Below are 108,911 nucleotides of genomic sequence, written 5' to 3'. Positions count from 1 at the left end.
ACGGCGTGGTGAAGCGGGCGATCTTCAAGGACATCGCCGAGGAGATCGTGGTCATGGACCCCGACGCGGTGCTCCCGCCGGCCGTCGAGCGCGTCAGGGCCGACATCCCGGAGGACATGAAGCTCCTGTCGATCTTCACGGACGTCTTCGACTGCTTCTTCCGCTTCCTGGGCTCGATCCTGGCCGCGGAGGGCATCTGCGAGGAGGGGACCTTCTGGAAGGCGGTCGCGGACTGCGGCCACGACTACCAGGAGTCGATGCCGCAGCTCGCGGAGCGCTTCGAGCGCTACGACCTGTTCGCCGAGGAGTTCCAGCTGTCCTGCCTGAACCGGCTCCAGCTGCGCAACAACAAGCAGATGGTGGACCTCGCCGACCCGGCGGCCGCCCTCCAGCTGATCGGCACCCTCAAGAACCCCGTCGCGCCTTACGCATCGCGACGGTGATCAAAGGGGCGGGTGCGCTGCCGAATACGGTCCCTCGGCAGCGCACCCGCTCCCCTCGCCCGAGGACGTGTCCGCGAAGCCCTGACTGGCCCTCTTCCCGGACACGCCTCGGGCATCCTTCTTCCCCGGCCACGGATGCCCCGGCGGCGACTGCTGCGGCCACGGCCGTTCCGGCTACGACCAGGGGACGTCCGGGGCCCGGTAGTACGTGATGCCCTGGGCGTCCAGCCTCGGCCCCTGCGCCGCCACCCGCCGGCTGTACTCCGTCCAGTCGACCGGTCCCGGGCTCCAGCCCATCTCCGCAAGGCCCAGCACCCGCGGGAAGGCCATGAACTCAAGGTCCGCGCGGGTCGCGATCGTCTCCGTCCACAGCGCGGCCTCGACGCCGAGGACCGCGGACTGCGGGACTCCGGCCGCGGCCAGGTACGTCCCCGGGTTCCAGTCGTAGGCCCTGCGCACCGGGACGAAGCCCGCCCACGCCAGGCCCGGCTTCGTCGTCAGGTCGTACTTCATGTCCAGGTACAGCCGGTCCGCCGGCGACAGGATCAGCGGGTGGCCCGCCTTCGCCGCCGCGGCCACCGCCGCCTTCTCGGCGGCCCCGGTCCGGTCGTGGCCCCAGTACTGGAGCACCGCACCCGGCGCCGGCCGGGCCGTCGCCAGCTGGTGCCAGGCCACCACCGTCTTGCCGTGGCGCCCGACGATCTGCTGGGCCCGGTCCATGAACGCCGCGTAGTCCGCCGCGGGCGTCGAGTGCGCCTCGTCGCCGCCGATGTGCAGGTAGCGGCCCGGGGTCAGCTCGGCCAGCTCGCCGAGCACCTCGTCGATGAACTCGTACGTCCGCTCCTTGCCGACGCACAGCGAGCTGAAGCCGACCTTGATGCCGGTGTAGCGCTCGCGCGCCTTCCCGTCGCAGTTCAGCTCCGCGTACGAGGCCTGGGCCGCGTTCACGTGCCCCGGCATGTCGATCTCCGGGACCACGTCCACGTACCGCTGTGCCGCGTACGCCACCAGGTCCCGGTACTGGTCCTTCGTCCAGTACCCGCCCGGGCCGCCGCCCACCTCGCTGCCGCCGCCGTACTCCGCCAGCCGCGGCCAGGAGTCGATCGCGATCCGCCAGCCCTGGTCGTCGGTCAGGTGCAGGTGGAGCGTGTTGACCTTGTACTGGGCCAGCTGGTCCACGTACCGCTTGACCTGCTCCGCCGAGAAGGAGTGGCGGGCGATGTCCAGCATGGCCCCCCGGTACGCGAACCGCGGCGCGTCGGTGATCTCGCCGCCGGGCACCGTGCCCGGACCGGCCACCGGCAGCAGCTGCCGCAGCGTCTGGCCCCCGTGGAAGAGCCCCGCCGGGGTCCGGGCGGTCAGTGTGACCCCGCCCGGGCCGGACTCCAGCCGGTACCCCTCGGCGCCGGTCCCCTGTGCCTGCGCGTCGAGCCGGAGCCGGATCCCGTCCCCCCCGGCGCCGTCGACCACCGGCAGCGGGAGCCCGCTGGGAGCTCTGAGCTGCTCCGCGAGGAGCTCGCCGACCCGCCGGACCTCCTCGTCGCCGCCCGGGCCGGTACGGATGACCGTGCCCGCGCCGACGGCGTACCCGGGGCCTTCGGCGCGGGCGGAGGCGGGCGCCGGCAGGAGCTGTGCGTAGGGGGCCAGGGCGGCCGGGCGGCCGTCCCCGGGTCTGGCGTCGGCGTCGGCGTCGGCGTCGGGGGACGCGGCGCAGGAGACGGCCGCGCCGAGGACGAGGAGTGTGCCGAGCGTGCGTCGCAGGACTCTCATAGGGCAGGTATAGGCCAACTGGCGTGCCGGGGCCGGTGCGAGAATCGACGGATGGCGGAAATCATCCAGAAGGACGGCACATGGACCTTCGACGGGGACGCGGTGCGGATCGTGCCCGGCCGCGACAAGGGGGTGGGGCTGCTGCGCCAGACGCTGGGCGAGGTGGTCGTCCCGCTGCGCGCGCTCGCCGGGATCAGCCACGAACCGGGCCGCAGGGCGGGCCGGTTGAGGCTGAAGCTGCGTGACGGCGCCGACCCGCTGCTCCAGGTGACGGGCGGGCGGCTGCCGGAGGCCTCCGATCCGTACCGGCTGACGGTGGACGCGGACCGGACCGGGGTGGCGGAGTACTTCGTGGACGAGGTCCGCAACGCGCTGCTGCTGGACCAGGTGGACCCCGGCCCGGTGGACGCGTACCTGCTGCCGGGGCCGACCGTGCCGATCACGGTGGCCGCGGGGGACGGGACGGTGGCCTTCGACGGCGACCGGGTGGCGCTGGACTGGAACTGGACGACGGAGGAGGCCAAGAGCTCCGGTGGGCCGCGCGAGTTCCGGGTCGAGGACCTGCGGGTGGTGGAGTGGTCCCCGTCCAAGGGCCTGGACAACGGTTGGATCCGGTTCACACTGGCGGGCGCGCCGTCGGCACCCGCACCCAAGTACGACCCGTACACGGTGGAACTGTTCGGCTTCAAGAAGGACCCGCTCATGGCGCTGGTCGCGGCGGCGGTGGCGGTACGGATGCCCCATCCCCGGGGCGCCGCGGACCCGGACGAGCCCGCCCCGGCCCTGGCCAAGGCTCCGGTGCCGGAGCTCGCGGCCTCGGCCCCCGAGCCGGCCGCCCGGGAGGACCACGACGCCCTGCTGCGCCGGCTGCGCGAGCTCGGCGATCTGCACCAGGGCGGCATCCTCACGGCCGAGGAGTTCGCCGCGGCCAAGCAGGCCGTTTTGCGCCGCTTCTGACCCTTACTTCCGCACTTCCATGACCGGATTTACGCCCTCCACTGGTCTGGACCAGAGGGATCCTGCCCGATTCCGGGCAGGATCTTTGCGTTCCAGGCCGCGGCCAGTCAATATCTACGAGTGCTCGACCGCCGCCCGTCTCATGACGATCTCGTCGACCACCTGGTGCGCAGCACCGCGCTGCAGCGCGGCGAGGCCGCCCGGGTGGTGCTCGACGTGCTCGCGTACTTCGACGAGACGACCGAGGAATTCGTCCGCCGCCGCCACCGTGAGCTCCAGTCGGGCGGCGCGGTCAACGCGGAGATCTTCGAACGGATCGCGGCCGAGCTGCCGCACCGCGCCGTGGCGCCGCCGGAGCTCTCGCTCCGGCAACTGCGCCGCATCGTCTACGGCTGAGCGACAGGGCCGGCCGACGGCCAGGCGCGGCGACAACAGCGGCAAGGGCAACCGAACTTCAGGAGGGGCAAGACTTTATGTGCGGAATCGTGGGTTACATCGGCAAGCGTGACGTGGCACCGCTGCTGCTGGAAGGCCTGCAGCGACTGGAGTACCGCGGGTACGACTCCGCGGGCATCGTCGTCAACAACCCGAAGTCCCCCGCGCTCAAGGTGGTCAAGGCCAAGGGCCGGGTCCGCGAGCTGGAATCCCGGGTCCCCAAGCGCTTCGCCGGCACCACCGGCATCGCCCACACCCGCTGGGCCACCCACGGCGCGCCGAGCGACATCAACTCGCACCCGCACCTCGACGCCGACAACAAGGTCGCGGTCGTCCACAACGGCATCGTCGACAACGCCGACGAGCTCCGCACCAAGCTGGAGTCCGAGGGCATCGTCTTCGTCTCGGAGACCGACACCGAGGTCATCGTCCACCTGATCGCCCGCTCCCAGGCCGACACCCTCGAGGAGAAGGTCCGCGAGGCCGTCAAGGCGATCGAGGGCACGTACGGCATCGCCGTCATGCACGCCGACTTCGCCGACCGCATCGTCGTGGCCCGCAACGGCTCGCCGGTCGTCCTCGGCATCGGCGAGAAGGAGATGTTCGTCGCCTCGGACGTCGCCGCGCTCGTCGCCCACACCCGCCAGGTCGTCACCCTCGACGACGGCGAGATGGCCACCCTCAAGGCCGACGACTTCCGCACCTACACCACCAGCGGCGCCACCACCACGGCGACGCCGGAGACCGTGGAGTGGGAGGCCGCCTCGTACGACATGGGCGGCCACGACACGTACATGCACAAGGAGATCTCCGAGCAGCCCGACGCGGTCGACCGCGTGCTGCGCGGCCGGATCGACGACCGCTTCAACACCGTGCACCTGGGCGGCCTGAACCTGGACCCGCGCGAGGCGCGCGGCATCCGCCGGGTCAAGATCCTGGGCTGCGGCACCTCGTACCACGCGGGCCTGATCGGCGCCGGCCTCATCGAGAGCATGGCCCGCATCCCCGCGGACGCCGAGCCGGCCTCGGAGTTCCGCTACCGCAACCCGGTCGTGGACCCCGACACCCTCTACATCGCCGTCTCCCAGTCCGGTGAGACGTACGACGTGCTGGCGGCCGTGCAGGAGCTCAAGCGCAAGGGTGCCCGCGTCCTGGGCGTCGTCAACGTCGTCGGCTCCGCGATCGCCCGCGAGGCCGACGGCGGCGTGTACGTGCACGCCGGCCCCGAGGTCTGCGTCGTCTCCACCAAGTGCTTCACCAACACGGTCGTGGCCTTCGCGCTGCTCGCCGTGCACCTGGGCCGGATCCGGGACCTGTCGGTCACCGACGGCAAGCGGATCATCGAGGGCCTGCGCAAGCTGCCCGCGCAGATCCAGGAGATCCTCGAGGGCGAAGAGGACATCAAGAAGCTGGCGGCGGAGTACGCCGAGGCCAAGTCGATGATGTTCATCGGCCGGGTCCGCGGTTACCCGGTGGCGCTGGAGGCCTCCCTCAAGCTCAAGGAGATCTCCTACATCCACGCCGAGGCCTACCCGGCCTCCGAGCTCAAGCACGGCCCGCTCGCGCTCATCGAGCCGGCGATGCCGACGGTCGCGATCGTCCCGGACGACGACCTGCTGGAGAAGAACCGCGCGGCGCTGGAGGAGATCAAGGCCCGCAGCGGCCGGATCCTCGCGGTCGCCCACCGCGAGCAGGAGAAGGCCGACCACACCATCCTCGTGCCCAAGAACGAGGACGAGCTGGACCCGATCCTGATGGGCATCCCGCTCCAGCTGCTGGCGTACCACACGGCCCTGGCCCTGGGCCGGGACATCGACAAGCCGCGCAACCTGGCGAAGTCCGTCACCGTCGAGTAGTCGCGGCGGGCGCGCGGGCGCACCGAGCACGCGGAACGGCCCCCGGGGATTCCCCCGGGGGCCGTTCCCGTGCTTCCGCTCCCGTACGTCCCTCCCCTACGTCCCTCAGCCCGTGGCGACCGCGCCGCGGCCCGAGGCCTTGCCCAGTGCGGTGGGCCAGTGGGACAGCGCGGCGGTCGCGCCGTACCAGAACAGCAGCCCGGAGAGTGCGGCCACCCAGCCGGCGGCCTTGGCGAGCCCGCCGCTGCCGGCGAAGGAGCCGACCGCGAGGAGCAGCAGGGAGAGGGTGAGCAGGGCGTACGCGCCCTGGCCGAACAGTCCGCTCGCGGCGCTCACGGTGAGGGTCAGCGCGAGCAGGGCGAAGAGGACCAGGAACAGTCCGGCCGCGTGTGCGGAAACCTTTCCGTCCGCCCCTGCCGCCCAGGTGAACCAGAAGGCGCCGAGGCCCGCGAACGCCGTGCCGTTGAAGCCGTTTCCGCCGCGGAACTCGAGGACTCCGAGGACGAACAGGGCGAGACCGCCGACGTAGGTCGCGAGTGACACGGAGTTGGCGACGGACACTCCGCTGACGATGGCGGTGTGGCCGATACCGAATGCGAGAAGGGTGAGACCCAGGGCTATGTTCCCGAGGGTCGAAGTCGAGGCCGTGCTTCCCGCAGAGACACCATTGTCCACGGCGGGCTCCCTTCGATCTGCAGTTGTTTGCTGCGTCCCAGCAGCATTTATCTACCCTTTACATGAGGGTTCACAACCGCACGAGCGACGTACAGCGGGTTACGGAATGACAACAACCGGTCGCTGTGCGCGCTTGGCCAGCCGGCCCGCCACCGAGCCGAAGATCCGGCCCACGATCCCGTGCGTGGAGCCCACCACGATGGCGTCCGCCGAGTACTCCCGGCCGACCTCCTCCAGCTCGTGGCAGATGTCCCCGCCGCGCTCCACCAGGATCCACGGCACCTCGGAGAGGTAGTCCGCGCAGGCGAGCTCCAGTCCCAGCACCTCGGTGCGGTGGTCCGGCACGTCCACGAAGACGGGCGGCTCGCACCCGGCCCACACGGTGGTGGGCAGGCGGTTGGCCACGTGCACGATGATGAGGCCGGATCCGGAGCGGCGGGCCATCCCGATCGCGTACGCCAAGGCGCGCTCGCTGGAGGTGGAGCCGTCGAACCCCACCACGACCCCGTGCCGGAAGGCCGGGTCGCAGGGATGACGTGTCTGTTCCGCCGCACGCAGGTCGCTCGACGTGTGGTCGGCGAGCGGTTTGCGCTTGCGGTCCGCGGGTTCGGGAGATTCGTGACCGGCCATGGATGTCTCGGCGAAGAGGTCCTCGGGGGAAGGGACAAGGCGACGGGGCGGCGATGGGCGGAAGCGACGATTGAAAAAACGACGACTCTGGGTGACGGAGCTCTGTCCGGGAAGCATCTTCCCAAGCCCTTACCCACCAGGGTACGGCGACACTCCTGTCCTGCACAGGGCATGCCGCCCTTGGAGAGCGTCCAAGGGAGCATGCCGGAGCGAGGGCTCCTTGGCAATGGCCGCTGTCCCCTACAGCCAGTGACGAGTTGCCGCACGTGCCACCCGTGTGCCACCCGTGCGCGCAGTGACCGAGCCGCGACGCGCACCGTTGGACAGGTGTCCGACCGTCCAGGAAGAGCAAGCAGGGAGCACGCCGTGCCCGGCCATCCGGTTCACCCCGTCCAGCCCGCTCAGCACACCGACACGACACCGCATTTCACGCCCGCTCCCGTTCACTCGTCCGTGCACTCGGCCAGACGCCCTCATGACGACCCCGCGGGTGACGTGGTGCGCTGGGCCTCCTTCAGCTGCCTGCTCGTGCCCGTGGTGCTGGTCGTGTACGGAACCTCGTTCGGCGGGGCCGCCGTCGCGACCCTCGGGCTGGTCGCGGTCACGGCGGCGTGCCGGGCGATGCTGCGCTACTCGGAGAAGGCGGAGCGGGCCGCCCCGGCTCTCGCGGAGGACCGGATTCCGCGGGGCGGGCGCCGCCGGCATTCACGTGCCGGGAGCAGGTCCGGGGGCCGCGGCTGTCACACGTCCGGTGGAATCTCCCCCGAGGACTGACTGATTCGCACACCCACACCCGCATGTTTTCAGCCAACTTCCCGGAACAATGCCGGTCTTGCCGGAATGCCCCCTCAACCCCCCTACCACCAGCGACGACAGAGCCGAGGGGGCTCCGAGACCCTACGGGTACTGGCCATGGCCGGAGGGTGAGCTTCCCACTCCGGTAGCGGAGTGGAAGGCTTCCTGATCGAATGCTTTTCGCCAAGTTGCCAAGTCGACATAGCGCTGCGTGCTGAACTTGTCACGCCGACACCACGGGACGCAGTAGATTCGATCATGTATTTACGGCGGGGGATCCACGTGCAAGGCCGAGGGGAAACGTGCAGGTGCGACCAGACCAAGGAGTCGCGACACCCAAGGGGGGCTTAGCCATGAGCCAGGATTCCACCGCCGTCGTCGCAGACGCCGGCAGGAAGCTCGCGGGGCGTCGCCGCAGGGAGATCGTCGCGGTGCTGCTGTTCAGCGGCGGACCGATCTTCGAGAGCTCCATTCCACTTTCCGTGTTCGGCATCGACCGGCAGGACGCGGGAGTTCCACGCTATCGACTGCTCGTCTGCGCCGGGGAGGACGGTCCGCTGCGGACCACCGGCGGACTCGAGCTCACCGCGCCATACGGGCTGGAGGCGATCGCCCGGGCAGGCACGGTCGTCGTTCCGGCCTGGCGCTCGATCACTTCACCGCCGCCTCCTGAGGCGCTCGACGCACTGCGTCTGGCGCACGAGGAGGGCGCCCGGATCGTCGGACTGTGCACGGGGGCCTTCGTGCTCGCCGCCGCCGGTCTGCTGGACGGCCGGCCCGCGACGACGCACTGGATGTACGCGCCGACGCTGGCCAAGCGGTACCCGTCCGTCCACGTCGATCCGCGCGAGCTGTTCGTCGACGACGGCGACGTGCTGACGTCCGCGGGCACCGCGGCCGGAATCGACCTGTGCCTGCACATCGTGCGCACGGATCACGGCAGCGAGGCGGCCGGGGCACTGGCCCGCCGGCTCGTCGTCCCGCCGCGCCGCACGGGCGGCCAGGAGCGCTATCTCGACCGGTCGCTGCCGGAGGAGATCGGAGCGGACCCGCTGGCCGAGGTCGTCGCATGGGCCTTGGAGCACCTCCACGAGCAGTTCGACGTGGAGACGCTCGCGGCCCGCGCGTACATGAGCCGGCGCACGTTCGACCGCCGGTTCCGTTCGCTGACCGGCAGCGCACCGCTGCAGTGGCTGATCACCCAGCGGGTGCTCCAGGCCCAGAGGCTGCTGGAGACCTCCGACTACTCGGTCGACGAGGTCGCCGGGCGTTGCGGCTTCCGCTCGCCGGTCGCCCTGCGCGGGCACTTCCGGCGCCAGCTAGGGTCCTCCCCGGCGGCGTACCGCTCGGCCTACCGGGCGCGCCGGCCGCAGGCCGACGTGTCGCAGGTCACCGAGATGTCGGGTAGCCCGGTGCCGCACCAGCGCACCCCGCAGCCCCAGCGGGCGGCGGCGGCCCTGGCCGCGGCCGGCCCGACGGTGACGGAGCTGTACGCCCCGAACCGGGTCCTGCGCGAGCACGCGTAGCTCCCGCCACGGGCACTGCCTGACGAAGGTCCCCCGCATCGGTCGCCACCGAAGCGGGGGACCTTCCGCGTTATCCGCATAAGCTGGGCCGCATGAACGATCGCATGGTGTGGATCGACTGCGAGATGACCGGGCTCTCGTTGACGGACGACGCACTTATCGAGGTGGCCGCACTGGTCACCGACTCGGAGCTCAACGTGCTCGGCGAAGGCGTGGACCTCGTGATCCGCCCGCCGGACGCGGCCCTGGAGACCATGCCCGACGTGGTGCGCGAGATGCACACCGCCTCCGGACTGCTCGAGGAGCTGGCCGGCGGGATCACCCTCGCGGACGCCGAGGCGCAGGTCCTGGCGTACGTACGGGAACACGTGAAGGAGCCCCGCAAGGCGCCCCTCTGCGGAAACTCGGTCGGTACCGACCGCGGATTCCTGCTGCGCGACATGCCCGCGCTGGAGAGCCACCTCCACTACCGGATCGTGGACGTGTCCTCGGTCAAGGAGCTGGCGCGCCGCTGGTACCCGCGGGCGTACTTCAACAGCCCGCCGAAGAACGGCAACCACCGGGCGCTCGCGGACATCAGGGAGTCCATCGCCGAGCTCCGGTACTACCGGGAGGCGGTCTTCGTCCCGCAGCCCGGGCCCGACTCGGACACCGCCCGGGCGATCGCCGCCAAGCACACCCCGTCCGCCGAATAGGACCCGGCGGGAGCCTCCGGAGACGGGTCGGGGGAAAGGGAGGAGCGAGCACCCTCCCGGACCCTGTACCCTTTTCTTCGGCCGGTCGGTTTTCCGACCGGACATGGTGGGTGTAGCTCAGTTGGTAGAGCACCTGGTTGTGGTCCAGGTGGCCGCGGGTTCAAGTCCCGTCACTCACCCTACGAGAGGGCCCCGGTACGCGAAAGCGGCCGGGGCCCTCTGCGTTGTACGGACTCCCCGCCATCCGGGCCGGCAGCATGCGCGCCCTGGTCCGGCCCATCTCCTCGACCGGCTGGTGGACGCTGGTCGGCGGCGGATCCATGTGCCGGGCCAGCACCGAATCGTCGAAGCCGACCAGCGCCACGTCCTCGGGTATCCGGCGGCCGGCGGCGCGCCGCTCGCGGCGGGCGCCCACCGCCATCACGTCGGAGGCGGCGAAGACGGCGTCGAGGGCGGGACGGCGCTCCAGCAGCTCGCGCACGGCCCGGCGGCCGCCTTCCTCGGTGACATCCCCGTCCGCGATCAGCAGCTCGTCGACGGGGACGCCGGCGGCTGTCAGGGCCTCCCGGTAGCCGTCGAGCCGGCACGCGCCCCGTACACGTCGAGCGGTCCGGTGACGGTGGCCATCGCGCGCCGACCCCGGCCGAGGAGGTGGCGTACCGCCCCGGCGGCGCCCGCCGCGTTGTCGCAGTCGACGGACGGCAGCGGCTCGGCGGCCGAGCGGCGGCCGCTGATCACGGCCGGGATGCCGAGCTCGGCCAGCAGCTCGGGCAGCGGGTCGCCTGCGTGGACGGCGACGAGCAGGACACCGTCGACTCGGTGCGCGGACAGGTACTGGGCGAGCCGGCGGCGCTCGCGGTCGCTGCCGGCGAGGGTGAGCACCAGCTGGACGTCGGTCTCGGCGAGGGCGGCGCCGACCCCGCGGACCACGTCGGAGAAGTACGGCTCGGCGAAGAAACGGGACTGCGGCTCGGGGACGACGAGGGCGATGGCGTCGGCACGGCTGCCGGCCAGGGCCCGGGCGGCCCGGTTGGGCACGTACCCGAGCTCCGCGACGACGGCCTCGACGGCGGCCCTGGTGCGCTCGCTGACCTTGGAGGACCCGTTGACCACCCGGGAGACCGTGCCGCGCCCGACTCCGGCGCGCGAGGCGACCTCTTCCAGCGTCGGCCGTCCCCCGCTCCCACCGCGGCTGCGGAGCTCGTCGCCGCTGCCGTCCCGGCCGATCAAGGTCGGGCCCAGCCTGGTCCGGAACAGACGGCTCAGCGGCGGCGCCGGCCCGCGTAGAGGAGGGTTGCGGCGGTCAGGGCGTAGAGGCCGGCGGTGACGCCCAGGCCGACGGGGTCGACGGCGCGGTTGCCACTGGCCTCGATCCATGGATCGAGGCCGCCCAGCCGGTCCTTGAAGAGGACGACGCGCCGCCCCGTCGCGAACTGGCCGTGGCAGTTCTGGATGTCGCCCAGCTCCGCGCGGCTCCCCGAGTCGTCGAGCACTTGGCAGAAGTGCCGTACGTCGCCTTTGGCGTTGACCCGCTTCCCCGTCTCCGCGACCACCGCGCCCGTGCGTTCACCGAGCTGCTTGAGGTACGTCTCGTTGAGGTTGGACCCGGCGAACAGCCCCAGCGCGAAGACGGAGAAGCCCACCAGGGTGGCGGCGCCCGCCCGCTTCCAGACCGAGCCCGCCGCGATCGACCCCGCTGCCGCGGCGGCGAGGACGATCAGGACGCCGACCCACAACATGCCGTAGGGGTACTGGCTGACGAAGCCGCCCACCGTGGCCGCCGTGGGTATCAGAGCGGCCCAGAACAGTGTGTTCGCCGTCCGCCGCGGCCGCACGGCCACGCCCCCCTCCGCACCGATCTTCTGCATCCCGACACCCTAGGTCGTGTCGTCAAAGTCCCGTCTGGCCGGCGGGGCCTGCCCCGCCCTCTCGGGCGGCCGACGCCACTTCGACGACACTCCCTAGGCGCGGAAGGCCTCCGCGTGGTCGTGGACCCAGGTTTCGAAGGAGCGGGCCGGGTGGCCCGTGAGGTGCTCGACGGCGTCGGTGATCTCGGCCGGGATCCCGTCGCCGGCGGCCCAGTAGTCGAGGAGCGCGTCGGCGTAGGGGCCGGGGATGTACCCGTCGACCTCGGCCTTCCACTGCTCGGCGGTGACGGCCTCGAACGGTGCGGGGGCGCCCAGGACCCTTCCGAGTATCGCGAGTTGGGTCGCGAACGTCAGCGACTGCGGTCCCGTCAGGTGGTAGGCGCGGCCGGCGAGGGCCGGGTCGGTGAGGACGGTGAACGCGGCCTCGGCGAGGTCGGCCTCATGGACCGGGTCGCAGTGCGAGCCCGGGTGGGGCAGGTGGACCGGGCGGCCGGACTTCAGCGACCGGGCCCAGCCGAGGGCATTGCTCGCGAAGGAGCCGGGGCGCAGCAGTGTGGTGCGCAGCGGGGAGGCCATCAGGGCCTCCTCGACGGCGAGATGGGCGGCGGCCAGCGGGCTGTCGGCGGCGCCGGGGGCGAGCACCGAGGAGGAGGACAGGAGCACGACGTGCTCCACTCCGGCGGTGACGGCCTCCTTGACGAAGGCGTCGATGGCGGAGGCCTCGGCGTAGAGGAAGACGGACCGGGCTCCGGCCAAGGCGCCCGGGAAGGTCGCGGGATCGCCGAGGTCACAGCGGACGGTGTCCGGTGTGTCCGGCGCGCGGGAGGCGAGGCGGTGAGGGACGCCGCGGGCGGCGAGGAGGGAGACGAGACCGCGGGCGACGGAGCCGCGGGCACCGGTGACGAGGATCGACATGGCGGGTTCCTGCTTCCTGTTCGTGTGGACGATGCCCACGGTAGGATGAGTACGTGGCACAGATTCTGCATCACAAATACTCTGCGCCACACAGATAAATTTCAGGCATGGAGAAGCCGATGTCAACCGATTCCCCTCGTTCGAGTGACGCCGCCCGCGATGAGTGGAGCCGCGCCGAACTGCTGACGCGCATCGTCACCGAGAGCCAGCGGCACTACGCCGACTACTCGCTCTTCACCCAGGCGATGGCCGACCACGTCGGCCTGCACCCCACGGACATGCAGTGCGTCGCGCTCCTCGACATGGAGCCCGGTCCCGTCAGCACCGGGGACATCGCCCGCCTCACCGGCCTGACCTCCGGCTCCGCGACCCGCCTCGTCGACCGGCTGGTCAAGGCCGGCATCGTCGAGCGCCTCGCCGACCCCCACGACCGGCGCCGCTCCCTCGTCGCCCTCGCCCCCGAGGCCCGCCGCCGGATCGGCGAGGCCTGGGAGACCCCCGGCCGGGCCTTCGGCGCCGTCCTGGAGAGCTACTCCGACTCCGAACTCGCCGTCATCGCCGACTACCTGCACCGCGCCGCCGAGGTCGGCCGCTCGCAGGCTCGGCGCCTGAACTCCGGCGACTGATCCCCCGTACAGGCGACCGGTCCCCCGCACACGCGTCGGCGGCCGCCCCGCATCGTTCGCGGTGGCGGCCGCCGGCCGGGCACGCTCGTGTACGGGCGCTACGCGCCCTGCAACTGCGAGAGCCCCCTCGCCAAGTCCTCCGCGTTCATCACCGGGCTGATCTCGACCTCGGCGTTCAGCTCCGTGAAGAGTCCTTCGAGCAGCGGCGGAATCTCCGCGCTGTCCTGCATGTCGAAGACGATCCAGCAGCTCCGGACACCCTCGGAGGGGCCGAAGTACGCGGCTTCCGGCTTGATCTTCTCCATGAGCTTCTTCATGGCCTGGGGCAGGGTGCCGGCCCTGGTGGCCTCATTGCCGGCCTGCGTGTCGATGTGGGCCCGGAGCATGACTCTCATGCCTGACTCCTTCCGTCGGGCCCACACTCGGCCCGGCCACCGGCACCGGCAACCTCTCCTCGCCCATCCAGCCCCCGACCCGCCCCGGACGTCCTCAGTCGCCCGCCACCGCGCCCTGGACGTGGAAGTTGAAGTCCGCGTGCCCGAGCGTCCCCATCAGACGGAGCCAGATGGGCAGGAGCATCTCCGTACCGCGGGCCGACTCGATCCCTCCGAGGTCGAGGACGCTCGCCTCCGGCCAGCCGAAGGAGTGGAGCAGTTCGCGTACGGACTTCTTGGCATCGGCGTCCTCGCCCGACAGGAACACGTTGTGCTCGCCCGGCACCCGCGCCGGGTCGACCATGACCTGGCAGTTCATCGTGTTCAGCGTCTTGACCACCCGCAGCCCCGGGAAGGTCCGCTGGAGCAGTTCGCCCAGGCTGTCGTCGTCCACCGGGTCGAGGGTGGGCGGGAACCCCCGCGAGAAGTCCAGCGGGTTGGCGATGTCGATCAGCACCTTCCCGTCCAGGTGCGCGGCGTCCGCCTCCGTCAGGGCGGCCACGCTGACCTGCCCGCCGGTGGCGTTGACCAGGACGTCTCCCTGCCGGGCGGCATCGGGAAAGGAGGCGAGGCCGACCTGCGGGTTGGCCGACTGCCATTCGGCGTACTCGGTTCGGGCGAGGGTGGCCCCGGGATCCCGGGTGCCGATGACCACCTCGTGGCCGAGGGAGACGAGGCGGGCGGCCACCGTACGGCCGACGATGCCGGTGCCGAGGACTGCATAGCGCATGACCGGTTCCATTCCGTTCGAGGGAAAGGACGAGCAACAACCCCCGTACGGTACGCGTCAGCCGCGCCGCTTGCGCCGGCTCACCCGGCGCGTCCGTACGCCGCCCGAGCCGCCCCGCGCCCGGTCGTCCAGGGCGATCCACACCCTGACCTCGGTCCCTCCGAGCATCGAGCGCCCGATCCGCACGTCCCCGCCCGTCGACTCCGCGACCCGGCGCACGATGTCCAGCCCGAGCCCCGTCGAGCCGTCCCGCCCGCCGTCGTTGCCGCGCCGCAGCGCCGCGTCCGGGTCGGCGATCCCGGCGCCCGCGTCCGAGACGAGCACGATGACCGCGTCCCCCGCGTCGTGCACGTCCACCGCGAACGGCGTGCCCTCCGGGGTGTGCCGGAACACGTTGCCGAGCAGGGCGTCGAGGGCTGCCGCGAGCTCCGGCCGGGCGACCGGGAGCCGCACCGTGCGGTCCACGCCCGCGAGCCGCACCTCGCGGCCCTCGTCCTCCGCCAGCGCCGACCAGAAGGCCATCCGGTCGCGGATCACCTCCGAGGCGTCGCAGCCCGCCCCGCCCCCGCCGCCGGCCGCGCCGGACGCCGGAGCGCGCTGCTCACGGGCGGTACGGATGATCGTGTCGACCTCCCGCTCCAGCTGCTCCACCGCCGCCCGCGTCTGCTCGGCGGCCGGCCCGTCGCCGAGCGAGGCCGCGTTGAGCCGCAGCACCGTCAGCGGCGTCCGCAGCCGGTGCGAGAGGTCGGCGGCCAGCTCCCGCTCGTTGGCGAGGAGTTCCACCACCTGGTCCGCCATCGAGTTGAACGCGACGGCCGCCGAACGCAGTTCCTTCGGCCCGTCCTCCGGCACCCGCGCCCCCAGCCGGCCCTCGCCCAGCTGGTGCGCGGCGTCCGCGAGCCGCTCGGCGGGCCGTACCAGCCTGGCGCCGAGCCGGTCGGCGACCGCCACGGAGCCCACGATCAGCGCCAGGCCGACCCCCGCGAGGACCACCCAGGCCGTCGCGACGCCGTTGCTGACCTCGCTCTCCGGTACGAAGATCTCCACGACGGCGATGTCCCCCGAGCCGAGCGCGGTCGGCTGGAGCAGCGTCGAACCGCCCCCGGCCAGCCGGGCCGTCATGGCCCGCCCCATCCGCCGGGTCTCCTCCACGGCGTGCGCCCCGGCCCGCGTGGTGCCGATCTCGACGGGTGCGCCGCCCCCGATCGACGGCACGTGGACCGCCATCCGCTGGGCCGCGCCCATCTGCGTGGACTCGACGGCCTTGCGCAGCTGACCCGGGTCGGTGGTGATGGAAAGGGTCGGGCCGATCGTGGCGGCCTGCCGCTCGGCGTTGGAGAAGGCGCGGTCGCGGGCCATTTCCTGGACGACGAGCCCGAGCGGTACGGCGAAGGCCACGACCACCATGGCCGTGACCGCGAGGCACACCTTGACCAGCGCCCATCTCACCGCGGCGGCTCCAGCTTGACGCCGACCCCCCGCAGAGTGTGCAAGTACCGCGGCCGGGCGGCCGTTTCGCCCAGTTTGCGGCGCAGCCAGGACAGGTGCACGTCGATCGTCTGATCGTCCCCGTACGACTGCTGCCAGACCTCGGCGAGCAGCTCGCGCCGGGCCACGACCACCCCGGGCCGCCCGGCGAGGAAGGCCAGCAGGTCGAACTCCCGCCGCGTGAGGTCCAGTACGGCCCCGTCCAGCTCGGCCTGGCGCCGCAGCGGGTCGATGGCCAGCCCGCCCACCCGCAGTACGCGCGAGGGCGGCTCGGCCCCGGCGGCCGCGCGGGCACGGCGCAGGACGGCGGACATCCGGGCGGAGAGGTGCTCCACGGAGAAGGGCTTGGTCAGGTAGTCGTCGGCGCCGTCGTTGAGGAGCCGGACGATCTCGGCCTCGTCGTCGCGCGCGGTGGCGATGATCACCGGTACGTCGGTGATGCCGCGCAGCATCTTCAGCGCCTCCGACCCGTCGAGGTCGGGCAGCCCGAGGTCGAGGATGACCACGTCGAACCGGTGGTGGGCGACCTCGCGCAGCGCCTCCAGGGCCGTACCGACGCTCCGCACGGTGTGCGAGGCCTCGGTCAGGTGCCGGATCAGGGCGGAACGTACGAACTGGTCGTCCTCGACCACGAGCACACTTGCCATGGGCCGCACGGTAGTCCATTCGGGGGACCGGGCGGGGTGTCGGACCGCTTCCCGGACGCGTGGTGCAGTATGTGCCCTGATGCACCGAGCACTTGTTCACGCACTCGCCTGGACGCTGGCGACCGGGGCGGCGGTGACGCTGTCCTGGTGGGGCGTGCACACGGTCATGTCCGGAACGGCCTACGATCCGCCGCTGGCGGTGCCGCTCACCACGCAGCCGCTGTCCTCCTCGACGCACGACGCGGCGACGCCCTCGGCCGGACCGGCCCCGGACGCGCCCTCCCCGTCCGCCGCCTCCCCCTCGGCTTCGCCCTCCGCCGGAGCCTCGCCCGCGAAGCCCCTGCAGAAGGCGGCCCCGCCGAGCCCGAGCCCCGAGGGGCAGCAGGGCGACGGCGGGGATCCGGGCAAGGTGAAGGCCTACCCGGTCACGGGTGGCCGGGTGGTCTTCGACCTCGGGACGTCCTCGGCCGAGCTGGTCTCGGCGACGCCGGACGCCGGCTGGCAGATGCAGGTGTGGAAGCAGCCGTACTGGATCCGGGTCACCTTCACGAAGGCGGGCCGGGAGATGTCGGTCTTCTGCACCTGGAACGGCCACCCGCCGCTGGTGGAGACGTACGAGGGCTAGAGCCTGTCCGGCGGATCACGGCCGGGTAGGCCCCGGATCGTCAGCGGATGACGCTGATGTTCGTCGCCTGCGGTCCCTTCGCGCCCTGGCCGAGGTCGTACTCGACCTTGTCGTTCTCCCGGAGCTCCTTGAATCCGGTCCCCTGGATCTCGCTGAAGTGGGCGAAGACGTCCGGGGTGCCGTCCTCGGGCGCGATGAACCCGAAACCCTTCTCCGCGTTGAACCACTTGACGGTGCCCTGAGCCATGTCCCTGTCTCCCTGCTGCCTGACGATGTCCGAGCGCCCCGGCGGGACACCCGACTCGCAGACATACCCGCTCCCGGGGTGGTCGGACCGCAACGTCATCCGTACGAGGGCGTGTCGCGACGGGTCGCGCCCCTCAGCGGAAGACCGACGGCGGGGGCTCCGGCGAGGCCACCGCCGAGGCGTCCGCGACCGGGGCCGCGCCGCCCGCGAAATCCGCGAGGGCCCGCCCCTGCTCGACCCGGCCGGGATGCGGATCGCTCGCGACCCGGCGGGTGAACTCGGCGACCGGCAGCTCCCGGTCCGCGGCCACCAGCACCGCGTTGCCGAACCGTTTCCCCCGCCACACCACGGGGTCGGCGGCCAGCGCCAGGTGCGCGAAGCGCGACGCGGCCGTCGCGATCTGGCCCTTCAGGTGCGCGAGCGGCGGACCGTCCGCGAGGTTGGCCACGTACCACCCGCCCGGCGCCAGGGCCCGGCGTACGTCGTCCAGGAACTCGGCGCTCGTCAGGTGCGCCGGGGTCCGCGCGCCGCTGAACACGTCCGCGATCACCAGGTCGGCCCAGCCGTCCGGGACCTTGGCCAGGCCCGCCCGCGCGTCCACCGCCCGGACCCGGACCCGCGCCTGCGGGTCCAGCGGCAGGTGTTCCCGTACGAAGGCCACCAGCGCGGCGTCGATCTCCACGACCTGCTGGGTGGAGCGGGGCCGGGCGGCCGCCGTGTAGCGCGCGAGGGTGAAGGCGCCGCCGCCCAGGTGCACCACGTTCAGGGGCTGCCGGGCGGGTGCGACGAGGTCGATGAGGTGGCCGATCCGGCGCTGGTACGCGAAATCCAGGTACCCCGGATCGCCCAGGTCCACATGTGACTGCGGGGCCCCGTCGATGAGCAGCGTCCAGGCCCCGGCGCGCTCCCGGTCGGGAGCCAGCTCCGCCGTGCCGCCGTCCACCGGCCCGACGACCGCCTCGGAGCCCGCGCTCCCGCCTCCGCGCCCGCGCTGCCTGCCGCCGCTGCTGCTGCCGCTTCCTTTGCCCTTGCCTGCCACCACCCCATTGTCGCCGGTCAGCGGCAGTTGTCCGCCGCCTCGATCAGGCGGGCGGCCTCTCCGAGCGCGGCGCGCAGCACGTCCGGGTCGGTGACCGGACCGACGGCTTCCGGGGGGAGCAGCCAGCCGGTGTCGTCGGCGGTGGGCGAGACGTCGCCGAAGCGCATGCCGCGTCCGTTGGTCTGGGTGCAGGCGCTGCCCGGCATGTCCCAGGCGTCGGCGGTGCCGGGCGGGACGAGGAAGCCGAGGGTGTCGCCGGAGCCGTCGTGCAGCACCGGGCCGACCCCGCCGGCCAGGCTGGCGGCGCGGCGGATGATGTCCACGGCCTCCAGGCCCTGCCGGGTGGGCACGGTCACCAGGTCCGGCGCCTCGGCCGAGGCCGCCGGGGCCATCGGGGCGACCGCCACGGCAGTCGCGGCCGGTACGGGGGTCGCGCCCGAAGACGCGGGCGCGGTGTTCATTCCAGTGCTCTCCATGCCGCCCTCCACCAAGGGAACCCCTCCTCGATCCGCGTACGAGCGGGGCGGGAGTCAGCTCACACCCCGCATGGGCTCAACGCGCGAAAACGTCAACGGGTGCGGTGGCAAGACGCTGCAAAGGATGGCAGTTCATGGCGGATCGCGGGTGAGATATCCCTTTTGTAGCCAAACACCACATCAGTCGTCCGCCTCTGGCGGTACGTTCATGCGCGCCGGGACCTGCCTCATCCCGCGGAACCGGCGGTGCGTCCCTTGCCAGAGAGGCCACGTCCATGGCGGCGTTCCCCCACTCACCCAATCAGACGTTCCGGCGACTGCGCGGCCGGAACTCCCCGGCCGAGTTCGCGGGCATGGTGCGCCGGGCCGCGAAGGAAATCGGAGAAACGGTTTCCTGCGACGCCCGCTACATCGGCCGGGTCGAGTCCGGCGAGATCCGCTGTCCCAATTACGCGTACGAGCGGGTCTTCCTGCACATGTTCCCCGGCCGGACCCTGGCCGATCTGGGCTTCTCCCCGCGCGAGGCGGTCCGCGGCCGGTCCGCGCAGCGCAGCGCCCCTTTCACCCACAAGGAGAGCGACGTGCTGCGTCGCGCGTTCATGGCGGGCGGCTCCGCGACCGTGGCGGCCGCGACGATCGGCTTCACCCTGCTCGGCGACACCCGCCGACCGCCCTCCCGGGCCGGCGAGTCCGAGGCGGCCGCGGTCGAGGAGGCCGTGCGCCGGATCCGGCTGCTGGACGACCGGCACGGGGCCGACGCCCTGTACCGCAAGGCCGCCGAACCCCTGCGCACCGCCTACGCACTGCTGGACGCGGGGGCCACCCGGCAGTCCACCGAGGACCGGCTGCACGCGGGCGCCGGTGAACTGGCCATCTCCGTGGGCTGGCTGGCGCACGACTCCGGCCGTTTCGACGACGCCCGCTCGCACTACGCGGAGGCGCTGGCGACGGCCCGGGTCGCGGGGGACGCGGGCCTGGAGGCGCACGCCTTCAGCAACATGGCCTTCCTGGCCCGGGACTGCGGACGGCCCCGGGAGTCCGTACGGGCGGCCCAGGCGGGCCGCCGCGCCGCCCGCTCCCTCGGTTCCCCGCGACTGCTGTCGCTGCTCGCGCTGCGCGAGGCGGGCGGCTGGGCGGGGCTGGCCGACCGCAAGGCCTGCGAGGAGGCGCTGACCCGGGCGCACACGGAGTTCTCGCGCGGCGCGGCGGCAGCCGACCCGGAGTGGATGTCCTTCTTCGGCGAGGCCGAACTGGAGTCCCTGGAGTCGCGGTGCTGGGCGGCTCTCGGGGAGCACGCCCGCGCGGCCCGGCACGCCCGCCGCGCGGCGGACCTCCAGGATCCGCACTTCGCCCGGAACGTGGCCCTCTACACGGCGGAGCTGGCCGACGACCTGGCGCGCGCGGGCGCCCCGGACGAGGCGGCCTGGGCGGGCGGGCGGGTCCTGGACCTGCTCACCGAGGTGCAGTCCACCCGGATCCGGTCGATGCTCTCGGGCACGGCCCGTGCCCTGGTCCCGCATCAGCGCAGCCCGCGCGTGGCCGCCTTCCTGACCCGCCATGCCACGGCCTGAGACCGCGCCGATCACCCGACCACCCGCCCGGGTAAGGCATTTGGGACCTACAGGTCCAGGTGGCCCGTGTCGTTCCAGCGCTCCAGGGCGGGGGCCCCGTACGCCCAGCCCAGGACCGAGAGGGAGGTGGGCTCCAGGCGGATGCGGGCGCCGAAGGAGGCCTCCAGGCCGAGCCAGCGGGCGGCCAGGGTGCGCAGGATGTGTCCGTGCGCGAAGACCAGCACGTCGCGTTCCGCCGAGCGGGCCCAGGCGACGACCTCGTCGGCGCGCGCCGCGACGTCGGCCACGGACTCGCCGCCCGGCACCCCGTCGCGCCAGATCAGCCAGCCTGGGCGGACCGCCTGGATCTCGGCCGGGGTCATGCCCTCGTAGTCGCCGTAGTCCCACTCCATCAGCGCGTCCCACGGGTCCGCCTGGGCGCCGAAGCCCGCCAGGTCGCAGCTCTCGCTCGCGCGGACCAGCGGGCTGGTGCGGACCTCCACACCGGGCAGGCCGTTCCAGGGGGCGCGGGCCAGCCGCTCGCCGAGCAGCCTCGCGCCGCGCCTGCCCTCCTCCAGCATGGGCACGTCCGTGCGTCCGGTGTGCTTGCCGAGCTGGGACCACGCCGTCTGACCGTGCCGGGCCAGGAGGATGCGGGGGGCCATAGGGAACTCTCCCGGTAAGTAGTGTTTCGTAAGACTTTGGGCGATTGCGTCGTCCATCCATCATCCATCACATGAACACCAGGCAACCCACCCCGTCGCACAAGCGTCCTACCGCGTATGACTGATCGGCAGAAGCCCACCCGGTGGTGGGCCGAACTGCTGCTCCTGGGGCTCGTCTACGGCGCGTACACCGGTGGCAGACTCCTCGCGCGCGGCGACGTGCACCTCGCCGTCGGCCACGGGCTCGCGATCCTGCGGACCGAGGAGTTGTCGGGGCTCGACTTCGAACGGCCGCTCAACCGGCTCTTCTCCCGGCAGGGGCTGCTCGGGATACCCGCCGACTTCGTCTACGCCTCCCTGCACTACCTCGTCACCCCGGCCGTGCTGGTCTGGCTGTACCTGCGCAGGCCGCGGCACTACCGCAGCGCCCGCACCTGGCTCGTCGTCTCCACGCTCCTCGGGCTCGTCGGCTTCACCCTGATGCCCACCTGTCCGCCCCGGCTGCTGGACTCCGCACAGGGGTTCACCGACACGATGGCCCAGTACAGCGCGTACGGGTGGTGGGGCGCCGAGGCCAGTGCGCCGCGCGGGCTCGGGAGCCTGACCAACCAGTACGCGGCCATGCCGAGCCTGCACGTCGGCTGGGCCCTGTGGTGCGGGGTCCTGCTCTGGCGGCACGGGCGCCACCCGCTGCTGCGGGCGCTCGGCACCGCCTATCCCGCCGTCACCGCGCTCGTGGTCATGGGCACCGCCAACCACTACTTCCTGGACGCGGCCGCCGGAGCCGCCGTGATGGCCGCGGGGCACGCGATCGCCCGCCGGCTGCCCGCGCGAGCGGCCCGGCCACCGGCCCGAACAGCCGGTTTCCGCGGTACCGCCCCGATTGTCAGTGGCGGATGGGACACTTCCGCCCGTGAGCTCCTACCCGCCCAGCGGCCCGCCTCCGAAGACGACACTGCGGCAGCGGCTCGCTGACCTGCGCGGCCCCGCCGTGCCGCCCCGCCCGCTCGACGCCCGAGCGCTGGCGGCGCTCGCCGCCAACCCCGGGTGCGGCAGACGGGCCCTGCTCGACGGCGCGGGCGTGGACAAGACCGCCCTGGCCGCGGCCCTCGGCTCGCCCGCCGCCTTCGGCCAGTCGCAGTTCGCGATCGTCCGCGGGAACTCCTTCGAGGCCCGGGTCAAGGGCGACGGCGGGGCCGAGCTCCTGCGGCTCGTGCACGCGCACCTCGGCGCGGGCGCCGAGCCCCCCGGCCCGGACGCGCGCGTCCCCGATCTGACGGCCGCCGGGCCCGAGGGCCGCGCCGCCCGCACCGCGCTCGCGCTCCGCGAGGCGACCGCCGCCGGAGCCGCCTCCGGGGCGTGGACCCTGCTGGACCACCCGATGCTGGCCCTGGAGGTGGCGGGCTCCCCCGCCTATCTGGAGCCGGACGCCGTCGTCGTGCATCCCGACGGCCGCTGGACCGTCGTGGAGATCAAGTCGTTCCCGATGATCGACGGGGCCGCCGACGCCGCGAAGGTGGGCGCCGCCGCCCGGCAGGCCGCCGTGTACGTCCTGGCCCTGGAGAAGACCGCCGGGAAGCTGGCCTCCGCCGTGGTCGGGCACACCGTGCTGCTCGTCTGCCCGAAGGACTTCTCCAACCTGCCCGCCGCCGCGCCCGTCGACATCCGCCGCGAGCGGGCCGTGACCCGGCGCCAGCTGGAGCGGCTGACCCGGGTCGAGGAGCTGGCCGCGGCCCTGCCCGAGGGGCTCAGCTTCGACCCGGCGCGACCCGCCGCGGAGCTGACCGAGGCGGTCTCGGCCGTCTCCGCCGCCTACGCCCCCGAATGCCTGGCCGCCTGCGAGCTGGCCTTCCACTGCCGGGAGCGGGCCCGCGCCGCCGACGCGGTGACCGCGCTGGGCCGTTCCGTACGGGGGGAGCTCGGCGCGCTCACCACCGTCGAGGAGGCCCTCGCGGCGGCCGCCGGATCCGGCAGCCCGGACGACCCGACGGCGGCCTCGCTCCGCCACGCGGCCCGGCTGCGCGCCGAGGCCCTGGAGGCGGCCGCATGTCCCTGCTGAACACCCTCGCGCGACTGGAGGCCGTCCGGGCGGGCCGGGCCCGGCCGCTGGCGACCGTACGGCACCGGCATCTGAGCGAGCGCCCGCTGGTCCTCGTCCCCCTGACCACGGCGGGCGAGGCCGGGGCCCCGCTCGGCGCGCTCGTCGGCACGGATCCCGCGGAGCCGCGGCTGCTCGTGGTGCCGCAGCCGCGCGACCGGGACCTGCGCTGGGCCTTCCTCGCGGACCTGGCCGACGTGGTCCTGCCGTACCTGGACGGGTACGCGGACGACGTCGAGTACGTGGAGCGCACCGAGACCGACCCGGACACCGGCGCGAAGAGCAAGGTCGCCGCCGAGCTGTGCCTGGACGCGCCGCAGCTGATCGTGCCGAGCCGGGCCGGCATCGAGCACGTACGGCTGCTGGGGCGGTCGATGCGGTTCCGGCGGACGGCCGAGGAGGATCCGGAGAATCCGTATCCGGCGCCCACCCGGGTGCCGCTACTGGGGCGCTGGTTCACGCACCTCGGCGAGCGCTCACGGGTCCCGGGGGCCTCGATGCTGCTGTCGGCGACGGAGCTGCTCGGGCGGCACTGGGCCACCGGCCAGAGCAATCTGGAGGACCAGCACCTGGGCGCCCTGCTGGCGTGGATAGCCCCGCCGGAGGGGGAATCGGGTGCGGAGGCGGCCCTGCGGGCCGAACTGGGCCGCGACCGGGACGGGCGGCTGCTGGTGCCGCCCGCCGGACCGGCCACCGACCCGGCCTTCGACAACAAGCTGCTGGCCCCGGCGATGGCCCGCTACGACGCGGCGCGCGCCGCGGAGGACCCGAAGGCGGCGGCCCGCGCCGAGGCGGCCGTCCGGGAGCTCGTCGCGGAGCAGATGCGGCCCACCTGGCGGGCGGTCTGGCAGTCGCTGGAGCTGCTGCGCACGCTGCCGGCCGGGGAGCGGGCCGAGGAGCGCTGGACCCGCGACCGCTGGTCGTACACCGGCCACCGGGACCGGGTCCGGGCGGGCGAGCCCCCGCAGCCGCGCCGGGACGACGTGGTGACGGCGGCGCAGAAGCTGGCGACGCGGGAGACCGAGCAGGTGCGGCTCGACGCCCAGGAGGCGCTGGACGATCCGCTGGTGATGGCGGGCCGGCGGCTGTCGGGCGAGGCCTTCGCGGGCGAGGTCACCGAGGTCGTGATGGAGTGGACGGAGTCGAAGCGGCCGAGTCCGCGCCCGCTGGTGACGGTGGCCACGGAGGACCGTCCGCAGCTCGCGGAGGGCGGCGGCGGCAAGGTGTTCCGCTCGCTGGAGGGCCGCCCGCAGGCGGCCCTGTTCGTCCGTTTCGAGGCGGACGGGCGGCTCGTGCTGCGGCTGCTGGACAAGATGGGCCGCGGCAGGGAGCCGGAGCCGGGCTCGGTGCCGGAGAAGGGCGACCGGATCTGCTGGACGCTGTTCGAGCACGACGCGCGCGGCGGACCGAAGCTGCCGGACCCGGAGAAGACCCCGTGGACGCACGGCGGCCCGCCCGGATCCGCGACCGCCACCCCGCTTCCCGACGCCGTGACGGACGAGGACATCCTGTGAGCACCGCATTCGACCCGGGGGCCGCGGCCGCCGAGGCGACCGCCGCCATCCTGCGCGACACCCTGTACGGCAGCGAGCGCGGCGTGGTCGTCGACTCCCCGCCCGGTGCCGGCAAGTCCACGCTGGTGGTGCGGGCTGCCCGCGAACTGGCCGCGGCCGGGCGCCGGCTGATGGTGGTCGCGCAGACCAACGCGCAGGTCGACGACCTGGTGCTGCGGCTCGCCGACAAGGATCCGGAGCTGAAGGTCGGCCGGCTGCACAGCAGCGAGGGCGACGCCTACGATCCGGCGCTGCGCGAGCTGCCCTCGGTCACCCTCTCGGCGAAGCCGAAGGACCTCGCGGAGCTGCCGATCACGATCTCGACGGCGGCGAAGTGGGCGTACGTGAAGGACGCGGAGCCCTGGGAGCACGCCATCGTCGACGAGGCGTACCAGATGCGCTCGGACGCGCTGCTGGCCGTGGCCGGGCTGTTCGACCGGGCGCTGTTCGTGGGCGACCCGGGGCAGCTGGACCCGTTCAGCGTGGTCGGCGCCGAGCAGTGGGCCGGACTGTCGTACGACCCTTCGGCGAGCGCCGTCAGCACCCTCCTGGCGCACAATCCGCAGCTGCCGCAGCACCGGCTGCCGGTGTCCTGGCGACTCCCGGCGTCGGCCGCGCCGCTGGTCTCGCGGGCGTTCTACCCGTACACGCAGTTCCGCAGCGGTACGGGCCCGGGCGAGCGGCGGCTGTCGTACGGGGTCGCCGGCGACGGCTCGGGGCCGGACCGGGTGCTGGACGAGGCCGCGGAGTCGGGCTGGGGCCTGCTGGAGCTGCCCGCGCGGCACACCCCGCGCACCGACCCGGAGGCCGTACGGGCGGTGGCCCTGGTGGTCCGGCGGGCGCTGGACCGGGGTGCGGTGACGGCGGACGAGCAGTCGAAGGCGCCGTCCCCGCTGACCGCCGACCGGATCGCGGTCGGCACGGCGCACCGCGACCAGGCCTCGGCGGTCCGGGCGGCTCTGGCGGAGCTGGGCGTCACCGGGGTCACGGTGGACACCGCGAACCGGCTCCAGGGGCGGGAGTACGACCTCACGGTGGTGCTGCACCCGCTGTCGGGCCGCCCGGACGCGACGGCGTTCCACCTGGAGACGGGCCGCCTGTGCGTACTGGCCTCGCGGCACCGGCACGCCTGCGTGGTGGTGGCCCGGGCGGGGATAGCGGAGCTGCTGGACGACCACCCGTCCACGGAACCGGTCCAGTTGGGCGTGACGGTGAAGTTCCCCGACGGCTGGGAGGCCAACCACTCGGTCCTGGCCCACCTCGCGGAACACCGGGTGCCCTGGAAGCCGTGACGGCCCGAAGGCGGCGCTCTTGCGCGGCGTTGGACAATGGAGGGTGGCCCGGAAGGATCCCGAACGCGCAGCAGGAGGACACGCATGGCAGAGCCCGAGCGGACGACCGAGCGGAAGCCGCGGCCCGCGCCGCTGCTCTTCGAGCCCTCGGAGGCCGCCACGGACCCGGAACACTTCTTCGACCTGGAGTCGATCGAGGACCCGCGGGAGCTGCTGGCCCGCGCCACCGAGCTGACGCTCGCCTTCCGGGCGGCGCAGGAGCGGGCGGTGGAGTTCCAGGCGCTGGCCGCCGCGCAGCTCGCCGATCCGCGCCGGTTCGACCGGCTGCCGCCGGCGGAGATCGCCGCGCAGGCGGACTGGACCGAGGACTACGCGCTCAAGATGATCGAGTTCGGCGAGTCCCTCCAGCGCGGAGCCGGCCCGGACACCCCGTGACCCACCGCCGGGTGCGGCGGATGCACGGCGGATATCACCCTCGGCGTCGCACCTGGCATATGCGGGGCGCAACATAGCCCACTGTCCCCCGCCCTGTCCCGATTTTCCGTAACTCCTGGAAACGGGCCCGCTACGCCCGGTAGACCGGTCCGCATGACGACGCTGACGACGGCACCCGCCTGCCCCGCCCCGCACGCAAGCACCGCCACCCACGTCACCCCGCAGGGCGCCGCCTGGCTCGCCTCCGCGTCCGCGCACCCGCACAGCACCCTCGCGCGCTGGGAGGCCCGGGCCACGGCCCCCGCCGTGCTGCCCTGCGGGACCGCTTTCGACGTCGTCAACGTCCCCCTCGTCCTCGGCCGCCGCATGCTCGACCTGCTCTGGGCCGAGGGTCCCGGCTCCGGGCCCGTCGCCGTGCACCGCGGGCGGATGCTGCTCTTCACCTCCACCGGGACCGCGCACCGCCTCCCCGCGCTGCTCGCCTGGGAAGAGTGGGGCGCCTCCGTGCCCGCGCCGCTGTGCCACGGCCGCGGCGACGCCGTCACCGTGCCGCCGCTGGACGCCGTTCCCGGCCCGTCCCGCTGGGTCGTCGCCCCCGACACCCGCACCCCCTGGCTCCCCGGGCCCGAGGCACTCCTGTGGGCGTACGTCCGCGCCGCCCGAGCTGCGGATATCGATTTTTCCTTCCGGCCGTCTCCCTGCTAATGTCTTCCACGTCAGACAGGCGCCGCTAGCTCAGTTGGTTAGAGCAGCTGACTCTTAATCAGCGGGTCCGGGGTTCGAGTCCCTGGCGGCGCACAGACGGAAGAAGGCCTCCACGCGAGTGGGGGCCTTCTTCGTCGTGCCGACGAGCCGGGGCACTAGGTCGTGATCTTGACCGTGTACGCGCCGGACGGGGTCCGGTCCGCCACCTCGATCCTGATCCGCTCCCCCGGCACCGTGAACGCCTCGCCCACCTCCAGCGGCGCGTCCGCCAGCGGCGGGTACACCGAGCGGTCCCAGCAGGCCTCCGAGTCCGGGTGCCCGTCCAGCACCTCGATCGGCCCGCCGCCCGACGCCGCCTCGTTGCGCACCCGGTAGACCAGGACCCCCTCCGTACAGGTGTCCCCGTCGTTGCCGGCGGAGCCCCGCGCCTCGACCGCGATCGCGCTGCCGGGGCCCGTACGGATCACCGCGAGCCGGGTCCCGCCCGTGGCGCCCGGGGCCGGGGCCTGGCCCAGCGGCAGCAGGGTGTGCAGCGAGGACCCCGACTGCACGCAGTCCACCTGCGAGGAGTCCAGCCAGCCCAGCTTCCACTTGTGCCAGGCGAACAGGTCCGGCGCCATCCCGAACTGGCTGCCCATGACGTCCCAGTCGCCGACGTAGGTGTCCCAGTCGCCCTTGCCGTCGCTCGGCCGGTGGTAGAGGTCGGGCAGGTCGAAGACGTGCCCGGTCTCGTGCGCCAGTACGTTGCGGTCCGGCGGGTGCCGCTCGAAGACGGTCACGATCCGCCGCAGGTCCGTCCCGTCCGCCCGGATCGGCCGGTCGAAGTTGACGACCTTGGTGGCGTCCGAGTCCACTCCGGGCGCGTCCGGGTCGGCGACGAAGTACACGACGTCGTACTGCGAGAAGTCCACCTCCCGGTCGGCGGCCGCGACCGCGTCCCGCAGGTACGCCGCCCGGTCGTGCGCCGCCCAGTCACGCTGTATCCCGTACGCGGTCGACGGCTTGGGCATCTGGATCCACCGCTCCTGCGGGTGCGGTTCCAGACGGAACCTCCCGTACGAGGCCCGCTCGAAGAAGTCGCTGGTGGCGGGGAAGTAGTCGCCGGTCAGCTGCTCCGTCGTGAGGCTGGTCCGGTGGTCGGGGAAGGAGAGGAAGACCATGACCGCGTGGAGGGTGCGCTGCGGCCTGGGGTAGGCGCGGTTCCAGGTGTCGAGGCCCAGGGAGTGGTGCGCCGACGTGCGGGTCAGCGCGCACGGCCCGGCCCCGGTAGCGGCGACCGCGGGACCCGCGACGAGCGACATGGCGGCGAGCGCCGTCAGGGAGGTGAGCGCGGCCGCCGTGCTTCTCATGCGGGAGCGTTCCACTCCCCCGGGTGTCTGCTGTCGCGGCACATCGACCTCCGGTGGTGGATTCGTACCATCTCGCTCCACCCTGAGGGGATTGTCTTACTAATGCCCTGTTCCGCTGCCCCACAAGAGTGAGCACTACGGCAAGCCGGTGACCCCGGGGGTTCACCCACATGCCTACAGAACGTCACGACCGATCACGGGAGATCAACAGGGAACTTTCGCTGCTCAGAGCCGTGCAGAAACGATCGCCCGGGATGCGGTCGGAGAGGCGTCAGCACGCCGAAGTCCCGTGCCCCGCACGGCGACGCCGCTGGATAGGCCCGTACGGTGCCTCTATGATCGGCACACTTTCCTGCACGGACACTCACGAGCACTGCGGGAGCCAACGGTGAGCGGAACCTCAGAGGGAACCGGTTCGGCGGCCGACAGCATCCGATCGGCCATTACGGAGCGTCACCAAGCAGTGCCGGTCATGCCGCCGGCGCCGACCCGCACCGCGTCCGAACTGCGCGATTACCGGGCAGCCTTCAACGCGGCCCACCTCGCGATGGCCGTCGTCGACCGCTCCGGCCACGTCGTCGCCGCCAACGCGGCGCTGGCCGGGCTCCTCGGGACCGAGCCGCACGCGCTCGTCGAGCAGCGCGCGGCCGATCTGGTCGACCTGGGCGCCGAGGCCCGTACCTGGCAGGCGTACCAGGAGGTGCTCCGCGGCCGGCAGGCCCGGCTGCGCTGCACCCGCCGGCTCAAACACCCCGACGGGCACTCGCTGTGGACCGAGGTCACCCTCGGGCCCGTGCCCGGCACCCGGGACGTGCTGCTGTCCGTCGCCGACATCAGCGACCGCCGCGACCTCCAGGCCCGGCTGCGCCACCTGCAGATGCACGACCCGGTGACCCGGCTGCCCAACCGGGCGCTGTTCTTCGAGCGGCTCTCCGCCGCCCTGGAGGCCTCCTCGTACGAGCAGGGCGGGACCGGCCGGATCGGCCTGTGCTACCTCGACCTCGACGGGTTCAAGGCCGTCAACGACACCCTGGGCCACCGGGTCGGCGACCGGCTGCTGACCGCCGTCGCGGCCCGGCTGACGCAGTGCGCCGACCAGTCCGGCTACGGGCGCACCGGCGGGCACCTCGTGGCGCGGCTCGGCGGCGACGAGTTCGCCCTGCTGGTCGAGGACTCCACCGGCACCGAGCAGCTCGCCGACCTGGCGCGGAGCGTACTGAACGCCGTCCAGGAGCCGTTCGACCTGGCCGGGCAGCGGCTGTCGGTCTCGGCGTCGATCGGCGTGGTGGAGCGGGCCGCGGACGGGACCTCGGCGACCGGGCTGATGCAGGCCGCGGACACGACCCTGTACTGGGCGAAGGCGGACGGCAAGGCCCGCTGGACGCTGTTCGACCCGGAGCGCAACGCACACCGCATGACCCGCCAGGCGCTGACCTCGACGCTGCGGCCGGCCGTGGAGCGGGGCGAGTTCGCGCTCGAGTACCAGCCGCTCGTGGACCTGGAGAGCGGGGCGGTGCGCGGGGTGGAGGCACTGGTCCGCTGGAACCACCCGCAGTTCGGCATCCTGACGCCGAATCGGTTCATCGGCATTGCGGAAGAGGACGGCTCCATCGTCCAGTTGGGGCGATGGGTGCTGCGGACCGCCTGCCGGCAGGCCCGGCGCTGGCAGATCGAGCAGCCCAGCGACACCCCGGTCTTCGTCTCCGTCAACGTGGCGGTCCGCCAGGTGTGGGATTCCGACCTGGTCGGCGACGTGGCGGAGATCCTGGCCGAGACGGGGCTCGCCCCGCAGCTGCTCCAGCTGGAGCTGACCGAGTCGGCGGTGATGGGCTCCGCGGGCCGGCCGCTCCAGGCCCTCCAGGCGCTGAGCGACATGGGGGTGCGGATCGCCATCGACGACTTCGGCACCGGGTACTCGAACCTGGCGTACCTGAGCCGGCTGCCGGTGTCCGTGCTGAAGCTGGACGGCTCCTTCGTACGGGGCTTCCGCTACGAGGAGGGCACCCACCCGAACCCGGCCGACGAGACCATCGTCGAGGCCCTGGTGCAGCTCGCGCACCGGCTGGGGCTGACGGTCACGGCGGAGTGCGTGGAGACGGCCGGGCAGGCGGCCCGGCTGCGGCGCGTCGGCTGCGACACGGGTCAGGGCTGGCTGTACTCGCGCGCGGTGGCCCCGGAGCTGATCGCCGAGATGATCGGCACCCGCCCCGGGGCCGCCTGAACCCTGCGGGGCGGTGCAGGGGCCGCTGCGCGGAGCTCTTCTCCCCGCCCCGCCCTTTCTCCGTTTCCCCGGGCTCCGCCCGGACCCCTCAGAGGCTGCGCACGAAGGCGGCGAATGCCGCGGGGGCGACGGTGAAGGCGGGCCCTTCGGGGTGCTTGGAGTCCCGGACCGCGACACCGCAGGGCTGGGCGGCCACCTCGACGCACTCGCCGCCGTTGCTGCCGCTGTACGAAGCCTTACGCCAGGCGGCGGAGCCGAGGGGGGCGCACTCGACGCACTCACCGCCGGTCCCTCCGCTGTAGCTGGACTTACGCCACAACGCGTCCGTCAGGTGCTGAATGGTCCCCATAACGTTCCTCTCGTACGCGGGCGATCAGCGCCGCCGACTCCTCCACGGAGAGCGCCGTGGCCTGCAGATGATCGTAGCGATGCGCACAGTCTCTGGCCGTCTCCGGATTCGCCTTCACGTGGGCCGAACCGTAGCTCTCGGCGTAGACGACATCCGGGTCGCGTTCGAACCTCAGGACAGTGAACGCGCCAACGGTTGCCGGGTGTTGTCCGGCGCTGAACGGGAGGATCTGGATCCGCACCTCACGCCGGTCTTGAAATTTCAGCAGCTGGTCCAGTTGCTCTCGCATTATCTCGCGGCTGCCGAACGGGCGGTGCAGCACCGCTTCATCCAGAACTACCCACACGAGCGGCGGGGCCTCTCGGCTGAGGATGCGCTGACGCTCCAGCCTCGCGGCCACCGCCTCATCGAGCTTCTCCCCCCACCCCGCGTGGAGGACCGCTCGGGCGTACTCCTGCGTCTGCAAGAGCCCGTACACCAACTGTGGTTGGAAAGAGGAGATGTGCGTCGCCCTGGCCTCCATCTCCGCGAACGCCTGGAACCATGTCGGCAACTGGCTCCGCAGCACCAGGCCCACCAGACGGGAGAACACCCCACCGGTGCCCAGCGCCGCGTCCGCCCGTTCCGAGAAGTCGCGGGTAGGGACCCTGCGGCCGTTCTCAATCATGCCGATCAGGGAACCTGTGCAGAAGACGATGGCGCCCAGCTGCGCCTGGTTGAGGTCGGCTTCCTCTCTCAGTCGACGCAGCTCGAAGCTGTAGTAGTCCAGCGGCGAGGCGCTGGGATCGATGTCACGTGCCTGGGCCAAGGGACGGTCACCCCATCGAAACGCGGGTCGGATTCACCTGTGGCCGAGCGTAGCGAGACCGCCACGGAGCGGTGTCCGGAATCCGGCAACCATGTGACACACCTCCGCCCCGCACCGGGGGAACCGGGTGCGGGGCGGGGTGCCGCTCGGCGCGGGGTGGGGGGAGATCAGCAGGCGCCGAGGTCCTTCCAGACACCCCACTCACCCGTGGTGCCCGGGGTCTCGTTCTGCGTCCACCACTGGGCCTTGTACTTGCGGCCGCTGTAGGAGACTTCCTGGCCACCGGTGTAGACCGTGCCCGCGACGTACGCCGGGGTCGAGCCGCAGCCCGTGGTCGGCGGGGTGGTCGGCGGCGTCGTGGGCGGGGTGGTCGGCGGGGTCGTCGGAGGCGTGGTGGGCGGCGTCGTCGGGGGCTGCGTGGTGCCGCCGAGGGCGTCCGAGATCTGGTTCAGCAGCGTGGTGTTGTTGTCCAGGCCGAGCAGGGAGTACATCATCGCTCCGGCCAGGCCGCGCTGCTTGCCGTAGTCGACCCGGGCCTGGACGGACTTCTGGTTCAGGCCGGTGAAGAACTCGCCGTCCTTGTAGAAGTACGAGGCCTTGGCCTGGTCGTCCCAGAAGGTGCTCGCCGGGTTGTCGACGATGCCGCCGAGCTCCTTGTAGTTGGCGATGCCGGCCTGCTGGCTGGTGGGCCGGGCGCCGGAGGCGCCGGTCGCGGGCTGCGCGAGGCCGCCCGCCGTCCCCGCGGGGACGCCCTTCCAGCCGCGGTAGTAGAACTCGTAGCCCAGCGTCAGCTTGTTGGCCGGGAAGCCGCCGGCGATGCCGTAGGCCGGCTTGCCGTCGATCCAGGAGTCGATGGCGTTGTCGATGCTGTACTTCTCGGTGCCCGGGGCGATCGGGTCCGTCGGGTCGTTGGCACCGGAGTACAGCGGGGACTGGTGGTACGTCGGCCCGTCGCCGTCCCAGGCGCCGTGCATGTCGTACGTCATGATGTTCGCGTAGTCGAGGTACGCGCCGATCTTGTCCGTCTCGATGTACTTGATCTTGTCCTGGCCGGCCGGGAGGGCCGAGGTCAGCAGGTACTTCTTGCCGCCGTTGGCCGCGCCGTACGCGTCGAGCTGCTCGCGGAACTCCTTGAGCAGGAGCGTGAAGTTCTGCTTGTCCTCGGGGGCGTAGTGGTTGCCCAGGTGGCCGCCGGAGGAGCCGGGGTACTCCCAGTCGATGTCGATGCCGTCGAAGATGCCCGCCGCGCTGCCCGCGCCGCCGTAGCCGCCCTCGACCGGCAGGTTGCCCTTGATGTACTGGTCGATGCAGGAGGAGACGAGCTTCTTGCGGGAGGCGTCGGTCTTCGCCGCGTCGCTGAAGTACTTCGAGTACGTCCAGCCGCCGATCGAAATGTTGATCTTCAGGTTCGGGTACTTGGCCTTCAACTGCTTGAACTGGTTGAAGACGCCGACGATCGGCTGGTCCCACTTGTCGGCGACGCCGCTGACGCTGTCGGCCGCGCCGAAGGACTTCTGGTAGTCAGCGTACGAGTCGCCCGCGCCGTCACCGGCGTTCGGGTTGTTGTCGTCGCCGGCCGCCTTGTTCGCCTCGAAACAGGTGAGGTTGGTGGGGTGGATATTGCCGAACGAGTAGTTGATGACGTCCAGCTTGCCCGCTATGCCGCGGGTGTCGAGGTGCTTGGGATAGAAGGCGTTCCCGTACACGCTCCACTGGTCGTAGTACGCGATCTTGACGTTGCCGCCTGCGCCCGCGGTGGTGGCCGCGTCGGCGGCCTGCGCGGTGCCGAGCCCCGCGAAGCCGGCCAGCGCTCCGGCTGCCAGCGCGGCCGTGGCGGCGGCCGCGATGAGGGGTTTACGGATGTGCATGAACTGCCTCCGGGGGGTGGGAGGGGGAAGCGAGAGGTTCGGGTGGGAGAAGTGATAGCGATCATCCGAGGCCCGAGTCAATGGTTTGGACCAAAGAAGGACTAGACCAATCGCGGGGTAAATCCCCTAGTCAGAGGCTTGCACGCGCACGAAAAACCGCCCGCCACACCGGGTGACGAGCGGTTTAAGGCTGCCTTATGGCCATCTCCGCGCAAGGTTCCGGCAACAAACCAGCCGGACCGCCCTCCGTGCGGTCAATCAGCTCGGGGCGCCTCCACCGGCATCTTGTACGCGTCCGCGACCAGTTCGTACGAGCGCAACCGGGCCGCCCCGGCGTGGGCGTTGGCGGTCAGCATCAGCTCGTCGGCGCCCGTCCGCTTCACCAGGCCGTCGAGACCGGAGCGGACCTCGTCGGGGGTGCCGTGGACGACGTTCGCGAGCCAGCCGTCCACGAACTCCCGCTCCAGCGGGGAGAAGCCGTACGCCGCCGCCTCCTCGGGCGTCGGGATCAGGCCCGGCCGGCCGCTGCGCAGCCGCAGCATCGACAGCGCGCCCGTGAGCACCTGGGCCCGGGCCTGCCCGTCGGTGTCGGCGGCGAGCGCCGACACCCCGATCACGGCGTACGGGGCGTCCAGCGCGGCCGAGGGGCGGAAGTTCTGGCGGTAGAGGTCCAGCGCGGGCAGAGTGCCGGCCGCCGAGAAGTGGTGGGCGTACGCGAAGGGCAGGCCGAGCTCGGCTGCGAGGCGGGCGCTGAACCCGGAGGAGCCGAGCAGCCACAGCGGCGGCCGCCCGGTGGGGCCCTGCACGGGACCCGGCACCGCGTGGACGCGGGCGTAGGGGTGCCCGTCGGGGAAGTCGTCGTCGAGGAAGCGGGTGAGCTCCACGAGCTGCCGGGGGAACTCCTCGGCGGCCTCGTCGAGGCGGCCGGACCCGCGCAGGGCGGCGGCCGTGCGGCCGTCGGTGCCGGGCGCGCGGCCGAGCCCGAGGTCGATCCGGCCCGGGGCGAGCGCCTCCAGGGTGCCGAACTGCTCGGCCACGGCGAGCGGCGCGTGGTTGGGCAGCATGACCCCGCCCGAGCCGAGCCGGATGCGGGAGGTGTGGGCGGCGAGGTGGGCCAGGATCACCGCCGGAGAGGAGCTGGCCACGCCGGGCATGGAGTGGTGCTCGGCGACCCAGTGGCGGTGGTAGCCGCGGGACTCGGCGAGGCGGGCGATGTCGACGCTCGTACGCAGGGAGGCGTAGGCGCTGCTACCGCTGCCGACCGTGACGAGGTCGAGCACCGAGAGCGGCACCGGCGCATCGCCGCGTATCGCGCCCCGGATCGGATCCGCACGGCCTCCGCGATCTTCGCGGCCGTCCCCGTCCGCAGCCCGACCCGCGTCCCCGGTGTCACTCATCGTCGCTCCCGCCTCGCTTCGCCGTCCGTACGAAGAACTCGAACCATCGGCGGCGCGCGGGCATTCCCGGCACCCTCGGACAGTGGGTGTGACCTTGGCATATGCCAGCGGCGCAGATGGAGCCGGAGGGACGTGAATGAGCCATCAAACTCCTCAACAGGCGCTCCACGTGGGCCTCTTGATGGCTATCGTGGTAAGGCAAGCGGTAACAACCTGCTAGGGGGAAACCGTGGCGCTGAAGCCCGAGCCGACCGCGCCGTTCCACTCGGTGCAGTACGCCCTGCGCGTACTCGAAACGATCGCCCGCCACACCGGCGGTGTGACCGATATACAGATCGCGCGCGAGACCGGCCTGCCCGCGGTCCATCTCGCGCCCATGCTCCTCATGCTGCGCCGCGAGGGGTACGTACTCCAGGTGTCGGACGGCGCCTACGCCATAGGCGACTCCCTGGTGCTCCTCGGCTCCGGCATGGACAGGCAGCAGGCCCTCCAGAACAAGCTGCAGGAGACCCTGGACCGGCTCCGGGACTCGGTGGGCGCGGCGGTCTACATCAGCCGGTACGTGGACGGCGAAGTGAAGATCACGCAGTTCGCGGACAGCCCGCGCACCCCGAAGGTGCACGAGTGGGTCGACTTCCGCTCCGCGGCGCACGCCAGCGCGGTCGGCAAGTGCCTGCTGACGCAGCTCGACCAGAACGGGCGGCGCGACCACCTCTCGCGGCACAAGATCGCCCGGCTCACGTCGAAGACGATCGTGAACGAGCGCATCCTCTTCTCCAAGCTGGACGCCCAGCCGGCCACGGTTCCGGTGCTGGACCTGCAGGAGTACGCGGTGGGCACCGTCTGCGCCGCGGTACCGATCACCGCCGGGGCCGCGGTGGGCTGCCTGGCCCTGTCGATGCCGGTCGAGCACGCGCACCGGCTGCGGGCCGCGGCCGAGGCGCTGAACCGGAAGGCCGCGCCCCTGCTGCTGTCGCTCACGCTCTGAGCCGCCGGGGGGTCCGAGCCACCGGGGGGGGAAGAGTACGGGAAACACTTCGGGCGGTTCCCGGTGAACCGGAAACCGCCCGAAGTACAGGTGCGCCGCCAGGGACTCGAACCCCGGACCCGCTGATTAAGAGTCAGCTGCTCTAACCAACTGAGCTAGCGGCGCCTGACAGAGAAAATACTACCTGGTCCTCAGGAGTGCTCAAAACCAATACCCGCGTACGCCGGGATCACGGATCAGCGCTCCAGGAGCTCCCCGCGCCCGTGCGCCGCGTACGCCGCCAGCAGACCGTCGAGGTCCGCCGGGCCCAGGTCCCGGTAGCCGGAGCCGCCCGGCGGGGACCACCACACCGGGTCCGGGCAGCGGAAGCCGGAACGGCGCAGGGCGGCCCGGTGGATCTTGTTGGTCGCCGTCGTCGGCATCGACTCCACGATCCGGACGTAGCGCGGGGACATCTTGGTGCCCAGGTCCGGCTGGGCGGTCAGGAACGCGGAGAAGGCCTCCGGCGAGAACCGCTCCCCCTCCTCCAGGGCGAGCGCCGCCATCACCTGGTCGCCGGCGGCCTCGTCCGGCACCGCGTACACGGCGACCGCGGCCGCCGGGGACCAGCGCGCCAGGATGTTCTCGATCACCGCGGCGGCGAGGTTCTCGCTGTCGACCCGCAGCCGGTCGTCCGTACGGCCCGCGAAGTAGAGGAAGCCGTCCGCGTCACGGAAGAAGAGGTCGCCCGTCCAGTACCAGCCGTCGCGGGTGCGCGCGGCCTGCGCCTCGGGGTTGCGCCAGTAGCCCTCGAACAGGCTCCGGCCGCGGTTGACCAGCTCGCCGATGGCGGCCGAGCCGTTGAGCAGCCGCCCCCGCCCGTCCAGGACGGCCGGCGGGCATTCCGCCCCCGTCTCCGGATCGATCACCGCCAGGTCGTCCCCGGCCCCGGCCCGGCCCAGGGCGCCCGGCGGGGTGTCCGGGGTGCGCTGTACGGAGGCGCCGCCCTCGGTGGCCCCGTACCCCTCCACCAGCCGGACCCCGAACCGCTCGGCGAAGCGTGCCGCGTCCACCGCGCCGGCCTCGGTGCCGAAGCCGAGGCGCAGGGTGTGCTCGCGGTCGTCGGGGCGGGGCTCGGTGGCCAGCAGGTACTGGACGGCCCGGCCGACGTAGGTGAAGTACGTCGCCCCGTACGCGCGGACGTCGGAGAGGAAGGCGGAGGCGGAGAAGCGGGGGCGCAGGGCCACGGACGCGCCCCCGGCGAGGGCGGGCAGCCAGTCGGCGATGACGGCGTTGCCGTGGAAGAGCGGCATGCAGACGTAGTGGACGTCTTCGGAGGTGACCGAGAACTGCCGGGCCAGGGAATCGGCCGCGGCGGCCAGCCGGCCCTGGCTGCAGACGGCGGCCTTGGGGGCGCCGGTGGAGCCCGAGGTGAAGTAGAGGAGGAAGCGGGAGCCCGGGGCGGGGGCGGCGAGCGCCGCCTCGCCCGGCTTCGCGCCCGCGTACGGGGCGAGCAGGGCGGCGTACTCCTCGGAGTCGGTCACGAGGATCCGTACGCCGGGCAGGTCGAGCCCGCGCAGCAGCGGCAGGTGGGCGTGCTCGGTGACCAGGATCCGGCAGTCGGTGTGCAGGATGTCGCGCGCCAGTTCGGGACCGCGCCGGGTGGGGTTGATCCCGGCGACGGCGGCCCCGGCGAGGGCCGCCGCGCCGAGCCAGAACGGGAACTCGGGGGTGTTGTCGAGCAGCACCCCGATGTGCGGTTCGGTGCCCTGGTCCGCCGGCAGGAGGTCGACGAGCAGCGCGGCGCGCGCGGCGGCCTCCTGGGCGGTCCGGTGGCGGCTGAGGACGGCGGTGTGCGTGCTGCCGCCGTACATCAGCCCCGGCCGGTGGTCGCCCCATTGGCGCGCCATGAGCTCCGCGACGGTTTCGGGTGTCGTCCGCATGCCGCCGGAGGGTAGCTGACGTCTCGTCAGAAATGAACGGCCCGAGGGTCAGAACTGGACGTCGGAGCAGGAGTAGAAGGCCATGGGGGTGTCGTTGACCGTCCAGACCGCCAGGATCATGTGCCGGCCGGTCTTGCCGCTCGGCATCGTGCCCTGGTGGACGGTGGTCATGGCGGGCCGGGCGCCGTTGTAGGCGACCGTGAGGAAGGGCTGGGACTCCAGGGACGCGCGGGTGAGGGGCTTGGTGGGGTCCCAGCCGTTCTTGGTGACGTAGTACTTGAAGTCGGTGGTGGAGTGGTTGGCGGTGAACTGCCAGCGGAAGCCGTAGCCCTGCCCGCCGGTCACCTTTGTGGTGGGCCAGGCGCCGCCGCGCGGGTCGTCGAGCTGCGCGAACTCGCCGTGCCCGCCGGAACATATCTGGCCGTCGGCCGGACCGGCGGCCGGGAAGCCCTTGTAGCCCTCGACACTCTGCGGCTCCCACTGGATCGGGCCGCAGTCGAGGACGGTCTTGTTGGCGCAGAGCTTCTGGCGGCTGATGGGGGTGTCCGTGTAGCCGTGACTGCTCGCGGTGGGGGCACTGAGCAGCGCCAGGCCGGCGATGACGCCGAGGCCGAGCGTGGCGGCGCCGGCTCGTCTGGGCAGGTGAACGGGCATGCGGATGGGACGCATGATGCTCCTTGAACGTGGGGGGAGTCCGATGAGAGCGTGCGCACGCGTGGGGATGTAGGTCTAGACCAAGTATCAGGCTATTGACGGGAGTTGGCCATGTCCAGACCAATGGAAGAACGGGTGGCCCGGCAGATGCCGGACCACCCGTTCTCCGTCAGCTGCGCCTGCTACTCGGGACGCCCGGTGTAGAAGGCGACGGTGAGGTCCTTCACGAGCGCCTTGCGCTCGTAGTCGTCGAGCTCGACGAGCCCGCGCGAGGTCAGCCGGTGGACGGTGTCGTCGACCGCGTCGACGACCGAGGTCAGCACCGTGTCCCGGTGCTTGGCGTCGATCGCCGCGACCCGGCGCCGCCGCATGGCCTCGGCGACCTCGGGGGCGTACTCGATCCGGGTCGGCTGGGCCGAGTACACCTCGATCCCGACCGCCTCGGTCTCGGTCGCCAGCATCCGCGTCAGCGCGTCGCCGACCGCCTCGGAGTCGCGAAGCGTCGGGGCGTCCTCGTGGAAGGCGTCGGCGGGCAGCTGGGACAGGACCCGGGCCATGGCCGATTCGACCTGCTCGGCGAGGTACTCGGTGTGGTCCTCGACGGCGAGGGTGGCCCGGGCCGTGTCCTTGACCTGCCAGACGACCTGGACGACGACCATCAGGGCGAGGCCGCCTGAGTCCACGGCGGGCATGGGCTCGCTGCGCCAGTGGCGCAGCCGGACGTCGACGCGGCGGCGGAGCAGGAGCGGACTCACCCAGGTGAGGCCGGTACGGCGGACCGTGCCCCGGTAGCGGCCGAAGAGGGTGAGCACCCAGGCGTGGCCGGCCTTGGCGCGGCCGAGTCCGCCGAGCGCGAGGAGCGCGACGATGCCGAGGAAGGCGAGCGGAGGCCAGTGGGTGGCGCGGAGCCCCTGGTAGGCCCGGGGAGTCGCACCGAAGGCCGCCACGAAGGCGGCCGGGACGGCCCCGGCCCGCCAGAGCACCGCCAGGCAGCCGCTGAGCGCGAGGGCGCCGACGCCGACACCGACCCAGCCGGGCAGCACGGGCCCCCGGTGCTCGCGCAACCGGTCGTCCCCGCGCGGCACCCGCCGCCCGGGCTCGGACCGCGCCGCGCGAGGCTGCGCGGCGGGGGCGGGAGCCCGGGTGGGCGCCGGGGACGGGGCCCCGGCCGGGCGGGACTCCGCGGGGAACGGCAGGTGCAGCGGCACCGCGGTGACGGCGCCCCCGCGCCCCTCCGTGATCCGCGGCAGATCCTCTGTGTCCCCCGCCGCCAACCCGCGCGCCACGGCCCGCGCGACGATGTCCCCCACCGCCGGCCCGGGGACCGCGCCGGACAGGGGCTCGGGCTCGGGACCGGGCTCGGGCTCGGGACCGGGCTCGGGCTCGGGACCGGGCTCGGGCTCGGGACCGGGCTCGGGCTCGGCGTCGATCCCGTCGTGCGGCTGGGGTACGCACGGGACCTGCGCCCCGGGCTCGCAGGCGTGCGCGGCACGCGATCCGGCGTCGCCCTCCCGCGCGGCGGGCGGCCACGGCTCGCCGTACCGCTGCGCGGGGCCGTCCGCCTCGGGACCGGCAACGGGCCAGACCTGGCCGGGCCGGGCCCGGTAGCCGCCCTGCAGCACGGGCTCGCCCCCGGCCTCGTCGTGGGGCCCCGGGGCCCGGGGCCCGGCTTCGGCGTGCGGGGCGGCGGGGGCGCCGTACCCGTGCGCGGGGCCGTCGGACGGCGGCTCCGTACCGGGACCGGCCGGGGTCGCCGGTTCGGCCCGCAGGCGGAGGGTGGGCACCGCCGGGTGCGAGTGCGCCGCAGGGGCCGGTACGGAGAGCGGCGGCTCGGGCTCCAGGCCGTACTCGGCACGGTCGCCGGCCCCGGCCAGCGCGTGCACCGGCTCGGGCTCGACCCGGATCCGGGCCGCCGGGACCTCGCTCCAGGAGCTCTCCGCCGCCGGCCGCCCGTGCGGCAGGGCGACCATCCTGGCCGGAACCCCGGCAGCCGCCCGCAGGACCGGCTGCTCGGCGCCCGCGGCCGGAATCACAGCCTCCGGAGCGCCCTCGGCCTCGGCCCCGGAGGGAGCCGGAACCGCCGCGCCGGGCACCTGGCCCGCCGAAATCCCGGACTCGGGACCGCCCTGGGCCGCGTACGGCGCCGGAACGGCCGCCACGGCCGAAGGCTCCACCTCCGACCATGACCGGTCCGCGTGCGCGTGCGCCGTCGCTGCCGCTGCCGCCGTCAGTGTCGGCGTCGGCGTCGGCGTCGGCGTCGGCGTCGGCGTCGGCGTCGCGGGCAGGGTCGCGGGCAGGGTCTCGGCCGGAGCCTCGGAGGGGGCCGGAATCACCGCCGCGACCGGGAGCGGGGCGGTGGGACCGGCCTCGGCCGGGAAGCCGGCCCGCTCGGGCCGAGCCTCCGGCCAGACCTCGATCGGGGCCGCGGGCGGGACCTCGGGCGGGGCCGGCCGGGAGGGGAGGGGCGGGGCGTACAGGTCGCCCGTGGCGCGCAGCGCCGGGGCTTGCGGGGGCGCTGGCGGGACCCGGAAGGTGCCCGTCGTCGAGGTGGTGCGCGTGGGGTACATCGTTGCCTCCGTCATGCGAACAGCCGGCGCCAGGTTTCCGGGCCCGGGTGGCCGTCGGCCGCGGCTCCGCGCCACCCCTGGGCGCGCTGGAAGGCCTCGACACTGCGACGGTCGGCCTCGCTCCAGCGGGGCCCCGGGCCGGACGTGTAGTTCTTGCCGAAGCCCTTCTTCACCAGCTGGCGTCCAAGGGCGGTGATGAACGGGTTCGAGGACCCGGGGCGGAACACCGACGGCCCCGGATATCTCGGCACCGCGGCAGGGCCGACGGGAACCCCGACCGGGCCGTGGACCCCGCCCGGGCCCGGCGTCCCGGCGTGCCCCGGAGCCGGGGCCGTACCCGGAGCCGTACCCGGCGCGGGGACGGTGCCCGGTCTCGGGGGCGAGCCCGGGGCGCCCTCGACCGTGGGGCGGATGTCCTTGCCCTTGTGTTCGACCAGGAGCTGCCAGGTGTGCGTGCCCGGGACGCCGTCGGCGTCCGTGCCCGTCCAGCCCTGGGCGCTCTGGAAGGCCTGCGTGGCCAGCCGGTCGGCGTCGCTCCACGCCGTGTTCGCGCCCTTCGGGTAGAAGCGCCCCCCGCCCCGCTCGATCAGCATCCGGCCCAGCTGGGCGACGTGCTCGTTGTTCGCGCCCGGCCCGAACTGCGTGGCTCCGGGGAAGACCGTCGGGACGGCCGGCTTCGGGTCGGTGGCCGCCGGGTCCTCGGCGAGGCCGGTGGTCACCCCGTTGAACCGGTACGGGACGTACTTCGTCGCGTTGTTCCAGTAGCCGTACGGGGTCGCCCCCTTCCGCGTGTTCGGGCGGGTCTGCTCGTACGCGACGTAGTGCGTGCGCGTCTCGTCCACCCACCCCCCGAAGAGCACCACGTGCGAGCCGTTGGTCGGGTCCGACGGGTTGTGGAAGAGCAGCATGTCCCCCGGCAGCAGCTCGTCTTTGGTGATCTTGGTGGCGAACTTGTCGAGGCTGCCGGTCCACTCGTTCGTACCAAGGTTCCAGGCCATCGAGACGTAGCCGGAGCAGTCCTGCCGGTACCCGTCCGACCAGTACGTGGACATGCTGTACGGAACCTTCGCGTCCAGCCACGTCTTCGCCCGCGTGATGATCGACGTCCGGTCGATCCGCTTGACGGCCGACGGCGCCCCGGGCGCGCCCGCCGGCTTCGCCGGAGCCGGGCGTCCGTGCAGCAGGGACCGGCCGCCCTGCGGGGAGCCGGGGATGTCGAGGGAGACCGGCACCGGCCCCGGCCCCGGTCCGGGGACCGGGCCGGCCGCCGCCAGGGCCGCCGAGCCGCCACCGCCGAAAACCACGCCCGCCGCGGTGGCCAGCACCAGCGCCCGGCGGACCCCGCGGGCGGCCGGGTGGCCGCCGTCCCGGAGCGGTATGGCCCGCGCGCGGGCGAGGGCACGGCGGCGCTGCGCGCAGCCCGGGCAGACGCAGTCGCCTGCGGGCTCGTACTCCTCGAAAGCGGGCACCGGCATCGGCATCGCCGCCGGCTTGGTCGGCGCAGGCATCTGCACATGCGTCGGAGGCTGGATCGTCATGCGGTTCCGTCCACTCCCCTGCTCGTCGCTGGTCAGGCGGGCCCGATATCTGTCGGGGCATCAGATTCGGCTCGACCCAGACATATCGTGCACGATAAACCCCTCAAACATGGGTTAATCGGACAAGGCGGGCGCGGCTGGTCACGAGCACCGCTGGAGGTGGGGTAGAGTTTTCTCTGTCAGCAGGCGCCGCTAGCTCAGTTGGTTAGAGCAGCTGACTCTTAATCAGCGGGTCCGGGGTTCGAGTCCCTGGCGGCGCACAGACAAGAGGAAGCCCCTCGCAGCGAAAGCTGCGGGGGGCTTCTTCGTCGTGCGTCTCAGGCCGCCGCGCCGGGCCGGACCTCTCCCGTCAGGTAGGCCGACACGACCACGTTCGCCGTGTACTCCTTGGCCGCCTTGTCGTAGGCACCCCCACCAGCCGCAGCTCCGCCCGGCCCCTGATCCGCGGGCCGTACGCCCGGTCCGCGTCGAAGCGGGCCCGTTCGTAGACCCGTACGTCCTCGATCGTGAACTCGGCGACCGAACCGTCCGTCCGGACCACCCGGACCCGGTCACCCGGCTTCGCCGAGCTCAGGCCGTAGAACACCGCCGGCTTCGACGCCGTGTCCACGTGCCCGACCAGCAGCGCGGCACCTGCCTCGCCCGGCTTGGCCCCGCCGCCCCACCAGCCCACCGTGCCGGGGCTCTCGTACGGCGGCGGCTCGATCGCGCCCTGCGCGTCGAGGCCCCGGGAGACCACCGGCGCCCGGATGCCCATCGACGGCACGTCGACCCGCGCGGGCACCGACGCCGCCAGCGGGGTGTGCGCCGCGGGCAGCCCCGGGACCGGGAGCGCCGACCCTCCGGCCAGTGCGGACGACGGACTCGGCGGGACGCCGGTGATCTCGCGGCCCCACAGCCACAGGCCGAGCACCAGCACGGACCACGCGGCGAAGGTCAGCAGCCGCCCGCCGCCGGAGGACCTCGGCTCCCCCGAGCCCGTCACCGGCGTGTCCTCACTCGCCGCTGCGGCGCCGGCGCAGCGTCAGCGCCCGGAACGCGACGGCCAGGGTGGCCGCGGCGGCCAGCACGGCGCCGATCACGGTGTGCGGGAGGCCGGGGCCCCCGCCGCCGTGGCTCTTCTTGGCCGCCGCGGCCTGGTCCTGCGCCTCCTGGGCCGCCCGCACCGCCCGGTCCGTCGCCGCCAGTTCGGCGGACATCCCGCCGCCGCCCGCGTGGACGGGCCAGACCGGTGTCTGGTGCGGGTTCGGCCGGTCGCGGTCCCGGTCCTTCTCGCGGTCGTCGCGGCGGCGGACCACCTCGACGGTGCCGCGGATCCGGTCCTCACCCCCGTCGCACTTCACTTGGACGGGGTGCCAGCCGGGCTGGGCGTGCGAGCTGATCATCGCGTCGCCCGAGAGCGACTTGTCCCCGTCACGGCCGGAGGACAGGTGGACCTCCGACACGAACACCGCGGACTTGGCGGTCGCCCATTTGTCCTCACAGCCGTGGACACGCAGCTTGACCTGCGCCCCCGGTTCGGCCTGACGCGGATCGACCGAGACGCTGCCGCTTTTCTCCTCGTCGGCCGCCAGGGCGGTGGGCGAGGACACGGCGGTGAGCGCCGTCAGGGCGACGGCCACCCCGGTGACACGGAGAGCGATCAGAGCAGTGCGCATGGTGAACCTCCTCAACAAGGAGATTCACGCGCGGCGCACCGCTCCGCATCCGGAGCGGTGCGCGCTTGACCCGTTCGGATCAGACGAGATCGACCAGGTCGGCGATCGAGTCGACGGTCTTGGTCGGCCGGTACGGGAACTTCTCGGTGTCCGCGGCGGAGGTCAGTCCGGTCAGCACGAGGAAGGTCTGCATCCCGGCCTCCAGTCCGGCCAGGACGTCGGTGTCCATCCGGTCGCCGATCATCGCGCTGCTCTCGGAGTGCGCGCCGATGGCGTTCAGGCCCGTCCGCATCATGAGCGGGTTGGGCTTGCCGGCGAAGTACGGCTGCTTCCCGGTCGCCTTGGTGATCAGTGCGGCGACGGCGCCGGTGGCGGGCAGCGGGCCCTCGGTGGAGGGGCCGGTCTCGTCCGGGTTGGTGCAGATGAAGCGGGCGCCCGCGTTGATCAGGCGGACCGCCTTCGTCATCGCCTCGAAGCTGTACGTACGGGTCTCGCCGAGGACCACGTAGTCGGGCTCGTGGTCGGTCAGGATGTAGCCGATGTCGTGCAGGGCGGTGGTCAGTCCGGCCTCGCCGATGACGTACGCGGTGCCGCCCGGGCGCTGGTCGTCGAGGAACTTGGCGGTGGCGAGCGCCGAGGTCCAGATGTTCTCCACGGGGACGTGGAGGCCCATGCGGGAGAGCCGGGCCTGGAGGTCGCGCGGGGTGTAGATGGAGTTGTTGGTCAGGACCAGGAAGGGCTTGCCGGATTCGCGCAGCCGCTTGATGAAGGCATCGGCGCCGGGGATCGGGGTGCCTTCGTGGATCAGGACCCCGTCCATGTCGGTGAGCCAGGATTCGATCGGCTTGCGCTCTGCCACTGGATTGTTCTCCGCTCTCGGTGGCCCTACCTCTGACCTGTGACCGCTGACCTTTGGCCTGTGGTCTCCATCACCCTATCGGGGCCGGGCCATGGACGCCGCAAGCGTCCACAGCCCGGACCCCGGCACGGTTTGCGCAGGTCAGCCGAGCTTGACGTTGTCGACGGTCCAGTACCAGTTGTTGGTGCCGGCGTAGCGGAAGCGGACCTGGACGTCGGTGGCGCCGGCCGGGACCTGGAGGGTCAGGGACTCCGCCTTGGCGACCGCGTCGGCGGTGTAGCTCTTGACGACCGTGGGAGCGGCGCCGTTGTAGGAGACCAGGACCTGGGCGGTCTGGCCGGCCTCGTGGTGGTAGTGGGTCTGGAAGGTGAGGTTCCTCGTGGTGCCGCCGGTCACCGCCCACTTGGGGGTGATCAGGGTGGAGTCGTAGGAGCCGGTGTGGGACTTGTCGTCCCACTCGTCGGAGTCGGCGACGGCGAACACGTCACGGGAGCGGACGTTCAGCTCGCGCCACTGGTCTCGCTGGGACTGGCTCCAGAACTCGTCGGTCGCGAAGGCCCAGCCGGCCCACTCGGTGACACCGCCGGTGCCCATCTTGGAGTTGTCGATCGACCAGCCTGCCGGCGGGGTGTGCGTGAAGCCCTTCACGCCCGCCGGGATGCCCGTCTCGTCCACGCGGGCCTGGAGGTTCGGCCGCAGGGTGTCGAACGGGTCGTTGTCGTCGGGGGCGTTCAGCGGGATGCCGTCGATCGCCTGGCCGGGGTCGACGCCGACCTGTGCCAGGGCGGTGGCCGCCACGTCCACGAGCTTGACGTCGCTGCGGACCGAACCGGCCGCGATGCCCGCACCCTTGGCGATGACGAAGGTGCCGCGCTCCTGGATGGTGGAGCCGCCGTGGCCGCCCGCGTCGGTGTGCCCGTGGTCGGTGGTGACCAGGATCTTCCAGTTCTCCTGGGCGTACGCGGGACGGTTCTGCACGGCGGTGAGCAGCTGGCCGACCATCACGTCGACGCGGCCGATGGCGTCGAGGTACTGCTGGCTGGCGGCGCCGTACGCGTGTCCGGCGCCGTCGACCTGGCCGAAGTACACGAACGCGGCGTCCGGGTTCTGGCCCTGCAGTTCGGCGGAGGCCGCGGCGGCGATCTTCGGGTCCTCGGTGCCGTAGCCGTCGCGGTCGCCCTTGAGGGAGAGCCGCTTGTCGACCTTGGCGGAGAAGACCGGGCCGCCCGCGTCGGTGGAGGTGAGGGGCTCCCAGTCGGCGGCCGCGTACGTGTTGAGCGCCGGCTTGGCGTTCTCGATGCGGGTCAGGAAGTCGGGGTAGGCCGTGTAGTTCTTGCCGGTGAAGGTGTTGTCCTTCACTCCGTGCTTGTCGGGCCAGACGCCGGTGGCGATGGTGGACCAGCCGGGGCCCGAGGAGGTGGCGGCCATCGGATTCGCGTAGAGGGTGCTCCTGGCGGTGAGGCCCTGGGCCATCAGGCCCTGCAGGTTGGGGGCGTTGGCGGCCTTGACGCGGTCCAGGACCGTGCCGTCGATGCCGATGACGAGGACCTTGTCGGTGGTGGTCGCGGTGGCGGCCGTCTCGGCGGTGGCGGTGTGGGCGCCGAGAGCGGTGGCGAGCAGGGCCGTGGCGGTGGCGGTCACTGCGAGGGCGCGTCCTGACAGGACAGTGGGCACGTACTCCTCCGGGAGTAATCGTGGGGAAAGCGCAGGTGGACGTGCGCGGGGTCCGGACCGAAGGTGCGATCTTCGGTCCAGACCCGTTATGCAAGCGTCACTTTCCTGGTCGTGGGTGACCAGGAGGCGACCAATCAGCTTCCGGTTGCCGACTTCCACGCGTCGACGTAGCTCGCCAGGTTCTTGTCGATGTCCGCCCAGTCCGGCTCGAAGATCTCGACACCGGCCATCAGCTTGGTGAGTTCGACGGCGTTGGCGTCGGTCGGCTTGACGTCGGTGCGCGCCGGGAAGCCGCCGCCGACCTCGCTGACCAGCTTCTGGGCCTCCTCGCCGAGCATGAAGTCGAGGAGCTTCTTGCCGTTCTCGGTGTGCGGGGCCTTGTCCACCAGGCCGGCCGCGTACGGCAGGGCGAAGCTGGTCGGCTTGCCGCCGTCCTTGGCCGGGAACCAGATGCCCAGGTTAGGAATGGACTTGGACTGCGCGAAGTTCATCTGGACGTCGCCGTTGGCGACGAGCAGCTCGCCCTTGTCGGTCTTCGGCGCGAGCTTGCTGGTGGAGGAGGACGGGCCGACGTTGTTGGCCTGGAGCTTCTTCAGGTACTCCAGGGCCGGCTCCTTGCCGCCGAAGTCGTGCATCGCCTTGACGAGGACGGCGGTGCCGTCGCCCGCGACACCCGGGGTGGAGTACTGGAGCTTGCCCTTGTACTTGGAGTCCAGGAGCTCTTCCCAGGTCCTGGGCGCCTCGGCGAGCTCCTTCTTGTTGTGGATGAAGCCGAAGTAGTTGTTGACGATCGAGGTCCACTTGCCGTCGGCGGCCTTGTCGACGCCGTTGACCTTGTCGGAGCCCTGCGGCTTGTAGGCCTGGAGCAGGCCCTTGCCGTCCGCCTGCTGGATGAACGGCGGCAGGGTGACGATCACGTCGGCCTGGGTGTTGGTCTTCTCGCGGACGGCGCGCTGCACCATCTCGCCCGAGCCGCCCTCGACGTACTTGACCTGGATACCGGTCTTCTTCGTGAACTCGGCGAAGACCTTGTCGTACCAGCCGTCGCCCTTCTCGCTCTTGAGGCCGTCGGCGCTGTAGACGGTGACGATCTTCTCGCCGCCGCCCTCGGACTCGGCGGCGGTCGTCGAGCCGCCGCATGCGGTGAGGCCGGCGGCGAGGGCCAGGCTGCCGGTGACGGCGGCGGTGACACGGAGCGACGCGCGATTTCTGGACATGGAGAAGAACTTCCTTACGGGGGAAAGGGAGTCAGCGGTAGGTGGCTCTGGTGCGAATGCGGGAGACGGCCAGGAGCACCAGCAGGGTGGCGGCCATCAGGACCACGGCGACGGCGGACCCGCCGAAGAGCGAACCGCGGTCGGTGGCGGTGAAGATCCGGACGGGGAGGGGCATCCAGTCCGGCGGGTAGAGCATCATCGTGGCGCTCAGCTCGCCCATGGACAGGGCGAAGCAGAGTCCGGCGGCCGCCGTCAGCGACGGCAGCAGGAGGGGGAGCTTGACCCGCCACAGCACGTACGCGGGACGGGCGCCCAGGGAGGCCGCCGCCTGTTCGTACGCGGGGTCGAGACGAACGATGGCGGCCGAAACCGACTGGTGGGCAAACGCAGTGACAAGAATCGTGTGCGCCAGGATCACGATTGAGCTGGTGCCGTTGAGCAGCAGCGGGGGCTTGCTGAAGGCGACCAGGACGGCGAGGCCGACGACCACGGACGGCACGGCGACCGGCAGCATGAACAGGGCGTCCAGGGACCGCTTCCCGCGCCGCTTCAGACGGGCGCCGGCCAGCGCGGCCCAGGTCCCGGCGGTGAGCGCGAGCAGGCTCGCGACGAGGGCGGTCACCAGCGAGGTGGTCAGCGCCTGGAGGGATTCGCCCTGCACGGCGGAAGCGTAGTTCCCGGTGGTCGGACCGGAGGGGAAGGCCCCGGACCAGTGGGTGGAGAACGACGCGGCCACCACGACGAGCAGCGGCAGGGCGAACAGCGGCAGGAAGAGGAGCCCGAACAGGCCCCAGGCGGCCCAGCGGCCGGTCTTGCTATGCACCAGCACGCTTGCTCACCACCCGGTAGAGGCCGAACAGGCCGACGGAGATCGCGATGTTGACGACGGCGACCACGCAGGCGGCCGAGTAGTCGGACTCCAGGATCGCCTTGCCGTAGACGAGCATCGGGAGCGTGGTGACGTCCTTGGCTCCGGTGAACAGCACGATCCCGAACTCGTTGAGGCACATGACCAGGACCAGGCTGCCGCCGGCGGCGAGCGCCGGGAGGGCCTCGGGGAGGATCACGCGCCGGATGATCCGGGCCGGCTTCGCTCCGAGCGAGGAGGCCACCTCCAACTGGGCGGTGTCCAGCTGGGAGAAGGCGGCGAGCAGCGGGCGCATCACGAAGGGCGTGAAGTACGTGATTTCGGCGAGCAGTACGCCCCACGGGGTGGTGAGGAAGTGGAAGGGCCCCTCGGCGCTGCCGCTCACGTCGGTCCAGAGCCCGTTGGCCATGCCGACCGTGCCGTAGATGAAGAGGAGGGCGAGGGTGATGAGGAAGGAGGGGAAGGAGAGGAAGACGTCGATGAACTTCGAGACGGCCTTGGCCCCGGGGAAGGGGACGAAGGCGATGATCAGCGCGAGCACGAAGCCGAGGACGAGGCAGCCGACGGTGGCTCCGGCGGCCAGCCAGACCGTGGTCCCGAGCGCCTCGCGGAAGGAGTGCGAGCGGAAGACGGAGGCGTACGCGTCGAAGGCCCCGCCGCCGTTCTCGGGGCTGAAGGACTGCCGGACGACCAGGGCGAGCGGGTAGAGGAAGACCAGCGCGAGCGCGGCCACGGGCGGCAGGGACCACAGCCAGCCGGGCACTTCGCGCGGTGCGCGCGCGGCGTGGGCCGCGGCGCCGCCGGGGGCTCCGGCCGGGCCGGCGGGCCCGCCCGGCGCGGAGCTCCGTACGGTCCGCTGCCCGGTCCGCTTCTGGTGCGGGACGGTCGTGGCGGCGGCGGGTGCGGGGGCCTCAGCCATCCGACACCCCTGCGGCCAGCAGCACGCCGTCCCGCGGCTCGAAGTGCAGGGTGACGTGGTCGCCCAGCGCCGGGGTCTCGCGCAGCTCCGGCAGGTCCGCCTTGATCCGGTGGCCCTCGACGTCCACGTACAGCCGGTGCGTGGAGCCGCGCCACTGGACCTCGGTGATCGTGCCGCTCAGCGCGTTGGGACCGGCGCCGAGGCCGAGCAGGTGCGGCCGTACGCACAGGGTCGCGGTCGCGCCGGGGACGGCGCGCCCGCGGTCCAGCTCCAGGGCCCGCCCCGCGAAGAGCGCCCCGGACTCGGCGACGGTCACCGGCAGCAGGTTCGCGTTGCCGACGAACGACGCGGTGAACTCGGTGCGCGGCGCCCGGTAGAGCTCCTGCGGAGTGCCGCAGTCCTGGAGCCGGGCCTTGTCCATGACCGCGATCCGGTCGGCGAGGGTCAGCGCCTCCACCTGATCGTGGGTGACGTACAGGATCGACACGTCGGGCAGTTCGCGGTGGAGCCGGGCCAGTTCGGCGAGCATCCCCGAGCGCAGCTGGGCGTCGAGCGCGGACAGCGGCTCGTCGAGCAGGAGCACCCCGGGCCGGATCGCCAGCGCGCGGGCGATCGCCACGCGCTGCTGCTGCCCGCCGGAGAGCTCGCGCGGGTAGCGCTTGGCGTACGCCGCCATGCCGGTCATCTCCAGCGCCTCGGCGACGCGTCCGGGTATCTCCGCCTTGGGAGCCTTCTGCGCCTTGAGACCGAAGGCCACGTTGTCCTCGACCCGCATGTGCGGGAAGAGCGCGTACTGCTGGACGACCATGCCGATGCCGCGCTTGTGCGGCGGGAGCGCGGTGACGTCACGGCCGCCGATCAGCACCCGGCCCGCGGCCGGCCGTACGAAGCCGGCGACCGCGCGCAGCGCCGTGGTCTTGCCCGAGCCGGAGGGGCCGAGCAGCGCCATGACCTCGCCGGGCTCGACGGTCAGGTCGAGGCGGTCCAGCACGGTGTTGCCGCCGTACTCGACGCTGACCCCCTCGAAGCGGATGCCGCTCACGCCGACTCCGTCAGGGCCGCGGGCAGGTCGGCGATCGACTCGAGGACGTGGGTCGCGCCGTGCCCGGTGAGCGCCGCGCGGTCGTGGGCGCCGGTGAGGACGCCCGCCACGATCCCCGCACCGGAGCGCCGCCCGCAGAGCATGTCGTACGCGGTGTCGCCCGCGACCACGACGTCCCGTACGTCGTCGGCGGCGCCGGTGCGCAGGAACGCGGCCAGCACCATGTCCGGGTGGGGGCGGCCGCGGCCGCCTGCGTCGGCGGGACAGAGGGTGAGGTCGGCCAGGCCCTGCCAGCCGAGGGCGTCGAGGATGGCGTCCTGGGTGACGCGGGCGAAGCCGGTGGTCAGGACGACGGTGCGGCCGTCGGCGCGGAGCTTCTCGATGGCCCGGCGGGCGCCGGGGATCGGGGCGATGAGCCCGCCGTCGACGAGCTCGCCGTACGCCTCCTCAAAGGCGGAGTTGGCCCGGTGGGCCAGCTCCTCCGTGCCGAAGAGGTGGCGGAAGACGGAGATCTTCGACTCGCCCATGGTGTCGCGGACGTACTGGAGCCTGGCCTCGTGGTCGGCGGTGCCCGGCTCGACTCCGATGCGCTCGGCGGCGAGCTCGAAGGCGCGCTCGACGAGGCCGCCGTCGGCGACGGTGGTGCCGGCCATGTCGAGGACGATCAGGCCGTGGGACCGCTTGTCGGCGGTGCTCGGGTTGCTCACGGTGCTCATGTTCCCTACCAGCCCAGTTCGTTCGCGGTGGTTTCGGCTATGGCGGGCGAGCAGGTCATCCCGCGGCCGCCGGGTCCGGTCACCAGCCAGACGCCGTCCGCCACTTGCTGGCGGTGGACGACGCGGGTGGTGTCGGTGCATTGCGCGTACACGCCCGCCCAGCGGTGCCGGATCTTCGGCAGCGGGCGGCCCAGGAAGGACTCGACGACCCCGGCGAGGTACTCGTACGGGTCTTCGAGGGTGTCGAACGCGAAGGGGTGCTCGTACTCGTGGGTGTCGCCGATGGTCAGTCCGCCGTCCTGGCGCTGGACCATCAGCAGCTGCATCTTGTGCGCGGCGGCGACGGGCGCCTGGGCCTGTTCGGCGTTGAGGACGTCGAGGGCCCCGCTCCGGTACGCGGGGTAGTAGCGGAAGCTGTCGGCGTCCGCGATGGAGGTGGTGAGCTTCTCGCCGAGCGGGGCGGTCTGCATCATCTGGAGCCGGACGCGGCGCACGGGCAGGTCGGGGACCAGCTCGCGGACCATGCCGGAGAGCCAGGCACCGGTGGCCAGGACGACGGCGTCGCCCCGGTGGACGTCACCGTGGTCGTCGCGGACGGCGCCGTCGCCGACGACCTCGCGCACCTCCCGTCCGGGCAGGAAGGTGTACCGGCCGCTCGCCCGGAGGGCCTCGCGCAGATGGAGCTGGGCGGTCCGCGGCTCGACGGCCGCGTCCCGCTCGCACCACAGGGCGGCCTCGAAGGCCCCCCGCAGGGCGGGGTTGATCTCCCGGGCCCGCGCGGCGGTGACCAGTTCGTAGCCCCGGGCGGCGGCGTCGGGGCGGGCGGCGGCCGCCTCGGCGACCGCGTACTCACGGGCATTGCGGACCGGGGTGAGGGAGCCGATCGCGCGGAAGCCCAGGCCGGGCACCTCCGCGCCGATCCGCTCCCAGAGCTCGCGGGCCCGCAGGGCGGTCTCCAGCTCCTCGCCCCCGGCCCGCCCACTGACCCAGATCTGACCGAAGTTGCGCAGCGATGCGCCGCGGGCCTCGGCCTCGCGCTCGATCTGGACGGCCTCGTGGCCGCGTTCGACTGCTTGCCAGGCGTGCATGGTGCCGACCACGCCGCCTCCGACGACTATGACTCTCACGTGCCCCACGGTGTCCGCGGCCCGTGGACCGGGAGGGTCAGGGCGGCAACGGGACGGTGAACAGACCTCGACGCTTGGACTAGACCCGTTACCTTCTCGTGATCTCCATACGCCCCTTTTCGCCGTCTTGGGGCGATCCGCGCCGGGCTATTCGGGCCGCAGGTGGGTCGTGAAGCTGAACCGGTCACCACGGTAGAGCGAACGGACCCGCTCCAGCGGACGCCCGTCCCGGTCCCGCGAGAACCGGTGGATGAGCAGCATCGGAAGGGCCGGCGGGGTGCCGATCAGGAGGGCCTCGCGGGGGGTGGCGAGGACGGTCTCCAGCTTCTCGTCGGCATCCCCGAAGGAGATCCCGAGCTTGTCGAGGAGGTATCCGTAGAAGGAGGAGTCCGGCTGGAACTCGCTGTCGAGGCGGGGCGCCCGCGCCACCCGGATGTACGTGCTCTCCAGGCCGACCCGCTCGTCGTCGGCGAGCAGCACGCGCTCCAGGTGCCAGACGGGCTCGCCGGGCTCCGCGCCGATGCCGCGGGCCAGCTCGGACGGGCAGGGGAAGCGCTCCAGTCCGATGAGGTTGCGGCCCGGGCGGCGGCCCTGGCGGCGTACGCCCTCGGTGTAGCTCGCGAGGGAGAGGGGCTGTTCGAGCTTGGGACCGGCGACGACGGTGCCGCGGCCGGAGCGGCGGAGCCGGCCCTCCAGGAGCAGCTCGCGCAGGGCCTGCCGTACGGTCTCGCGGGACACCTCGTACCGCTCGGCGAGATCCCGCTCGGTGGGCAGCGGACCGCCCTCGCCGAGGTCGTCGAGAAGGTCCGCGATGAGGGCCTTGACGGCGTAGTACTTGGGGATGCGGCCGTGCTCCGGAATGCCGGATCGGACGGGCGAGCCGGGGCGGTGGTGCAGGTTCTGTTCTTCCACCCTGGGACTGTACGCGGGCCGGGTGTACGGAGATCAGCGCGCCGGGGTACCGGGGGTGCGGGGGGTGTCGGCGGCGGGCGGGCCCGTACGGGCGCGCAGGCGGCGGGCGGCCAGCAGGAGCCCGGCGCCGGCGACGAGGGAGGCGGCCCCGCCGATGCCGTACAGCCGGTTGCGGGGGCCGGTGTGCGCGAGGGACCCGGCGTCGCCCGTCTCGTTCTCGGGGCCCTCGACGGAGAACCGGTAGCCGCCCGCCTCGCCGACCCAGTCGCCGTCGTCGGCCTTGCGCTGCACGAGGGCGGCGTCGGCGAGGACCTCGCCGGCGGGGGTGCCGGGGGCGAACGCCAGGCTGACCTTGACGGTCAGCGAGCCGCCGGCCCGGACGGCGAAGCCGGAGAAGGCCTCGCCCCCGTCGAAGACGGCGATGATCTCGTCCCGGTCGCTGCGCTCCAGGCTGACGGGGAGGATCGCGCCCGGAGCCTCGAACTCCATCCGGAAGTGGGCGGGGAGCAGGGCGCGGGCCTTGTCCGTGAACACCACGACGGGGTGGATGGCGGTGCATTCGGAGTTGGTGGTGTTGGTCAGGTCCAGGTACCAGGTCTGCGGCCCGCCGCCGGTCCGGTACACGGCCGGCCCGCCGCGGATCCGCGCGCCGATGGGGAAGGCGCTGCTCTTGCCGTCGCCGCAGGTGGCCTCGATCCGGGACGGCAGCGCGGGCGCGGGGCGGGCGCCGCCGCCGTTGCCGACGTCCGCGGCCGCGTACGGGGTGGAGAGGGCGACGGCGGCCAGGACGGGGACGGCGGAGAGGGCAAGGGCTTTGCGCAGTCGCATGGAAGACCTTCGCTTCGCTGCTCGCCGGACGGGGGGGTGGGGTGGGCCGTTCCGATGGTCGGACGAGGCGACAATCACCCCGGCCTCCCGGCACCCTCCCACGCCCTCACACCCCCCTCCCCCCGCCACGCCTGCCGGCCCGCGCCTTACGCCTGATCGGATCAGCCGAAGGCGAAGGGCAGCCGCCCGGCGAGCGCGCCCGGCTCCTCCTGCTCCGAGGGGGTCGGCGCCCGCCGGCCGGTACCGGTAAGGAGCGCGTCGAGCGGATCCTCGCCGTCGGGCGGCCGGTCGGCGACGTTCCGGTACGTCGCGGCGTCGGCGGTCGCCTCACCGGCGGCGGGGGTCACCAGGGTGATGAGCACGTCCTGCGCGTCGATGGCGAGATGGCACACCAGATCCCGGACGAGCCACCCCCGACACCCGGATTCCCGCCCGAAGTCCGCGTCCGCAACCGCGTCGACGGCCCCCGGCAAGGCCTCCCAAGAACACGAAAAGAGCTCCACCCGGCCACGCTGTTACGCCCCGCAGCCCAGGCTCCCGGCGGAGCGCTCAGCCCACGCGGCCGAAGAGCGGGGCCAGGGCCAGTTCCGCCGCCCCCTCGGCGACACCGTCCTCGGACGCGGCGACCGCCGGAACCGGGCCGCCCAGGGTGCGGGCCTCCAGGACGCGGCGGACGCCCGTCGTGAAGACCTCCGGTGCGGAGTCCACCACCCGTCCACCCAGCCACACCCGGTCCACGTCCAGGAGCGCGACCACGTTCGCGGCGCCCTCGCCCAGGATCCGCGCCGCCTCCGGGAGGTCCCCGCGGGCCACCGCGTCCAGGCACAGCACCTCCGCGCACCCGCGCCCTCCGCACCGGCAGGGCGGACCGTCCAGCACCAGGACCTGGTGCCCGAACTCCCCCGCCGCGGAACGTTCCCCGCGGAAGACCTCGCCGCGCAGCCGCAGCCCGGCCCCCAGGCCGGTGCCGAGGTGCAGGTAGAGGGAGGTTCCGACGGCCCGGCGACCGGGGACCGCGACTCCCGCGTTGGTGTCCTTGTCCAGCAGCACCGGCGGGGCATCGGGCCCGAGCCGGTCCGCCACCGCCTGCCGCAGCGGGAACCCCTCCCACTCGGGGTATCCCGTCACCCGGCCCAGCACGCCGGCCCGCCAGTCGAGCGGTCCCGGCACGGCGACACCCACACCCAGCAGGGACCCTGCGCCCGCTTTCCCGCAGAGCCGGTCGACGGCCCGTGCGACCTCGTCCGCGACGGCATCCGGTCCGGCCGCGAAGTCCAGGGGGCCGCGGAAGCGCTCGAGGACCGTGCCCAGCATGTCCACCCGTACCGCCCGCAGTTCGTCGCGGTCGGCGTGCACCCCGACGGCGTGCCGGGCGCCGGCGGCCAGCTGGAGCAGCGTCCGCGGCTTGCCCCCGGTGGACGGCCCGCGGCCGGCATCGGCGACGAGTCCCTCCGCACGCAGCCGCGCCGTGATCTTGCTGACGGCCTGCGGGGTGAGGCGCGTGAGGGCGGCGAGTTCGGTGCGGCCGAGACCCTCCAGACCCGCTTCGCGGAGCAGGGCGAGCACGAGCGCGTCGTTGTGGCCCCGCAGCGCCGGTAGGTTCGCGCCGCTTCCGTTGCTTCCATTGCTTCCGCTACGCCAGTCCACCTTCCCATTGTCCACCCTCCTTGCACTTAAGCAACAGTGTTGCCAAAGTGGATGCATGAACGCCTCCCCCTCCGCCGCCCCCACGCGGTCGAACCACGCCCTCCGCGTCGGCCTCATCGGATACGGACTCGCCGGTTCCGTCTTCCACGCGCCGCTCGTCTCGGCCACCGACGGGCTCGTCCTCGACACGATCGTCACCTCCGACCCCGGCCGCCAGGCCCAGGCGCGCGAGGCGTACCCGGACGTCCGGATCGTCGGCACGGCGCAGGAGCTCTGGGAGCTCACCCCGGCACCCGACCTGGTCGTCATCGCCTCCCCCAACAAGACCTACGTCCCGCTCGCGACCGCCGCGCTGCACGCCGGAATCCCGGTCGTCGTGGACAAGCCGCTCGCCGCCACCGCCGCCGAGGCCCGCGAACTCGCCGCGCTCGCCGACAAGACCGGCACCTTCCTGTCCGTGTTCCAGAACCGCCGCTGGGACAACGACTTCCTCACCCTGCGCCGCCTCATCGCCGACGGTGAGCTCGGCGAGATCCAGCGCTTCGAGTCCCGCTTCGAGCGCTGGCGCCCGCAGCTCAAGGGCGGCTGGCGCGAGTCCGGCGCCCCGGAGGAGATCGGCGGCCTGCTGTACGACCTCGGCAGTCATGTCGTCGACCAGGCGCTGGTGCTGTTCGGCCCGGCCGTACGCGTGTACGCGGAGACCGACGTACGCCGCCCGGGCGCCGAGGCGGACGACGACACCTTCATCGCCGTCACGCACGCGAACGGCGTCCGCTCCCACTTCTACGTCAGCGCGACCACCGCGCAGCTCGGTCCGCGCTTCCGCGTCCTGGGCTCGCGCGCCGGCTACGTGAAGTACGGGCTCGACCCGCAGGAGGCGGCCCTGCGCGAGGGGCAGCGGCCGGGCGTCGGCGACACCCCGTGGGGCGAGGAGCCCGAGCACCTGTGGGGCCGGGTGGGCTCCGGCGAGTCCCCGCTGACCGGCGGAGGAGCGCCGGTGGCGACCGTACCGGGGGACTACCCGGCGTACTACGCGGCGGTGCGGGCGGCGCTGCGCGAGGGCGGCCCGGCGCCGGTCACCGCGCACGAGGCGGCCCGGTGCCTTGAGGTGCTGGAGGCGGCGCGGATCTCTTCGCGGGACGGGGTGACCGTGGAACTGGGTACGGCCATGTCCTGAAAATGGACAGTTTGAGGTTCAGGGGCCATCTATCCTGCACAGGTTGTAGATCATCACATGTGTGAAGAACGGAATCTGTCTGTGAAGCTGCCCCGGATCGCATCGGCCGTCGCCACCGCCGCGATGGCCCCGGCCGTCCTGCTCGCATCTCCGGCCTTCGCCGCCGACACCTCGTCGCAGGCAGCCGCACCGGCCGCTCCGACCGTGCCGGACCGGGCCGCGGACGAGTCGGCGGGCAAGCTTGCGGACAAGCCGGAGGACAAGAAGGCAGAGGACAAGAAGGCGGAGGACGAGAAGCCGGCGAAGCCGGCCGAGGACCCCCGGGCCGCGAAGGACCGGGCCGCCGTCGAGGCGATCCTGGCGGATCCGGCGAGCGGGCCGGGCGTACGCGAGGCGGCCGAGAAGGCCCTCAAGGGATCGACCGCGGACCTGCGGAAGTTCCTCGATGAGGAATGGGCCCGGGAGCAGTTCACCGACGACCGGGTACGGGTCTCGCAGATCATCAGCGCCGGCGGCCGGGCCGTGCAGAAGGCCGGCAAGGCCGCCCTGAAGGCGGACACGCAGGCCGCGCTGACCGAGTTCCTCGAGCACGGGCAGCACACCGCCCGCTACGAGGACGACTTGGTCGAGGTGGCCCGGATGCTCGACGGCGCGGGCCGGGGCATCACCGAGGCGGTCAACCGGCTGCTGAACAGCGGGACGCCCGAGGAGGTCCGCGAGTTCGTGGCGAACGGGCAGCACAGGATCCGGGCGGTGGACGACCGGGTGGCGCTGTTCGCGATGCTCGACGGCGCCGGCCCGGGCCTGAAGGAGGGCATCATCAACCTCCTGAAGGGGAACCCGACCCCGGCAGAGCTGCGCACCTTCGTGACGACCACGCAGCACGAGCTGCGCGACGACGACAACATGGTCCTGATCTGGGCGATGCTGAACAAGGCCGGCCCGGAGCTGAAGAAGGCCGCGATCATCGCGATCAACGGCACGCCGGCGGACCGCGCCGAGTTCCTGAAGACCGGGCAGTTCACGGCCCGCGACAAGGACAAGGCCGCGGCCGACGCGCAGACGGGCAAGCCGGACGCGGGCAAGGACGGCTCCACCGGGACGGCCGGGCAGACCGGGACGGCCGGGACCGGGGCCGGCACCACCGCCACCACCGGCACCAAGGCGGCCGGCAACACCGGGGTGACCGCGGCGGGCGGTTCCGCCGGGGCCCTCGCGAGCACGGGCACCGAGACTGCTCTGATCGCGGGCGGCGGCGCCGCCGCGCTCGGTGCGGGCGCCGGTCTGGTCTTCGCCAACCGCCGCCGCCGGGCGTCCACGAAGGACTGACCCGCGGTCCGCGCGTCGCAGGCACACACGGGTGAGGGGCGGGACGGCTATCGGCCCTCCCGCCCCTCACCCGTGAGCGAAGGGCGCCTACGCGCCCTTGAACTCCTGGCGCTGGCGGCCGAGGCCCGCGATCTCCACCTCCACGACATCGCCGGCCCGCAGGTACGGCTTCGGCTCGGGCCGGCCCATGGCCACGCCCGCCGGGGTGCCGGTGACGATGACATCGCCCGGGTACAGCGTCATGAACCGGCTCAGGTACCGCACGACCTCGCCGACCGGGAAGATCTGGTCGGCGGTGTTGCCGTCCTGCTTGAGCTCGCCGTTGACCCAGAGCTTCACGTCCAGGTCCTGCGGGTCCGCCACCTCGTCGGCGGTGAGCAGCCAGGGGCCCAGCGGGGTGAACGTCTCGCAGTTCTTGCCCTTGTCCCAGGTTCCGCCGCGCTCGATCTGGAACTCGCGCTCCGACACGTCGTTGACCAGCGTGTATCCGCCCACGTGGGCCAGGCCCTCGGCGGCCGAGGACAGGTAGCGGGCGGTGCTGCCGATGACGACGCCGAGCTCGGCCTCCCAGTCGGTCTTCACACTGCCGCGCGGGATCAGCACGGTGTCGTCCGGGCCGACCACGGTGTCCGCGGCCTTGAGGAAGAGGATGGGCTCGGCCGGCGGCTCCGCGCCGATCTCGGCGGCGTGCCCGAAGTAGTTCAGCCCGATGCCCACGATCTTGCCGATCCGGCCGACCGGCGCGCCGATCCGCAGGCCCTCCGCGTCCAGGGCCGGAAGTTCGCCGGACTCCGCCGCGTCCCGTACCCGGGACAGCACGGAGTCGTCGGCGAGCAGGGCGCCGTCCACATCCGTGATCAGGCCGGACAGGTCGCGCAGGGTCCCGTCCTGGTCGAGCAGCGCGGGGCGCTCGGCCCCGACCGGTCCGACACGCAGCAGCTTCATGGGCATTCTCCCGTGGTCGTGGGTGGTCGGCCCATGGGCGAGCCCGGGCCTGCCGATGGGTTGCGGCCATCGGAGAATTGGTTGATCCTCCAAGATGGCCGCACAATCCGCAAGACCCTGTTCACAGACTGGAACGCTTGCGGTGCTGGAGCCAGGCCCGCTCGGCCACGGACCACGCGGTGGTCGTCACCAGGTACAGCCCGGCGGCCAGCGGCACCACGGCCGCCGTGATCAGCGTCCCGAACGACAGCAGCGGCAGCACGCCGCCCAGCTTGCGCAGCGCCTCCTGCTGCTCGGCGCTCACGTTGGCGGCGGGTACCGGCACGGGCGCCTCGGCGGCGGCGCGCCGCCCCCGTACGGCACTCCAGGCGGCGACCACCGCGATGGCCGCGAACAGCCCCAGGAACACCAGCCCCTGCGCGCCGAGGAAGCCGCCCGCACCGAGGGCATCGCTCCACCGGGCCCCGAGCGGCGCGGCGAGGAGCCGGTGGTCCAGCAGCTCGCCGGACGAGGAGAAGGCCCGGTACATGAGGAAGAACACCGGCAGCTGGAGCAGCACGGGCAGCAGACCGGCCACCGGGGTCGCACCGCGGAACGCGGCCCGGTTCAGCGGATGCAGGGCGAGCCGTACGAGCACGGTGAACAGCACGATCGCGGCAGCGGTCGCGGACTCGGCCAGAACGGGCTCGAGGAGCCTGCCCAGCTCTTCAACAAGGCGGGTGAAAACGGACACGCGGGCCCTCCGAGGGGTCTCGTCAACGTCGAAAGAAGTGCATTTCGGCGCGACGACCACGAGGGGCACGACGACGAACAGAAGGGATGAAGGGAAAGAAGTGCCCCTACGCGGCCGTCAGGACGGGACGACCGGGCGCCCTGGGCCGCGACCGGCCCGAGGCATCGGGATCACGCTGCGGCAGGAACGCCGTGCGCTGCTCGCGATCACGGATCGCGGTACGTATGCGGTGGGGCGGCACGGGCCGTACGAGCCGGGCGGCCAGGGCCGCGGCGCCCACGGCGACGGTGGCGGCGAGGGCGACCACGACGGCGCCCAGCCCGCCCTCCCCGGCGAACAGCCCGAGGAGCCCGACGACCCCGGCGAACAGGAGCAGGGACATCAGCAGCCGCCGACGATCGAGCCGTGTCATGCCGAGCCCCCTCCCAAGATCGGATCCATACCCACCACAACCAAGAACGCGATCTAGCTCCGCAAGGTTCCCCAGACCACGAGCCGATATTTGGAGGTGTACTCGGGCGTGCAGGTGGTGAGCGTGATGTACGCGCCGGGTCCGTCGTACCCGTACTCGGGGTGGACCGTACTGCGCGGCACGGGCGCGATCACCCCGGTGTCCCGCTCGCCGGTCTCCCCCAGGGTCTTGCCCACCACGTACGTGTACCGCTGCCCCCGGACGTCGACGATCAGCTCGTCCCCGGCCCGCAGCCGGTTGATGTACCGGAACGGCTCACCGTGGGTGTTGCGGTGCCCGGCGAGCGCGAAGTTCCCCTGCGCCCCGGGCTGCGCGGTCCCCGGGTAGTGCCCGGCGTACCCCTTGTCCTGCACGGCCCGCTTGTCGACGCCCTGCGCGATGGGTACGACGACCCCGAGCCGCGGAATCCGCAGCACGCCGTACGCGGACTCCCTCGCCGGCGCGGGCGCCGACATCCGCGCCGGCGCCCCGGGCGCGGAAGGGGAAGGCGACCCGGAAGCGGATGCGGATGCGGAGGAGGACGCGGAGGGCGCCGGAGCCGCGGAGGGACCGGAATCAGGAGGGGCAGGGAGGGAAGGGAGAGTCCACTGCTCCTCCAACTCCCGGACTTCCTCCCGGGCGGCGGCCAGGGCCTGCCGGTTGGTCCACCACACCTGGTGCACCACCAGCAACAACACCACCACACCCACGGTGACGGTCAGTTCGGCCGCCGCCCACAGCACCCTGGCGAGACCGGCGCGCCGCCCCCGCCGGCCACCCCCTTGCACCACCACACGCATGTGATCCCGCACGGGCCGCACCTTAAGACCTCCCCCGCCAACAGACCAGGGCAGTACGGTGTGAACCATGCGCCCTGACACGCCTGCCGAGCACATCGCCGAAGCCGAGCGCCTCATCCGCACGGCGACCCGTTACCCCGAGGACCAGGAGCCCCTGCTCCTCCAGGCCGCGGCCCACCTCGAACTGGGTGACGCCCGGGACCGCGCCAGCGCGCTGTACGACCAACTCCTCGCCTCCTCGCCCGCCGATCCGCACCTGATCAAGGCGCTCCAGGCGGCGAACCTGTGGGAGTACGGCCACGAGCCCGAAGCCCGCGCCCTCATCCAGGGCATCCGCTCGGCGGCGCCCGCGGATGCGGCCCCCTGGGAGGTCATCGCGGAAACCCTCGAAGCGCACGACGAGTTGACCGCGTCGGAGGAGTGCTTCACCGAGGCCGCCGGCCTCCTCATCACGGAGAACGCACCCCTCACCCAGGCCACCACGGCCCTCCTGACGGGCCGGCACCGGGTCCGCCGCCTCCTCGGCCTCCCGCACGACGACTGGGACATGGTCGCCGACACCCGCCACATCGGCCCGATCCCGCTGGACGAGCTCCACGACCCCAAGCGCATCTGGGCCCTCGGCTCCGACGACCCGGCCGAGCTGCGCGCCGAGATCGCCCGCCTCCGCGCCGAACTGGGCGACCGCCGCGCCGCCCTCTCCCGCCCGTTCCCGGTGGCGATCCTGCACTGGCCCGCCCGCGAACTGGCCGAGCTCATCACGTCGTACCCGACCCTGGCGGCGGAATACCCCTCGCACGAGGCACACCTGACGCACATCGAATCGTCCCTGCGCGCCCTGGCGGCCTCGGGCACGACGAACCTCGGCATCGTGACGGCGAGCGTCCCGTCCTACGAGGCCTTCGCGGCATCGGAGAAAACCTCCCCGGCCTCCCCCTCCCTCCTCCCGGAATACGCCACGACCCTGGCCGCCCGAGGCAAAGCCACCCCCTGGCCCCCCACCCCCAACACCCCCTGCTGGTGCACCTCGACGAAGCCCTACTCGGAGTGCCACGGCGATCTGTAGACGCGGAGCATCAGAGCTCAAGACGGCCGGGCCGTCCGGCACCGTCAGCCGGACGGCTCTCCCAGGTGACCGATCAGGGCATGAAGGTCTGCGGCGTCCATACCCCAGGGGGTCACGTCTTCCTCGGGGTCTGCCAGCTCTTGCACCAGCGGGTCATCCAGGATCTTGCCCATGAACTCCAGCTTGTGGCCAAGCCGGTCATGGACGATTCCGTCGATGGTGCCGCGTGCGAGGAGGACCGTGACACGCGTTTGCGTATCGGATGCCAGTCCCAGCCTGTGGATTCGGTCGAGGCTCTGCAAGAACCGGCCCGCGGCGAAGTCCCTGTCCACATAGACCGCGTCGTGACACACGTGGTGGAGGCTGATTCCTTCGCCCAGTGTCGCCGGGTTGGACAGCAGGACCATGCACTCGGGATCCTCTCGGAACCGTCGGATCTCCTCGTCCCGATCCGGCGTTCCGCCGTGCACCACAGCCGGTCTGTACCTGCCTAGTGCCCCCGCGAGCGTGGTCAGGTTCCTCACGAACGTGGACCATACGAGGGTCTTCCGTCCGGTGCGCGCATTGTCGGAGACCGTCTGCAGAACGGCCTCGTACTTGGGTGAGCTCTCATACCTGGGGAGGTCCCTCATGAGCGCCTTCAGAGGAAGGTCGTCCGAAGGGCGCAGGGGCGGCACGTAGAAGGGCAGGGGTTCATATCGGTCCGACCCTGCTTTCAGCAGCGCCGGGTTAGTGCTGGCCATCATCAGATACACGAGGACCTTGCCCAGCCTGGTGAACTCCTCCTGCTCTCTGGAAGCCAGCCCGGTCAGCTGATTGCGCAGCGCCGAGTACAGCTTGCGGTGCGCTTCCGGCAGGTCAACGTACTTGACGCGGACGTCGACCGGCGGCAGCCCCAACTCGTTCTTCGTCGTGCGTGTGAACAACGGCCGCAGGACCCTGCTCGCGTGCGCGAGGTCTCCGCCTGCCACCGCTCTGTCTACTGCGCTCCGTCCATGCCCCGGCCATACGAAGGACAGCAGGCTCTCCAGGTCCTTGGCACCATTCGGCGCGGGCGTACCGGTCAGGATCAGCCGGTGGCTGGCCAGCGGCCCCAGCGCCATGCAGGTGGCTCCGTACGTTCCCCTGACTCCGAGCTTCATCCGGTGGGCCTCGTCCAGCACCATCATGGCGTTGCCCATGCTGAGCCAGTCCGCGAGCTGCGTCTGGTAGCGGCTCAGGCGCTCGTAGTTGACGAGCAGTATCTCTGCGTCGTTGTCAGGCCAGCGCTTGAAGACACGCACCACTGGGGGTTCGGCAAAGCACAGGTCAGTCTCGTCATGCCATGCCTCGTATGCGGATTTAGGGCTGACGACGAGCATGCGCCGTACAGAGCCGGACTGACGCAGAGCTGCGTATACGGCCAGGGCCGTGCGGGTCTTGCCCGCGCCAGGCACGCTGAAGTTGGCTCCGTGCGTGAGGGACAGCAGCTTCGCGATGTCACGTGTCTGGAAGTCCGTGAGGGGCGCTATCCAGGAATCTCCCAGCATCCCGGGGACTGCGGACTCGGCCACCAGCCCTGCGGCATCCTGCCCCCGGCTGCCGGCCTTGAGGCGCTCTTCGACCGCCTGGGCATCACGTACGGACGCTGCGGCGAGGTCTTTGAGGTCCGGCGCGAAGGACACACCAGCCGGATCGTGCCAGTGACCGAGCAAGGTAAGACGGGACAGGAAGTCTTCAAGGTCTACCTCTGCAGCAAGATTTCCCCGCTGGCTGCCGCTGTCGAACCGCGCGATCAGCCTGACCAGATGGCTTTGCCCTCCAGGAAGAGCCCGGAGAACAACCTTCGTTCTGGTTTCGTCAAAGCTCAGCCGAAGCGACGGTTCCACCGTGTCGAGCACCGTCAGCCCTCGCTCGCCTTGATCAGCCAGCTGACACCGCTGCCGGGACTGGCCACACCGCGGCTGGCCTGGCGCGCCAGCTTCGTCATGCTCCCCTTCAGCCGCAGCAGCGCACTGTCGAAGCTCTCCTCATCGAGGCTGTCCTTCCCCAGGGCCTGCACCAAGTCCACGACGCTCTGCTCGATCGCAGCCCTGGCGTCATCCAGCCGCTCCGCGGTGGTCTGCCGTACCCGCTTGAGCCTGTCATCACGCTCCGCTTCGTCGAGCGCACGCCGCATTCCCCGGCGGGCCTCTGTCACTTCCCGCTGCGCGGCTTCCCGGATCTCGGGGGTGAGGTGACGTGCCGATTCCAAAGCCCTGGCCCGCAGTACCCGGTCAGTTGCCGCACGGGCCTGACGGACGGGGTCAGAAGCGGCGGGAACCGAGACGCCGAGCCCGGGGATCACAACCGCTGACGGCACTTCGTCAGCGTCGGCGCTCAGGAGGTCCGGCAGGTTGTCCTCCAGGTAGTCCGCCTGGAAGTCCGCACCGATGAGCCGGGTCTTCGTCTTTGCGAAGTCCAGGAGGATGGCAACGATCCTGTTTTCCTTGACCTGCTCGGCTCGCTCCTGGCTGGCAGCCGACACCTTCATGTAGGTGCGGTGCAGCTCCTTGAGGTTCTCCTGGTGCCCTTCGAAATCGGAAAGCGCCAGCTGGCCCCCCTCTGGGGTGCTGCTCCGGTCGATCATGTCCTTGATGACGCTCAGGATCCAGCGCTCCTGCCTGAACGTCTTGACCTGTACGTGGAAGGCGCGGGCGATGTCAGCTGCATCACGGCCCATCAGCTCCTGCTCTTCCATGGCGATCAGCCGATTGATGTACGAGTAATCGCGGCGCTCATCGGGCCGGAGCTGAAGGGCAAGCTCGACCGCGTTGATGTCTTCCCACGTGAAGGACGGAGGCAGCACACCGACCCGGATCGACGGGCGCTTCAGCTGCCGGAGTGCGGCTGCCCGGGTATTACCGTTGACCAGGATGCCTTCGTGCGTGATCAGCCCCGGCTCCAGCTGGTCTACGGACTTGAGGCTGGCTGCGAGGGTTTCGAAGTCGGGATCGACCTCGTCCGGGTTCGCCGGCTTTCCGACGAGAAGGCGGTGGAGGTACTCCTGGCTTTCCGGGCTCCAGGGATCTTCGTCAAGGCCGCGCGCGAACTTCGGGTCATGACCTCGCTGCGCCCTGATCCGGTGCGTCGCCGGGTTGTGGTAGAGGGAGCGGAGCGGCACGTCGATCACGTCGACGTGCAGCGGCCGGCCGTTCCAGTCAACGGTGACGGTCTCCCTGGCACCATCAGCCTCCGCAGACTCCTTGAGCCGACGTGCGACGAACTCCGCGTTCGCCGCGGCGTCCGGCGGAAGATTGAAGTTCAGCATCTCCACAGATCTCCTTGACTCGGGCGTCAGCCCGTCCTGCTGCCGGCCAACCCGCACACGGTCGTTACGGCCGCTCGAGCACCTGGCGAACCGTCCCGCGCGACTCCGCCGGCAGGCTCCGGTACTCACCCCACAGCCGCTCCAGCAGGCTGAAGTCCCTCCGGTCCACGGCCACCCACTGCGCGAAGTGCTCCCGCTCCACCTGGCTCATCTGATCCAGGCGATCGAGCACGCCGCTCAGGTCGGTCTGCCGGCCACGGCCTCCGATCCGGCACCGGCGACACTCGGTGACCAGCTCGACGCTCACGCCGCCGGGGCTAGCGACCTCCCGGCGCGCAAGGTCCAGCTGAGCGGATTCGATTCCGCCGTCATACGCCTCGCCGGCCGCGATCCCGCACACACGGCACAGGTGATCGTCACGGTCGAGGATCTCACGCCGCTGCGGAGCCGACACCACCGCAGCCGGCTTGACCCTCGACTGCCCGGGCTTCCAGACTTCCGCCCCCATCTCCACGAAACGGTGCTCGCTCGGAGTCAGCCTCACGTCCTCCCGGTTGGTGGAGATGCGCCAGCCGCGGTCCCGGAGATCACGCATGCGGCGGTCAATCTGTGAGGTCTCCGGGAATGCCTCCCGCAGCTGGGTCTTCGTGAAGACCTCTCCCACACCGACCTCGGTAACCAGCCACAGTGCGCAGCGGACCATCGTCGAGAGTTTTTCATCACGCCACGACGGAATGTCTGCAATGGTCACGATCTATCCCCTAAGTAGCGTTCACCGGCCGACCATTCCTGGACCGGCACTCAGCAACAGGGCCTCATTCTCGCGGGCAGACCACCATGCGGATCAAGCCCATTCGGATGTTTGCGCCGTAACGCAAACACCTTCCCCGCCGCGTCGCACGAAGCGCAAACACCGGCCCGCCGCCGACACATGGAGCGCAAACAGCTATTCCCGAAAATCGGGCTTTCCCGCTTGCGCGCTCCAGCCTTGATCAAGAAAGACTGATCCTCCATCAAACTGCGTAACCAGGAGGATCCATGGCCGTCGCGGGTCAGGTCGGCAGCGCCTATTGGCCTGGCTGCAGCCCGGCACGGGAGAAGTACGTGGCGAGCTTCCGCAGCCTCATATCCACCATGTCCATGAGAAAGCAAGGGGCGCGCGCCAAGCACCTCGGCATCCCGCTGAGTACCTTGTCCAACTACTGGACGGGCCGCCGCGTGCCTTCTGCCGTCAAGCTCGGGGCGATCTACGACGCCGTGCACCGCAGCGCCACAGCCGTTCCGGGCCGGTTGGAGCACCTCGAACGGCTGCGGAAGTCCGCGGCCCGGCGGAACGCGGGCCCCGTTTCGCCCAGGGAGAGCAGTGACCTGCGGGCGTCAGAGCTGATGTCTGCTGCGCGGTCTTGCACGGTTCCGGCACAGGGACCGGCGCACGACCGGCACAGCAGCGAGAACCGAAGGGCCGGGGAAACCGTCCGCGCCTTGTACGCGGCCCAGTCCGCCGGTGACCGCCGGGGGGTCATCGGCATCGCCTGGTCCGCGAGCAAGGCACTCACGCACGGGGAACTCAGCATCGCCGCCGCCGAGCTGTACGCCAGCGGGCACTCTTCGCTCGGGGAAGCGCTCCTGCTCGGCGGCCGCGAGCGCGGACACGAGGACACCATGCGGCTGGCGATCACCCTGATCCGCACCGGCCTCACCATCCAGGCCGAACTCGTTCTGCGGGCCGCCCTGCCCCGGGAAGGCCGCGGACAGCCGTAGCGAACAGGAACACGCCGCACGTCACCACCCCTGCCGGAATCCGCCACCGCGGAGCAAACATGACGCTGCTCCGCTTCTCCTCCCTGCCCGGGTACCGGACAGGGGTCCTGTACCCATGCTTCCCTTTCAATGGAGTTGACCGTTCCATGCTGACCATCTCGTTGTCCGTGCTATTCCTCACCATCGCCATCACCGTGGTGCTCGCTCTGCTCGTCGCTGGGGCTGCGGTCGCGGTCGCGCGGTGGGACAACCGGTCGGCAGCAGCGTCGATCATCATGGGGTCCGTCGCGTTCGCCGGAACCCTGACCCTGGCGTTCCTGTTGCTCAGCCTGGTGCTCGGAGCCGGCACCTGATACCCACGGACGGCAGCCCCCGCCCGGGCTGACCGCCGGTAAGCTCGTTGCCATCCTGCGGTCGGCTCTTCTGGGACCGCCTCGTTTCGCCAGACAGGTGGTCCGCTTGCTGTCTCCGGACATTTCCGCTGCCGTGGTCATCCAGAACCAGGTGCTACCCCAGGACGACCCCGAACTGGCCCTGGTCTACTCGCAGCTGCGCCAGCTCGACCCCGCCGGCCAGCGGTTCGCCACAGTTCTGAGAGACACGATCGATCAGCTGCTGCATGGCGAAGTGACGGGCCGGTACGACTGGAAGTCCTTGTTCAAAACGGAGAAAACCCACGCCGGGACAGTCGTCGAGATCAACCTCCAGCGCGAGTTCGCGTTCGAGGACGGCGTGGACATGGACTACCGGATCGGCGGCGTGGACGTCGACTGCAAGTACTCACAGAAGTTCGGCGGCTGGATGATTCCACCGGAAGCGGTGGGCCACCTGTGCCTGCTCGTCTGGGCTGACGACAAAGAAAGCCTCTGGAGTGCCGGCCTGCTCCGGATCGCTCCCGAGTTGCTGAACGGCGGAAGCAACCGGGACATGAAACTGACCGTGAAGGCGGAGCACCGCGCGAAGATCCTCTGGCTCTGGCGCGATGCCGCGCTCCCTGAGAACACCCTGCTCCACATGGATCCCGCTGACCGCGAGGCCGTATTCGCCCAGAAGTCCGGCCAGGCCAGGCTCAACGAGCTGTTCCGGCGTGCTCAGCGCCGCCGGATAGGGCGGAACGTCGTACGCACCGTCGCCCAGCAGAAGGACTACATGAAACGAGTCCGGGGAAACGGTGGGTCGAGGTCCTCGCTGCGCCGTGAGGGAATCATCATCATGGGCGACTACCGCGCACACCAGGAGATGGCGCGACAGCTTGGCCTTCCCGTGCCACAGGAGGGCGATTTCGTCAGCGCCCGTGTCGTCCGGAGTGTCCCGGAAGACAGCAAGCCATTCGCCGTCATCAACGGGGACGCCTGGTCGCTGGCCGAGAGCGGGGATCCTGTGACCCCGGCACCGCTCCTCCCCGCCCACACCGCATCCGCCGCGGCCGAGCTTTGAAGACATGAGCGAGCCGTGGACGCCTCCAGAAGGATCATGGGCGTCGTCAGCAGCGCGGCGCCGGAATATGCAGGCGATCCGGAGCCGTGACACCAAGCCGGAACGACTGATCCGCAGCATGCTGCACGCGCAAGGGCTGCGCTACCGCGTGGCAGCACGGCCCATTAAAGACCTTCGCCGGACCGCCGACATTGTCTTCGGGCCGGCGAAGGTGGCGGTGTTCATCGACGGCTGCTACTGGCACGGCTGCCCAGAGCACTACGTGTCTCCGAAGACCAACCCTGGCTACTGGTCAGCCAAGGTGGCCGGAAACATGGAACGCGACCGGGACACCAACCAGCGTCTCCGGGAAGCGGGCTGGACGGTGCTCCGGTTCTGGGAACATGAAGCCGCTGCCGACTGTGCCATCCGGATCGCGGCCGAGGTGGAAAAGCGCCGTGCCCGCAGGACCGGTGCGGGCACGACCTAACTACGCCTGCTTCTGATCCCGCTCGCGGGCCGCCTTGAGCAACTCAATGATCGACTTGCCCACTGCCGCGGCGACCGGCGGCGGGAAGGCGTTGCCCACCTGCCGGTACTGCGCGGTCTTACCGCCAGTGAACTGCCAGCCCCGGGGAAAGCCCTGAATGATCGCCGCTTGCTCGACCGTGAGCATCGGCCCGTCGGGCCCGAAGAGATCCCTGTCCTCGGATCCCTTCTTCTGGCAGGTGGCAATGTCATTGGCCACGCCGAGTCCGGACACACCGAGTTGCTTCCAGGACGCCTTGGCACGGCTTGGGCCGAGGTCGGCCCCACCGTGCTTCTTGGAACCGCCGACGAGCGTGGGCGCGATACCGCCTCCCTTGCTCTTCAGCTCGGCGTCACGGCCCCTGGCTGTCTCGAGCCAAGTGTCGTACTTCTTGCGAGCGAGCTCCGCCTGGGCGCCGTCGAAGTAGCGCCCGTACCGCTCAAGCATGGTCTCCTCAAGCGCAGCTGCCACGCTCACCCGGTCCTCGTGCGTGGGCGACGGCCACTCGTACTTCAGATCCTTGAGCACGTCATTGCGGATGGCGACCAGAATGGCGCGCGGACGCAGCTGCGGTACCCCGAAGTCGCTGGCCTCCAGCACGTCCCACTTGCACACCGTGTAACCGAGGCCCCTGGTATGGGCCTGCCGCCCGTCCTCTTCGCGGTAGTCGCCTCCCTGCAGCCGGGCCATGATCCAGTCGCGGTAGTCGGAGAACTTCGGGTCCATGATCCCGCGCACGTTCTCGATCATCACCGCACGCGGCTGGAGTTGCTCGACCAGTTCCAGCATCCGCGGGAAGAGATCACGGTCGTCGTCTTTGCCCAGCTGCTTGCCAGCATGCGAGAACGGCGGGCAGGGAACACCGCCAGCCAGAAGATCGAGGCCGCGCTGCAGCAGCTCGCCGCTCTTGGGCAGGTCTGTGTCCGGTTCGAAAAGCTTGACATCCGTCGGGGGAAGGAGATCGCAGTGCGCCTTCTCCCAGCTCCACTCCGGCTGCGCGTCGATGTTCGCCCGCAGTGTCCCGACTGCATGCGCGTCGATCTCCACGAGCGCCAGGTGCCTGAAACCGGCCTGATGCAGTCCGATGGCCTGCCCGCCGGCTCCAGCACAGATCTCAATCGAGGTGTAAACAGCCTCAGTGCTGGTCATGCACCCTCCTTCGAACACGTACCCCGCTGGTGCCCTGTGCCACCAGCTATCACAGAGGGTGACAGACCCCACTGACAACGACCTCATCTAGTGTGCGGCATCCCCTGGGCCACTCCGAACATTCCTTACCAAGGCATCAGCCGGTGCCCGCGAAGAGGGGCAGCTGTTGGTGGCCGCGGGCTTGGGCTGTGGGTGGGGTGGGGCGGGTGCGGGTGAGGGTCAGGAGGGTGCGGAGGGCCTGGATGACTTCCGCGGGGGTGTCTCGGATCATCGACGGGGTCGCGCTGACCACCAGGATGCCGTGGGACTCCAGGCGCAGGCGGCGGTGGAGCGTGGCGTGCCAGGCGTCGCGGGTGTAGTGGTACTCCGCCGAGTCGATCTCCAGGGCCACGCCCTCGTCCGGCCAGTACGCGTCGGGGCTGGCCAGGAAGGTGCCGTCCGGGGTGTACAGGCGGGCGTTCCACAGCGGGGTCGGGAGGTCCGTCGCCGTCAGGGCGTCCCGGGCCAGGGCCTCGGCGATCGAGCGGACCCCCGCGAGGAGTTCCGACGCGGCGGCGCGGATGGCCGGGCGGGTGAGGAGGCGGGCCGCGCGGAGCTCGGCGTGCAGGTCCTGCGGGTGGCACCAGCCGGCCTGGACGACGTGGGCCAGGGTCGAGCGAATGCGGTCGGGTTCCTCGGCGCGGGCGGCGAAGTCGCCCGCCGCGCGCACCGGGCGCGTGCTCGGGATGCCGGAGACCGCGATGGTGCGCGGCCAGCGGGCGGTGGCCAGCGGGCGGACCTCCGGGGTGCCGGTGAGCCGGCGCGGGGCGCGGATCAGGACGTCGGCCGGGGTGTGCGGGGCGTCGCGGATGCCGAGGAGGGCCAGGGCGGCGCCGCCGGTGAGGACGGCCGTGTCGCCGGAGAGCGGGTCGGCGGCGGGCTCGGCGGCGTACAGGACGGCGGCCAGGGCGCGTTGGCGGTGGTCCGGGGGGCCGGTCTGGAGGAGGTAGACCCGGGGGAGCAAGCGCTGCCAGGGCCCGCCCGGGCGGGTGCGGGAGGTGATGGTGCCCTCCGGGATCCCGGACGCGGCGAGCTGGTGGCGGGTGGCCAGGTTGAGTTGCCTGCGCAGCAGCGGCTTCGGTGTGATCATGCGGCGGGTATGCCCGGCGGGATCGGCCGGCACCCCGGCCCGCCCGCGCGTCACGCCGGAGCGTGATGCGGCGGGGACCCCTCGGCGCCCGGGTGGTCCGGGGAGAGGAAGACGATCACGCCCGTCTGCGTGCCCGGGCGGGCCGTGACCTCGTGCCAGCCCAGGCGGCGGTACGTGGCCACCGTGTCGGTGGCCAGGCGGGAGGTCAGCAGCCAGGCCCGGCGGTCCGGGGCATCGGCGGTGATCTCCGTGAGCAGGGTGCGGCCGGTGCCGTGGCCGCGCGCGTACGGGCGTACGGCGAGCTCGTCTATCTCCAGCGCGCCCGTCAGGAGTTCCCGCACCCGCGCCGGACCGAGCTGAGCGGCGACCTGGGCGTATCCGCGGTCCTTGGGGAAGGTCGCCGGCGTGAGCCAGCCGGTGGCGAAGCCGTCGATGCCGGTCGCGGACTGGGCGAAGGCCGTACGGAAACCGCGGCGCCGGCTGTCGCTCTGGAGCCGGACCGCGAATTGGCGAATGGTTTCTGCGTCCTCGTTCCAGGGCGGGGCGGAGAAGGTGTCGGCATAGGCGTCGACCAGTTCGTCCGCGAGGTCGAGAACGGCCTGTCCGTAGCAGATCACGATGTCCGAGCTCCTCTTTTTCCCGTTCGGGATGGGAGAGTCAATTTATGCCGGATCGGTTCCCTGGGGCATGTATCGCACGGATCCGGCGAGTGTGCGACAAATCCCCTCCCCGTCTTCCGTGTCGGGGACCGCGCGGGCGCGTTGAGCAGCCCGTGGACAGATTGATTCGGGCGGCCGGCCGGTGCGTGCTCGCCTTCCTCCTCGTCCTGGGCGTGGTGGCGCTGCTGCCGCGCGCCGTCAAGGACGCCGTACCGGACGGCGTGATCGGCGGAGCGGTGCTCGTCCTCGGGGCGCTGGCCGCCCGCCGGGTGGTCAGGCCCCCGCGTTAGCCTCGTAGCCTCGCGGTAATACAAGTGAGATCAGACGATTTGAGGAGTTGGGCATGGCGCGCGTACCGAGTTCCGCAGTGGCGGCCGCCGGACTGGTCGGCGGGTACGCCGTCGCCCGGTGGACCAAGAAGCGCCCGCTGGGCGGTGTCGTCCTCGGCGCCGCCGGGCTGGCCGCCGGACGGGAATGGCACCGCCGCGGCGGCACCCCCGCGGCGGCCGGGCTCGGCGCGCTGTACGTCGCCGGCTTCGCGGGCGCGCACCCGCTGGCCAAGAAGGTCGGGGCCTGGCCGGCCGTCCTCGGGGCCGCGGCCGTCGTGGCGACCGCCTCCTGGGTCGTCGCCGACCGCGGCTGAGCCGGAGCGGGGCCGAGCCGGGCCGCGGCTGAGCCCGAGCGGGGCCGAGCCGGGCCGCGGCTGAGCCCGAGCAGGGCTGAGCCGACCCCGGCTGTCCCGGGAGCGGGACCGACCCGGCACGCGGCCGACCCGGCGCGGGACCGCCCGGGTACGCGGCCGACCCCGCCCGCCCGCCGCCTACGCCCCCAGCGCCTGCGACACCGTGTAGATCAGCAGTCCGGCCAGGGCGCCGACCACCGTGCCGTTGATGCGGATGAACTGCAGGTCCCGGCCGATGTGGGCCTCGATCTTCCGCGACGTGTGCTCGGCGTCCCACCCGGCCACGGTGTCCGTGATCAGCGAGGTGATCTCGGTCCGGTACGTGGTCACCACGTACACCACCGCACCCTCGATCCAGCCTTCCACCTTGTCCTGGAGCCGGCCGTCCGTGGCCAGCCGCGCCCCCAGTGACAGCAGCGAGGACCGGACCCGCAGCCGCAGCTCGCTGTGCTCGTCCTCCGCCGCCGAGATGATCATCGCCCGGATCGCGGTCCAGGCGGAGGCGATCACGTCCTGCACCTCCCCGCGCTGGAGGATCTCGGACTTCAGGCGCTCCACGCGGGCCCGGGTGTCCGTGTCCGACTGGAGGTCGGCCGCGAAGTCCGTCAGGAACCGGTCCACCGCCCCTCGCGCCGGGTGCTCCGGCATGTCCCGCATCTCCGTCAGGAAGCGGAGCAGCTCCTTGTACACGCGCTCGCCGACCTTGCGGTCCACGAACCGCGGGGTCCAGCCGGGCGCCCCGCCCTGGACCGCGCCCATCACCGACTCCCCGTGCGTCACCAGCCAGTCGTGGGCCTTGACGCAGACGAGGTCGACGACGCGGCGGTGACCGCCGTCCGCGACGACCTTCTCCAGGGTCTTGCCGATCCCGGGCGCGATCTCGGCGGTCTCGGCCCGCCGCGTGATGGCCTCGCCCACCACCGCCTGCACATCGGAGTCGCGCAGTACGGTCAGGGCCCCGCGCAGGGCGGTGGCCAGCTCGGCCGTGACCCGGTCGGCGTGCGCGGGCTCGGCCAGCCAGGATCCGAGGCGGGCGCCGATGCCGAGGGCGTGCAGACGGGCGCGGACCACGTCCGGGGAGAGGAAGTTCTCGCCGACGAACTCCCCGAGGGAGACGCCGAGCTGATCCTTCTTGGTCGGGATGATCGCGGTGTGCGGGATCGGCAGGCCGAGCGGGCGCCGGAAGAGCGCGGTGACGGCGAACCAGTCCGCGAGCGCGCCGACCATGCCCGCTTCGGCGGCGGCCCGGACGTAGCCCGCCCAGGCGCCGGCGCCGGCGTGCTCCGCCCACGTGGTCAGTACGTAGACCAGTGCGACCAGGATCAGCAGGCCGGTCGCGGTGGTCTTCATGCGGCGGACGCCGCGGCGGCGCTCCTCGTCGGCCTCGTTGAACACGAACCCGCCGGTGCCGATGCCGGTGCCTGCGCCGCTGCCGGTGCTCGCGCCGGTGCCTGCGGCCTTGGTGCGGTGGTCCACGTGTTCCTCCCTTCCCCCGGGCGCCGGTTTTGTCTGCATAGCATCCGACTCCCGGGACCCCTCAGGAGTTCCCGGCACGCCGATCCGCCGCTCTCCCTACAGCTCCTTGCGGAGGTTCGGGCCCCCGTCGAGACGCTTCGGGCGCTTCGGGGACTTCGGGGACTTCGGGGACTTCGGCGGCTTGACCTTGACCTCCACGCCGCCCCAGAAGGCCAGCCCCGTCACGACCACCCGCGGGGCGCCCGGCTCGGTCACCCCCGGGGTGTCGCGCTGGTCGAAGGCGCCCATGAAGCCGAAGCCCCGTACGTCGACCTCCACGCCCGGCGGGACCGTGATCTGGATGCCGCCCATGATCGCGATGCAGTTGATCACCACCTCGCGCTCCGCGAAGTTCGCCTCGCGCAGGTCGAGGTCGCCGCTGCCCCAGAACGCCACCGCGTCCAGCCGGGGCGGCACCGTCCAGGCGCCCTTGCGCTGGAACGAGGACATCACCGCGACCGCCGCCGAGGCCGACACCGGTATGCCGCCGCCCCCGATCCGCGAGGCCGGCGAGCCGTCCGCCGCGGGAGCCGGGGCCGGCGCCGCGGCCGCGAGCGGCATCGGGTGCCCGCCCGGCGCCGGCAGATCGCTGGTGATCGGTTCCAGTTCCGCGTACGTCTTCGACTTGTACGCGGCCTCCAGCCGCTCCTCGAACTCCTCCATGTCGATCCGGCCCTCGGCGACGGCGTCCCGCAGACGCTCCACCACCCGCTCGCGGTCGGCGTCCGACGCCCTCAGCTCCGGCAACGGCTTCTCCGGCCGCTCGTCAGTCATGGGGAACAGCCTATGTAGTCATACGGAAGAGTTGTATGGCCCAACCCTGGTACCAGCCCCCGCACATCCCTGATTTAACCCTGGCCCCGCTCGTACATCCGCGCGATCACGTCCTCGATGTCCGGCTCCCGCACCGACAGGTCCAGCAGCGGATACCGCGCCGCCACCTCCGCCACCAGCGGCGCTGCCGAGGCCCCCGCCGGGAACGCCAGCCACTGCCGCGGCCCGTCCACCTTCACCACCCGCGCCCCCTCCACGCTGATCTCCGGAAGCTCCCGCTCCAGGTCCACCACCAGCGTGCGCTCGCCGCCGCCCTCCCCCATCGAGTGCAGGCCGGCCAGTGCCCCGTCGTACATCAGGCGCCCTTGGTCGATCACCATCACCCGCTCGCACAGCTGCTCGATGTCCTGGAGGTCGTGCGTCGTGAGCAGCACGGTCGTGCCGAGCTCCGCGTTGAGCTGCCGCAGGAAGGCCCGTACCTTCGCCTTGCTCACCACGTCGAGCCCGATCGTCGGCTCGTCCAGGTACAGCACGTCGGGGTCGTGCAGCAGCGCCGCCGCGATGTCCCCGCGCATCCGCTGCCCCAGCGACAGCTGCCGTACCGGTACGTCCAGCAGCTCGGCCAGGTCGAGCCGGTCCACGCACCGCTCCAGGTTCTCCTCGAACCGCGCCCGCGGGATCCGGTACATCCGCCGCATCAGCCCGTACGAGTCCTTCAGCGGCAGGTCCCACCACAGCGTGGTCCGCTGCCCGAACACCACCCCGATCCGGTGCGCCAGCCGCATCCGCTCCCGCGCCGGGTCGATGCCGGCGACCCGCAGCCGGCCGCCGCTCGGGGTGAGGATGCCGGTCAGCATCTTGATCGTCGTCGACTTCCCGGCGCCGTTGGGCCCGATGTAGCCGACCACCTCCCCCCGCGCCACCTCGAAGCTGATCCCGTCCACGGCCCTGACCTGCCGTTTCTCCCGGCGCATCAGACCCACCCGGCGCCGTACGTCGAAGACCTTCTCGACCCCGTCCAGCTCGATCAGCACATCCCCGCCCACGCCCTCCACGCCTTCCACGCCTTCCACGCCGCTCACCCTCAGCTCCCCGTACTCCGGTACGAACGAAGTCCCGCGCGCCAAGCCAGCGACGCGGGTACGAACACCACCACCGCCACCAGCGGGCTCACGAACGCCACCCACCCCGGCAGCCCCAGCGGATACGGCCGCCCCAGCACGTACAGCGCCGGCAGCCAGTTCACGAAGGCCAGCGGCACGATGAACGTGACCCCGCGCAGCAGGTCCTTCGCGAACACCGTCGGCGGGTACTGGAGCATCGTGTTCCCCCCGTACGTGAAGGAGTTCTGCACCTCCGCCGCGTCCCCGGCGACGAACTGGAACGCCGCCCCGGCCACCATCACCGCCCCGAAGATCGCCGCCCCGGCCAGCACCATGACGGGCACCAGCAGCACCTTCCCGGCCGTCCACTCCACGTCCAGCTCCGAGACCGCCCAGACCAGCACCGCCAGCCCCTGCCCGATCCGCCCCACCCGGCGCAGCGCGAAGCGGTCGGCCGCGACCTGCGCGAGCACCGGGACCGGGCGCACCAGCATGGTGTCGAGCGAACCGTCGCGGATCCGGACGCCGATCCGGTCCGTATTGCCGAGGAGGAGGTCCGCCAGCCCCAGGGAGGCCGAGGAGGACCCGTACAGGAGGGCGATCTCGGGCAGCGTGAAGCCGCCCAGCACGTCCACGTGCGAGAACATGATCCAGATCGCGACGAAGTCGAGCAGCGTGATCGCCGCGTTCCCGAAGGTGGAGAGGAAGAACGACGTCCGGTACGCCATCGTCGACCGGACCCACATCGCCACGATCAGCCCGTAGCCGCGCAGCCCCTCGACGGCCCGGATCCGCACCGGCAGCAGGGGCAGTACGAGTACGCCCTTCGGTTGCCCGGACCGCGCCGGTGCCACCGCACTCTCGACCGCTTCCGCCTCAGCCACCCTGGACGACCACCTTCCGTGTCGCGGCCGACTGCAACAGCCGCCCCGCGCCCAGCAGTACGAGCGCCCACACCGACTGGAAGGCCAGCGCCCGCACCGCGCCCCCGGCGCCGGCGTGCACGCCCATCAGCACGTCCAGCGGCACCTGGATGATCGCCGCCCACGGCAGGACGCGGACGAACTCCCCGAAGCCGCCCGGGAACACCGTCAGCGGCAGCAGCATCCCGGAGAAGAAGACCGTGGCGACGACGGCCACCAGATTGATCCCCGCCCCGTCCATCAGCCAGAACGCGGCCAGCCCCAGCAGGTACCGCACCCCGAAGCTGACGAGCAGCGCGAGAACGACGGACACCAGGAACAGCAGCCAGCGCAGCGGGTCGGCGGGCAGGGCCAGTTGGAAGGCCAGCGCCCCCGCGAGCAGCGGCACCACCCCGCGCCCGAGCAACTGGAAGCCGGCCCTCCCCAGATCGGCGGCGAGCCACCACATCTGGAGATCGGCCGGCCGGTACAGGTCGACGGCGATGTCACCCGTACGGATGCGCTCCTGCATCTCCTCCTGGAAGCCGCCGCCGATGAGCGCGCCCGCGGCGAGCAGCGCCTGGCTCACCCAGACGAACGTCAGCGCCTGCGCCTGGTCGTAGCCGCCCAGCCCGGGCCGCTCGTCCCACAACGCGACGTACGTGTACGCGAGGACGAAGCCGAAGACGGTGTTGGTGAACACCCCGGCCGCCGTCGCCGTCCCGTAGGTGGCGTAGCGCCTGAACCCGCCGGCCGCGACGGCCGGATAGAGCCGCGCTCCGCGCGCGGCTGCGCGCGCGGTCCCGCGAACCGTTCCGCGAGGCGTTCCGTGCGGTATCCCGCGAGCCGTTCCCTGGCGCACCGTATCCCTCCGATTTCCCGGTCGTTCCTACGTCGGCCAAAGCGCGCGAGCTTAGTGCGGAGGGGCGATCCACGCGACCGATTTACGCCCGTCCGACGCGGAATGAGCGGCCATCGGGTAGACAGCATGAGGTACAGATGTGGATATTTCGTACGGCGTCGAGGAGTCCTGGCGATGAGCGACCAGTCACCACCACCGGGCTGGACCCCTCGTGACCCGGACATCCCCGCAGGGCAACAGCGGCCGGGGCGGCAGCCGGCGGGGCGGCAGCCGGCAGGCCAGCAGCCGCCATCACAGAACGCGCAGAAGCCGGCGGGCGACCGGCAGGCCCGCCGAGCCGCCAAGAAGGCCGAGCGCAACCGGAAGCGGACCGGCTGGCGCCGCCTCGTCCCCACCTGGCGCATGGTCCTCGCCACCGTCGTGCTGCTCGGCTTGCTGATCGTCGGCGCGTTCGTCGCCGGCTACCTGCTGGTCCACATCCCGCCCGCCAACGCCGCCGCGACCGCCCAGTCCAATCTCTACCTGTACGCCGACGGCTCCCAGCTCGCCCGCGACGGCGAGGTCAACCGCGTCAACGTCCCGCTCTCGCAGATCCCCCGCACGGTCCAGGAGGCCGTACTGGCCGCGGAGGACCGGGACTTCCACTCCGAGCGGGCCGTCGACCCCAAGGCCATGGTCCGCGCCGCCTGGAACACGGCGACCGGCAAGGGCACCCAGTCCGGCTCCACCATCACCCAGCAGTACGTCAAGAACTACTACCTGGGCCAGGAACAGACCATCAAGCGCAAGGTCAAGGAGTTCTTCATCGCGATCAAGCTCGGTCGCGAGAAGTCGAAGGACTACATCCTGGAGGGGTACCTCAACACCAGCTACTTCGGCCGCAACGCGTACGGCATCCAGGCCGCCGCCCAGGCCTACTACGGCAAGGACGTCGACAAACTCACCACCGCCGAGGGCGCGTACCTCGCCACCCTCCTCAACTCTCCCAGCGCCTTCGACGTCGTCGCCCACCCCCAGAGCCGCGAGCGCGCGCTCGCCCGCTGGAACTACGTCCTCGACGGCATGGTCAAGAAGCAGTGGCTGCCCGCGGCCGAGCGGGCCGCCATCCGCTTCCCCGAGCCCGGCAAGGTCCGCCCGGCCGCCGGGCTCTCGGGCCAGCGCGGCTATCTCGTCGAGGCCGTGAAGGACTACATCGTCGATCACAAGATCCTCGACGAGAAGACCCTCGCCGAGGGCGGCTACCGCATCACCACGACCATCGACAAGCGCCGGCAGAACGCCTTCGTCGAGGCCGTCGACGAGACGATGGTCAGCAAGCTCGACCCGGAGAAGAACAAGGCCGACCGGGTCGTACGGGCCGGCGGGGTCTCCATCGACCCGGCCACCGGCAAGGTCGTCGCCATGTACGGGGGCATCGACTACACCAAGCAGTACGTCAACAACGCGACCCGGCACGACTACCAGGTGGCCTCCACCTTCAAGCCGTTCGTGTTCGCGTCCGCCGTCGAGAACGACTCCCGCACCCAGGACGGCCGCCTGATCACCCCCAACACCCTCTACAACGGCGACAACAAGCGCCGCGTGGTCGGCACCAGGACCCCGTACGCCCCCGAGAACGAGGGGCAGATCTCGTACGGGAACATCACCGTCAACACCGCCACCGACCTCTCCGTCAACGCCGTCTTCGCGCAGATGGTCGTCGACGTCGGCACCGCCAAGGTCAAGCGGACCGCGATCGGCCTCGGCATCCCCGAGGACACCCCGAACTTCGACGCCGGTCCGGCCATGGCGCTGGGCACCATGCAGGCCAGCGTCCTGGACATGACCCAGGCCTACGCGACCCTCGCCGACCACGGCCGCCACACCCCCTACACCCTCGTCGAGAAGATCGAGAAGGGCGACGACGACGTCCACCTGCCCGACCGCACCCCGAAGCAGGCCATCAGCCGCGAAGCCGCCGACACCACCACGTCCATGCTGGTCAGCGTCGTCGACAACGGCACCGGTACGGCGGCCCTCGCCGCCGGGCACCCGGCCGCCGGCAAGACGGGCACCGGCGAACTGGACCGCTCCGCCTGGTTCGCCGCCTACACCCCGGACCTGGTCACGGTCGTCTCGATGATGGGCCAGGACCCCGATACGGGCGCCCTGGAATCCCTGTACGGGGCACTCGGCGAGGCCCGGATCGGGGGCGGCGGGTACCCGGCGCGGATCTGGGCGCAGTACACGAAGGCGGCCCTGGAGAACAGCGACCCCCTGGACTTCGACCTCGATCTCCAGCCGGGCGCGGCCCCGTCCCCGCCGCCGTTCGTCCCGAGCAGCCCGGAGCCGTCGGAGGACGAGAGCACCCCGCAATCCCCGGCCCCGCCGAGCAGGCCGAACCGCCCGGGCCGGCCGACGCCGCCCACCGGCGGCCAGGGCCAGGGCGGCCGCAGCCAGGGGCAGAGCCAGGGCCAGAACCAGGGGCAGACCACCGGGGGCCAGACCCCGGAGGACGACACCACAGGGGGCCAGAGCGACGCGGGCACCTCCGCCGGAACGAGTACGGGGACGACCGGGGGCGCCACGACGGGCTCGACGGCAGGCACCCCGGGCGGCGCGACGGGCGGCCTGCGCAGCCGCCCGTCGTCGGAGTACCTGGAGTAGCCGCCCCGGAAGGGGGCGGGGATCAGTGACCGGAGGTCGCCTTCAGCCCCACCACGGCGACCAGCAGCAGGCAGATGAAGAAGATGCGGGCGGCGGTGACGGGCTCACCCAGCACCGCCATCCCGAGCACCGCGGCGCCGGCCGCGCCGATGCCCACCCATACGCCGTACGCGGTACCGATGGGCAGGGTCTTGGCGGCGTACGAGAGCAGCACCATGCTGGCGACGATCCCGGCACCGGTGAACACGCTGGGCCACAGCCGCGTGAAGCCCTCCGTGAACTTCATACCGATCGACCAGCCGACTTCGAGCAGACCGGCGACGAGAAGCAGAACCCAGGCCATGACGGGCACCTCCGGAAACGAGAGCGAACGGGGTGCGTCGTCTTGTCGTCCAGCAACAGCTACCCGGTACGGCGCGTCTCGTCGGGGGTTCCCCACCACCGTAGCAAAGCCCGTGCGAAAGGGCCGGTGACACCGGTCACCGGCCCTTCGACGCCTGCTCGCAGATCGCCCGCTCGAAGATCGCTCGCCTACAGACCGCTCGCCTACAGGTAGAGCCCGGTGGAGTCCTTGGACCCCTCCAACCGCTCCGCGGCCACGGCGTGCAGGTCCCGCTCGCGCATCAGCACGTACGTGGCACCCCGCACCTCGACCTCGGCCCGGTCCTCCGGGTCGTACAGCACCCGGTCGCCCGGCTCCACACTGCGTACGTTCTGCCCGACCGCGACCACCTCGGCCCAGGCCAGCCGCTTGCCCACGGCAGCGGTCGCCGGGATCAGGATGCCGCCGCCCGAGCGCCGCTCACCCTCCGGCGAGTCGGACTTCACGAGCACACGGTCGTGCAGCATGCGGATGGGCAGCTTGTCGTGGGTGGTGGTCTTGGTGTCGTCGCTCACGTCACGAACCTACCCGCCCGCGCCCGGCCCGTGCGCCGCAGGGTCATCAGCGCTTGCGCCGCGCCGACACCACGAGCAGGCCGATCACACCGGCCGCGAGCAGTGCGACGGGCGCGATCCGCTCGTAGCGCGGGGCGCCGTCCTCGTGGCGCAGGCCGTCCCGTACGTCCGTCAGGAGACGGTTCACGGCGACGACGGCCCGCCCGGCGGTGTGGTCCACGGTCGAGACGACCCTGGCCTTCGCGTCCCCGATGATCGTCGTCGGGTGCAGGCGCACGCCGATCTCGTCGAGCGTCTCGGCGAGCTCCTCGCGGCGGCGGACGATGTCCGCCTCGATCTGTGCGGGGGTCCTGGCTTCGGGCACCGCGCTGCCTCCGTCGTCGTCGGGTCGGATAGGGGGCGTAGCCCACCATGAACAGTCTGTCAGCTTAGTCTCGGACCGTACCGATCCCCTCCCGAGGAGACTGTTGACATGAGCGAGCGACTCCAGCCGGGCGACACCGCCCCCGCCTTCACCCTGCCCGACGCGGACGGCAACGAGGTCTCGCTCGCCGACCACAAGGGCCGCAAGGTGATCGTGTACTTCTACCCGGCGGCGCTGACGCCGGGTTGCACGAAGCAGGCCTGCGATTTCACGGACAACCTGTCGGTGCTGGCCGAGGCCGGCTACGACGTGATCGGCGTGTCCCCGGACAAGCCGGAGAAGCTGGCGAAGTTCCGCGAGAAGGAGCACCTGAAGGTCACCCTGGTCGGCGACCCGGACAAGCAGGTCCTGGAGGCCTACGGCGCGTACGGCGAGAAGAAGCTGTACGGCAAGACGGTGACGGGCGTCATCCGCTCCACGGTGATCGTGGACGAGGAGGGCAAGGTCGAACGAGCCCTCTACAACGTCAAGGCCACGGGCCACGTAGCCAAGATCATCAAGGACCTGGCCATCTGACGGACCCCCGGCTCCCCGACAGCGGCCCGCACCCTCCCGGTGCGGGCCGCTCCGCTTATCGGACGAGACGGCCCGTAACCGACCGTCCATCGCCCCGTTGCTCCGTACGAGAGCCGCACACGCGGCCGGACAGGGAGGGGGCGGGATGCCGATCAGCCCGTACACGAAGGAACGCCTCGCGGAGGCGGCGAGCACGTCGCGGACGCTGAGCGAAGCGGTGGAGAAGCTGGGGGCGGACCCGCGGGGCGGATCCCGTGACCACGTGCGCATCCGCATGCGGAAGCTGGGGATCGACACCTCGCACTTCGAGCGGGAGGGGGTGAAATGGACCAGGGAGGTGCTCGAGGAAGCCGTGGCCGCTTCCAGCAACATGTACGCGGTGCTCCGCCGACTGGGCTTGGAACCAGTGGGTGGTCACCACGCTCACATCAGCCGCAAGGTGAAGGCATTCGCGATCGACACCTCGCACTTCACCGGTCCGACACGGACAGAGCGAATGCGGGACAACGGGCGCCGCCGCACGGCCGAGGAGATCCTGCACGAGGACTCCTCGCCACAAGCCACGAGGACACCCAATTCCCGCCTGCGGCGCGCCCTTCTGGAGACGGGGGCCGACGAGTGCTGCGCCTCCTGCGGCATCAAGGCGGCCTGGCTGGGCGAGCCGCTTCCCTTGGAGGTCGACCACATCGACGGCAACTGGCGGAACAACCGGCGGGAGAACCTGCGGTTCCTCTGCCCCAACTGCCACTCCACCACGAGCACATACCGCGGCCGGGGCAAGGTGCGCCGATGACCACGACCAACCGCTACACGAGGGACATCCTGGCCGAGGCGGCCCGGCTCTGTTCGAACATCGAGGAGGTCATCGCCCATCTGGGCACGCGATCCTACCCGCGGCTCTCGTCCTATCTTCTGAAGCGGTTCGCCGACCACGGCATCGACGTCTCCCACTTCCCTGCCATTGGCCGCCCGCCCCGGCCGGCCACGGCGGAACTCCGGCGCGTGGTGGACGCCTCGCGCTCACTCGCCGAGACCCTTCGCCACCTCGGCCGGCCGGACAACCACCATCAGCGCACGCGCCTGCGTACATGGATCGCTGACGAGGGCATCGGCACCACTCACTTCCTGGGGCAGGCCCACCAGCGCGGCAAGCCATCACCCACCGCCAAGACACCGGACGAAATACTCGTCCGGCATGACAGGCAGCGGAGAACCGGTACCAAGACGCTGCGCCGCGCGCTGCACGAGATCGGCGTGCCGGACTGCGACCGGTGCGGAACCCCTCCCGAGTGGCAAGGGCGCCCCATGACCTTGGAGATCGACCACATCAACGGCGACTGGAGCGACGACCGCCGGGAGAACCTCAGGCTGCTGTGCCCCAACTGCCACGCGATCACCAGCACATGGTGCCGAGGAGGCAACCGCCGGTCGAGTTCCTGATCTTGCGCATTTCCGTACAGCCGCCTGCCGCTATCATGACAGGCGGCTAGCGGCGGTGGCGCAACGGCGACGCAGCAGACTTAGGATCTGTGGCCCGTGAAACGGCTTGAGGGTTCGAATCCCTTCCGCCGCACAACAACGGCCTGTGAATCGCAAGATCGATTCACAGGCCGTTCTCGTACGCTCCCTCAGCCGACCAGGGCGCGGATGAAGGGGAGCAGGGCGCGGAAGGCCTGGCCGCGGTGGGAGATGGCGTTCTTTTCCGCCGGGGTGAGTTCCGCGCAGGTGCGGGTGTCGCCCTCGACCTGGAGGATCGGGTCGTAGCCGAAGCCGCCCGTGCCCGCCGGGGTGTGGCGGAGGGTGCCCAGGAGGCGGCCTTCGACCACGCGTTCGGTGCCGTCCGGGAGGGCGAGGGCCGCCGCGCACGCGAAGTGGGCTCCGCGGTGCTCGTCGGCGATGTCCCCGAGCTGGGCCAGCAGCAGGTCCAGGTTCGCCCGGTCGTCGCCGTGCTTGCCCGCCCACCGCGCCGAGAAGATGCCGGGGGCGCCGTTCAGGACGTCCACGCAGAGGCCGGAGTCGTCGGCGATCGCCGGCAGGCCGGTGGCCCGGGCCAGGGCGTGCGCCTTGAGGAGGGCGTTCTCGGCGAAGGAGACGCCGGTCTCCTTGACGTCCGGGATCTGCGGGTACGCGTCCGCGCCGACCAGCTCGTGCGGCAGGCCGGCGTCGGACAGGATGGCGTGGAGCTCGGCGATTTTGCCCGCGTTGCGGGTGGCGAGGATCAGGCGGCTGGTCATGCCGCCATTATCCCGTGCCCGCCGATCCCCGGTTCCGACCGCCCGTCAGCCCGTCAGCCCGTCAGCCCGGGGTGCAGACCTTCGAGAGTTCCTTCGCCGCGTCGGCGACCGGCTGGATGTCCGGGTTGGCGTTGCCGTTCTCGATGGCCGTGCGGACGTTCTTCACCGCCGTGGTCATGGAGGAGACGGCCTTGCTCAGGTCGGCGTTGTCCGTCTGGTCGCCGACCTTCTTGAGGTTCGCCTCGATCTGGTTCAGCGCGTTCTGGGCGTCCTGCGGGCTGTTGCCGGCCTGCGAGACCGCCTGCTGGAGGTCGTTGGCCCCGTCCGTGATGGCCACGGCCGTGTTCGCGCAGTCCATCGCCGTCGAGATCGCGTCACAGGACGTCAGCGCCGGTACGGCGAGAGCCGCTGCGAGCACGACCGCCGCTATGCGGTGCTTCGGGTTCATGTTCGGGTCTCCCAGGAATCGACACGGATGCGAGGACGGGCGCACGGCTTTGACACCGTGCGCCCGTGTCCAGGGGGACGCACCGGCGGCCCCCGCGGTTCTCTCTGTTGCCCGGAGGCTGCCCGCAGGCGTGCCTACAGCTGGAGCGCGCCCAGCTGGATGGCCTCCAGGTCGGCGCAGCCGCCGGCGGCCAGGTCCAGGAGGGCGTTGAGCTCCTTGCGGTCGAACGGCTCGCCCTCGGCGGTGCCCTGGACCTCGACGAAGCGGCCGTCGCCGGTGCAGACCACGTTCATGTCGGTCTCGGCGCGCACGTCCTCCTCGTAGCAGAGGTCGAGCAGCGGGACGCCGTCCACGATGCCGACGCTGACGGCGGCGACGGTGCCGGTGAGCGGCTTGCGGCCGGCCTTGATCAGCTTCTTCTGCTGGCCCCACGCGACGGCGTCGGCCAGGGCGACGTAGGCGCCGGTGATGGCGGCGGTACGGGTGCCGCCGTCGGCCTGGAGGACGTCGCAGTCCAGGACGATGGTGTTCTCGCCCAGCGCCTTGTAGTCGATGACGGCGCGCAGGGAGCGGCCGATGAGGCGGGAGATCTCGTGGGTGCGGCCGCCGATCTTGCCGCGTACGGATTCGCGGTCGCCGCGGGTGTTGGTGGAGCGGGGCAGCATCGAGTACTCGGAGGTGACCCAGCCTTCGCCGCTGCCCTTGCGCCAGCGCGGGACGCCTTCGGTGAAGGAGGCGGTGCAGAAGACCTTGGTGTCACCGAAGGAGATGAGGACGGAGCCCTCGGCGTGCTTGCTCCATCCGCGTTCGATGGTGACCGGGCGGAGCTGTTCGGGCGTACGGCCGTCGATGCGAGACATGCGTCCGAGCCTAGTCGGTGGCCGGGTGGGCGAGAGACGGTACGCGAAGACCCCGTCCGGGTGGGTCCGGTACGGGGTCTGGCGGAGGTTCGAGCGGGAGCTCAGCTCACATCATGTCTTCGATGTCGGCGGCGATCGGGTCGGCGTCGGTGCCGATGACGACCTGGATCGCGGTGCCCATCTTGACGACGCCGTGGGCGCCGGCGGCCTTCAGTGCGGCCTCGTCGACCAGGCCGGGGTCCTTGACCTCGGTGCGCAGGCGGGTGATGCAGCCCTCGACCTCTTCGATGTTGTCGATGCCGCCGAGCCCGGCGACGATCTTCTCAGCCTTGGTGGCCATGTTTTCTCCCTGAGTTCTACGAAGAACGACCTGCGCAATCCGCTTTGTCACGGTAACGCACGGTTGGCCCATCTATGCGAGCGCATGACCGGGGTCTGCCGAATCATGACGATCAGCAGCAGCCTGCCCCGTAACTGGTCTACACCAGTGTGCCGCACGTGCTGCCCCTGCCAAAACGGGCCGTTCAGGGAGGACGCCGATGAGCGCGAGCAGCGCCGCAGCAGCACCGCAGCGGAAGTGGTGGAGCGGCTTGTACCCGGGGCTGCAGAAGATGGGGCGGAGCCTGCAGCTGCCGATCGCGGTGCTGCCCGCGGCCGGGCTCCTCAACGGGCTCGGACAGCCCGGCGTCTTCGGCGAGGACGGCCTGAACTGGACCATCGTGTCCAAGGTGATGGTGGCCGCGGGCGGCGCCCTGCTGAACGCGGACCTCGGCCTCCCGCTGCTCTTCTGCATCGGTGTCGCGATCGGCATGGCCAAGAAGGCCGACGGTTCGACGGCCCTCGCGGCGGTGGCGGGCTTCCTCGTCTACCGGGGCGTGCTGCACGCCTTCCCCAACACCTGCCCGTTCGGCACCAAGAACATCGGCGGCGGCTGCCTGGACCCGAACAACACCTTCGTGGAGTTCACGTACCAGAACCCCGGAGTGTTCGGCGGCATCATCATGGGCCTGCTCGCCGCCTGGTTCTGGCAGCGCTTCCACCGGGTCAAGCTGGTCGACTGGCTGGGCTTCTTCAACGGCCGCCGCCTGGTCCCGATCATCATGGCGTTCGTGGCGATCGGGTTCGCGGCGCTCTGCCTGTGGGTCTGGCCGCCGGTCGGCAGCGCGCTGGAGAGCTTCTCCGACTGGCTGGTGGGGCTGGGCTCCTGGGGTGCCGGAATCTTCGGCGTCGCCAACCGCGCACTGCTGGTGATCGGCCTGCACCAGTTCCTGAACGTTCCGGTGTGGTTCCAGTTCGGCAGCTACACCAAGCCGGACGGGCAGACGGTGCACGGCGACATCAACATGTTCCTGGCGGGCGACCCGAACGCGGGGCAGTTCCTGAGCGGCTTCTTCCCGATCATGATGTTCGCGCTTCCGGCGGCGGCGCTGGCGATCACGCACTGCGCGAAGCCGGCCCGGCGCAAGGAGGTCGGCGGCCTGATGCTGTCGGTGGCCCTGACGTCCTTCGTCACCGGCATCACCGAGCCGCTGGAGTACTCGTTCCTCTTCGTGGCGCCGGTGCTGTACGCGATCCACGCGGTGCTGACGGGCGTGTCGATGGCGGTGACGTGGGCACTGGGCGTCCACGACGGCTTCAGCTTCTCGGCGGGTCTGATCGACTACGTCATCAACTTCGGCCTGGCGACGAAGCCGCTGTTGATCATTCCGATCGGCCTGTGCTTCGCGGCGGTGTACTACGCCGTCTTCCGCTTCGCGATCACCAAGTTCGACATCCCGACCCCGGGCCGGGAGTCGGACGAGGAGATCGCGGCGATGCAGGCGGAGAACACGAAGGCGTAACGGACCCCGTACCGCGCGAGGCCCCCGGATCCACGGATCCGGGGGCCTTCCGCATGTGTGGCGTAGACCACAGGAAATCGAAGGTTCCTTATCTATCCCCGACCATGCTACAACTGGTCTACACCACCTATTGGTGTAGACCGCGCAAGCCCGGTCCGGAGCTCGCGTACCCCCATTTTGAGACGCCGCCATCCCCCGTTGCACTCGCTGGGCGGCGCCTTGCCTTCTGGAGGAACCTCATGTCCACAGCCACCGCTGCGGAAAAGAAGAAGGGCGCGGGCGTGATGGCCGTCATGCAGCGCATCGGCCGGAGCCTCATGCTCCCCGTTGCGGTGCTCCCGGCCGCCGCGCTGCTCGTCCGCCTCGGCGACAAGGACATGCTCGGCGACCCCTCGCTGCCGACGTTCCTGACCAAGATAGCCGGATACATGTCCGCCGGCGGCGGCGCGATCCTCGACAACATGGCGCTGCTGTTCGCCGTGGGCATCGCGATCGGCTTCGCCAAGAAGTCCGACGGTTCGACCGCGCTCGCCGCGGTGACCGGCTACCTGGTCTTCAAGAACGTGCTCGCCACGTTCACCGACTCGAACCTGCCGAAGGTGGCCAAGGCGGTCGACGGCAAGGTCGTCATGATCGACGCCCCGGTCGACGCCAAGGTGCTCGGCGGTGTCGTCATGGGCATCGTGGTCGCCCTGATCTACCAGAAGTTCTACCGGACCAGGCTGCCCGAGTGGGCGGGCTTCTTCGGTGGCCGCCGTCTGGTCCCGATCCTCTCGGCCTTCGCCGGTCTCGTCATCGGCATCGTCTTCGGCCTGATCTGGCCGGTCCTCGGCACGGGTCTGCACAGCTTCGGTGAGTGGCTCGTCGGCTCCGGCGCCGTCGGCGCGGGCATCTTCGGTGTCGCCAACCGTGCGCTGATCCCGGTCGGCATGCACCACCTGCTGAACTCCTTCCCGTGGTTCCAGGCCGGCGAGTTCCAGGGCAAGAGCGGCGACATCTCCCGCTTCCTGGCCGGTGACCCGAGCGCCGGACAGTTCATGACCGGCTTCTTCCCGATCATGATGTTCGCCCTCCCGGCCGCCTGCCTCGCGATCGTGCACTGCGCCCGCCCCGAGCGCCGCAAGGTCGTCGGCGGCATGATGTTCTCCCTTGCGCTGACCTCCTTCGTCACCGGTGTCACCGAGCCGATCGAGTTCACGTTCATGTTCATCGCCCCGGTGCTGTACGCGATCCACGCGGTGCTGACCGGTGTCTCCATGGCCCTGACGTGGGGTCTCGGCATGAAGGACGGCTTCGGCTTCTCCGCCGGCGCCATCGACTACCTGCTGAACGTGGGCAAGGCCACCAACCCGCTGGGCCTGGCGGTCGTGGGCCTGTGCTTCGCGGCGGTCTACTACGTGGTCTTCCGCTTCGCGATCACGAAGTTCAACCTCCCGACGCCGGGCCGCGAGTCCGACGAGGAGCTCGCCGAGCTGCTCAAGGCCGAGGCCAAGTAAGCACACCCGCGTACGGCGAAGCCCCCGCTCTCCCTTCCGGGAGGGCAGGGGCTTCCCCGTACGCGGAGCCGGAGGGCCGGCCTCGCTCAGATCTCGTAGACGGCGCCCGCGTACGCCAGGTCCACCGGGCCCTCGTAGACGGCGCGGGCGTCGGCCAGGTTCTGGCGGGCGTCGGTCCACGGCGGGATGTGCGTGAGGACCAGCCGGCCGACCTGGCCGCCGCGCGCGAACTCCCCGGCCTCGCGGCCGTTGAGGTGGAGGCCCGGGACGTCCTCCTTGCCGTGCGTGAAGGAGGCCTCGCACAGGAAGAGGTCCGTGCCCTCGGCCAGCATCCCCAGCTCGGGGCAGACCCCCGTGTCGCCGGAGTACGTCAGGGAGCGGCCGCCGTGCTCGACGCGGATGCCGTAGGCCTCGACGGGGTGACTGACCCGTTCGGTGCGGACCGTGAACGGGCCGATCGCGAAGCTGCCGGACTTCAGGTTCCGGAAGTCGAAGACCTCGCTCATGGAGCGCTCGTCGGGGACGTCGTCGTACGCGGTCGTCAGGCGCTTCTCGGTGCCCTCGGGGCCGTAGACGGGGATCGCGGCGCACCGCCCGCCCTCGTGCCGGTAGAAACGGGCGACGAAGTACGCGCACATGTCGATGCAGTGGTCGGCGTGCAGATGGCTCAGGAAGATCGCGTCGAGGTCGTAGAGACCCACGTGGCGCTGCAGCTCGCCCAGGGCGCCGTTGCCCATGTCGAGGAGCAGCCGGAAGCCGTCGGCCTCGACGAGGTAGCTCGAGCAGGCCGATTCCGCGGACGGGAACGACCCCGAGCAGCCGACGACGGTGAGCTTCATGGAGCGAGAACCTCCGGGGACGGTCCGTGGACGGAATGCGGGCCGTGCGTGGGTCGAGCGTAAGGCGCGAAACGTCAGGTCGCTCCTCCGCGGCAGGCCGTTGTGGGGGGAATCACCTGTGCTGTCACCCGGGGGAGCGACGGTGGGCACGGGCGTGCCGGTGCGGTGCCGTGCCGGGGTGCGCGGGCGCGGCTACCTTCGGAATATGGACACGTCCTGGTGGCCCGCGGCGGCCGCGGTGGTGGCCGTGGTGCTGGTGGTGCTGGTGGCGGGGCGGCGGCCGGGGCTCGCCCGGCGGGCCCCGCCGCCGCACGGGCCGGGCGCGGCCCCGCAGCCGCACGCCGGTGAGCTGTGGTCCCTCAAGGACGGGCGGCTGTGCCTGGTGCTGGCGGTGGCGTCCGTACGGGCCCACCGGGTGCGGGTCGCGTGGATCACCGGGAAGTACGACGACCGGCGGGCCGGGGTGATCCCGCTGCCGCCGGGGACGGTCGGGGCGCAGGGCCGGGCGGGCTTCCTGGAGGCGGACCGGCCGGCGGAGGTGTGGGTGTGGGAGTTGGCCGGGCGGCTCGGAGTCCTGGATCCTGCGGTGTGGGACGAGGTCAAGGGACTCGGAGGTGGCGCGTGATCCGGTTGCGGCGTGTGTACGACCCCCCGGAGCCGGGGGCCGACGGCGTACGGGTGCTCGTGGACCGGCTCTGGCCGCGGGGCCTGGCGAAGGCGGTGGCCGGGGTGGACGAGTGGCCGAAGGCGGTGACCCCGTCCGGGGAGCTGCGGAAGTGGTTCCACGGGGGCGGGGGCTCGGCGGAGGAGTTCCGGGCCCGCTACGAGGCGGAGCTGGCGGGGCCGGAGGCGGTGGCGGAGCTTCGGCGGCTGCGGGCCCTGGCCGAGGCGGGGCCGGTCACCCTCCTGACGGCGGTCAAGGACCCCGCGTCGAGCCACGCCGCCGTCCTGGCGGAGCTGCTGTCCGGCTGACGCCCCGGCCGGTGGAGCGGGCCGGGCGGCCGGACCGCTGCCCGGCGCCTTCCTCCGCCCCGCCCTTCGCCCTCCCCCCTAGCTAGGGGTTTCGTCAAAGTCCCGCCTGGTCGGCGGGGCCTGGCACGCACGCTCGCCGCGTTGTCGGGCGGCCGACGCCACTTTGACGACACTCCCTAGGCCCAGAGCTGGCCCTGGAGGGTTTCGATCGCCTCTTCCGTCGTCTTCGCCGTGTAGACGCCCGTCGAGAGGTACTTCCAGCCGCCGTCGGCCACGACGAAGACGATGTCCGCCGTCTCCCCGGCCGCGACCGCCTTGCGGCCCACGCCGATCGCCGCGTGCAGGGCGGCGCCGGTGGAGACGCCCGCGAAGATGCCCTCCTGCTGGAGGAGTTCACGGGTGCGCGTCACCGCGTCCGCCGAGCCCACCGAGAAGCGGGTGGTCAGGACCGAGGCGTCGTACAGCTCCGGGACGAAGCCCTCGTCGAGGTTGCGCAGGCCGTAGACCAGGTCGTCGTACCGCGGCTCCGCCGCGACGATCCGTACGCCCGGCACGTGCTCGCGCAGGTAGCGGCCCACGCCCATCAGGGTGCCCGTCGTGCCCAGGCCCGCCACGAAGTGGGTGATCGAGGGGAGGTCCCGCAAGATCTCGGGGCCGGTCGTCGCGTAGTGGGCGCCCGCGTTGTCCGGGTTCCCGTACTGGTAGAGCATCACCCAGTCGGGGTGCTCCGCCGCGAGCTCCTTGGCCACCCGGACCGCGGTGTTCGACCCGCCCGCCGCCGGCGAAGAGATGATCTCGGCTCCCCACATGGCCAGCAGGTCGCGCCGCTCCTGAGAGGTGTTCTCCGGCATGACGCACACGATCCGGTAGCCCTTGAGCTTGGCCGCCATCGCCAGCGAGATGCCGGTGTTGCCCGACGTCGGTTCCAGGATCGTGCAGCCGGGGGTCAGCCGGCCGTCCTTCTCGGCCTGTTCGACCATGTGGAGCGCGGGGCGGTCCTTGATCGAGCCGGTCGGGTTCCGGTCCTCCAGCTTGGCCCAGATGCGGACGTCGTCCGAGGGCGACAGCCGGGGCAGCCGGACGAGCGGCGTGTTGCCGACCGCGGCCAGCGGGGAGTCGTAGCGCATCAGACGGAGCCGCCGGCGACCGCCGGGAGGATGGTGACGCTGTCGCCGTCCTTGAGGGCGGTGGAGATGCCGTCCAGGAAGCGGACGTCCTCGTCGTTGAGGTAGACGTTCACGAAGCGGCGCAGCTTGCCGCCGTCGACGATGCGCTCCTCAATGCCCTTGTGGCGCGTCTCCAGGTCCGCGAAGAGCTCGGACAGGGTGGTGCCCTCACCGCTGACGGCCTTCTCGCCGTCGGTGTAGGTGCGGAGGATGGTGGGGATGCGGACCTCGATGGCCATGGCAGGCTCCAGTGGTGAAGTAAGCGGGAGGGGCGGAAACGGCGCGCGGCGCAAGGGCCCCCGCGCGAGGGGCTGTGGTGCTCAGGCGGCAGGACAGATGCTGCTGGCGAGACGGCACAGATCGACGTGCAGCCGCGCCACGAGCAGCAGCCTGCCGGGCGTCTCGATGCTCACGTCGTGGGGAACCATGCGGTCATGTTAACGATTCCCGGTCCCCCGTTTGGAGTGTGATCCCGCATCGTGGACGCAAACCGCTCACATCGTGGTCAGTAGCCCTCTACGACCTGCACTTCTTCCTCCGTGATCACGCCTTCGACGATCCGGTACGAGCGGAACTGGAACTCGCCGAGGCCGTCGGTGTCCGCCGTGGAGACCAGCACGTAGTGGGCGCCGGGCTCGTTCGCGTACGTGACGTCCGTACGGGAGGGGTAGGCCTCGGTCGCGGTGTGCGAGTGGTAGACGATCACGGGCTCCTCGTCCCGGTCGTCGAGCTCGCGGTAGAGCCGCAGCAGATCCTTCGAGTCGAACTCGTAGAACGTGGGCGAGCGGGCCGCGTTGAGCATGGGGACGAACCGCTCGGGGCGGTCGGTGCCGGCCGGTCCGGCCACGACGCCGCAGGCCTCGTCGGGGTGGTCCTTGCGGGCGTGCTCGACGATCCGGTCGTACAGCGCCTGGGTGAGGGTCAGCATGGTCGACAGGATAAGCAGACGGGCCCTCCCGTACCGAGGCGTGGTACGGGAGGGCCCGGATGCTGGACAGGATCGGTCAGGCGACCGGCTCCGAAGTCCGGTCGGCCTTGTTGAACGCGGCCCCGGCCGGGTTGCGCTTCTTGAGCACCAGGTACGAGACGCCCAGGATCAGGCCCCACAGCGGCGCGCAGTACAGCGAGACGCGGGAGTCCTTGTCGATGCCCATCATCACGATGACCATGCCGATGAACAGCAGGGCGAACCAGCTGGTCCACGGGGCGCCGGGGGCGCGGAACGGGGACTGCGGCAGCTCGCCGCGGTCGGCCTTGGCGCGGTAGCGGATCTGGCAGACCAGGATCATGATCCAGGCCCACATGCCGGAGATGGTGGCGAAGGAGACGACGTAGTCGAAGGCCTTGCCCGGGGCGACGTAGTTGATCCAGACGCCCACCAGCATCAGCGCGGCGGAGAAGGTGGTGCCCACGAGCGGGGTGCCGCTCCTGGTGAGCTTGGTGAAGAACTTCGGGCCCTGGCCGTTGAGCGCGAGGTCGCGCAGCATGCGGCCGGTGGAGTACATGCCCGAGTTGCAGGAGGAGAGCGCGGCGGTCAGCACGACGAAGTTGACGATCGCGGCGCCGACGCCGAGGCCCATCTTCTCGAAGGCCAGCACGAACGGGCTCTCGCCCGCCTTGAAGTTGGACCACGGGATGACCGACATGATCATGATGAGCGCGCCGACGTAGAAGACGGCGATGCGCCACGGCACGGTGTTGATGGCCTTGGGCAGGGTCTTCTCGGGGTCCTTGGACTCGCCGGCGGTGACGCCGACCAGCTCGACCGCCAGGAAGGCGAACATGACGATCTGGAGCGTCATCAGCGTCTCGCCGATGCCGTTCGGGAAGAAGCCGCGGTCGCTCCAGAGGTTGGAGACGGAGGCGGTTGCGGCGGCGTCGGAGAAGCCGACGGTGAGGATGCCGGCGCAGATCAGGATCATGCCGACGATGGCGGTGACCTTGACCATGGAGAACCAGAACTCGAGCTCGCCGAAGAGCTTCACCGAGATCAGGTTGGCGGTGTAGAGGATGACCGTGAAGATCAGCGCGTAGGCCCACTGCGGGAAGCTGTCATGGGTCCAGTACGACATGTACTTGGCCGCCGCGGTCACCTCGGTGATGCCGGTGACCACCCAGAAGAGCCAGTACGTCCAGCCGGTCGCGTACCCCCAGAAGGGGCCGAGGAACTCCCGGGCGTAGTCCGAGAAGGAGCCCGAGACCGGGCGGTACATCAGCAGCTCGCCGAGGGCGCGCATGATGAAGAAGATGACCAGGCCCGCGATGGCGTAGGCCAGGATCAGGCTGGGGCCCGCCTTCGAGATCGCCTTGCCGGCGCCCAGGAAGAGGCCGGTGCCGATGGCTCCGCCGATCGCGATCATCTGGATCTGGCGGGCTCCGAGTGCGCGGTGGTATCCCTCGCCACCCTCGGCCGCGGCGCCCTCGCCGGGCGTCTTGTCGTGCTGCTCGACCTGCACAGAGGTCATGTTTTGGTGCGCCTTTCTCCACGCCGACCCGCGCCTTCGAAGGCAGCGGATCGGGTCCTCGATCCCCCCGGATACGGATGGAGTTGCACCCGGCGGTCAGCCGGTTCAAGCGGGCCGGGGACATGGGTGGCGCCCCGCGGCGGTCGTGAAGATTTATCACGGGCTTATGGGTGGCCGGGGCGCGGAGAAGTGATCTGGAGCACAAAAAATTCGGGACATCAGTCCTGAAACGCATCAGATCACCGCATCGCGGTGATCTGATCGTTATCCGGATTTGAGCGTCCGCTGAGCGAACAGCGTTCGCACCGGCGGAAGTCTCAGAGTGTTTCGATGAGCGTCTCCTGAAGGCCGCCGAGCCACAGGTAGGCCATCACCATCGGCTTGCGCGGATCGTCGTCCGGCAGCCGGAAGAGCACCGCGCTCTCGTCGTCCTCGGTGATGTCCAGACGTGCGGCGATCGTCAGGCGCAGGTCGTTGAGCGTGCCCAGCCAGCGCAGCGGGAGTTCCCCGGTGAGCTCCAGCACGGCGGCCTCGTCGTCGCCTTCGGCAGCGATCCCGTCCAGGCTCCGTACGACGGCCAGCACATCCTCCCGCTTGCGGGTGCGCAGGTCGTTCTCGGTGAAGCGGCGGAACTCCGCCGACCGCGCGGCCAGCTCGGCCGGGTCCACCTTCCGGTCCTCGGGGCCGGGGCCGCCGTAGGCGTCGGGGAAGAGCCGGATCAGCGCGGGGTCGGAGGGCCGCTCGGTGGGCCCCTGGTTACCCTCGGCGAACAGCACGGCCAGCGGGTCGGCGTCCTCGTCGGGCTCGGGCGCGCCCGGTCCGATGAGCTCCAGCAGCTGGACGGCCAGCGAGCGCAGGATGGAGATCTCGATCCCGTCCAGCGTGATGGCGGCGCCGCCGCCCCCCAGGGCTTCGAACATCCCGGCGGAGCGCGCCATCAGATGCGGTCCTGGGAGAGGGTCGCCCACAGGCCGTAGCCGTGCATGGCCTGCACGTCGCGCTCCATTTCCTCACGGGTGCCGCTGGACACGATCGCCCGCCCCTTGTGGTGGACGTCGAGCATCAGCTTGTGCGCCTTGTCCTTCGAATAGCCGAAGTACGCCTGGAACACGTACGTCACGTAGCTCATGAGGTTGACCGGGTCGTTGTGCACCAGGGTCACCCAGGGGACGTCGGGTTCGGGGACCGCGAAGGTCTCTTCGGCCGACTCGGTGCGTTCGATCTCAATGGGAGCAACACTCACTTGACCCATGCTGCCACTGCGACCGGCCGGTCGCACAAACGGGTCCCGAGATCTCGTCACTCTGACGAAATGTGCGCTAGCATCCGTGACATGAACCCTGCGGACCTGGGCCTGCCGGTGGACGTGCCGTCGACAGCGCTCTTCACGGATCATTACGAGCTCACGATGCTGCAGGCCGCCCTGGCGAACGGCACCGCCGACCGCCGGTCGGTCTTCGAGGTATTCACCCGGCGGCTGCCCGAGGGGCGCCGCTACGGGGTGGTGGCGGGCACCGGCCGCGTCCTGGACGCGGTGGAGAACTTCCGCTTCGACACGGCCGTCCTGGAGTTCCTGCGCGAGCGGGCCGTCGTCGACATGCGGACGCTGGACTGGCTGGCCTCGTACCGCTTCTCGGGCGACATCTGGGGCTACCCGGAGGGCGAGGTCTACTTCCCCGGCTCGCCGCTCCTGCGCGTCGAGGGCAGTTTCGCCGAGTGCGTGCTGCTGGAGACCGTGATCCTGTCGATCCTGAACCACGACTCGGCGATCGCGGCCGCGGCCTCCCGGATGGCCTCGGCGGCCGGCGGGCGGCCCCTGATCGAGATGGGCGCGCGGCGCACGCACGAGCTGGCCGCGGTGGCCGCCTCGCGGGCCGCGTACGTCGGCGGCTTCACCTCCACCTCGGACCTGGCGGCCGGGTTCCGGTACGGGATCCCGACGGTCGGGACCTCGGCGCACGCCTTCACGCTGGTGCACGACACCGAGCGGGACGCCTTCCAGGCCCAGGTGGCCTCGCTGGGCAGCGGGACCACGCTCCTGGTGGACACGTACGACGTGGCCGAGGCCGTACGGACGGCCGTCGAGGTCGCCGGCACGGGCCTGGGCGCGGTCCGGATCGACTCCGGCGACCTGCTGCTGGTCGCCCACCGGGTGCGCCAGCAGCTCGACGAGCTGGGGGCGACGGGGACGAGGATCGTCGTGACCTCGGACCTGGACGAGTACGCGATCGCCTCGCTGGCGGCGGCTCCGGTGGACGCCTACGGGGTCGGCACGCAGCTCGTGACGGGCAGCGGGCACCCGACGTGCTCGATGGTCTACAAGCTGGTGGCCCGGGCCGCGTCGGCGGACCCGAAGGCGCCGCTGGTGCCGGTGGCGAAGAAGTCCTCGGGCGGGAAGACCTCGATCGGCGGCCGCAAGTGGGCGGCGCGGCGGACCGACGCGGAGGGCGTGGCGGAGGCGGAGGTCGTCGGGACCGGCGCGGTCCCGGCGCCGCTCGCGGACACCCAGCTCCTGATCCAGCTGGTGAAGGCGGGCGAGGTGGTGGCCCGGGAGTCCCTGGAGGCCGCGCGCGACCGGCACCGCGAGGCCCTGGCGAGCCTCCCGCTCTCCGCGACGCAGCTGTCGCGGGGCGAGGCCGTCATCCCGACGGAGTACGCGTAGCCCTGGGCGGGGCCCCGGACAGCCCTGGGAGCGCCCCCGGGGCCGGGGGCGCCGCCCCCGGTTTCGGGGAGGGGCGGGGCGGGGGAAGAGCCCGCGCAGCGGCACACACGACAACCGAAGGACACGCGACATGCACCGCGCACTGATCGTCGTCGACGTACAGAACGACTTCTGCGAAGGCGGCAGCCTCGCGGTCACCGGCGGGGCCGACGTCGCCGCCGCGATCACCGAGCTGATCGGCCAGGCCACGGCCGGCTACCGGCACGTGGTCGCGACCCGCGACCACCACGTCGACCCCGGGTCGCACTTCGCGCACCCCCCGGCCGAGCCGGACTACGAGAACTCCTGGCCGGTCCACTGCGTCGCGGGCACCGAGGGCGTCGGGTTCCACCCGAACTTCGCCCCCGCCGTCGCCTCCGGCGCCGTCGCCGCCGTCTTCGACAAGGGCGCGTACGAGGCCGCGTACAGCGGCTTCGAGGGCGCCGACGAGAACGGCATCCGGCTCGCGCAGTGGCTGCGCGAGCGGGAGGTCACCGAGGTCGACGTCGTCGGGATCGCCACCGACCACTGCGTGCGGGCCACGGCCCTCGACGCCGCCCGCGAGGGCTTCGCCACCCGCGTGCTGCTGGACCTGACGGCCGCCGTGGCCCCTCACACGACCTCCCGGGCGGTGGAGGAGCTCCGCTCGGCCGGCGTCAAGCTGATCGGCGAGAGCCCCCGCCAGGCCCCGTAGGGGGGCCGTCGGGGGCCACGGCGCCTGGCGGGGCCGTGGCCCCTAGTGCCCCAGCAGGGCCCGGATCGGGTGCCAGAGCTCCTGGGCCCGGTCCGGGGCGCCGCGCCACAGCAGGCCGTCCGGGTGGTGCAGGACGGCCGTGACCTCGTCCGGGGTCGGCGGCTGTGCGTTGCCGCGCAGGTACACCGCCCGCATCCCGAGGTTCCGCAGCCTGGTCAGGGCGCGGGCCCGGTTCGCGGCGTGGACCAGCACGCGGACGTTTCCGCCCTCGCCGCAGGGCCTCGGCAGCGTGAGCGCGACCACCACGCTGCCGCCTGGCAATCTGACGAAACCTCCACCGGGCATGATCTTCAGCTCCCCCGTCAATAAGAAAAACTCGCACCCGCATCTAAACGCGATCGGCCGCCGCCCGCTAGGGGGCGACGGCCGATCATGTTTTGACCTGCAGGTTTACCGAATTACTTGGCGGCGGGGCCGACCTCGACCGTCATCTGGAGACCGTCGTACGGCTCCTTCACGATCTTGATCTTGGTGTTGGTGTCAGCGACCTTCACCGAACCGGTCGGGTTCTCGTCGTAGTAGTACTTGCCCTTGTGGTCGTCGAAGACGAGGTTCGCGGGCTTCGGCTTCAGGAACAGCGACTCACCGTTCTTGTGCAGGGTGAACGCGTCCGTCGAGTACGCGCTGAACGTCGCGTCGTACGGCTGGATCTTGTTGCGCAGCAGGGTGCCGTCCGCCCACTTCATCGGCTTGGCGTTGGCGTCGATCGGGAGGATCAGACCCGAGCCCGGGTGCTGGCTGGTGTTGTTGTCCTTCTGGGACTTGTCCCACAGCCAGATCAGCAGGCCGTCCTGGTACGGGTAGTGCTCGACCCAGCCCGGCTTGGAGTTGGCCCAGCCGAAGTTGTACGGGCCCACCTTGAGGGTGGAGTCGTACGAGACGTAGCGGCGGTTCTCCGCGATGTAGTACTGCGGGTACTCCTTGGTGAACCCGGAGCCCTGGCGGGAGAAGCCCTTGGCGGTCCAGCCGTTGTCGCCGTTCTCGGCGCCGTCGGTGAACAGGGTCTGGCCGTCCGCGGTGATCGCGAGGGCGTCGGCGGTGAAGCCCTTGCCGCCCGCGCCACCGTCCGTCTGGTAGCGGAAGCGGAGGTCGATCTTCTTGCCGGCGTAGGCGTCGAGCGGGAACTTCAGGTCCTGCCAGCCGCCCGAGACGTCGGTCAGGCCGGCGTTGCCCGCGGCGTCGGCCGGGATGGCCTTGCCGCCCGCGGTGCCGTTCAGGACGGCCCAGGTGGCGCCGCCGTCGGTGGACACCTCGGTGTAGAGGTAGTCGTAGTCCTTCTCGATGTCCCACCAGCCCTTGAGGGACAGTGCGGCGGAGGACTTGCCGGTCAGGTCGACCGAGCGGGTGAGGGTGTTCTTGAGGTCGTCACCCATGTTGCTCCACCACTGCGAGGAGCCCTCGGCGGGAGCGACGATGTCGGTCTTGACCTGCTTCTTCGGCAGCTCGACGACCAGCGCCTGCTTGTCCTTGGTGTTGTACTCCGACACACCCAGCTTGTGGGTGGACTTCGTCGCGGCCTTGGCCGTGTCGTAGTTCAGCCAGCCCAGCTGGAGCTTGTCCCAGGCGGTCATGTCGCCCGGCATGTCGCCTATGGAGTCCTTGCCCTCGCCGAGCCAGGAGCCGGCGGACATCAGGGACCAGAAACCGACCGAGTTCTCGCCGCCACCGGAGGTGTCGTAGAGGTCCGGCAGACCGAGGTCGTGGCCGTACTCGTGCGCGAAGACGCCGAGGCCGCCGTTCTCCGGCTGCATCGTGTAGTCGCCGACCCAGATGCCGGTGCTGCCGATCTGGGTGCCGCCGGCCTTGTTGTTCGCCGGGCCGGTCTTGCCCGCGTCGGTGCCGTAGGCGTACCAGCGGTGCGCCCACAGGGCGTTGGTGCCCTGCACGCCGCCGCCGGCCGACTCGTCCTCGCCCGCGTGGACGATCTGGAAGTGGTCGATGTAGCCGTCGGGCTCGTTGAAGTTGCCGTCGCCGTCGAAGTCGTTGCGGTCCCACTGGTCGTACTGCGCCAGCGTGGCCTTGATCTCGGCGTCGGTCTTGCCGGCCTTCTTCTGGCCGTCGACCCACGCGTTGACACCGTCGCGGACGGTGTCCCACACGTTGGCGCAGTTGGTCTGGCCGCAGTAGTTCGAGCCGTAACGGGCCTCGTTGTTCGGGATCTTGACCCAGTCGGCGACCTGGCCGTCGACCGAGTAGCGACCCGAGGAGGTCTTCTCGTAGTAGGTCTTGAGCGAGTCCTTGCCCTTACCGGTACCGAAGTACAGGTCCTGGAAGTAGTCGCGGCTGAAGTCCTTGCGCCAGGCGGTGCTGTTGTTGTCCTTGCGGTCCGGCTGCGCGATGGTGTTGCGCAGCGGACCGGGGGTGCCGCCGTACTTCGGGACCGCCGGCTTGGGGCCGTCGGGACCGTCCGGGTCGAACATGGTCGTGTTGTCGACCTGGTCGCCGAACTCGACGAGGATCGTGAAGATCTTGTCGGTCTTCTCGCGGCCGAGCTCGACGTACTTCTTGTCGTCGAGCTTGACGACCTTGGAAGCGCCCCGCTGCTCCACGGTCTTCTTGCCGGACAGGACCTGGTCCAGGGCGGCTTCGCGGGCCTGCGCCTGCTGGTCGCTGAACGGGCCCTTCAGGTTGTGCTGGACCGCCTCCTTCGAGGCGGCGGTCGGGTCCTGCCGGTTCGAGGCGGGCGCGGTCGACGGCGCCTCGGAAGCCTGGGCAGTGACGAGGAAGGCGCCGGAAGCCGCGGTGGCGGCCAGGGTCACACCGACGGCTGCGGCGCGCAGCGCTCGTCTGCGAGCGGAATTGCTGGTCACTTGATGTCGTTCCCCTCCCGCGGCCGCGACACAGGTCGGAACATCTCCGTTGGAGTGGGGGGTTCCGCGCGGCGCGCGTCTCAAGTGACGACATTTGACCGGAGAGTCTCAGGAAAAGACAGACCTTGACTTGTTCCTTACAACTGCACTATGCGGTCAGCCAGTTCCGGTATACGGACGTTCCTCTGCCAGACGGGACGAAGGCCGCGTCCCGACCCCCGCCGTGTGACGCCGAATGATCCCGTACGCCCCCCGTGCGCCGGGCACCGTGGGTTAGGTCACGCTTACTGGCGGTTCCGCTCGGGAATCCACCGACGTAGAGTCCCTTGACGCGCGACCTAGTTGAGCAGACTCCCCCTCCCCGCCTTGAGGACGGATACCGCCATGCCGCGTCCGACTGCCGCCCAGTTGTTCTACGGGTCCGCCACCGTCGTCGTGTCCACCATCGCCATGCTGCTGCTCTCGCAGACGAGCACGGGACGCGGGATCGCCGTCATCGCCACCGCCGCCCTGGCCCTCGGACTGCTCGTCGCGCTCACCGCGGCCAGCCCCCGCCGGCGCGGCCGGCACGCGGCTCCGGCCGGCACGGCCCGGGCCACCGCCCGTACCCCCCTGGTTTCCCCCGGTGTTACCGAAATCACGCCCGCGAACCCGCCCCGGAGCGCGCCCGAGCCCGTCCCCGCGGACGCGGCGGCGGCCGCCCGGGTGCCTGAGCCCCGGACGGCCGCCGTCGAACAGCCGGTGCACCACTGAGCCGTACGCGGGCCTGCCGCACGGGGCCCCGGCCCCTTCGTACGCCGGTGCGTCGCCTCGCTATGCGGTGACCACCACCGTCTTGCCCACCTTGTCGTGGAGACCCTGCTTGTACGGCTTGTCCACGAGGATCGACACGATCAGCACGATCTGCCACAGGCACGGGCAGCAGATGAGCGCCGGCAGCCAGAGCATCGCGGCGCGGCCCAGCGCCGCGCCCGACTGCGGGACGCTGCCGTCGTTGAGCATCGCGACGCGCAGCCCGAGCGCCCTCTTGCCGAGGGTCCTGCCGTCCTTCTTGGCGAACCACCAGTCGTACCCGACGAAGAACACGATCGAGATCAGCGTCATCGCCAGGCCGCTGCCGCTGTACGACTTGGTGAAGACCTCGCTGACGTCCTCACCCTTGTTCGTCTCGACCCTGTACCGGTTCGTGCCGAAGGCCAGCTGGATGAGGAACAGCGGGATGAGCACGATGACCACGTCGATGATGCGGGCGCCGAGCCGCTTGCCGAAGTCGGCCAGCGGGGGCATCCCGGCGAGCGGGTCGGGCATGCCGTAGCCGCCGCTGCCGCCGTACGGGCCTCCGGGCGGCGGGGGCGGCGGCGGGGGCGGGTATCCGCCGCCGCCCCCCGCACCGCCGTACGGGCCGCCCGGCGGCGGGGGCGGCGGCGGGCCGCCCGGGGGCCGGTCGTACGGCGAACCGCCCGACGGAGGCGTCGGTTCCTGGGGCTTCTTGAGGAACGGGTCGTCCTCGGGCGGCTGGCCCGGCGGCGGCTGATCGGTACTCATGGCCCGAGTCGAACCCGGCTCCGCGAACCCCGCAACGGGACGGCGTCCGTTCGGGGGAAGGGCTCCCCCGGCGGGCTGCGGGCCGGGCGTCAGCGGGCCACGTACGTCCTGGCCGCCCGGTCGTGCCAGCCCCGGCGGCGGGGCCGGTCCCCGAGGCACCAGAGGCTGCCGGGAAGTCCGAGGAACGCGTACACCAGCCAGCGGCGCAGGGCCGCGCCGAACGTGGGCGGGCGCAGGGTGGCGGCGGCCAGCACCCGGATCCCGAGGAGCTTCTTGCCGGGGGTGCGGCCCCAGCGGGCGGTGGGGAGCGCCTCGTAGAACACCCCGAAGAGCAGTACGGCGCCGAGGACGAGGCCGGCGTATCCGGCGATGGTCGCGTCGAACAGCCACACCGTGGTGGTACGTCCGCTGCCCTTGGCGGCGTCGACCTTGGCCTCCAGGTGGGCGGTGGCCGCGGGGGCGAGGGGCCAGGCGGTTCCCGCCGCGACCGCGCCGTATACGAGGGTGTCCAGCGCGCGGGCCACGAGCCGGCGCACGAGCCCGGCGGGCCGGATGGCCCGCTCCGCCATCCGCTCGAACACGGCCCGCTCGGTCACCCTGGGCGCCGTACGGCCGGCCACCGGACCGGATGCCGCGCCGGATGCCGGGCCGGATCCTGAGCGGCCCGCCGCCGGGGCGGGTGCGGCCGACCGGGGACCGGGCGCGGAGCCGCGCGCCGCCGGGGCCTGCGCGGGCGACGCATCCGGCGCGAACCGGTCCTCCGGAGCCACGGGCCCGCGCCGGAGCGGGGTCTCGGCCCGCGAAGCCCGCTCCGCCGGCCCCTCGGGCCGGGACCGCGCCGACCGGCCGCGCCACATCGGCGTCTCGGTCTCGGGGCCAGCCGAGGGCTCCCAGCCGGCCGGGATCTCCGGCCCGGGGCGGGCCCCGGCGTCGCGGCGCGGCGGAGCCTGCGGCCGGTCGGCACGGTCGGCCGGGTCCCATGCCGACGGGGTCGCCGGTTCGCGGTGGAGGGGGGTTTCCGGCCAGGACGAGGTGAGGCCGGACGGAGCGGCGCTGTCGCCGGCGGAGGGCCACGCGGGCTCGGCGGGAGCCGCGGCCGGGGAGCGGGCCGACAGGATGCCCACGCTCTCGGCGGGGCCCCGTACGGCGGCCTGCGCGGGGAACCGCTCCGCGGTCGCGGAGGGCGTACGGGCGAAGGACACCCCCGGCCCGCGCTCCGCGCGTTCGGCCGCCTCCAGCGGCTCCGGGCGCGGCCCGCGGCCCTGCGATTCCCCGGCCGGCGCCGAACCGGCGGGCCCGTGGCCCCCGTCGGGCTCCGGCTGCGCGGGGCTGCCCCAGGACACCCGGTCGTCGCGGGGCCCGCCGAAGCCGGACTGGTGCAGGGGATCGGCCTGCCACGAGGCGGCGGGGGCCGCGGGGGCTGCGGGGGCCGCGGGAGCGACCGGCTCCGGCTCCCGCAGCGCCTCCGTCACGCCGGTCTCGTCCAGGAACACCGGCCCCGTCTCGTCGGACCGGGCGGGGGCAGCGGCGGCGGCAGGGGCGGCGGCGGCAGGGCGGCTCGTACCCGGAACCCAGTTCAGGCCGTTCCAGTACCGGACGAACCCGGGGATGGACGGATCGGGGTAGTAGCCCTCGCGGGCCGCGTGCTCGCCGTCACCAGGGGAGGCCGTCAATGTCCCCAACTCCGATCGTGGCTTGAGGCTTGTGCAGGGGAGGACCATAGCCAAGAACCGTGCCCCGAGAGGTCCGGTAACGGGAGAATCCAAGCCTTTGAGCGAACGTCGCACGTCACGGCTGTTTTCGGTCACCCGACAGGATCCGGCCAATCCACGATCCGGTGCACGAAGTCGCGTCATACCCGGGCACATCGGTGCTCTCCCCGGGTGTGGGGCGCGAACCCGGCCCCACGACACCACCGAAGAACCGAAGCGAGGCCGCCATGCACCACCCCGTCGTCGAACGCGAGCTGGAACTCAAGCTGGTCCTGTCCCCCGAGCGCAGCGTCGCCGTCCCGGCCCGGCTGGTCTACCTGACGGACGACCCGTACGCCGTGCACATCACCTTCCACACCGGCTCCAGCACCCCGGTCAACTGGACCTTCGCCCGCGAGCTGCTGGTCGAGGGGGTGTTCCGCCCGAGCGGCCACGGAGACGTCCGGATCTGGCCCACCAAGGTCGACAACAGGGCCGTCCTCTGCATGGCGCTCACCTCCCCCGACGGCGACGCCCTGCTGGAGGTCCCGGCCGCCGCCGTGTCGGCGTGGCTGGAGCGCACGCTGCGCGTGGTCCCGCCCGGCACCGAGGCCGACCGGCTGGGCCTGGACGCCGCGCTGGCGGAGCTGCTCACGCCCACTCCGGCCGACGACCTGTGGATGCGGGACCCCTGGCCGTCGGACGAGTCGGCGGACGGGGACCTGTGATCATGCGGATCCGTCACCTCCGCCTCGTCCACTGCGCACGGCAGCGGTCCATACCCGGCGTACGGTCAGAAGAGCTTCCCGGGGTTGAGCAGCCCGAGCGGGTCGAAGGCCTGCTTGACCGCGCGCTGCATCTCCATCCCGACCGGCCCCAGTTCGCGCGCGAGCCACTCCTTCTTGAGGACCCCGACCCCGTGCTCGCCGGTGATGGTCCCGCCGAGGGCCAGTCCGAGCGCCATGATCTCGTCGAAGGACTCGCGGGCCCGCCGCGTCTCGTCCGCGTCGGCCGGGTCGAAGCAGACCACCGGGTGCGTGTTGCCGTCGCCGGCGTGCGCGCAGACCCCGATGAGCAGGTCGTACGCGCGGGCGATGGCGGCCGTCCCGTCCAGCATCTCGGCGAGCCGCGAGCGCGGTACGCAGACGTCGTCGATCATCGTGGCCGGGCGCAGGGCGTCCAGGGCGGTCAGCGACATCCGGCGGGCCTGGAGGAGCAGTTCGGACTCCGCCTCGTCCTCGGCGGGGACGACGGCACCGGCTCCTGCGGCCCGGCACAGCTCCCCCACGGCGGCGAGGTCCTCGGGTGCGTGCGGGGTGTCGAAGGCGGCCAGCAGCAGGGCCTCGGTGGTCTCGGGCAGACCCATCTTGCCGAGGGCGTTGACGGCGCGGACGGTCGTACGGTCCATCAGCTCCAGCAGCGAGGGCGTGAGGCCGGCCTCCATGACGGCGCAGACGGCCGCGCAGGCGGCCGCGGCCGAGGGGAACTCGGCGGCGAGCGCGAGCTGGCGGGGCGGCGCGGGGCGCAGGGCGAGCACGGCCTGGACGACGACGCCGAGGCTGCCCTCGGAGCCGACGAAGAGCCGGGTGAGGTCGTAGCCGGCGACGCCCTTGGCGGTACGCCGGCCCGTGCGCAGCAGCCGTCCGTCGGCGAGGACCACGTCGAGGCCGAGCACGTACTCGGCGGTGACCCCGTACTTGACGCAGCACAGGCCGCCGGACGCGGTGCCGATGTTGCCGCCGATCGTGCACTGCTCCCAGCTGGAGGGGTCGGGCGGGTAGAACAGGCCCCGTTCGGCGACGGCCCGTGAGAGCACCGCGTTCACGACGCCGGGTTCGACGACGGCGACGCGGTCGACGGTGCTGATCTCCAGGATCCGGTCCATCTTGACGAGGGAGAGCAGGATGCAGCCGTCGGAGGCGTTGGCCGCGCCCGACAGGCCGGTGCGGGCGCCTTGCGGGACGACGGGGACCCGCAGGGCGGTGGCGGTGCGCAGCACGTGCTGCACCTGTTCGACGGTGCGGGGCAGGACCACGGCCGCGGGGGTGCCGGCGGCGCAGAACGTGGCCATGTCGGTGGCGTAGGAGGCGGTCACCTCGGGGTCGGTGAGGAGAGCCTCGGGCGGGAGCCCTTCCAGGAGGCTCGCGTGCAGCCGGAGGGAGAGATCGTCTTCCCCGGCATCGGCCATGACATCCGTGACATCCATGAGCCCAGCGTGGCACCGGGGGCCATCGGTGTGAACACGGCCGCGACGGGCTTCGGACACCTCGGCGAACTCTTCATATTGACGCACAGTGACCCCATGGACCGTGCCACCCGTACCGCCCGTACCGCCCGTATCGCCCGTATCGCCCGTACTGCTCGTGCTGCTCGCGCCGCCCGCGTCGCCCGCGTCGACGAGGAAGCGCAGCAGCCCGCGCCACCCGTGACCTTCACCGGCCGCAAGACGCTCGTGGCGGCCGGGGTCGCGGTGGTCCTGATCGCCGGGGCCCTGCTGATCCGGCCGGCCCGCCAGGGCGACGACGCCCGCCCGCCGGGGCCCACCGAGCGGGCCGCGTCGGCGGTCGGCATGGGTGCGCCGGCGGCGGCGGTGGACCTGACGGCCCTGGTCGCGGACCGGGAGAAGTGGGTCGCGGGGCACGAGAAGGACGACGCGTCCTGGGCGGTGCTCGGGGCGGCGTACCTGGAGCAGGCGCGCCGGACGACGGAGCCCGCCTGGTACCCGAAGGCCGAGAAGGCCTTGAAGCGGTCGCTGGAGATCCGCCCGGCCGAGAAGGGCAACTTCGACGCGATGACGGGCATGGGCACGCTGGCCAATGCCCGCGGCGACTTCGGGACGGGCAAGAAGTGGGGCGAGCTCGTACGGGCGCAGGCGCCGAAGCGGTGGACGGCGTACCCGGTGCTGGTGGACGCGTACACGGGCCTGGGCGACTACAAGGCCGCCGAGCGGTCGATGGAACGGCTGCTGGACCTGCGGCCGGGGCTGGCCGCGTTCATCCGGGCCTCGCAGGTCTACCGGGACCGCGGCTGGCGCGAGGACGCGACGATGGCGATGGAGCACGCGGGGGGCGCCGCGAAGGCGCCGGCGGAGAAGGCGTACGTCCTGTTCCGGCTCGGGGAGCTGTCCTGGGAGCGGGGCGACGCGGCGGAGGCGCTGCGCCAGTACGAGGGCGCGCTGCGCGCCGATCCGGCGCAGGCGCAGGCGCTGGGCGGCCGGGCCAGGGCGCTGGCCGGGCTGGGCCGGGGCGGGGAGGCCGTCCGGGACTACCGGATGGCGCTGGGCCGGTCGCAGGTGCCGGGGCTGGCACTGGAGCTGGGCGAGCTGCTGGACGCGCTGGGGCGCGCGGACGAGGCGAAGGTCCCGTACGACATGCTGCGTACGGCCGCTGCGCGGGGCGCGGCGGAGGGGGTGAACGAGGCGGTGGTCCTGGGCCTGTTCGAGGCGGACCACGGGGATCCGGCGGCGGCCGTGCGGCGGCTGACGCAGGAGTGGTCGCGGCACAAGAGCATGGAGGTGGCGGACGCGCTGGCGTGGGCGCTGCACAAGACGGGCGACGACACGGCGGCGCTGGAGTACGCGAAGAAGTCCACGGACCGGGGGATGCGCAGTGCGGACTTCGCGTTCCACCGGGCGATGATCGAGCGGGGCCTGGGCGATGACGCCGGGGCCCGGCGGTATCTGCAGGAGGCGCTGCGGACGAACCCGCGCTTCTCGCCGGCCCGCGTTCCGCAGGCGAAGGCGGCCCTGGCCTCGATCGGCCAGCCGCCGGCGGGCGGCCCGGAGAACATGCAGCCGGCCAAACCGTGGGTGGCCCCGGACCTCCCGAAGGCGGCGAAGCCGAAGCCGGCGTCAAAGCCGGAGAAGGCCGAAAAGGGCGAAAAGGCTGAGAAGGCTGAGAAGGCCGAGAAAACGGAGAAGTCCCGTTCCGCCGGCGCTTGAGGGGCCGGGGCCGGGCGCGGCGGGGTGGCCGGGGGCGGGCCCCCCCGCCCCCCCCCCCCCGCCCCAAGGGGTGGCCCCCCGGCCCGGGCCCC

At 71.7% G+C, this 108,911-nt stretch carries 110 protein-coding genes, 5 tRNA genes, 2 pseudogenes and 1 riboswitch (1 of these 118 running past the window's edge); of the genes and pseudogenes, 44 read left to right on the top strand and 73 right to left on the bottom strand.

Translation table 11 applies throughout. From position 1 onward, the window contains the following. Positions 1 to 443, top strand: the 3' portion of a protein-coding gene (locus ACFXGI_RS19850) for an IucA/IucC family protein (protein WP_384708038.1). Its footprint begins 1,348 nt before the window's first position; the window shows 443 of its 1,791 coding nt (coding positions 1,349–1,791); the start codon falls outside the window, past its left edge; it ends in the stop codon at positions 441 to 443. A 174-nt stretch (positions 444 to 617) separates the two neighbouring features. Here the strand turns inward: ACFXGI_RS19850 and ACFXGI_RS19845 are convergent, their stop codons facing one another. Next, positions 618 to 2,213 (bottom strand): beta-N-acetylhexosaminidase, encoded by a 1,596-nt coding sequence (locus tag ACFXGI_RS19845; protein ID WP_384708035.1) that lies wholly within the window; start codon positions 2,211 to 2,213, stop codon positions 618 to 620. 51 nt (positions 2,214 to 2,264) lie between these two features. On the opposite strand from ACFXGI_RS19845, the gene ACFXGI_RS19840 reads away from it, so the two are divergent. The 3 genes from ACFXGI_RS19840 (at position 2,265) to glmS (ending at position 5,461) form a co-directional block, all read left to right on the top strand. Beyond that, positions 2,265 to 3,170 (top strand): DUF4429 domain-containing protein, encoded by a 906-nt coding sequence (locus tag ACFXGI_RS19840; protein WP_384708032.1) that lies wholly within the window; start codon positions 2,265 to 2,267, stop codon positions 3,168 to 3,170. 120 nt (positions 3,171 to 3,290) lie between these two features. Further along, positions 3,291 to 3,566 carry a hypothetical protein gene (locus ACFXGI_RS19835; RefSeq protein WP_030008735.1) on the top strand — a complete coding sequence of 92 codons (276 nt, stop codon included), beginning with the start codon at positions 3,291 to 3,293 and terminating at the stop codon, positions 3,564 to 3,566. 77 nt (positions 3,567 to 3,643) lie between these two features. Next, complete coding sequence (gene glmS / locus ACFXGI_RS19830; protein WP_384708029.1) at positions 3,644 to 5,461, top strand: glutamine--fructose-6-phosphate transaminase (isomerizing); 1,818 nt, start codon at positions 3,644 to 3,646, stop codon at positions 5,459 to 5,461. Between the two features lie 105 nt (positions 5,462 to 5,566). Here glmS and ACFXGI_RS19825 read toward each other — a convergent pair whose 3' ends face one another. Both ACFXGI_RS19825 and ACFXGI_RS19820 read right to left on the bottom strand, forming a co-directional pair. Further along, positions 5,567 to 6,136, bottom strand: a complete 570-nt coding sequence (locus ACFXGI_RS19825; RefSeq protein ID WP_384708026.1) for a GPR1/FUN34/YaaH family transporter — start codon at positions 6,134 to 6,136, stop codon at positions 5,567 to 5,569. A 99-nt stretch (positions 6,137 to 6,235) separates the two neighbouring features. Then, the gene (locus ACFXGI_RS19820; RefSeq protein WP_030868463.1) at positions 6,236 to 6,766 is read right to left on the bottom strand and encodes a universal stress protein; all 531 of its coding nucleotides are present in this window, start codon (positions 6,764 to 6,766) and stop codon (positions 6,236 to 6,238) included. Between the two features lie 453 nt (positions 6,767 to 7,219). On the opposite strand from ACFXGI_RS19820, the gene ACFXGI_RS19815 reads away from it, so the two are divergent. The 4 genes from ACFXGI_RS19815 to ACFXGI_RS19800 all read left to right on the top strand — a co-directional run bounded on the left by ACFXGI_RS19815 (position 7,220) and on the right by ACFXGI_RS19800 (position 9,961). Next, positions 7,220 to 7,540 (top strand): hypothetical protein, encoded by a 321-nt coding sequence (locus ACFXGI_RS19815; RefSeq protein ID WP_384708023.1) that lies wholly within the window; start codon positions 7,220 to 7,222, stop codon positions 7,538 to 7,540. Positions 7,541 to 7,914: 374 nt separating this feature from the next. Further along, positions 7,915 to 9,087 (top strand): helix-turn-helix domain-containing protein, encoded by a 1,173-nt coding sequence (locus tag ACFXGI_RS19810; protein ID WP_384708020.1) that lies wholly within the window; start codon positions 7,915 to 7,917, stop codon positions 9,085 to 9,087. 92 nt (positions 9,088 to 9,179) lie between these two features. Further along, positions 9,180 to 9,782, top strand: coding sequence for an oligoribonuclease (orn, locus tag ACFXGI_RS19805; RefSeq protein ID WP_384708017.1), 603 nt, complete (start codon positions 9,180 to 9,182; stop codon positions 9,780 to 9,782). Between the two features lie 106 nt (positions 9,783 to 9,888). Next, positions 9,889 to 9,961: transfer RNA gene (locus ACFXGI_RS19800), tRNA-His, on the top strand. On the opposite strand, the pseudogene ACFXGI_RS19795 reads toward ACFXGI_RS19800, so the two are convergent. The 3 genes and pseudogenes from ACFXGI_RS19795 to ACFXGI_RS19785 form a co-directional block, all read right to left on the bottom strand. Continuing rightward, positions 9,943 to 10,946 (bottom strand): annotated as a pseudogene (locus tag ACFXGI_RS19795) (LacI family DNA-binding transcriptional regulator). The gene ACFXGI_RS19800 and the pseudogene ACFXGI_RS19795 sit on opposite strands and share 19 nt — an antisense overlap. A 98-nt stretch (positions 10,947 to 11,044) precedes the next feature. Further along, positions 11,045 to 11,650: a hypothetical protein gene (locus tag ACFXGI_RS19790; protein ID WP_384708014.1), complete on the bottom strand. Its 606-nt coding sequence runs from the start codon at positions 11,648 to 11,650 to the stop codon at positions 11,045 to 11,047. Positions 11,651 to 11,743: 93 nt separating this feature from the next. Next, positions 11,744 to 12,565, bottom strand: a complete 822-nt coding sequence (locus ACFXGI_RS19785; RefSeq protein ID WP_384708011.1) for an NAD(P)H-binding protein — start codon at positions 12,563 to 12,565, stop codon at positions 11,744 to 11,746. Positions 12,566 to 12,684: 119 nt separating this feature from the next. On the opposite strand from ACFXGI_RS19785, the gene ACFXGI_RS19780 reads away from it, so the two are divergent. After that, positions 12,685 to 13,191 (top strand): MarR family winged helix-turn-helix transcriptional regulator, encoded by a 507-nt coding sequence (locus ACFXGI_RS19780; RefSeq protein WP_384708008.1) that lies wholly within the window; start codon positions 12,685 to 12,687, stop codon positions 13,189 to 13,191. A 98-nt stretch (positions 13,192 to 13,289) separates the two neighbouring features. Here the strand turns inward: ACFXGI_RS19780 and ACFXGI_RS19775 are convergent, their stop codons facing one another. The 4 genes from ACFXGI_RS19775 to ACFXGI_RS19760 all read right to left on the bottom strand — a co-directional run bounded on the left by ACFXGI_RS19775 (position 13,290) and on the right by ACFXGI_RS19760 (position 16,490). Beyond that, positions 13,290 to 13,586 carry a DUF3303 family protein gene (locus ACFXGI_RS19775; RefSeq protein WP_384708005.1) on the bottom strand — a complete coding sequence of 99 codons (297 nt, stop codon included), beginning with the start codon at positions 13,584 to 13,586 and terminating at the stop codon, positions 13,290 to 13,292. A 94-nt stretch (positions 13,587 to 13,680) separates the two neighbouring features. Then, on the bottom strand, positions 13,681 to 14,355 hold the full coding sequence (locus ACFXGI_RS19770; protein ID WP_384708002.1) for an NADPH-dependent F420 reductase: 675 nt from the start codon (positions 14,353 to 14,355) through the stop codon (positions 13,681 to 13,683). Between the two features lie 57 nt (positions 14,356 to 14,412). Continuing rightward, positions 14,413 to 15,804, bottom strand: coding sequence for a sensor histidine kinase (locus ACFXGI_RS19765; RefSeq protein ID WP_384707999.1), 1,392 nt, complete (start codon positions 15,802 to 15,804; stop codon positions 14,413 to 14,415). After that, positions 15,801 to 16,490 (bottom strand): response regulator transcription factor, encoded by a 690-nt coding sequence (locus ACFXGI_RS19760; RefSeq protein WP_030010722.1) that lies wholly within the window; start codon positions 16,488 to 16,490, stop codon positions 15,801 to 15,803. The genes ACFXGI_RS19765 and ACFXGI_RS19760 overlap by 4 nt, the downstream gene beginning before the upstream one ends. Positions 16,491 to 16,569: 79 nt before the next feature. Here ACFXGI_RS19760 and ACFXGI_RS19755 point away from each other — a divergent pair, with 79 nt between their 5' ends. Beyond that, positions 16,570 to 17,115, top strand: coding sequence for a hypothetical protein (locus tag ACFXGI_RS19755; protein WP_384707996.1), 546 nt, complete (start codon positions 16,570 to 16,572; stop codon positions 17,113 to 17,115). A gap of 40 nt (positions 17,116 to 17,155) precedes the next feature. Here ACFXGI_RS19755 and ACFXGI_RS19750 read toward each other — a convergent pair whose 3' ends face one another. From ACFXGI_RS19750 to ACFXGI_RS19740, 3 genes are all read right to left on the bottom strand, one after another. Then, complete coding sequence (locus ACFXGI_RS19750) at positions 17,156 to 17,362, bottom strand: cold-shock protein (protein ID WP_384707993.1); 207 nt, start codon at positions 17,360 to 17,362, stop codon at positions 17,156 to 17,158. Between the two features lie 133 nt (positions 17,363 to 17,495). Further along, complete coding sequence (locus tag ACFXGI_RS19745) at positions 17,496 to 18,401, bottom strand: spermidine synthase (RefSeq protein ID WP_384707990.1); 906 nt, start codon at positions 18,399 to 18,401, stop codon at positions 17,496 to 17,498. 17 nt (positions 18,402 to 18,418) lie between these two features. Beyond that, positions 18,419 to 18,877, bottom strand: a complete 459-nt coding sequence (locus tag ACFXGI_RS19740; RefSeq protein ID WP_384707987.1) for a hypothetical protein — start codon at positions 18,875 to 18,877, stop codon at positions 18,419 to 18,421. A gap of 275 nt (positions 18,878 to 19,152) precedes the next feature. Here ACFXGI_RS19740 and ACFXGI_RS19735 point away from each other — a divergent pair, with 275 nt between their 5' ends. Next, a complete protein-coding gene (locus ACFXGI_RS19735) occupies positions 19,153 to 20,448 on the top strand; it encodes a tetratricopeptide repeat protein (protein WP_384707984.1) in 1,296 nt (431 codons plus the stop codon). 47 nt (positions 20,449 to 20,495) lie between these two features. Here ACFXGI_RS19735 and ACFXGI_RS19730 read toward each other — a convergent pair whose 3' ends face one another. Next, the gene (locus tag ACFXGI_RS19730; protein ID WP_384707981.1) at positions 20,496 to 21,092 is read right to left on the bottom strand and encodes a histidine phosphatase family protein; all 597 of its coding nucleotides are present in this window, start codon (positions 21,090 to 21,092) and stop codon (positions 20,496 to 20,498) included. Between the two features lie 117 nt (positions 21,093 to 21,209). On the opposite strand from ACFXGI_RS19730, the gene ACFXGI_RS19725 reads away from it, so the two are divergent. The 7 genes from ACFXGI_RS19725 (at position 21,210) to ACFXGI_RS19695 (ending at position 27,268) form a co-directional block, all read left to right on the top strand. Beyond that, positions 21,210 to 22,067, top strand: coding sequence for a phosphatase PAP2 family protein (locus tag ACFXGI_RS19725; RefSeq protein ID WP_384707978.1), 858 nt, complete (start codon positions 21,210 to 21,212; stop codon positions 22,065 to 22,067). Beyond that, on the top strand, positions 22,006 to 23,151 hold the full coding sequence (locus ACFXGI_RS19720; protein WP_384707975.1) for a hypothetical protein: 1,146 nt from the start codon (positions 22,006 to 22,008) through the stop codon (positions 23,149 to 23,151). Before ACFXGI_RS19725 ends, ACFXGI_RS19720 begins: the two co-directional genes overlap by 62 nt. Beyond that, entirely contained in the window at positions 23,139 to 24,704 is a 1,566-nt protein-coding gene (locus ACFXGI_RS19715; protein WP_384707972.1) for a hypothetical protein, read from the top strand. The genes ACFXGI_RS19720 and ACFXGI_RS19715 overlap by 13 nt, the downstream gene beginning before the upstream one ends. Beyond that, positions 24,701 to 26,035 (top strand): AAA domain-containing protein, encoded by a 1,335-nt coding sequence (locus tag ACFXGI_RS19710; RefSeq protein WP_384707969.1) that lies wholly within the window; start codon positions 24,701 to 24,703, stop codon positions 26,033 to 26,035. Before ACFXGI_RS19715 ends, ACFXGI_RS19710 begins: the two co-directional genes overlap by 4 nt. 84 nt (positions 26,036 to 26,119) lie before the next feature. Next, entirely contained in the window at positions 26,120 to 26,470 is a 351-nt protein-coding gene (locus ACFXGI_RS19705) for a hypothetical protein (RefSeq protein ID WP_384707966.1), read from the top strand. 153 nt (positions 26,471 to 26,623) lie between these two features. Beyond that, positions 26,624 to 27,175 (top strand): hypothetical protein, encoded by a 552-nt coding sequence (locus tag ACFXGI_RS19700; RefSeq protein ID WP_384707963.1) that lies wholly within the window; start codon positions 26,624 to 26,626, stop codon positions 27,173 to 27,175. Between the two features lie 19 nt (positions 27,176 to 27,194). Then, positions 27,195 to 27,268, top strand: a tRNA-Lys gene (locus ACFXGI_RS19695). 62 nt (positions 27,269 to 27,330) lie between these two features. Here the strand turns inward: ACFXGI_RS19695 and ACFXGI_RS19690 are convergent. Further along, on the bottom strand, positions 27,331 to 28,524 hold the full coding sequence (locus ACFXGI_RS19690) for a M6 family metalloprotease domain-containing protein (protein ID WP_384707960.1): 1,194 nt from the start codon (positions 28,522 to 28,524) through the stop codon (positions 27,331 to 27,333). Between the two features lie 388 nt (positions 28,525 to 28,912). On the opposite strand from ACFXGI_RS19690, the gene ACFXGI_RS19685 reads away from it, so the two are divergent. Next, entirely contained in the window at positions 28,913 to 30,745 is a 1,833-nt protein-coding gene (locus tag ACFXGI_RS19685; RefSeq protein ID WP_384707958.1) for a putative bifunctional diguanylate cyclase/phosphodiesterase, read from the top strand. Positions 30,746 to 30,833: 88 nt separating this feature from the next. Here the strand turns inward: ACFXGI_RS19685 and ACFXGI_RS19680 are convergent, their stop codons facing one another. The 4 genes from ACFXGI_RS19680 to ACFXGI_RS19665 form a co-directional block, all read right to left on the bottom strand. Beyond that, entirely contained in the window at positions 30,834 to 31,094 is a 261-nt protein-coding gene (locus tag ACFXGI_RS19680; protein ID WP_384707955.1) for a DUF397 domain-containing protein, read from the bottom strand. Next, entirely contained in the window at positions 31,054 to 31,902 is an 849-nt protein-coding gene (locus ACFXGI_RS19675; RefSeq protein WP_384707952.1) for a helix-turn-helix transcriptional regulator, read from the bottom strand. Before ACFXGI_RS19675 ends, ACFXGI_RS19680 begins: the two co-directional genes overlap by 41 nt. A gap of 167 nt (positions 31,903 to 32,069) precedes the next feature. Next, positions 32,070 to 33,770, bottom strand: a complete 1,701-nt coding sequence (locus ACFXGI_RS19670; protein WP_384707950.1) for a glycosyl hydrolase family 18 protein — start codon at positions 33,768 to 33,770, stop codon at positions 32,070 to 32,072. Between the two features lie 254 nt (positions 33,771 to 34,024). Beyond that, positions 34,025 to 35,167 (bottom strand): LLM class flavin-dependent oxidoreductase, encoded by a 1,143-nt coding sequence (locus tag ACFXGI_RS19665; RefSeq protein ID WP_384707947.1) that lies wholly within the window; start codon positions 35,165 to 35,167, stop codon positions 34,025 to 34,027. A 229-nt stretch (positions 35,168 to 35,396) separates the two neighbouring features. Between ACFXGI_RS19665 and ACFXGI_RS19660 the strand changes: the two genes are divergently transcribed. After that, positions 35,397 to 36,155: an IclR family transcriptional regulator gene (locus ACFXGI_RS19660; protein WP_384707944.1), complete on the top strand. Its 759-nt coding sequence runs from the start codon at positions 35,397 to 35,399 to the stop codon at positions 36,153 to 36,155. A 91-nt stretch (positions 36,156 to 36,246) separates the two neighbouring features. Here the strand turns inward: ACFXGI_RS19660 and ACFXGI_RS19655 are convergent. From ACFXGI_RS19655 to ACFXGI_RS19635, 5 genes are all read right to left on the bottom strand, one after another. After that, a tRNA-Lys gene (locus ACFXGI_RS19655) sits at positions 36,247 to 36,320 on the bottom strand. 71 nt (positions 36,321 to 36,391) lie between these two features. Beyond that, entirely contained in the window at positions 36,392 to 38,077 is a 1,686-nt protein-coding gene (locus ACFXGI_RS19650; protein ID WP_384707941.1) for an AMP-binding protein, read from the bottom strand. A 48-nt stretch (positions 38,078 to 38,125) separates the two neighbouring features. Next, positions 38,126 to 38,731 carry a lytic polysaccharide monooxygenase gene (locus tag ACFXGI_RS19645; protein WP_384708119.1) on the bottom strand — a complete coding sequence of 202 codons (606 nt, stop codon included), beginning with the start codon at positions 38,729 to 38,731 and terminating at the stop codon, positions 38,126 to 38,128. Positions 38,732 to 38,913: 182 nt separating this feature from the next. Beyond that, a complete protein-coding gene (locus ACFXGI_RS19640; RefSeq protein WP_384707938.1) occupies positions 38,914 to 41,298 on the bottom strand; it encodes an SPFH domain-containing protein in 2,385 nt (794 codons plus the stop codon). A gap of 11 nt (positions 41,299 to 41,309) precedes the next feature. After that, positions 41,310 to 42,773, bottom strand: a complete 1,464-nt coding sequence (locus ACFXGI_RS19635) for a peptidoglycan-binding protein (RefSeq protein ID WP_384708116.1) — start codon at positions 42,771 to 42,773, stop codon at positions 41,310 to 41,312. Positions 42,774 to 43,022: 249 nt separating this feature from the next. Between ACFXGI_RS19635 and ACFXGI_RS19630 the strand changes: the two genes are divergently transcribed. After that, a tRNA-Lys gene (locus ACFXGI_RS19630) sits at positions 43,023 to 43,096 on the top strand. Between the two features lie 57 nt (positions 43,097 to 43,153). Here ACFXGI_RS19630 and ACFXGI_RS19625 read toward each other — a convergent pair. The 14 genes and pseudogenes from ACFXGI_RS19625 to ACFXGI_RS19560 form a co-directional block, all read right to left on the bottom strand. Further along, positions 43,154 to 43,821, bottom strand: a pseudogene (locus tag ACFXGI_RS19625) (class F sortase). Between the two features lie 10 nt (positions 43,822 to 43,831). Next, positions 43,832 to 44,494 (bottom strand): hypothetical protein, encoded by a 663-nt coding sequence (locus ACFXGI_RS19620; RefSeq protein ID WP_384707936.1) that lies wholly within the window; start codon positions 44,492 to 44,494, stop codon positions 43,832 to 43,834. A gap of 79 nt (positions 44,495 to 44,573) precedes the next feature. Beyond that, complete coding sequence (locus ACFXGI_RS19615) at positions 44,574 to 45,353, bottom strand: HAD-IIA family hydrolase (protein WP_030866406.1); 780 nt, start codon at positions 45,351 to 45,353, stop codon at positions 44,574 to 44,576. Positions 45,354 to 45,494: 141 nt separating this feature from the next. Continuing rightward, positions 45,495 to 46,994, bottom strand: a complete 1,500-nt coding sequence (locus tag ACFXGI_RS19610; protein WP_384707933.1) for an alkaline phosphatase family protein — start codon at positions 46,992 to 46,994, stop codon at positions 45,495 to 45,497. Positions 46,995 to 47,161: 167 nt separating this feature from the next. Next, positions 47,162 to 48,244 carry a 2-aminoethylphosphonate ABC transporter substrate-binding protein gene (locus ACFXGI_RS19605; RefSeq protein WP_384707930.1) on the bottom strand — a complete coding sequence of 361 codons (1,083 nt, stop codon included), beginning with the start codon at positions 48,242 to 48,244 and terminating at the stop codon, positions 47,162 to 47,164. A gap of 31 nt (positions 48,245 to 48,275) precedes the next feature. After that, positions 48,276 to 49,073, bottom strand: coding sequence for an ABC transporter permease (locus tag ACFXGI_RS19600; protein WP_384707927.1), 798 nt, complete (start codon positions 49,071 to 49,073; stop codon positions 48,276 to 48,278). Continuing rightward, positions 49,060 to 50,031, bottom strand: coding sequence for a 2-aminoethylphosphonate ABC transporter permease subunit (locus tag ACFXGI_RS19595; protein ID WP_384707924.1), 972 nt, complete (start codon positions 50,029 to 50,031; stop codon positions 49,060 to 49,062). The genes ACFXGI_RS19600 and ACFXGI_RS19595 overlap by 14 nt, the downstream gene beginning before the upstream one ends. Beyond that, entirely contained in the window at positions 50,024 to 51,073 is a 1,050-nt protein-coding gene (locus ACFXGI_RS19590) for an ABC transporter ATP-binding protein (protein WP_384707921.1), read from the bottom strand. Before ACFXGI_RS19590 ends, ACFXGI_RS19595 begins: the two co-directional genes overlap by 8 nt. Continuing rightward, the gene (locus tag ACFXGI_RS19585) at positions 51,070 to 51,789 is read right to left on the bottom strand and encodes a phosphonatase-like hydrolase (RefSeq protein ID WP_384707918.1); all 720 of its coding nucleotides are present in this window, start codon (positions 51,787 to 51,789) and stop codon (positions 51,070 to 51,072) included. The genes ACFXGI_RS19590 and ACFXGI_RS19585 overlap by 4 nt, the downstream gene beginning before the upstream one ends. Before the next feature lie 5 nt (positions 51,790 to 51,794). Continuing rightward, positions 51,795 to 52,916, bottom strand: a complete 1,122-nt coding sequence (locus ACFXGI_RS19580; protein ID WP_384707915.1) for a TIGR03364 family FAD-dependent oxidoreductase — start codon at positions 52,914 to 52,916, stop codon at positions 51,795 to 51,797. 147 nt (positions 52,917 to 53,063) lie between these two features. After that, positions 53,064 to 53,828 (bottom strand): GntR family transcriptional regulator, encoded by a 765-nt coding sequence (locus ACFXGI_RS19575; protein WP_384707912.1) that lies wholly within the window; start codon positions 53,826 to 53,828, stop codon positions 53,064 to 53,066. Between the two features lie 33 nt (positions 53,829 to 53,861). Next, positions 53,862 to 54,656, bottom strand: coding sequence for a hypothetical protein (locus tag ACFXGI_RS19570; RefSeq protein ID WP_384707909.1), 795 nt, complete (start codon positions 54,654 to 54,656; stop codon positions 53,862 to 53,864). Between the two features lie 161 nt (positions 54,657 to 54,817). Then, on the bottom strand, positions 54,818 to 55,159 hold the full coding sequence (locus ACFXGI_RS19565) for a maleylpyruvate isomerase N-terminal domain-containing protein (protein ID WP_384707906.1): 342 nt from the start codon (positions 55,157 to 55,159) through the stop codon (positions 54,818 to 54,820). Positions 55,160 to 55,205: 46 nt separating this feature from the next. Further along, the gene (locus ACFXGI_RS19560) at positions 55,206 to 56,303 is read right to left on the bottom strand and encodes an ROK family protein (RefSeq protein ID WP_384707903.1); all 1,098 of its coding nucleotides are present in this window, start codon (positions 56,301 to 56,303) and stop codon (positions 55,206 to 55,208) included. A 55-nt stretch (positions 56,304 to 56,358) separates the two neighbouring features. On the opposite strand from ACFXGI_RS19560, the gene ACFXGI_RS19555 reads away from it, so the two are divergent. Both ACFXGI_RS19555 and ACFXGI_RS19550 read left to right on the top strand, forming a co-directional pair. Continuing rightward, positions 56,359 to 57,480: a Gfo/Idh/MocA family oxidoreductase gene (locus ACFXGI_RS19555; RefSeq protein ID WP_384707900.1), complete on the top strand. Its 1,122-nt coding sequence runs from the start codon at positions 56,359 to 56,361 to the stop codon at positions 57,478 to 57,480. Between the two features lie 81 nt (positions 57,481 to 57,561). Continuing rightward, positions 57,562 to 58,809, top strand: coding sequence for an ALF repeat-containing protein (locus ACFXGI_RS19550; protein WP_384707897.1), 1,248 nt, complete (start codon positions 57,562 to 57,564; stop codon positions 58,807 to 58,809). A gap of 87 nt (positions 58,810 to 58,896) precedes the next feature. On the opposite strand, the gene ACFXGI_RS19545 is transcribed toward ACFXGI_RS19550, so the two are convergent. The 4 genes from ACFXGI_RS19545 to ACFXGI_RS19530 form a co-directional block, all read right to left on the bottom strand. Continuing rightward, entirely contained in the window at positions 58,897 to 59,754 is an 858-nt protein-coding gene (locus ACFXGI_RS19545) for a fumarylacetoacetate hydrolase family protein (RefSeq protein WP_384707894.1), read from the bottom strand. A gap of 121 nt (positions 59,755 to 59,875) precedes the next feature. Next, on the bottom strand, positions 59,876 to 60,487 hold the full coding sequence (locus tag ACFXGI_RS19540) for a YidC/Oxa1 family membrane protein insertase (protein WP_384707891.1): 612 nt from the start codon (positions 60,485 to 60,487) through the stop codon (positions 59,876 to 59,878). A gap of 106 nt (positions 60,488 to 60,593) precedes the next feature. Then, positions 60,594 to 60,899 (bottom strand): DUF6412 domain-containing protein, encoded by a 306-nt coding sequence (locus ACFXGI_RS19535; RefSeq protein ID WP_384707888.1) that lies wholly within the window; start codon positions 60,897 to 60,899, stop codon positions 60,594 to 60,596. Positions 60,900 to 60,952: 53 nt separating this feature from the next. Continuing rightward, a complete protein-coding gene (locus ACFXGI_RS19530) occupies positions 60,953 to 61,750 on the bottom strand; it encodes a class E sortase (protein ID WP_384707885.1) in 798 nt (265 codons plus the stop codon). A gap of 55 nt (positions 61,751 to 61,805) precedes the next feature. On the opposite strand from ACFXGI_RS19530, the gene ACFXGI_RS19525 reads away from it, so the two are divergent. Next, positions 61,806 to 62,804, top strand: a complete 999-nt coding sequence (locus ACFXGI_RS19525) for a tetratricopeptide repeat protein (protein ID WP_384707882.1) — start codon at positions 61,806 to 61,808, stop codon at positions 62,802 to 62,804. Between the two features lie 44 nt (positions 62,805 to 62,848). On the opposite strand, the gene ACFXGI_RS19520 is transcribed toward ACFXGI_RS19525, so the two are convergent. From ACFXGI_RS19520 to ACFXGI_RS19510, 3 genes are all read right to left on the bottom strand, one after another. Beyond that, a complete protein-coding gene (locus tag ACFXGI_RS19520; RefSeq protein WP_384707879.1) occupies positions 62,849 to 64,684 on the bottom strand; it encodes a DEAD/DEAH box helicase in 1,836 nt (611 codons plus the stop codon). A gap of 2 nt (positions 64,685 to 64,686) precedes the next feature. Then, on the bottom strand, positions 64,687 to 66,093 hold the full coding sequence (locus ACFXGI_RS19515; RefSeq protein WP_384707876.1) for a transcriptional regulator: 1,407 nt from the start codon (positions 66,091 to 66,093) through the stop codon (positions 64,687 to 64,689). A 64-nt stretch (positions 66,094 to 66,157) separates the two neighbouring features. Further along, positions 66,158 to 66,844, bottom strand: coding sequence for a hypothetical protein (locus ACFXGI_RS19510; protein WP_384707873.1), 687 nt, complete (start codon positions 66,842 to 66,844; stop codon positions 66,158 to 66,160). A 389-nt stretch (positions 66,845 to 67,233) separates the two neighbouring features. Here ACFXGI_RS19510 and ACFXGI_RS19505 point away from each other — a divergent pair, with 389 nt between their 5' ends. From ACFXGI_RS19505 to ACFXGI_RS19490, 4 genes are all read left to right on the top strand, one after another. Then, positions 67,234 to 67,854, top strand: a complete 621-nt coding sequence (locus ACFXGI_RS19505) for a hypothetical protein (RefSeq protein ID WP_384707870.1) — start codon at positions 67,234 to 67,236, stop codon at positions 67,852 to 67,854. Positions 67,855 to 68,000: 146 nt separating this feature from the next. Then, positions 68,001 to 68,207, top strand: coding sequence for a hypothetical protein (locus ACFXGI_RS19500; RefSeq protein WP_384707867.1), 207 nt, complete (start codon positions 68,001 to 68,003; stop codon positions 68,205 to 68,207). A 106-nt stretch (positions 68,208 to 68,313) separates the two neighbouring features. Then, the gene (locus ACFXGI_RS19495) at positions 68,314 to 69,291 is read left to right on the top strand and encodes a NaeI family type II restriction endonuclease (protein WP_384707864.1); all 978 of its coding nucleotides are present in this window, start codon (positions 68,314 to 68,316) and stop codon (positions 69,289 to 69,291) included. Between the two features lie 67 nt (positions 69,292 to 69,358). Beyond that, complete coding sequence (locus tag ACFXGI_RS19490) at positions 69,359 to 69,760, top strand: very short patch repair endonuclease (RefSeq protein WP_384708113.1); 402 nt, start codon at positions 69,359 to 69,361, stop codon at positions 69,758 to 69,760. Here the strand turns inward: ACFXGI_RS19490 and ACFXGI_RS19485 are convergent, their stop codons facing one another. The 3 genes from ACFXGI_RS19485 to ACFXGI_RS19475 all read right to left on the bottom strand — a co-directional run bounded on the left by ACFXGI_RS19485 (position 69,761) and on the right by ACFXGI_RS19475 (position 72,694). Beyond that, positions 69,761 to 70,948, bottom strand: coding sequence for a DNA cytosine methyltransferase (locus tag ACFXGI_RS19485; protein WP_384707861.1), 1,188 nt, complete (start codon positions 70,946 to 70,948; stop codon positions 69,761 to 69,763). A gap of 136 nt (positions 70,949 to 71,084) precedes the next feature. After that, entirely contained in the window at positions 71,085 to 72,077 is a 993-nt protein-coding gene (locus tag ACFXGI_RS19480; protein ID WP_384707858.1) for a hypothetical protein, read from the bottom strand. A 50-nt stretch (positions 72,078 to 72,127) separates the two neighbouring features. Then, entirely contained in the window at positions 72,128 to 72,694 is a 567-nt protein-coding gene (locus ACFXGI_RS19475; protein ID WP_384707855.1) for a GNAT family N-acetyltransferase, read from the bottom strand. A gap of 155 nt (positions 72,695 to 72,849) precedes the next feature. Between ACFXGI_RS19475 and ACFXGI_RS19470 the strand changes: the two genes are divergently transcribed. Together ACFXGI_RS19470 and ACFXGI_RS19465 are read left to right on the top strand one after the other, a co-directional pair. Further along, positions 72,850 to 73,026 (top strand): hypothetical protein, encoded by a 177-nt coding sequence (locus ACFXGI_RS19470; RefSeq protein ID WP_384707852.1) that lies wholly within the window; start codon positions 72,850 to 72,852, stop codon positions 73,024 to 73,026. A gap of 53 nt (positions 73,027 to 73,079) precedes the next feature. Further along, a complete protein-coding gene (locus ACFXGI_RS19465) occupies positions 73,080 to 73,379 on the top strand; it encodes a hypothetical protein (RefSeq protein ID WP_134075632.1) in 300 nt (99 codons plus the stop codon). A gap of 177 nt (positions 73,380 to 73,556) precedes the next feature. Here ACFXGI_RS19465 and ACFXGI_RS19460 read toward each other — a convergent pair whose 3' ends face one another. From ACFXGI_RS19460 to ACFXGI_RS19440, 5 genes are all read right to left on the bottom strand, one after another. Further along, a complete protein-coding gene (locus ACFXGI_RS19460) occupies positions 73,557 to 74,933 on the bottom strand; it encodes a DUF445 domain-containing protein (RefSeq protein ID WP_384707849.1) in 1,377 nt (458 codons plus the stop codon). 57 nt (positions 74,934 to 74,990) lie between these two features. Then, on the bottom strand, positions 74,991 to 75,707 hold the full coding sequence (locus ACFXGI_RS19455; RefSeq protein ID WP_384707846.1) for a DUF1707 domain-containing protein: 717 nt from the start codon (positions 75,705 to 75,707) through the stop codon (positions 74,991 to 74,993). A 74-nt stretch (positions 75,708 to 75,781) separates the two neighbouring features. Further along, positions 75,782 to 76,789 carry an ATP-binding cassette domain-containing protein gene (locus tag ACFXGI_RS19450; protein ID WP_384707843.1) on the bottom strand — a complete coding sequence of 336 codons (1,008 nt, stop codon included), beginning with the start codon at positions 76,787 to 76,789 and terminating at the stop codon, positions 75,782 to 75,784. 2 nt (positions 76,790 to 76,791) lie between these two features. Next, the gene (locus ACFXGI_RS19445) at positions 76,792 to 77,694 is read right to left on the bottom strand and encodes an ABC transporter permease (protein WP_384707840.1); all 903 of its coding nucleotides are present in this window, start codon (positions 77,692 to 77,694) and stop codon (positions 76,792 to 76,794) included. After that, positions 77,687 to 78,550: an ABC transporter permease gene (locus tag ACFXGI_RS19440; protein WP_384708110.1), complete on the bottom strand. Its 864-nt coding sequence runs from the start codon at positions 78,548 to 78,550 to the stop codon at positions 77,687 to 77,689. The genes ACFXGI_RS19445 and ACFXGI_RS19440 overlap by 8 nt, the downstream gene beginning before the upstream one ends. Before the next feature lie 198 nt (positions 78,551 to 78,748). On the opposite strand from ACFXGI_RS19440, the gene ACFXGI_RS19435 reads away from it, so the two are divergent. Then, positions 78,749 to 81,220, top strand: a complete 2,472-nt coding sequence (locus ACFXGI_RS19435) for a transglycosylase domain-containing protein (protein WP_384707837.1) — start codon at positions 78,749 to 78,751, stop codon at positions 81,218 to 81,220. A gap of 22 nt (positions 81,221 to 81,242) precedes the next feature. On the opposite strand, the gene ACFXGI_RS19430 is transcribed toward ACFXGI_RS19435, so the two are convergent. The 3 genes from ACFXGI_RS19430 to ACFXGI_RS19420 form a co-directional block, all read right to left on the bottom strand. Next, on the bottom strand, positions 81,243 to 81,563 hold the full coding sequence (locus tag ACFXGI_RS19430; protein ID WP_030158619.1) for a multidrug efflux SMR transporter: 321 nt from the start codon (positions 81,561 to 81,563) through the stop codon (positions 81,243 to 81,245). 31 nt (positions 81,564 to 81,594) lie between these two features. Continuing rightward, positions 81,595 to 81,673, bottom strand: a riboswitch (guanidine-III (ykkC-III) riboswitch). A 93-nt stretch (positions 81,674 to 81,766) separates the two neighbouring features. Then, positions 81,767 to 82,069 (bottom strand): co-chaperone GroES, encoded by a 303-nt coding sequence (locus ACFXGI_RS19425; RefSeq protein ID WP_048475576.1) that lies wholly within the window; start codon positions 82,067 to 82,069, stop codon positions 81,767 to 81,769. Positions 82,070 to 82,163: 94 nt separating this feature from the next. Beyond that, a complete protein-coding gene (locus ACFXGI_RS19420) occupies positions 82,164 to 82,481 on the bottom strand; it encodes a DUF3618 domain-containing protein (protein ID WP_030866493.1) in 318 nt (105 codons plus the stop codon). 108 nt (positions 82,482 to 82,589) lie between these two features. On the opposite strand from ACFXGI_RS19420, the gene bcp reads away from it, so the two are divergent. The 4 genes from bcp to ACFXGI_RS19400 all read left to right on the top strand — a co-directional run bounded on the left by bcp (position 82,590) and on the right by ACFXGI_RS19400 (position 84,630). Next, complete coding sequence (gene bcp / locus ACFXGI_RS19415; protein WP_384707833.1) at positions 82,590 to 83,057, top strand: thioredoxin-dependent thiol peroxidase; 468 nt, start codon at positions 82,590 to 82,592, stop codon at positions 83,055 to 83,057. A gap of 145 nt (positions 83,058 to 83,202) precedes the next feature. Continuing rightward, positions 83,203 to 83,850, top strand: coding sequence for an HNH endonuclease signature motif containing protein (locus ACFXGI_RS19410; RefSeq protein WP_384707830.1), 648 nt, complete (start codon positions 83,203 to 83,205; stop codon positions 83,848 to 83,850). Further along, positions 83,847 to 84,497 carry an HNH endonuclease gene (locus tag ACFXGI_RS19405; RefSeq protein ID WP_384707827.1) on the top strand — a complete coding sequence of 217 codons (651 nt, stop codon included), beginning with the start codon at positions 83,847 to 83,849 and terminating at the stop codon, positions 84,495 to 84,497. The genes ACFXGI_RS19410 and ACFXGI_RS19405 overlap by 4 nt, the downstream gene beginning before the upstream one ends. Positions 84,498 to 84,546: 49 nt before the next feature. Continuing rightward, a tRNA-Leu gene (locus ACFXGI_RS19400) sits at positions 84,547 to 84,630 on the top strand. Between the two features lie 55 nt (positions 84,631 to 84,685). Here the strand turns inward: ACFXGI_RS19400 and rdgB are convergent. The 4 genes from rdgB to ACFXGI_RS19380 form a co-directional block, all read right to left on the bottom strand. Then, positions 84,686 to 85,291 carry an RdgB/HAM1 family non-canonical purine NTP pyrophosphatase gene (rdgB, locus tag ACFXGI_RS19395; RefSeq protein ID WP_384707824.1) on the bottom strand — a complete coding sequence of 202 codons (606 nt, stop codon included), beginning with the start codon at positions 85,289 to 85,291 and terminating at the stop codon, positions 84,686 to 84,688. A 61-nt stretch (positions 85,292 to 85,352) separates the two neighbouring features. Next, on the bottom strand, positions 85,353 to 85,739 hold the full coding sequence (locus tag ACFXGI_RS19390) for a hypothetical protein (protein ID WP_384707821.1): 387 nt from the start codon (positions 85,737 to 85,739) through the stop codon (positions 85,353 to 85,355). Positions 85,740 to 85,873: 134 nt separating this feature from the next. Beyond that, entirely contained in the window at positions 85,874 to 86,599 is a 726-nt protein-coding gene (rph, locus tag ACFXGI_RS19385; protein WP_030299875.1) for a ribonuclease PH, read from the bottom strand. Between the two features lie 106 nt (positions 86,600 to 86,705). Beyond that, positions 86,706 to 87,011, bottom strand: coding sequence for a glucose PTS transporter subunit EIIB (locus ACFXGI_RS19380; RefSeq protein ID WP_078860719.1), 306 nt, complete (start codon positions 87,009 to 87,011; stop codon positions 86,706 to 86,708). A 127-nt stretch (positions 87,012 to 87,138) separates the two neighbouring features. On the opposite strand from ACFXGI_RS19380, the gene ACFXGI_RS19375 reads away from it, so the two are divergent. Together ACFXGI_RS19375 and ACFXGI_RS19370 are read left to right on the top strand one after the other, a co-directional pair. Next, complete coding sequence (locus ACFXGI_RS19375; protein ID WP_384707817.1) at positions 87,139 to 88,440, top strand: PTS transporter subunit EIIC; 1,302 nt, start codon at positions 87,139 to 87,141, stop codon at positions 88,438 to 88,440. A 239-nt stretch (positions 88,441 to 88,679) separates the two neighbouring features. Then, on the top strand, positions 88,680 to 89,936 hold the full coding sequence (locus ACFXGI_RS19370) for a PTS transporter subunit EIIC (RefSeq protein ID WP_384707814.1): 1,257 nt from the start codon (positions 88,680 to 88,682) through the stop codon (positions 89,934 to 89,936). 86 nt (positions 89,937 to 90,022) lie between these two features. Here ACFXGI_RS19370 and ACFXGI_RS19365 read toward each other — a convergent pair whose 3' ends face one another. Next, positions 90,023 to 90,775, bottom strand: coding sequence for an MBL fold metallo-hydrolase (locus tag ACFXGI_RS19365; RefSeq protein WP_384707811.1), 753 nt, complete (start codon positions 90,773 to 90,775; stop codon positions 90,023 to 90,025). A gap of 205 nt (positions 90,776 to 90,980) precedes the next feature. On the opposite strand from ACFXGI_RS19365, the gene ACFXGI_RS19360 reads away from it, so the two are divergent. Further along, a complete protein-coding gene (locus ACFXGI_RS19360) occupies positions 90,981 to 91,400 on the top strand; it encodes a hypothetical protein (protein WP_384707808.1) in 420 nt (139 codons plus the stop codon). After that, complete coding sequence (locus ACFXGI_RS19355) at positions 91,397 to 91,747, top strand: DUF488 family protein (protein ID WP_030866517.1); 351 nt, start codon at positions 91,397 to 91,399, stop codon at positions 91,745 to 91,747. The genes ACFXGI_RS19360 and ACFXGI_RS19355 overlap by 4 nt, the downstream gene beginning before the upstream one ends. A gap of 176 nt (positions 91,748 to 91,923) precedes the next feature. On the opposite strand, the gene ACFXGI_RS19350 is transcribed toward ACFXGI_RS19355, so the two are convergent. The 7 genes from ACFXGI_RS19350 to clpS all read right to left on the bottom strand — a co-directional run bounded on the left by ACFXGI_RS19350 (position 91,924) and on the right by clpS (position 96,630). After that, complete coding sequence (locus ACFXGI_RS19350) at positions 91,924 to 92,874, bottom strand: PLP-dependent cysteine synthase family protein (RefSeq protein ID WP_384707805.1); 951 nt, start codon at positions 92,872 to 92,874, stop codon at positions 91,924 to 91,926. Next, positions 92,874 to 93,152: a MoaD/ThiS family protein gene (locus ACFXGI_RS19345; RefSeq protein ID WP_030866524.1), complete on the bottom strand. Its 279-nt coding sequence runs from the start codon at positions 93,150 to 93,152 to the stop codon at positions 92,874 to 92,876. Before ACFXGI_RS19345 ends, ACFXGI_RS19350 begins: the two co-directional genes overlap by 1 nt. 81 nt (positions 93,153 to 93,233) lie before the next feature. Then, the gene (locus ACFXGI_RS19340; RefSeq protein WP_324603773.1) at positions 93,234 to 93,341 is read right to left on the bottom strand and encodes a putative leader peptide; all 108 of its coding nucleotides are present in this window, start codon (positions 93,339 to 93,341) and stop codon (positions 93,234 to 93,236) included. A 77-nt stretch (positions 93,342 to 93,418) separates the two neighbouring features. Further along, positions 93,419 to 93,841 carry a Mov34/MPN/PAD-1 family protein gene (locus ACFXGI_RS19335; protein ID WP_030866528.1) on the bottom strand — a complete coding sequence of 141 codons (423 nt, stop codon included), beginning with the start codon at positions 93,839 to 93,841 and terminating at the stop codon, positions 93,419 to 93,421. Between the two features lie 76 nt (positions 93,842 to 93,917). Then, positions 93,918 to 95,378, bottom strand: a complete 1,461-nt coding sequence (locus ACFXGI_RS19330) for an amino acid permease (RefSeq protein WP_384707801.1) — start codon at positions 95,376 to 95,378, stop codon at positions 93,918 to 93,920. A 317-nt stretch (positions 95,379 to 95,695) separates the two neighbouring features. Continuing rightward, positions 95,696 to 96,316 carry a DUF2017 domain-containing protein gene (locus ACFXGI_RS19325; protein WP_384707798.1) on the bottom strand — a complete coding sequence of 207 codons (621 nt, stop codon included), beginning with the start codon at positions 96,314 to 96,316 and terminating at the stop codon, positions 95,696 to 95,698. Beyond that, a complete protein-coding gene (clpS, locus tag ACFXGI_RS19320; RefSeq protein WP_030866534.1) occupies positions 96,316 to 96,630 on the bottom strand; it encodes an ATP-dependent Clp protease adapter ClpS in 315 nt (104 codons plus the stop codon). Before clpS ends, ACFXGI_RS19325 begins: the two co-directional genes overlap by 1 nt. Positions 96,631 to 96,711: 81 nt before the next feature. Between clpS and ACFXGI_RS19315 the strand changes: the two genes are divergently transcribed. Together ACFXGI_RS19315 and ACFXGI_RS19310 are read left to right on the top strand one after the other, a co-directional pair. Continuing rightward, the gene (locus ACFXGI_RS19315; protein ID WP_384707795.1) at positions 96,712 to 98,040 is read left to right on the top strand and encodes a nicotinate phosphoribosyltransferase; all 1,329 of its coding nucleotides are present in this window, start codon (positions 96,712 to 96,714) and stop codon (positions 98,038 to 98,040) included. A 130-nt stretch (positions 98,041 to 98,170) separates the two neighbouring features. Beyond that, entirely contained in the window at positions 98,171 to 98,773 is a 603-nt protein-coding gene (locus ACFXGI_RS19310; RefSeq protein WP_384707792.1) for an isochorismatase family protein, read from the top strand. A gap of 42 nt (positions 98,774 to 98,815) precedes the next feature. Here the strand turns inward: ACFXGI_RS19310 and ACFXGI_RS19305 are convergent, their stop codons facing one another. Next, complete coding sequence (locus ACFXGI_RS19305; RefSeq protein ID WP_030158646.1) at positions 98,816 to 99,118, bottom strand: hypothetical protein; 303 nt, start codon at positions 99,116 to 99,118, stop codon at positions 98,816 to 98,818. Positions 99,119 to 99,231: 113 nt separating this feature from the next. Further along, a complete protein-coding gene (locus ACFXGI_RS19300; RefSeq protein WP_384707788.1) occupies positions 99,232 to 101,643 on the bottom strand; it encodes an immune inhibitor A domain-containing protein in 2,412 nt (803 codons plus the stop codon). A 384-nt stretch (positions 101,644 to 102,027) separates the two neighbouring features. Here ACFXGI_RS19300 and ACFXGI_RS19295 point away from each other — a divergent pair, with 384 nt between their 5' ends. Next, on the top strand, positions 102,028 to 102,396 hold the full coding sequence (locus tag ACFXGI_RS19295; RefSeq protein WP_384707785.1) for a hypothetical protein: 369 nt from the start codon (positions 102,028 to 102,030) through the stop codon (positions 102,394 to 102,396). A 60-nt stretch (positions 102,397 to 102,456) separates the two neighbouring features. Here ACFXGI_RS19295 and ACFXGI_RS19290 read toward each other — a convergent pair whose 3' ends face one another. Both ACFXGI_RS19290 and ACFXGI_RS19285 read right to left on the bottom strand, forming a co-directional pair. Continuing rightward, a complete protein-coding gene (locus ACFXGI_RS19290; protein ID WP_384707782.1) occupies positions 102,457 to 103,188 on the bottom strand; it encodes an RDD family protein in 732 nt (243 codons plus the stop codon). Between the two features lie 89 nt (positions 103,189 to 103,277). Beyond that, positions 103,278 to 104,861, bottom strand: a complete 1,584-nt coding sequence (locus ACFXGI_RS19285; protein WP_384707779.1) for an RDD family protein — start codon at positions 104,859 to 104,861, stop codon at positions 103,278 to 103,280. A 266-nt stretch (positions 104,862 to 105,127) separates the two neighbouring features. Here ACFXGI_RS19285 and ACFXGI_RS19280 point away from each other — a divergent pair, with 266 nt between their 5' ends. After that, positions 105,128 to 105,607: an SsgA family sporulation/cell division regulator gene (locus ACFXGI_RS19280; protein WP_384707776.1), complete on the top strand. Its 480-nt coding sequence runs from the start codon at positions 105,128 to 105,130 to the stop codon at positions 105,605 to 105,607. A 65-nt stretch (positions 105,608 to 105,672) separates the two neighbouring features. Here ACFXGI_RS19280 and ACFXGI_RS19275 read toward each other — a convergent pair whose 3' ends face one another. Next, positions 105,673 to 107,067, bottom strand: a complete 1,395-nt coding sequence (locus ACFXGI_RS19275; RefSeq protein WP_384708107.1) for an FAD-binding oxidoreductase — start codon at positions 107,065 to 107,067, stop codon at positions 105,673 to 105,675. A gap of 114 nt (positions 107,068 to 107,181) precedes the next feature. Here ACFXGI_RS19275 and ACFXGI_RS19270 point away from each other — a divergent pair, with 114 nt between their 5' ends. Further along, positions 107,182 to 108,819 (top strand): hypothetical protein, encoded by a 1,638-nt coding sequence (locus tag ACFXGI_RS19270; protein WP_384707773.1) that lies wholly within the window; start codon positions 107,182 to 107,184, stop codon positions 108,817 to 108,819. Positions 108,820 to 108,911 lie beyond the last annotated feature (92 nt).

The sequence above is a fragment of the Streptomyces sp. NPDC059355 genome (assembly GCF_042752335.1).
Classification (GTDB): domain Bacteria; phylum Actinomycetota; class Actinomycetes; order Streptomycetales; family Streptomycetaceae; genus Streptomyces.
Note: the sequence above shows the minus strand (reverse complement) of the source record. Positions and strands in the feature narration are given on the sequence as shown.

Excerpts from the sequence above, each read along its gene's own strand:
- ACFXGI_RS19670 (WP_384707950.1), bottom strand. The coding sequence starts at position 33,770 with ATGCACATCCGTAAACCCCTCATCGCGGCCGCCGCCACGGCCGCGCTG.
- ACFXGI_RS19275 (WP_384708107.1), bottom strand. The coding sequence starts at position 107,067 with ATGGCCGATGCCGGGGAAGACGATCTCTCCCTCCGGCTGCACGCGAGC.
- ACFXGI_RS19770 (WP_384708002.1), bottom strand. The coding sequence starts at position 14,355 with ATGCGCTATGCAGTCCTCGGCACCGGCATCGTCGGCCGTACGGTGGCC.
- ACFXGI_RS19755 (WP_384707996.1), top strand. The coding sequence starts at position 16,570 with ATGCACCGAGCACTTGTTCACGCACTCGCCTGGACGCTGGCGACCGGG.
- ACFXGI_RS19555 (WP_384707900.1), top strand. The coding sequence starts at position 56,359 with ATGAACGCCTCCCCCTCCGCCGCCCCCACGCGGTCGAACCACGCCCTC.
- ACFXGI_RS19840 (WP_384708032.1), top strand. The coding sequence starts at position 2,265 with ATGGCGGAAATCATCCAGAAGGACGGCACATGGACCTTCGACGGGGAC.
- ACFXGI_RS19290 (WP_384707782.1), bottom strand. The coding sequence starts at position 103,188 with ATGAGTACCGATCAGCCGCCGCCGGGCCAGCCGCCCGAGGACGACCCG.
- ACFXGI_RS19390 (WP_384707821.1), bottom strand. The coding sequence starts at position 85,739 with ATGAACCCGAAGCACCGCATAGCGGCGGTCGTGCTCGCAGCGGCTCTC.
- ACFXGI_RS19640 (WP_384707938.1), bottom strand. The coding sequence starts at position 41,298 with ATGTACCCCACGCGCACCACCTCGACGACGGGCACCTTCCGGGTCCCG.
- ACFXGI_RS19535 (WP_384707888.1), bottom strand. The coding sequence starts at position 60,899 with ATGACACGGCTCGATCGTCGGCGGCTGCTGATGTCCCTGCTCCTGTTC.
- ACFXGI_RS19760 (WP_030010722.1), bottom strand. The coding sequence starts at position 16,490 with ATGGCAAGTGTGCTCGTGGTCGAGGACGACCAGTTCGTACGTTCCGCC.
- ACFXGI_RS19620 (WP_384707936.1), bottom strand. The coding sequence starts at position 44,494 with ATGCGCACTGCTCTGATCGCTCTCCGTGTCACCGGGGTGGCCGTCGCC.
- clpS (WP_030866534.1), bottom strand. The coding sequence starts at position 96,630 with ATGGGTCAAGTGAGTGTTGCTCCCATTGAGATCGAACGCACCGAGTCG.
- ACFXGI_RS19735 (WP_384707984.1), top strand. The coding sequence starts at position 19,153 with ATGGCGGCGTTCCCCCACTCACCCAATCAGACGTTCCGGCGACTGCGC.
- ACFXGI_RS19455 (WP_384707846.1), bottom strand. The coding sequence starts at position 75,707 with ATGACTGACGAGCGGCCGGAGAAGCCGTTGCCGGAGCTGAGGGCGTCG.
- ACFXGI_RS19365 (WP_384707811.1), bottom strand. The coding sequence starts at position 90,775 with ATGAAGCTCACCGTCGTCGGCTGCTCGGGGTCGTTCCCGTCCGCGGAA.
- rph (WP_030299875.1), bottom strand. The coding sequence starts at position 86,599 with ATGTCTCGCATCGACGGCCGTACGCCCGAACAGCTCCGCCCGGTCACC.
- ACFXGI_RS19435 (WP_384707837.1), top strand. The coding sequence starts at position 78,749 with ATGAGCGACCAGTCACCACCACCGGGCTGGACCCCTCGTGACCCGGAC.
- ACFXGI_RS19425 (WP_048475576.1), bottom strand. The coding sequence starts at position 82,069 with ATGCTGCACGACCGTGTGCTCGTGAAGTCCGACTCGCCGGAGGGTGAG.
- ACFXGI_RS19715 (WP_384707972.1), top strand. The coding sequence starts at position 23,139 with ATGTCCCTGCTGAACACCCTCGCGCGACTGGAGGCCGTCCGGGCGGGC.
- bcp (WP_384707833.1), top strand. The coding sequence starts at position 82,590 with ATGAGCGAGCGACTCCAGCCGGGCGACACCGCCCCCGCCTTCACCCTG.
- ACFXGI_RS19775 (WP_384708005.1), bottom strand. The coding sequence starts at position 13,586 with ATGAGAGTCATGCTCCGGGCCCACATCGACACGCAGGCCGGCAATGAG.
- ACFXGI_RS19270 (WP_384707773.1), top strand. The coding sequence starts at position 107,182 with ATGGACCGTGCCACCCGTACCGCCCGTACCGCCCGTATCGCCCGTATC.
- ACFXGI_RS19780 (WP_384708008.1), top strand. The coding sequence starts at position 12,685 with ATGTCAACCGATTCCCCTCGTTCGAGTGACGCCGCCCGCGATGAGTGG.
- ACFXGI_RS19820 (WP_030868463.1), bottom strand. The coding sequence starts at position 6,766 with ATGGCCGGTCACGAATCTCCCGAACCCGCGGACCGCAAGCGCAAACCG.
- ACFXGI_RS19410 (WP_384707830.1), top strand. The coding sequence starts at position 83,203 with ATGCCGATCAGCCCGTACACGAAGGAACGCCTCGCGGAGGCGGCGAGC.
- ACFXGI_RS19730 (WP_384707981.1), bottom strand. The coding sequence starts at position 21,092 with ATGGCCCCCCGCATCCTCCTGGCCCGGCACGGTCAGACGGCGTGGTCC.
- ACFXGI_RS19430 (WP_030158619.1), bottom strand. The coding sequence starts at position 81,563 with ATGGCCTGGGTTCTGCTTCTCGTCGCCGGTCTGCTCGAAGTCGGCTGG.
- ACFXGI_RS19810 (WP_384708020.1), top strand. The coding sequence starts at position 7,915 with ATGAGCCAGGATTCCACCGCCGTCGTCGCAGACGCCGGCAGGAAGCTC.
- ACFXGI_RS19725 (WP_384707978.1), top strand. The coding sequence starts at position 21,210 with ATGACTGATCGGCAGAAGCCCACCCGGTGGTGGGCCGAACTGCTGCTC.
- ACFXGI_RS19570 (WP_384707909.1), bottom strand. The coding sequence starts at position 54,656 with ATGCGACTGCGCAAAGCCCTTGCCCTCTCCGCCGTCCCCGTCCTGGCC.
- ACFXGI_RS19500 (WP_384707867.1), top strand. The coding sequence starts at position 68,001 with ATGCTGACCATCTCGTTGTCCGTGCTATTCCTCACCATCGCCATCACC.
- ACFXGI_RS19330 (WP_384707801.1), bottom strand. The coding sequence starts at position 95,378 with ATGACCTCTGTGCAGGTCGAGCAGCACGACAAGACGCCCGGCGAGGGC.
- ACFXGI_RS19360 (WP_384707808.1), top strand. The coding sequence starts at position 90,981 with ATGGACACGTCCTGGTGGCCCGCGGCGGCCGCGGTGGTGGCCGTGGTG.
- ACFXGI_RS19545 (WP_384707894.1), bottom strand. The coding sequence starts at position 59,754 with ATGAAGCTGCTGCGTGTCGGACCGGTCGGGGCCGAGCGCCCCGCGCTG.
- ACFXGI_RS19480 (WP_384707858.1), bottom strand. The coding sequence starts at position 72,077 with ATGATCACACCGAAGCCGCTGCTGCGCAGGCAACTCAACCTGGCCACC.
- ACFXGI_RS19845 (WP_384708035.1), bottom strand. The coding sequence starts at position 2,213 with ATGAGAGTCCTGCGACGCACGCTCGGCACACTCCTCGTCCTCGGCGCG.
- ACFXGI_RS19350 (WP_384707805.1), bottom strand. The coding sequence starts at position 92,874 with ATGCGCTACGACTCCCCGCTGGCCGCGGTCGGCAACACGCCGCTCGTC.
- ACFXGI_RS19700 (WP_384707963.1), top strand. The coding sequence starts at position 26,624 with ATGACGACGCTGACGACGGCACCCGCCTGCCCCGCCCCGCACGCAAGC.
- ACFXGI_RS19605 (WP_384707930.1), bottom strand. The coding sequence starts at position 48,244 with ATGTCCAGAAATCGCGCGTCGCTCCGTGTCACCGCCGCCGTCACCGGC.
- glmS (WP_384708029.1), top strand. The coding sequence starts at position 3,644 with ATGTGCGGAATCGTGGGTTACATCGGCAAGCGTGACGTGGCACCGCTG.
- ACFXGI_RS19585 (WP_384707918.1), bottom strand. The coding sequence starts at position 51,789 with ATGAGCACCGTGAGCAACCCGAGCACCGCCGACAAGCGGTCCCACGGC.
- ACFXGI_RS19315 (WP_384707795.1), top strand. The coding sequence starts at position 96,712 with ATGAACCCTGCGGACCTGGGCCTGCCGGTGGACGTGCCGTCGACAGCG.
- ACFXGI_RS19645 (WP_384708119.1), bottom strand. The coding sequence starts at position 38,731 with ATGCCCGTTCACCTGCCCAGACGAGCCGGCGCCGCCACGCTCGGCCTC.
- ACFXGI_RS19635 (WP_384708116.1), bottom strand. The coding sequence starts at position 42,773 with ATGCCGGTGCCCGCTTTCGAGGAGTACGAGCCCGCAGGCGACTGCGTC.
- ACFXGI_RS19340 (WP_324603773.1), bottom strand. The coding sequence starts at position 93,341 with ATGGTTCCCCACGACGTGAGCATCGAGACGCCCGGCAGGCTGCTGCTC.
- ACFXGI_RS19370 (WP_384707814.1), top strand. The coding sequence starts at position 88,680 with ATGTCCACAGCCACCGCTGCGGAAAAGAAGAAGGGCGCGGGCGTGATG.
- ACFXGI_RS19740 (WP_384707987.1), bottom strand. The coding sequence starts at position 18,877 with ATGGAGAGCACTGGAATGAACACCGCGCCCGCGTCTTCGGGCGCGACC.
- ACFXGI_RS19405 (WP_384707827.1), top strand. The coding sequence starts at position 83,847 with ATGACCACGACCAACCGCTACACGAGGGACATCCTGGCCGAGGCGGCC.
- ACFXGI_RS19380 (WP_078860719.1), bottom strand. The coding sequence starts at position 87,011 with ATGGGCCAACCGTGCGTTACCGTGACAAAGCGGATTGCGCAGGTCGTT.
- ACFXGI_RS19595 (WP_384707924.1), bottom strand. The coding sequence starts at position 50,031 with ATGGCTGAGGCCCCCGCACCCGCCGCCGCCACGACCGTCCCGCACCAG.
- ACFXGI_RS19490 (WP_384708113.1), top strand. The coding sequence starts at position 69,359 with ATGCAGGCGATCCGGAGCCGTGACACCAAGCCGGAACGACTGATCCGC.
- ACFXGI_RS19460 (WP_384707849.1), bottom strand. The coding sequence starts at position 74,933 with ATGCAGACAAAACCGGCGCCCGGGGGAAGGGAGGAACACGTGGACCAC.
- ACFXGI_RS19325 (WP_384707798.1), bottom strand. The coding sequence starts at position 96,316 with ATGGCGCGCTCCGCCGGGATGTTCGAAGCCCTGGGGGGCGGCGGCGCC.
- ACFXGI_RS19665 (WP_384707947.1), bottom strand. The coding sequence starts at position 35,167 with ATGAGTGACACCGGGGACGCGGGTCGGGCTGCGGACGGGGACGGCCGC.
- ACFXGI_RS19485 (WP_384707861.1), bottom strand. The coding sequence starts at position 70,948 with ATGACCAGCACTGAGGCTGTTTACACCTCGATTGAGATCTGTGCTGGA.
- ACFXGI_RS19310 (WP_384707792.1), top strand. The coding sequence starts at position 98,171 with ATGCACCGCGCACTGATCGTCGTCGACGTACAGAACGACTTCTGCGAA.
- ACFXGI_RS19650 (WP_384707941.1), bottom strand. The coding sequence starts at position 38,077 with ATGCGGACGACACCCGAAACCGTCGCGGAGCTCATGGCGCGCCAATGG.
- ACFXGI_RS19280 (WP_384707776.1), top strand. The coding sequence starts at position 105,128 with ATGCACCACCCCGTCGTCGAACGCGAGCTGGAACTCAAGCTGGTCCTG.
- ACFXGI_RS19335 (WP_030866528.1), bottom strand. The coding sequence starts at position 93,841 with ATGCTGACCCTCACCCAGGCGCTGTACGACCGGATCGTCGAGCACGCC.
- ACFXGI_RS19705 (WP_384707966.1), top strand. The coding sequence starts at position 26,120 with ATGGCAGAGCCCGAGCGGACGACCGAGCGGAAGCCGCGGCCCGCGCCG.
- ACFXGI_RS19515 (WP_384707876.1), bottom strand. The coding sequence starts at position 66,093 with ATGCTGAACTTCAATCTTCCGCCGGACGCCGCGGCGAACGCGGAGTTC.
- ACFXGI_RS19305 (WP_030158646.1), bottom strand. The coding sequence starts at position 99,118 with ATGCCCGGTGGAGGTTTCGTCAGATTGCCAGGCGGCAGCGTGGTGGTC.
- ACFXGI_RS19785 (WP_384708011.1), bottom strand. The coding sequence starts at position 12,565 with ATGTCGATCCTCGTCACCGGTGCCCGCGGCTCCGTCGCCCGCGGTCTC.
- orn (WP_384708017.1), top strand. The coding sequence starts at position 9,180 with ATGAACGATCGCATGGTGTGGATCGACTGCGAGATGACCGGGCTCTCG.
- ACFXGI_RS19295 (WP_384707785.1), top strand. The coding sequence starts at position 102,028 with ATGCCGCGTCCGACTGCCGCCCAGTTGTTCTACGGGTCCGCCACCGTC.
- ACFXGI_RS19750 (WP_384707993.1), bottom strand. The coding sequence starts at position 17,362 with ATGGCTCAGGGCACCGTCAAGTGGTTCAACGCGGAGAAGGGTTTCGGG.
- rdgB (WP_384707824.1), bottom strand. The coding sequence starts at position 85,291 with ATGACCAGCCGCCTGATCCTCGCCACCCGCAACGCGGGCAAAATCGCC.
- ACFXGI_RS19505 (WP_384707870.1), top strand. The coding sequence starts at position 67,234 with ATGAGAAAGCAAGGGGCGCGCGCCAAGCACCTCGGCATCCCGCTGAGT.
- ACFXGI_RS19525 (WP_384707882.1), top strand. The coding sequence starts at position 61,806 with ATGCGCCCTGACACGCCTGCCGAGCACATCGCCGAAGCCGAGCGCCTC.
- ACFXGI_RS19465 (WP_134075632.1), top strand. The coding sequence starts at position 73,080 with ATGGCGCGCGTACCGAGTTCCGCAGTGGCGGCCGCCGGACTGGTCGGC.
- ACFXGI_RS19680 (WP_384707955.1), bottom strand. The coding sequence starts at position 31,094 with ATGGGGACCATTCAGCACCTGACGGACGCGTTGTGGCGTAAGTCCAGC.
- ACFXGI_RS19345 (WP_030866524.1), bottom strand. The coding sequence starts at position 93,152 with ATGGCCATCGAGGTCCGCATCCCCACCATCCTCCGCACCTACACCGAC.
- ACFXGI_RS19790 (WP_384708014.1), bottom strand. The coding sequence starts at position 11,650 with ATGCAGAAGATCGGTGCGGAGGGGGGCGTGGCCGTGCGGCCGCGGCGG.
- ACFXGI_RS19375 (WP_384707817.1), top strand. The coding sequence starts at position 87,139 with ATGAGCGCGAGCAGCGCCGCAGCAGCACCGCAGCGGAAGTGGTGGAGC.
- ACFXGI_RS19690 (WP_384707960.1), bottom strand. The coding sequence starts at position 28,524 with ATGAGAAGCACGGCGGCCGCGCTCACCTCCCTGACGGCGCTCGCCGCC.